Genomic DNA, 113,503 nt, shown 5'->3' with positions numbered 1-113,503 from the left:
CGGCGCGCCCGCCTCGCGCTCGGCGTGGATGGCAAGCTATCCGGCAGAGGTGATTGCTCAGGCCATCGAGGCGCTGGAGGCATTTGAGTTTGTCACCTCCGCAGGTGCCGCAACGGTGCAGATGACGCCGCTCGGCGTGGCCGGGCTGATTACGCCGTGGAACAGCGATGCGGGGTTTATCTGCGGCAAACTGGCGGCCGCGCTGGCGGCGGGCTGCACGGCGGTCATCAAGCCGAGTGAAATGAGCGCACTGCAAACGCAGATTGTCACCGAAGCGCTGCGCGACGCTGCGCTACCGCCGGGCGTGTTTAACATCGTCACCGGACGGGGTGAGACGGTCGGTGACACAATCAGCCGCCATCCGGACGTCGCGAAAATCTCGTTCACCGGTTCCACGAATACCGGCAAGGCGATCCTGCGCAACGCGGCGGAAAGCTTTAAGCGCGTGACGCTGGAGTTGGGCGGTAAATCACCGACGATCCTGCTGGATGATGTGGATCTGGCGCAGGCGATCCCGCTGGTGATCCAGGCCGGGTTTATGAACAGCGGGCAGGCGTGCGTGGCCGGGACGCGCATTCTGGTGCCTTACTCGCGCAAAGCGGAGATCGAAACCGCGCTGGCGCAGGCCGTGGCGGCGATGAAATCCGGCGACCCGCGCAACAGCACGACAGACGTCGGCCCGATGGTCAGCGAAAAGCAGTGGCTGCGGGTGCAGGGCTATATCCGCAAAGGAATCGAAGAAGGGGCGCGCCTGCTGGCGGGCGGCGAAGGGCGACCGGAAGGCACGCGGGACGGCTGGTTTGTGCGTCCGACGCTGTTTGCCGGCGTGAACAATCGGATGACCATTGCCCGCGACGAGATTTTCGGCCCGGTGCTGTGCGTAATCCCTTATCAGGACGAGGCGGAGGCGATTGCCATTGCCAACGATACCGAGTACGGCCTGAGCGCGATGGTGCTGGGCGGCGATGTGGACCGCGCGCGACGCGTGGCACAGCAGATTGTTTCCGGTCGCGTGCTGGTGAACACCCTGGCTCATGAACCGAAAGCGCCGTTTGGCGGGTTTAAGCACTCCGGCGTGGGGCGCGAGATGGGCGAGTGGGGGATCCGCGCGTTTATGGAGCCGAGGTCGGTTCTGGGCTAAAGCTTCGCTCTTTACCGAAGCATTGTACTTTTCCATCCTGCATTCTCTCCTCAACATCACAGCGGAGAGACCATCATGATCGCAGTCCTTTTCGAAGCCAAAGCCGCGCCTGCCCATCAGGCGCGCTACCTCCAACTTGCCGCAGAGCTTAAGCCTTTGCTGGCCGACATCGACGGCTTTATCGATATCGAACGGTTCCAGAGCCTGACGACCGACGGCAAAATCCTCTCCCTTTCCTGGTGGCGGGATGAAGAGGCCGTCCGCCGCTGGAAGCAGAACGTCTTCCATCAGGCGGCGCAGGCCGAAGGACGGGCGTCGATTTTCTCTTTCTACCGTATTCGCGTGGCGCAGCTGGTGCGGGAATACAGTTCCGAAACCGGAGGGCACGCGGATGTATGACGTTCACGTGATTTTCCGCGACGGGCCCGGCGAGCTGGCGCGCTTTGGACAGCTGTTGGGGCGCAACGGCGTGGGGCTTGAGGGTGGCGGCGTATTCGGTACCGATGCCCATTTCCTGGTGGAGGACGGGGAAAAAGCCCGCCGTGTGCTGCTCGACGCCGGGTTTACCGTGCAGGCGCTGCGAAAGCCGGTGATCAGAAAGCTTAAGCAGGAGCGTCCTGGCGAGCTGGGCGAGATAGCGGCGGCGCTGGCGGCACGCGGCGTGTCTATCCTGACTCAGTACAGTGACCATGCGAATCACCTTATTCTGCTGACGGATGATGATAAGCTGGCCGCTGAGATCACCACACCCTGGGCGACGAATGTTAAAGACGAGCTTACCCTCTGATAACAGCGCGATGCTGGAAAAGGCGATTGCCGCGGTGGCGGCTGCAATGGCCGATCCGTCGCGCGTGAAGATGCTTTGTGCGCTAATGGACGGGCGTGCGTGGACGGCCACTGAACTGAGTGCGGCGGCAGACGTTGCGCCGTCGACCGCCAGCGGGCATCTTGCCCGGCTGGTTGAAGGGCAGCTAATTACCTGCCTGTCGCAAGGGCGGCATCGTTATTATCGTCTTGCCGGGCACGACGTGGCGGCGCTGGTGGAACAGATGATGGGGCTTTCGTGGAGCCGCATTACCCCGCCGGAAACCAGCGCGCCGAAAGCCATGCGTGAAGCCCGGACCTGCTACGACCATCTCGCAGGCGCGGTGGCGGTGCAGATCTATGATTTCATGCAGGCGGAAGGCTGGCTGGAGGCTGACGGTTCCGCATTGACCCTGTATGGTCGGGAGCAGTTCCTGGCACTCGGTATTCCGTTAAGCGCTCATCCGCGTCGGAAGGCCTGCTGCGCCTGCCTGGACTGGAGCGAGCGGCGGTTTCATCTTGGCGGTGAGGCGGGCGCTGCGCTGCTTATCCACATGGAAAGCAAAGGCTGGATCCAGCGGGTGGCGGGTTATCGGGAGGTGGTGGTGACGGCTTCGGGGAAAAGTGCCGTCAGGAAGCATTTTAGCCGCTAAACGCCGCTGCGGGCTGATGCCCTCACCCCGACCCTCTCCCACAGGGAGAGGGAGAACATCGTTTCGCAATTCCTGCGCTTTAACTTCTCGTTTCTTGATACTTATCCTGATAACTATTATCGTGATGGCGTACTACGAGAGGGCTCCCCATGAGTGAAGAAGATCTGTTTAGCCGCAGGCCGATGGGCATGCGGATGGCGATGATCGTGCGTCAGTGGCGCGCAGTCATCGACGACGCCATTCTCGACACCGGGTTAACCCAGTCGAGCTGGACGGTGATGATGCAGCTTCATCAACTCGGGGATAACGTCTCGGTCAGCGAGCTGGCGGAAGTGCAGGGCATTGAACTGCCTCCCCTAATGCGCACGCTGACACAGCTGGAAAAGCAGGGCTACCTGCTGCGCACCGTCTCGCCGTATGACAAGCGTATCCGGCTGCTGACGCTGACGCCTGAGGGAAAAGCCATTCTTGAAAGGCTCTCTCAGGTGATTGAGACGTTCCAGGCGCGCGTATCGCAAAACATCGCGCCGGAACATATCGATATTTTCAGCGCTACTCTCAATCAAATCGCCTGCAATTTGCGGACAATCCGCGAAGAAGATAATAAGACCGAAAAATAATGACTCCTGAACAAAAGTTTGCCCGCTGGGTAAGGGTGAGTATTGCCTCTTTCCTGCTGATGTTTGTTTACTTTATCGTCGCGGATATCTGGATCCCGCTGACGCCGGACTCCACCGTGATGCGCGTGGTGACCCCGGTGTCTGCCCGCGTCTCCGGGTATGTGGCGGCGGTACATGTCCATAACAATAGCCAGGTTAAGAAAGGCGATCTGCTGTTTGAGCTCGACGCCACGCCGTTTCGCAATAAGGTCGAGGCGGCGCAGATCGCGCTGGAACAGGCGCGTCTGTCTAACGATCAGCTGGATGCGCAGATTGCCGCAGCGCAGGCCAGCCTGAAAACCGCCGTGCTGACCGCGCGTAACGACAAAGTGACATTCGACCGCTACCAGAAACTGAGCACCTTGCAGAACGTATCGCAGGCGGATCTGGATAAGGTCCGTACCACCTGGCAGAGCAGCGAGCAGTCCGTCAGCTCGATCCAGGCGAATATTCATAACCTGCGCATTCAGCGCGGCGAGCGGGATGAGCACCGTAACGTGACGCTGCAAAAATACCGTAACGCGCTGGATGAAGCGGAGCTGAATCTTGGCTGGACGAAGGTCTACGCCGAGGCGGACGGCACGGTCAGTAACCTGCAATTAAGCCCCGGTTTTTACGCCTCATCCGGTTCGGCTGCGCTGGCGCTGGTGAACACCCGGATCGATATCGTGGCGGATTTCCGCGAGAAGAGCCTGCGTCATACCCATCAGGGGACCGACGCTGCCGTGGTGTTTGACGCCTTCCCGGGGCACGTTTTCCGTGCCCACGTTACCAGCAGCGACGCGGGGATCCTCGCCGGACAGGAGGCCGTAAACGGTCAACTTTCTGAACCGGAAACCTCCAACCGCTGGGTGCGTGATGCCCAGCGTATGCGCATTCACGTAGCGCTGGACGAAGCCTTACCGAAGCCGCTGCCGACCGGCGCGCGCGCCACCGTGCAGCTCTACAACAGCGAAGGGCCGTTTGCGCGATTCTTCTCCGGGATGCAAATCCATCTGGTGAGCCTGCTTCACTATGTCTATTAGCACCCTGGCACGGGTATTTACCCCGCACGGCAACATCGTCTATACGGCAAACGACTTTCGCCAGACCCTGCGTATCGTCTTTGCCGGGATGATTGCGCTCAGTATTTCGAGTTTCTACAACACCAGCTACGGCGTGTTTTTTGTGGTCTACCCGATCATGCTTCTCTCGCTGGTACCGGTGTTTAATCGCCACGTGGCGAAGCAGTTTATCTTCAGCGCCTCGCTGAACTGCGTCGAAATGGTGTTGATTATCGGCTATCTGTCGCAGTGGCCGGTCATCATGACGCTGGTGGTGTTTGCCCTGTACGTGATGCGTTTTCGCTTTATGAGTAAGGGGCCGCTGTTCCTGTTCGGCTCGATGGGCGTGGTTTGCCAGAGCGTGATGCTCAACTTTATGAGCTACCCCACCACCAACTGGCACACGCTTTTATTCTCTAACATCGAAGCGAGCGTGATGGCGGTGTGCCTGAGCGCGCTGATGAACTACCTGCTGCCGGACGTGGAGCCGCGTAAGCCGCCGCCGCTGATTGAGAAAGACGATGCCCGCGTGCGCCACGAGTCGCTGCTATCCGGCACCGTGGCGACGCTGATTTTCGTCGTGTTCCAGATTAGCGACTTAAGCGATTCGCTTTCGGCGCTGATGGCGGGGATTTTGATCCTGTTCACGATGCACTATCGCGGCTCGGTTATCAGCTCCATCTGGCGCGTGGTTGGCGTGGTGCTGGGGTGCCTCTATATCCTTGTCGTCCAGCTTATCCTCTACGATCACAGCAGCCATATGCTGCTGATGATGCCGCTGATTGGCCTTGGTCTGGCGTTTGGCGCGCGTCTGCACGTAATGGAGAAGGTCGGCGCCGGGGTAGGCTTCGCCAGTATCACCACCATCGGCATTATGTTCGGGCAGAACATGCACCCGGACAGCGACCTGGTGTTCAGCGATCTATACCGCATCACCTCCGTTACCTTCGCGCTGGTGGTCACGCTGACGATGGTCTTTCTGGTGCACCTGATCCTGAATCGCTTCGAGGCGACGCGCTACGTTATCGCGCCGCCAAAAGCGGATTAATGCCCCAGCACGGCGGGTAGCTGCGAGAGCAGAAACAGGATCAGGCCAATCGTACCGCCCACCAGGGTACCGTTAACGCGAATGAACTGAAGATCTTTACCGATATTGAGTTCTATCTGGCGTGACATGTCTTTGGCATCCCAGCTTTTCACCGTGTCGCTGATATGGCGCGTCAGGAACGCGGCGAAATCCGGCGCCACGCGGTGCGCGGCCTGCTCCAGATGCTCATTCAGCGACGCCCGCAGGCTGGCGTCGTTGGTCAGCGTTTCGCCAAACCACAGCCCGGCGTTGGCGATACGCTGCTTCACGCGGGAATCATCGCTCTGCATGTCATTTTTCAGCCACTGGCGCAGGTCAGCCCACATTTCCCCCAGATAGCGGTTAAAGGCCTCATCATTCTTGAGGTAGTGTTTGATATTCTCGGCTTTCGCCGTCATCTCCGGATCGTTTTTCAGATTGTCGATGAACTTGATCGTGGCGCGGTCAAACGCCTGACGGATCTGGTGCGTACGGTCGTGGCTGATATCGTCCAGCAGCGTGTTCACCGCGTTCGACACCATCTCCGCGCTTTGATCGCCCAGCCACTCGGTGGGCAGCACCATGGCCTTGCGCGGATGCTCGGTCTTAAGCCAGTGAACGATCTGGTCAGCAATAAATTCCCGCGTGCTTTCCCGCTGAATCAGGGTAATCAGGCGGTTTATGATGGCGTCCAGCAGCACCTGGTGACGGTTGTTTTTGGTCATGCTTTCCAGCATGACGGCGCTGGTCTCGGTTAAATCGACCTTGTCGATAGCCTTATGCACCGCGCGTTTGAGCAGGCGCTGGATGCGCCCATCGTCGGTAAGTTCCAGAAAACCGCCCATCACCTGCACCAGATGCTGCCCCACGCGCCGGGCGTTATCGGGCTGGCTGAACCAGGTCCCAATCATCTGTGCGGGCTCGTAGCGACGGATAAGATCGACAAGGGATTGCGTATCGAGAAACTTTTCCTGCACGAACTGGCCGAGATTGTCGCCGATGCGGTCTTTATTGCGCGGGATAATCGCCGTATGGCGCGAGATAAAGGGAATGGGCACCCGGCGGAACAGCGCGACAACGGCAAACCAGTCCGCCAGCGCGCCAACCATCGCCGCCTCGGCAATGGCCTTTACGCCGCGCACCCAGAAGGTTTGCGGCATGAACAGGGTGGTGATAAACGCTGCGACGGCAATCAGCAGCAGCGACAGCGCGAGAAGCTTGGCGCGTTTGAGTTCGGTATGCTTTTCCATGGGTTAAGGATAGAGGGATACGGGGGAAAAGTGCAAAAACCGCCACAGCACCCACCCACCAAACCCCATCAATACCACCCCCGCCGTGCGCTCTATCAGCCAGAGCGAACGGCTGAGCTTTCGCTGAACCGCCGGTAACCCCATCAGCGATACCAGCGCAAAATCCCATACCAGTACTACCATCACCATCCAGACGCCGCAGGTCGCCTGCTGAAGCAGCGTGACGTGCGGCCCGAGTAACGCCGTCATTAGCGCCAGGTAGAACAACGCGTTTTTGGGATTTAACAACGCCGAACCCAGCCCCAGCAGGATCTGCTTACGCAGCGAAGGGCAGCGCTCATCTGTTTCATTTAGCGCCAGCGTCTGCGTTCGGCTGCGTACAAGATGCGAGCCGATCCAGAGCAAATACAGTGCACCGGATAATTCAATCAACGTGAACAGCCACGCGAACTGACGCAGCGCGCTCCATCCTATAATGACCAGCAAAATGTAAAGCCCGTTTCCTGCCGCTATCCCGATGCACAATCCGGCGCTGCCGCGCAGTCGGTAGCGGGCGGCGTAGCCCATCAGCAGGAAGAAATCCGGGCCAGGGCTTAACAGGGCAACAAAATGCGCCAGCGCCAGGGCGAGAAAAGCGGAAGGGAAGAATAGTTCCATAGCGACCTCAGAATGCAAAACTGGGGCCAGACTACGAAAACACAGAACCTATTTATTGTCTGTTATTGATCGGCCCGTAGCGTACTGGCGCGGTGTGGCGGCGGTGTAGCGCACAAAGGTCTTATGAAAATGGCTCTGGTCGGCAAACCCGCTCTGGTAGCCGACGTCGGCAATGTCGTCTCCGGCACGCAGCCGCGCTTTGGCGTACTCCACGCGGGAGACGTTGAGAAAGCTGACCGGCGTCAGGCCGGTGTCCTTCTTGAAGGTACGGATCAGCGTCTCCTTTCGCAGCGAGAATCGTTGCGCAAGTGCGTCGAGGGAAGGCGGGCTGGAAAGATTGGAAAGAAATGCCTGCTGAACCTGCTGGCTGGTTGATCCAGGCTTTTCTCCCTCATCCATGCAATGGGGAAGGGCAGTAAGCAGCCTGTCTACGGACGCAGGGGACATCCTCTCAACAACTTCCCGGTAATACATAAACAGCGTAGCGTTGCGAATCACCTGAACCGCAAGGGGAAGATCCGTATCAATATAAAGCATATGATAACTACGCGGCTGCCCGGCAACAGGGTTGCAGCTGTGTGGGACATAAGCCGGGATCACAATCAGGTCTCCGGGCTGGAGGATGTATTCTCTGCCATTACACACGCAGCATGTCTGGCCTTCCACAATTGCGCCGATGGAGAGCTGAGGGTGGCAATGGCGTTTGTACGCCTGCATGCTCTGCCACGTGCTGCGTAGTTCAAGGCCTGAGGCGCGGTGAAAAGTCTGCCGGATGTGTCGGGTATCGGTCATATGAACTCCTTCTGGACGTTTTTTATACCACGTCAGCGAACCGTCTGGCAGCGCTTCATTAAGAACCTTCCGTATATACCCAACTTTACCTTCATAGCCAGTCACATTGACTACCCTTAATACCCTAAGCGGTAAAACAAGGAGATTCGATATGGCTTACCAGACAGTAAATCCTGCCACGAACCAGCTCATCAAAGAATATCCCTCTCACACTGACGCAGACGTTGAAGCGGCGCTGAAGGCAGCCGATGCGCTCTATCACTCCGACTGGGCGAAAGGTGACATAAGCCAGCGCCTGCCGGTGCTGCATAAGCTGGCGGACCTGATCGACGAACGCGCGGAGGATCTGGCGAAAATCGCCAGTCAGGAGATGGGTAAGCTCATCGAACAAAGCCGCGGTGAAGTGAAGCTATGCGCGCAAATCGCCCGCTACTATGCTGACAACGCGAAGCAGTTCCTGGCCCCGGTGAAGTATGACTCTGAACTCGGGGAAGCATGGGTTGAACATCACCCCATCGGCGTGCTGATGGCCGTCGAACCATGGAACTTCCCATACTATCAGCTGATGCGCGTTCTGGCGCCAAACCTGGCAGCGGGCAACCCGGTGATCGCCAAGCATGCCAGTATCGTGCCGCACTGTGCAGAAACCTTTGCACAGCTGGTACGTGAAGCGGGCGCGCCGGAAGGGGCGTGGACCAACCTGTTTATCTCGTCCGAACAGGTGGCGAACATCATCGCCGACGATCGCGTACAGGGGGCGGCGCTGACCGGTTCAGAAAAAGCGGGTAGCGTGGTTGCGGCACAGGCTGCGAAACACATCAAAAAATCGACCCTTGAACTGGGCGGGAACGACGTCTTCGTGGTGCTGGACGATGCGGATCTGGAGAAAGCCGTGAAGATCGGCGTTAACGCGCGGCTTAATAACGCCGGGCAGGTCTGTACCGCGGCGAAGCGCTTTATCCTGCATGAAAAGATTGCAGACGCCTTCCTGAACAAATTCACCGAGGCGTTTAAGCAGGTGAAGATTGGCGATCCGCTGGACGAAAGTACCACGCTGGGGCCTTTGTCATCCAAAGACGCGCTGGAGACGCTAACTAAACAGGTTAACGAGGCGGTGAAAAACGGCGCGAAGCTGCACCATGGCGGCAAGCCGGTTCAGCGTGACGGGAGCTTCTTTGAGCCGACCATCCTGACCAATATCTCGCGCGATAACCCGGCGTATTTCGAAGAGTTCTTTGGTCCGGTAGCGCAGATTTATGTGGTGAAAAACGACGACGAGGCGGTTGCCCTGGCGAACGACTCCCATTACGGTCTGGGCGGAGCGGTGTTCAGCCAGAACATCGAGCGCGCGAAGAAAATGGCGTCGCGCATTGAGACCGGGATGGTGTACATCAACTGGCTCACCGATACGGCGGCAGAACTGCCGTTCGGCGGCGTAAAACGTTCGGGTTACGGACGCGAGCTGTCGGATCTGGGGATCAAAGAGTTTGTGAACCAGAAGCTGGTGGTGGTGCGTAAGTGACGTAGTAATAAAAAACCTGCCGAAGGGCAGGTTTTTTTATCTATCAGGTGGCTTAGAAGCTCACGCCGCCGCCGAAGTAAGCGCCGTCTACCAGCGTGTGGTTTGGACGACCGTCTTTGCCATCAACGCTCACGTGGCGGTAGCCCACTTTCAGCGTAACCGGTTTGACCGGGGTCCAGCTTACGCCGCCGTTAGCTTCAACGTAGTTCTTCACGCTGTTGTTCAGTCCGTCTGGCGCAACGTAGCCTTCACCGAATACCCTGATGCTGTCGGTCAGGGCAACGTTCACACCGCCGCCGACCGGGAACGCCACGCCGTTATCGCCTTTCTTCGGGCCAACGTAGAGGGCCTTAGCGCCTGCGTTCAGCATTACCGGGCCGACTTCGAAATTGTAGCCTGCGCCCACGCCACCGGTCGTGGTGCCGTCGTCGGTGTTTTTCAGCCAATTACCTTCGGTGTACAGACCGGAAGTTGATTTGCCCATTTCCACATTCAGATTGGTAAAGTTTTTACCCTGCTCAATGCTGCCGCCCATTGCCAGTGCGGAGCCCGATACGGCGGTGAGAGCAGAAAGGATGAGAACGTTAAGCTTTTTCATGCGTGTTTCCTCGTCATCAAATTAATCTGAGGGCACCTTAACAAGGGATGTTTATGACTGCAAATGTGATGGGTATCGCAGTTTTATGCTGTTTTTGTTGGTTTTTTTAATCTTAAATGTTGATGAGATGTTTTTATGGCAGATCGTCAATCCTCAATCCATTCGTGTTTAGGGAAAGTTTATATTTTTGGCTAAACGTTTAATGAACGAGGCGAAGAAAGCCGTTTGAGGTGAATTAATTAATTTTCTAATAATTTCCAAAAGTATTTCGGCTGTCACAGATCAAGACAGAGGTTTACATTTCTGGTGATTGCTATACGTATTTCTTTGCCGATCCGCTGTCTTTTCATGTCATTTTTCTGACACGTTTCTTCATTACGTTGTTGGCTTCACTTACTGGATGCTAACAATATGAAAAGAAAAATTATTCCTGTGCTTATCGGTTGTGCGCTCTCTTTCTCTGGCCTGGCTGCGCAGCCTACCGCTGAGCGCTATATCGTCAGCTTCCCTGACGGCTCCCATGTGAAATACAGCGGCGCGTTTGCCGATGCGTTCCCGAACGGGCTCCCGGTGGGGATGGGTTCTGGTCTGCTGTTTACGGGCAAGCAGGGCGATGCGCTGACGTTTGCGACCGTGACCGATCGCGGTCCTAACGCGGATTCGCCAAAAATGGGGAAAAACGATGCCAAAATATTTGTTACCCCGGATTTCGCTCCGCTGCTGATGACGATCCGCGTGCAAAACGGTAAAGCGGAGGCCGTGGACGCGCGACCGCTGCATGACGATAAAGGCGAGATCAACGGCCTGCCACTGCAAAGCGGTGTGATTGGTTCCACCAATGAAGTCGCGCTAAGCGACACCTTAAAAGTACTGAAAGGCGATAACCGCGGGCTGGATACGGAAGGCATCACGTCGGACGGGAAGGACGGCTACTGGCTGTGCGATGAGTATGGCCCGTTCCTGATTAACGTCGACAGTAAAGGGAAAATCCTCGCGATCCACGGTCCGCAGGCGACGCAAGGGGAGAAATCCATCGCGGGCGGTCTGCCAAACGTTATCAAATGGCGTCAGGCAAACCGGGGCTTTGAAGGCCTGACCCGCATGCCGGACGGACGGATTATTGCCGCCGTGCAAAGCACACTGGATATCGACGGGAAGAACAAAAAACAGGCGCTGTTTACCCGTCTGGTGAGCTTCGATCCGGCGACCGGGAAAACCGCGATGTACGGCTACCCTGTCGACAGCACGGCCTACAGCAAAAACAGCGACGCCAAAATCGGCGACATAGTGGCGCTGGATAACCACACCATCCTGCTGATTGAACAGGGTGAGGATAAAAATGACGCAATGCGTAACCTCATCTACAGGGTGGATCTGAGCAAGGCGAGCGATCTGGCCGCCTTCGACAAGCCGGGCGAATACCCGGAGTTTGACGATGAGAAAACGCTGGCGCAGCGCGGCATTACACTTGCTGAAAAAACGCAGGTGGTCGATCTGCGTGCGCTGGGCTGGCAGCAGGAAAAGGCCGAAGGGCTGGCGCTGATTGACAGCAAAACGCTGGCGGTGGCGAACGATAACGACTTTGGCGTGAAGGTGGCGATGCACAACCCGGCCGAGGGCAAGAAGCTCAAGGATTATCGGGTGAACGCGGAAGGCAAGCTGACGCTGGATGATAAACCGGTGGAAACCACGCTCAGCGTGAAGCCGCTGAAGAAGCCGGAGTCCGACAGCGAGCTGTGGATTGTGACGCTGCCGGAGGCGTTGAAATGAGAGCGGATGGTTAATCAACCGTTTTTGGAGTAATGCAGCACTATGCCCATGCGTCTATGGGTATAGTGTTTTTTTTGTATATTATTCAAAAGGTTAGATGTGAATTTTTTCAAGGCTATCATTTTTGTATGATTGCTAAACAAATTAGAGAAAGTACTGGGGAAGGCAGCTATTATTTGTTATCTTATGTATTATAAGTATTTTTGAGCTCGATAAATAATGATGAACCCAACCATTCTTAATTTAAACGAAAATATATTGGGCGTGCAAGTAACGAATTTTAATCTCGATGTTGAAGTTCAATATTCAGCAGTTGTTTATGGTGTCGATGAAAATTTTCTAAAGCACTGTGGGATCTCGATGTTATCAATTGTGGAAAAAACTTCGGAAGTTCCATTGCATTTTTTCATTATTACAGATAAAAACAATGAAGTTGAGTTTTCCAGATTGCAGTCTATTATCAAGAATACTCAACATGCACTGACAATTATTATTGTATCTGCTGACGCGCTGGATGTTTTTCCTAAGAATTCAATTTTCCCGGCCTCAATATATTTCCGTCTCCTGGCTCCGTATTTAATTAAAGAATATCGTTATTTTTTATATGTTGATGCCGATATTATAGCGCTGGATAGCATTTATGATCTATTAGAAAACCATAAGCCGATAAATAATATTTGTTGTGCTGTCATGGAGCCGGAGCATCAGACTGCTCTTTCAGAATCTATTAATATGCCTGGTTGCGATTATTTTAATTCTGGCGTTCTTTATGTTGATGCCAGAACGTGGAATGAAAATAAAATATCGCATAAAGTTTTTGAATGCTTACTGGAGCGCGGGGCTGACTTTAAGTATTTTGATCAAGATGCTCTTAATGTTGTCCTGAACGAGAAAATAATGTTTATAGATGGCAAATATAATTGCCAAATAAAGGCAGGACACAAAAAGGAAGATTTCATGCGTGAACCACCCAATGAAACAGTTTTGTTACATTATGTTGGTAGCGATAAACCATGGCAGTTATGGAATCAACAGCAAATAAGCACCTACTATCGTAAATATAAAAAAATGTCACCCTGGTGTGATGTTGAAGATGTTAGTCCACGTTGCGCGAAAGAACTAAAGAAATGCTATAAAACGCTTAATAATAAGAAACAGTTTATTGAAGCTTTCTGTATGTTTGTTCGTTATCATTTGGCTCGTTTCTTGGAAAAAAGGCAAACTAAACATGTTAAGTCGTGAATACATTAAAAGGTTAAATGTTAACATTATTTTCATTCTTATTGTGTTTACAGTTGGAAGCGATCTTTTTATAGAGGCTTATCCAAGAAAGCTATTTTACATTAGTTGTTATCTTTCTATTTTTGGCCTTCTTTTTTTGGAAAGTTGGAAGGGTTTTCGTCAATGGCTATTGAGTAATAAAATCGCAATAGCATTTTTGTTGAGCATTGTGCTTCTCGGTGCCAGTAAGCTAATTTGGTCAATGATATTTCCATCGACACATTTACAGGATATTAAAGATAATTATTATGCTGGCGGAAAGTTGCTCATCCTGTCAGGAGTAATAGCATTTTATTTGCTTAAATCCGTAAATGTAATTTCAATCCAAAGCTGGAAATTCGCTGCTTGCACTAGCGTTGTTCTAGGTTTATTCACCGTTTGGTTTGGTTACCAGGAGCAAGTGACTGGTATAACCAGAATTAAATTACTAGCCGATGCTGCTACGACTACTGCTTATATAATGGTTGTTCAGTCAGTTCTGTGTTTTTCTCTTATTAAAAAAGCAGTTTCAAATCAGCTTTACCGTACTGTATTTTACATTGCTACATTTTTCATATTCTCTTATTTATTACTGATGACAGAAACCAGAGGCGCTATAGGCACTTTTTTCATTGTCTGCTTCGTCCTGGCATGTTTTGAATTGAGAAATGTAAAGCCTCGTTATTGGTTTTTAGCATTACTGGCAATATCCGTAATTGGTGGAGGTATAGCTTATAAGATGCAAAAGAGAATTGTTGAGGCTTATGATAATATCCAACAATTACAAAAAAATAATGCTAACACATCTTTAGGAGCACGTTTTGTTATGCTTGACGCAGGACAGCACGTAGCGAGTTTATCACTTTTTGGTCAGGATGCAGAACAGCGTTATAATAATGCAAGAGAATATATTGAACAAAACTATAAAAGTGCGGAAGCAGTCAGGGCTATAAAATATCATTTCCATAATGATATAATTGAAAGCTTTAGCTTACAAGGGTTTTTAGGCGTCATTGCTATTATATTGTTTTATGTGTCTGGTTTTTTAGCTTCTTGCGAAAAAAAGAATAAGTTCAATGTTGGGTTGCTGCTTTATATGTCAGCGCTATTTCTTATGGGATTGACAGATGTCCTCTTTATCCAACGAAATACAGCAATGGTAATTGGTGCTTGTGCTGTAATCTTACTTCTCTGCCAGAGAGATGAGAATAAAAAATCGAAAGTGTGAGACAGTAATTAAATCAGGGCCATTAAAAATTGGCCCTGATGTATCTTATTTCTTCAGCCCCGCAAACGCTGCCCGAATTTCTTCTTCCGGCAGCTGTATTCCAATAAACACCATCACGCTGTGCGGCGTTTCATCGCCCCACGGGCGATCCCAGTCGGCGCTGTACAGGCGCTGCACCCCCTGGAACAGCAGGCGGTTCGGCTCGCCGTCGATCCACAGCATCCCTTTATAGCGCAGCAGCTTGTCGGCAAACGACAGCAGCAGGTTTTCCATCACGCGGGAGACCTCGCTGATGTCTACCGGGTAGTCCAGCTCCACCACAATCGACGCCACGTCGTTTTGCTTGTCGGACATAAAGTGAAAGCGCGGTTTCGCGGTAACGTTCTCTTCCAGCATAAAGCCGTTGGTGTTGAACAGCTGAGCGAGATCGATATCGCCGTGCGTCACCGTATAAATGGGCGCACGCGAGTTGATGCGCGTCAGGCGCTCGCGCAGTTTTTCGCTTTCACCTGCCACGTCGGTTTTGGTCAGCAGGATGCGGTCGGCGTAGCCCACCTGAGACTGGGCGATGGTGAACTGGTTCATCTGCTCGTCGGCGTGTACCGCATCCACCAGAGCGATAACACCGTCCAGCAGGTAGCGCTGGCAGAGGATCTCGTGGGAGAAAAAGGTCTGAATAATCGGGCCGGGGTCGGCCATGCCGGTGCACTCGATCACCAGACGGTCGAAGACGATGTCACCGCGATCGCGGCTGTCGAGCAGGTCCAGCAGGGCGTCTTCTAATTCGTTAGAGCGGGTGCAGCAGATGCAGCCGTTGGTCAGGGTTTTGATCTGGGTGGCGCGGTCGCCAATCAGCTGATCGTCAACGGAGACTTCGCCAAATTCGTTTTCGATGACGGCGATTTTGAAGCCGTGCTGCTCGTTCAGAATGTGGCGCAGCAGGGTGGTTTTACCGGCGCCGAGAAAACCGGTCAGCAGGGTAACGGCAATCGGGGTCATGGTTTCTCCTTTAGCAGCAGCGGACGCCGCCTTCTCCACTTCCGCCGTAGCGCGCTTCCTGACGCTCGCGGAAGAATTCAGTGTAGGTCATGTACGGCTTATCCGGATGGTTGGTCTTCATATGCTCAACGTAGTTGTCATAGTCCGGAATGCCAATCAGCATTTTCGCCGCCTGACCGAGGTATTTTTTTGCTTCGCCTAAGTTACCAAACATTGAGGGTTCCAGATAGAAGAAGCCCGGAGGCGCGCAGCGATCCGGGCCTACAGTAACATGCTTAATTAATGGTGTGATGAGGTCTTCACGCCGCCTTCCGGCACCGGCACGTACGGGGTTTCTTTGTCCGTACGGCCCTCAACGTTACGCACTTTCATCCAGGTTTTGATGCCATAGAAGATAATGCTGTACACCACCACCAGGAACAGAATGCTCAGACCCGCGTTGGTGTAGTTGTTCACCACGATATGGTTCATGTTGGCAATCTGCTGCGCGGTCAGATCCGCGCCGCCTGCGGCAATCTTCTCTTTGTACTGGTTAGCCATGAAGAAGAAGCCTTCCAGCTGCGGGTTGGTGCTGAACAGTTTCAGACCCAGCGCCCAGGTAGTGCAGAGCAGCAGCCACAGCGCAGGCACCACGGTGACCCAGATGTATTTGGTGCGTTTCATCTTCACCAGGACAACGGTACCCAGCACCAGGGCCACAGCCGCCAGCATCTGGTTAGAGATGCCGAACAGTGGCCACAGGCTCTTAACGCCGCCCAGCGGGTCAACAACGCCCTGATACAGCAGATAACCCCACAGGCCTACGCAGCCCGCGGTACCCAGAACACCGGCGACCAGAGAGTCGGTTTTCTTCAGGAATGGCACGAAGTTACCCAGCAGATCCTGCAACATGAAGCGGCCTGCACGCGTACCGGCATCCAGCGCGGTGAGGATGAACAGCGCTTCGAACAGAATACCGAAGTGGTACCAGAAGCCCATGTCCGCCCACGGCAGCACTTTGTGGAACACGTGTGCGATACCTACCGCCAGCGTCGGTGCACCACCTGCGCGGTTCAGCACGGACGGTTCGCCAATGTCTTTCGCGGTCTGCATGATCTGCTCAGGCGAAATTACGAAGCCCCAGGAGCTGACGGTCGCCGCCGCGTGTGCGCTGGCGTCTTTCAGCTGCGCCAGGATCAGCGCGGTATTTTCGCCGCCCATCTCATGCAGGTTTGGCATGGTGATGCCGAGACCCGCTGGTGGGGTGTTCATCGCAAAGTACAGACCTGGCTCGATAATCGACGCTGCAACCAGCGCCATGATCGCCACGAAGGACTCCATCAGCATCGCGCCGTAACCGATGAAGCGCGCGTCGGTTTCGTTGGCCATCAGCTTCGGCGTGGTGCCCGAGGCGATCAGCGCGTGGAAGCCAGACACGGCACCGCAGGCGATGGTGATAAACAGGAACGGGAACAGAGCGCCTTTCCACAGCGGACCGGTACCGTCAATGTACTGTGTCACCGCTGGCATTTTCAGCTCAGGATTGATGATCACAATCCCGATTGCCAGCCCGACGATCACGCCGATTTTCAGGAAGGTCGCCAGGTAGTCGCGCGGAGCCAGAATCAGCCACACCGGCAACAGCGCTGAGATGAACGCGTAACCGATCAGCGCGAAGGTGATGGTGGTGTCTTTAAAGGTCAGCGCCGGGCCCCAGTACGGGTCGTGCGCAATCACGCCGCCGAAGTAGATGGAGGCGACCAGCAGCACGATACCGATGACCGACACCTCGCCAACGCGGCCAGGGCGCAGGAAGCGCATGTAGATGCCCATGAACAGCGCAATCGGTACGGTAGAGCAGACGGTGAAGACGCCCCACGGACTTTCGGCCAGCGCTTTCACCACGATCAGCGCCAGCACCGCGAGGATGATGATCATGATCAGGAAGCAGCCAAAGAGGGCGATGGTGCCCGGCACGCGGCCCATCTCTTCTTTGATCATCTCACCCAGCGACGAACCGTTACGGCGCGAGGAGATAAACAGCACCATAAAGTCCTGCACCGCTCCCGCCAGCACCACGCCCGCCAGCAGCCAGAGCGTACCCGGCAGGTAGCCCATCTGCGCGGCCAGTACCGGGCCGACCAGCGGACCCGCGCCTGCAATGGCGGCGAAGTGGTGACCAAACAGCACGTAACGGTTGGTTGGCACGTAGTTCAGGCCGTCATTGTTAATGACCGCCGGGGTGGCACGCGTCGGGTCGAGCTTCATGACCTTCTGCGCGATGTATAAGCTGTAGTAGCGATAAGCCACAAGGTAGACGGAAACCGACGCGACCACGATCCACAGGGCGCTGACGTGTTCGCCCCGGCGTAATGCGACAACCGCCAGACAGAAAGCACCGAGGATCCCGAGTAAGGCCCAGGGCACGTGCTTCAGTAGTTTTTTAGTATCCATAGTAAGACCTGGTTTTTTATGTAAAGAAAAAAGGGTCAGGGTTTGTTGTGAGGAGGTATTGATTAATGCTGGAGCGATCGTGCCAGATCCTCGCGCGTATAAAGCACGGTAAATAGGTGAGTGGTTGAAAGCGATGCGTGAGCGGTCAAAAGCGAGGGTGAGTGGTTAAGGCTCACCCACGGTGGAAGAAAATATGTGATTGAGATCACTGAGAATAATCTACCTCTGCGGGGTTTCGTCGTTCGCTTCAGGGCAGTGCACGCAGCGGCAGGTCTGATACGCAGGCAGCAGCTGATAGCGCCCTTTGCCGTCGTGTTCAATAATCGGGGAAAGCGCCTGCAAATCGCGGTACACCGTGCGTTCGGTAATGCCAAATTTTTGCATCAGATCGCGGCGATTAACGCTTCCGTTGCGGTGCAGGGCAATAATGATGTCAACCAGACGTTCAGCCGAGCGGCTTCGGGGTGAAGGGGCCATAAGACTTTCCAGCGTTAAGGGGGCGCCTGACGACGTCGCCAGCCGCCCCGGAAAATTTATCTTATGGATAGTTAACGGCGCACCTTTGCGGAAACCTTAGCGTTTTTTTGTGCAACGGGATCAAACCGCGGCTTCCATCTCCATCATCACCGGGTGGAAACGGCGTTTGAAGTAGATCAGGCCGTGCCCCTCGCTGCTGAGGATGATGTTCTTAATCTCCACAAGGTAGACCAGATGGGTACCGATGGTTTGCACCTGGGTTATCTCGCCTTCCAGGCTTGCCAGAGCGCCTTTCAGCACCGGCTGCGCCAGCGGTCCTTTCTGCCAGCAGGAGAGAGCAAAGCGCTCCTCCATTGCCATGCCGGTCATCCCGGCAAAGTGGCGGGCCATGATCTCCTGCTCGTGGTTCAGCACGTTGACACACAGTTTGCCGTTGCCCTGGAAGACCGGGTTCATGGCGCTGTTGGCGTTGATGCAGACCATGACCGAAGGCGGGGTGTCCGTGACCGAACAGACGGCGGTGGCGGTAATGCCGCAGCGACCCGCATCGCCCTCGGTGGTGACCACATTCACCGCCGCCGACAGGCTGGCCATCGCGTCGCGAAAACGCAGGCGTTCTTCAGATTGCATTGAAACCTCCCGCTGCGTTATTTCAGCAGCTTATCCAGCATGTTGATATCAGTGTTGTTGTGCAGGTGCGGTACGGTCCAGCCGTGCTGGTCGTACTCGGACATGCAGCGGTCAACCATCGCCATCATCTTGTCCATGTTGCCGGAGCTTTGCGCCTGACGCAGGCATTGCAGGCGGATCTCATCCTGGCTACCGGAGTAGTTGATTTCGTACAGCTCGTGACGTCCGCCAAACTCGCTGCCGATGGCATCCCACATCAGTTTCAGAATCTTGATGCGTTCGACATGATCCATCCCGTTGGAGCCGCGCACGTACTTCGCCAGATACTGGTCGATCTGCGGGTTGTTCAGGTCCCGCGCGCTGGACGGCAGGTAGATCAGCCCGGAGGTCACGTTACGTTCGATGATGTTCTTGATCTTCGCATAGGCCATTGGCGCCATCACGCGGTAGGTCTGTAACGCCGCGTGGTCAGGCAGATACGCGCCGTTTACCCACGGCGTGGCTTCGGAGCACATGGAGTCGCTCAGCGCCCAGAACATGTTGCGCCACGCCACCACTTCGCCGAGATCCGCCTGCACGCCGCGGAACTCGAGGGTGCCGGTACACTCCAGCGACTTCTTCAGCAGAGCGGTGATGAAGTCGAGCTTCACTGCCAGACGCACGCAGGCCTGAAGCGGGTACATGCGGGCGAAGCCACCTTCCATCGTCCAGCGACGGCAGCGGTCGAAATCGCGGTAGATCAGCACGTTTTCCCACGGGATCAGCACATGATCCATCACCAGAATGGCGTCGTTCTCGTCACAACGGCTGGAGAGCGGGTAGTCGTACGGGGAACCGGTCGCCCCTGCCACCATCTCGTAAGAGGCGCGGGAGATCAGCTTCACCCCTTCGGCATCCATCGGCGCGACGAACATCAGCGCGAAGTCCGGGTTTTCGCCCATCACCTGCGCAGAGCCGAAGCCGATCATGTTGTAATGGGTCAGGGCGGAGTTGGTGGCCACCACTTTCGCGCCGCTGACGATGATCCCGGCGTCGGTCTCTTTCTCCAGCTTGATGTAAACGTCTTTCACCTCGTCTGCCGGTTTATGGCGGTCGATCGGCGGGTTGACGATGGCGTGGTTAAAGTACAGGCCGGTTTCCTGAATACGTGTGTACCAGTTGCGGGCGTTCTGCTCGAACTGACCGTAGAAGGCAGGGTTCGCCCCCAGCGCGCAGCCGAACGCGGCTTTGTAGTCAGGCGTACGCCCCATCCAGCCGTAGCTCAGGCGCGACCACTCGGCGATGGCGTCACGCTGCTGGCGCAGATCGTCGGCGCTTTTTGCAACGCGGAAGAACTTATGGGTGTAACCGCCGCTGCCGGTGTCCGTGCCCCAGCAGAGGGTATCCTGCATGTCTGGCTTGTGCAGGGCATCGTACATCTGGGCGATGGACGCCGCCGCATTGCGAAATGCCGGGTGGGTAGTGACGTCCTTAACGCGCTCGCCGTAGATATAAATCTCACGGCCATCTTGCAGGCTTTTTAAATACTCTTCACCGGTTAACGGACGTTTGGCATCAGCGCGGAAATCTTCAGGCTTCATAGGGACCTCGTATCGGAAGATGGTTGTTAAATTTATGTTTTGTTTTTGTTGTTTAATTGAAGCGTGAGAGGGGCGGAACGTGAAGGGACGATTGGGACAACGGCAGGTACTTTTCGCGAGAGATCACAGAGTGTGATTTCCCTCACCCTCTCCCTCTGGAAGAGGGGACGGTTACTCCCTCTGGAAGAGGGGACGGTTACTCCCTCTGGGAGAGGGCAGGGGTGAGGGGAACAGGCGACACCGGTACTTTCTGCGCCCGGTACGCGCTGGGTGAGCACCCCGTCAGTCGGTTAAAAAAAAACGGGCGAAATAGGCCGGATCTTTAAAACCCAGCTGCCAGGCAATTTCGCTCACTGTGCTGTCGGAAAACAGCAGCAGGCGTCTGGCTTCCCGCAGCTGGCGGTCGAAGATCAGCCGTTTCGGCGAGCGGTTGGCGAAGCGGCGACAGATATCGGTCAGGCGGGATTCGGTGAGATGCAGTTCGCTGGCGTATTCCGGCACCGTCCAGTGCTCGTGGTAATGAGCATCTGTCAGCTGGTTAAAGCGCTGAAACAGCTTCAGCTCACCGCGCATGCCGCCTGACGCGTGGTCGTCGAGCTTCGCGTTGCGCAGCAGCAGGGTAAAAACGGCCTGCGCCAGCAGGACCAGCGTATGCTCGCGACCGGGCAGCTGTTCCGTGGATTCCCGGGCAATCAGCTGCCAGTAGTGCTTCAGCGCCGCCAGCTCATCAGGCTTGTCGGCAAGCGACAGGCAGATCCCCGGCAGGCCGAACGCTTCCCGCGTACCGGGGTAGAGTACTTCTAACAGCGGCCAGATGAGATCCTCGCGCACCGTCAGCACGTGGCCGTCGCTGTCGGATTCGGTGATAAACGCATGCGGTACCGACGGCGGCGTCAGCACAAACAGCGGCGCCTGCACCGAGTAACGGTGGTCGTCGAGCTGGAGCTCAATCTGCCCGGTGTCGAGAAAATGCATCTGAAAATACTGGTCGTGGCGGTGCGCCTGCATGTCGCGGCCAAAAAAGGCCGCCATGCGGGCGAACGACTGGTAGTGCACATCGTCGGTGCCCAGACTTTCGTCGTACTCCTTGCTGATATCGATGTTGGTGATGGGGCTCTGACACATAGCGGCTCCTCAGTGGATCTTTTGCGCCGCGATGTCCGGCTCACGCTCAAGGCTTTCCCGGCGCGTCATCGGAATGCGCGTCAGCACCAGCGCGCCCACCACCAGCAGACCTGCCACGAACCACAGTCCCGAGCTGAAGCTGCCGGTCGCGTCGCGCAAAATACCTATCAGCAATGGGCTGACGGCAGACCCGACGTTGCCGATGGCGTTGATCACCGCCAGCGCCACCGCGCGGGATTGCAGGCTAATAACCTGATCCGGCGTGGTCCAGAATATCGCCATGGCGGTAAACGATCCGGTTGAGGCCATGATGATGCCAAGCAGCTGGATCAGATTGTGATCGGTCGCCGAGGCCAGCATCCATCCCGCCGCTGCAAAAAGATACGGCAGGATAGTGTGCTTTTTTCGCTCTTTCAGCCTGTCGGAGCGGCGGCTCCACCAGATCATCCCGAGGATGGTGCAAAACTGCGGGATCGCCGCCAGCAGGCCAATCACGATATTGCTGCTGCCGGTGTTGAAGCTTTGCAGGATCTGCGGCGTCCAGATGTTGATCGCGCTCAGCGTATTCGTCAGGCAGAAGTAGGCCAGCGTGTAGAGCAGCACGGCGGGCGTCAGCACCTCGCGCAGCGTCGATCGCGGCGTGGCGGCATGCGCAATGGCCAGCTCCTGCTCGCGGGCGATCATCGTTTTGAGTGCCTGCTTTTCGTCATCATCCAGCCAGGTGGCCTGATCCGGGGTGTCGTTAAGGTAGAACCAGGTCACCACGCCGAGCACCACCGACGGCAGCCCCTCCAGCAGGAACAGCCACTGCCAGCCCTTAAGGTTCCACAGTCCGTCCATCGCCAGAATGTACCCGGAGAGGATCGAACCGAGCATCATGGTCACCGGCATGGCGATCATAAACAACGCGTTGGCGCGGGCGCGGTGATACGCCGGGAACCACCAGGTGAGATAGACCAGAATGCCCGGCAGGAAACCGGCTTCGGCAATGCCCACCAGCATGCGCAGGACGTAGAGCGTTTCGGGGCTGGTGGCGAACATGGTGCAGGTAGAGGCGATGCCCCACACCACCATGATCCCGGCGATCCAGCGGCGGGCGCCGATCTTCGCCAGCATGATGTTGCTGGGGATCCCGCACAGCACGTAGGTCACATAAAACAGGGTCGCGGCCAGGCCAAACATGGTCGACGTGAGGCCCAGATCTTTGCCCATCGTCAGCCCGGCAAAGCCGATGTTGATGCGATCGAGAAACGAGAAGACAAACAGGATAAAAAGAAACACGATCAAACGACGGAACAGCTTATTAATAACGCGATGTTCAACAGCTTTATTATGCAGGGTTGAGGTCGTCATGTTGCGCTCCACATCGTACGTTTAGTAGACGGATTTATTGTTATCAACTGCTGTGGTGACGTCGGTAAAGCGGGCCGCCAGCGCTTCGGCGCTGCGGGCGAGCAGGGTGGTATCCACGCCGACCGCGACAAACAGCGCGCCGAGTTCAAGATAACGTTTTGCCAGTTGCTCGTTCGCCATCAGGATGCCGGGCGCTTTGCCCGCGCTGAGGATTTGGGCGATCGCCTGCTCTATGGCGGCCTGCACCTCCGGGTGCTGCGGATTACCGGCGAAGCCCATGTCGGCGCTCAGATCCGCAGGGCCGATAAACACGCCGTCCACCCCTTCCACGTCCAGGATCTGCGGCAGGTTTTTCAGCGCCTCGCGAGTTTCGATTTGCACCAGCACGCACATGGCGTCGTTAGCCTGATGCAGATACTCCGGGATGCGGTTCCAGCGCGACGCCCGCGCCAGCGCGCTGCCGACGCCGCGAATGCCGGCAGGCGGGTAGCGGGTGGCGCTGACAGCCAGACGGGCTTCGTCGGCGTTTTGCACCATCGGCACCAGCAGGGTTTGCGCCCCCACGTCCAGCAGCTGCTTGATCTGCACCGGATCGTTCCACGACGGGCGCACCACCGGCTGGCTGGGATAAGGGGCGATGGCCTGGAGCTGAGTCAGGATGGTTTGCACGCTGTTCGGCGCGTGCTCTCCGTCGATCAGCAGCCAGTCAAAACCGGCCCCGGCCAGTAGCTCAGCGCTGTAGCTGCTGGTCAGCCCCAGCCATAACCCGATTTGCGGACGGCCCGCCTTCAGCGCCGCTTTGAATGCGTTTTGCATGGTCATCTCCTTACACAAAGCGGCAGCTGATGGAGCCCATGTTGCCGTAGTCGACGTGGAAGGTGTCGCCTCTGCTGGCGGCAACCGGGCGGGTAAACGAGCCGCCGAGGATGATTTGCCCTGGCTCAAGCTGCACGTCGTATGGCGCGAGTTTGTTCGCCAGCCACGCCACGCCGTTCGCCGGGTGGTTAAGCACGCCTGCGGCGACCCCGGTCTCTTCGATCACGCCGTTGCGGTAAAGCAGGGCGGAGATCCAGCGCAGATCCAGCTCGTCGGGTTTAATCGGGCGGCCGCCGAGGATCACGCCCGCGTTGGCGGCGTTATCGGAGATGGTGTCGAACACCTTGCGCGGGCGCTGGGTTTCCGGGTCAACGTTATGGCAGCGGGCGTCGATCAGCTCCAGGGCGGGGATGACGTAATCCGTGGCGTTGTAGACGTCGAAGATCGTGCAGTTCGGGCCGCGCAGCGGTTTTGCCAGCACGAAGGCCAGCTCCACTTCGATGCGCGGGACGATAAAGCGATCCACGGGGATGTCGCTGCCGTCGTGGAAGAACATATCGTCCAGCAGCGCACCGTAGTCCGGCTCGCTGATCTGCGAGCTGGCCTGCATCGCTTTGGAGGTAAGGCCGATCTTGTGGCCTTTCAACACGCGGCCTTCGGCAATTTTCAGGCTCACCCATTCGCGCTGGACGGCGTAGGCGTCTTCAATGGTGATCTCCGGGTACTCCAGCGAGATCGCGCGGATCTGCTCCCGGGATTGTTCCGCCTGATGCAGACGGTGGGCGATCAGGGTATGGGTGTGTTTGTCGAGCATGGCGATATCCTGTTTTTATTTGTTTTCTCCCTCTCCCTGTGGGAGAGGGGACAGACCGTGCGGTGTTATTTAAACAACGCGTGCACGTTGTTTTGCTTGTAATTAAGCGTCGGGTGCAGCTCGTCCAGCTCGAACGAGAGCGCCAGATATCGGCCCGCCATTAGCTCTGCGAAGTGCGTTTTGATCAGCGCAAACAGCATTTCACCGACCTCTTCCCGGCTTTCCAGGCTGCGCCCCGCGCCGATCTTCAGCGTCATATGCACAAAGGCGTAATCGTGCTTACCGTCGGCCATCTGCCAGGTATCCAGCCAGTGGGCGCGGCTGCGGATACCGCCGAGCGGGAAGATCCCCGTGGCGGCGAGCGCCTCGTTCACTTTGGCGAACAGACCCGGCAGGTCGGCCTGCTCGCGGATGTTGTTGGTACATTCAGCAATAAAGTGCGGCATAACGACTCCTTAGGCGGGCAGCGGGAAAACGGCGTTGACCTGGCCGGTGCCGGAGCTGGCGAACAGCTCGGTGAGAAACTCCACCTTACCGTCGTATTTGTCCCAGCCGAGCATCCCCAGCAGCATCACCGTGTCGTGCATGTTGCCCTCGCCGTAGCAGTAGTCGGCGTACTCCGGCAGCATGCTGCAAAACTCCTTGAACTGCCCCTCGCGCCACAGCTTCACCACGCGCTCGTCCATCTGGCGATCAAACTCGCGGGTGTAGCTGTTCATCCCTTCCTCCGCGCGCTGGTCGTCGATAAAGCGGTGCGACAGCGAGCCGCTGGCGAGCACCGCCACGGTGCCGTCGTATTTTTCGATGGCGCTGATGATGGCCTCGCCCAGCCTGCGGCTGTCGGCGAAGTCGTGAACCGTGCAGAACGCCGAGATGGAGACCACTTTGAAGTGCTTATCCGCGTTCATGTAGCGCATCGGCACCAGCGTGCCGTACTCCAGCTTGAGGCTCGGGATGTTGTGCGCCTTGGCGCGAACGCCAAGCTTCACCGCTTCGTCGGCAATCAGCTGGCCGAGTTCCGGGTTGCCGTCGTAGTCGTAGGTCATGTCGCGAATAAAATGCGGCAGCTCGTTGCTGGTGTAGACGCCTGAGAAATGGTCCGCGCAGTTGATGTGATACGCGCTGTTCACCAGCCAGTGGGTGTCGAAGACGATAATGGTATCCACGCCCAGCTCGCGGCAGCGCTTGCTGATCTCTTTATGTCCGTCGATGGCCGACTGGCGGCAGCCGTGGTTTTTGCCCGGCAGTTCAGAGAGATACATTGACGGCACGTGGGTGATTTTTGCCGCTAACGCTAATTTTCCCATGATCAGATCCCCCACTTTGGAATCGGATGGTCGCCCATGGAGATGCACACGTTCTTCATCTCCGCGAATACCTCGAAGCTGTACTCGCCGCCTTCGCGCCCGGTGCCGGAGGCCTTCACGCCGCCAAACGGCTGGCGCAGGTCGCGCACGTTCTGGGTGTTGACGAACACCATGCCCGCTTCGATGTTGCGCGCCAGACGCAGCACTTTGCTGACGTCCTGGGTCCAGATGTACGACGCCAGGCCATACTCCACGTCGTTCGCCAGGCGCAGCCCTTCCGCTTCGTCCTTAAACGGCAGCAGGCAGGCCACCGGCCCGAAGATCTCTTCCTGCGCCACGCGCATGCGGTTATCGACATCCGCCAGCACGGTCGGGCGCAGGAAGTTGCCGCCTTTCAGGTGCGCAGGCAGATCGGTCGGTTTGTCCGGGCCGCCCGCCAGCAGGGTTGCCCCCTCTTCAATGCCGAGGCGGATATAGCCGGAGACTTTTTCCCAGTGCTGCTGGCTGATGAGCGCGCCAATCTGGGTGTTCGGATCGGTCGGGTCGCCCACGCGCAGGCGGTTGGCGCGCTCGGCAAAGCGTTTGACGAACTCCGGGTAGATGCTCTGCTGGATGAAGATGCGCGAGCCGGCGGTGCAGCGTTCGCCGTTGATGGAGAAAATGGTGAACAGGGCGGCATCCAGCGCGCGCTCGATGTCCGCGTCTTCAAAAATCAGCACCGGAGATTTGCCGCCCAGTTCCATAGAATACTTCTTCAGCCCGGCGTTTTTCATGATGTTACGCCCGGTGGCGGTGCCGCCGGTGAAGGAGACGGCGCGCACGTCATGATGACGCACCAGCGCGTCGCCCGCCGTGGCGCCATAGCCCTGCACCACGTTGAGCACGCCCGCCGGAATGCCCGCTTCGAGGGCCAGCTCGCCCAGACGGTCGGCGGTCAGCGGGGTGAGTTCAGACATCTTCAGCACCGCGGTGTTACCCAGCGCGAGACAGGGCGCGACCTTCCAGGTGGCGGTCATAAACGGCACGTTCCACGGCGACACCAGCGCGCAGACACCCACCGGCTGCACCAGGGTGTAGTTGAGCATCTTGTCGTCGACCGGGTAGGTTTTGCCGTTCATCTGCTGGCACACCTCGGCGAAGAACCCGAAGTTGTGCGAGGCGCGCGGAATGAGCACGTTTTTGGTCTGGTGAATCGGCAGGCCGGTGTCGGCGGTCTCCATCGCGGCAATGTCCGGCACGTTCTGGTCAATCAGATCCCCCAGGCGACGCATCAGGCGCGCACGCTCCTTCATCGGCAGGTTGGCCCATTTCGGGAACGCCTCTTTGGCGGCGGCAACGGCCTGATGGATTTCGGCTTCGCCCCCGGAGGCTACTTCAGCCAGCACCTCGCCGGAGGCCGGGTTAGTGGTTTGGAAGTACTCACTTCCGGCGACGTTTTTCCCGTTGATCCAGTGGTTAATCTTTTTCATTTTGCAGTCTCCTCACTGACAATTCGGTTTACCAGACGGCCTACGCCCTCCACTTCCACCACCACTTCATCGCCCGGTACCACGTCGGACAGCCCCTTCGGCGTGCCGGTGGCAATCATGTCGCCCGGTTGCAGGGTCATGAAATTGCTCAGATACGCAATCAGGAATGGGATGCTGAAAATGAGATCGGCGGTGGTGCCTTCCTGACGCAGTTCACCCTTAACGTAGGTGCGAAGACGAAGGTTGTGCGGGTCAGGGATGGCTTCTTTTGGCACCACGTTCGGGCTGATGGGGGTCAGCCCGTCGCGGCTTTTCACCCGCAGGTTTGGGCGATAGTAGTTTTCGAGATAATCGCGGATGGCGTAGTCGTTGCACACCGTGTAGCCCGCAACATAGTCCATCGCCTCGGCTTCGCTGACCTTACGCGCGGTTTTACCTATGACCACCACCAGCTCGGCTTCGTAATGCATGTATTCAATGTTGTTTGGGCGCACCGAGGTCTGGTTATCGCCATTAAAGGTGTTCGGCGCTTTGATAAACACCAGCGGCTCGGTAGGCGGTTTGAAGTCCAGCTCGCTGGCGTGATCGGCGTAGTTCAGCCCGAGTGCGAACAGCGTGGCGTGCGGCGGCGTGCGCGAAGCAATGGTAACGTCGCGTTCCATCACCACCGGGTTTTCCAACGGCGGAAATCCCTCTGCCAGAATGCGTACCCGATCGCCCGGGCGAATTTCGACACGGCTTTGTGGGGTACCGAGCAATATCGCATCGCCGGGGTTCAGGGTGGCAAATTCGCTCAGCGCGCTCAGCAGTTCGGCGGCGTTGCGGTGCAGATCGGCCGTGTTCCAGTGGTCCGCTTCGCGACCGTTGATCTCGGTGATGATGGTCAGGTTGTCCACGTTATCAACGGCGACAGGTTCGCCGAGCGGGCAAAATCCATCCCGACATTTGGCCTTGATCGCCGGACGGTAGAAGCTCTCTTCCGGCAGGCTGATTTCGTTGGCCAGCGCGTAGCCAGCGATGTACGCCGCCGCCTCTTCAACGCGGACTTTGCTGGCGGTTTTGCCCACCATCAGCGCCACCGTTGCGCCGCTTAACACGGTTTCTCCCTGTGGGAAGGGAATCGGCTCGCCTGCGCGAATAACGGTGTTATGTGGCTTGATAAACCACACCGCCGTTTTTGGCGGCGCGTTATAGGGGGCTTTTTCAAACGCCTCAGCCCAGGCTGCACGCTGGCTTTGGTGGTTTAGCGCTACGGCAAAAACAGTACCTTTCATTCCCATACTCCTCAAACCGGCTGTCCGGTTTTGATTTCATTAATATGTTAATGATCTGGTTTTATGCTTTTGCTGTTCGTTTCGCAATCAGAAGTGAATAATTTGTGATATGAATAACAATAAATTTACATAAATGAGTTAATTATTTTTTAATTCAATGGATTAAAAAAATGGCGTTGTTTCTGTTAGACTTTTTGGGTTACAACGTGTTGTCTATAAAAGCATCTGTTTTAAATTGTTTACTTGTTAATGATGTAAGGGGAAGGTGATGCATGACTCATTAACCATCGCGCTTTTGCAGGCGCGTGAAGCGGCGATGGGCTACTTCCGCCCGATAGTGAAGCGGCATAATCTGACCGAGCAGCAGTGGCGTATCGTCCGCGTGCTGGCCGAGCATCCCTCCATGGATTTTCACGATCTGGCGTTCCGCACCTGCATTTTGCGCCCAAGCCTGACCGGCATTCTGACGCGGATGGAGCGCGACGGTCTGGTGCTGCGCTTAAAGCCGGTGAATGACCAGCGCAAGCTGTACGTATCGCTGACGAAAGAAGGCAACGCGCTGTACCAGCGTGCTCAGGCTCAGGTGGAAGAGGCGTACCAGCAGATTGAGGCGGAATATACCCCGGAGAAGATGACGCAGCTCACGGCGCTGCTGGAAGAATTTATTGAACTTGGAAACCGACATATTGCCGCGCGGGACGAAGAGTAAAAACCCTAAATTCCAGGATGATTTTCGTAAAGTTTTCCCTTTCCAGGCCGAAAATTCTGTATCTGTCTGAGGAAAGAGAAAACATGTTAAATCGTATCAAGATTGTCACCAGCTTACTGCTGGTTTTAGCGATATTTGGCCTTTTACAACTCACATCCGGTGGTCTTTTCTTCAATGCCCTGAAGCATGACAAAGAGAATTTCACCATCCTGCAAACCATTCGCCAGCAACAATCCACCCTGAACGGTAGCTGGGTGGCGCTGCTGCAAACCCGTAACACCCTGAACCGCGCGGGTATCCGCTATATGATGGATCAGAACAATATCGGCAGCGGCTCAACCGTCGCCGAGCTGATGCAGATTGCCTCTGCGTCTCTGAAACAGGCGGAAAAAAACTGGGCGGATTACGAAGCGCTGCCGCGCGACCCGCGTCAGAGCGACGCTGCGGCACTGGAAATCAAACGTAATTACGATATTTACCATGGCGCGCTGGCTGAGCTGATCCAGCTGCTGGGGGCGGGCAAGATCAATGAGTTCTTCGACCAGCCGACCCAGAGCTATCAGGATGGCTTTGAGAAGCAGTACGTCACCTATCTGCAACAGAACGACGCGCTGTATCAGACCGCGGTTGAAGACAGCAACAGTTCTTACCGCCAGACTATCTGGGTGCTGATTAGCGTGCTGGCTGCGGTGCTGGTGGTGATTGTTGCCGTCTGGCTGGGTATTCGTCAGGCGCTGATTTCGCCGCTGAACCGTCTGATTGACAGCATTCGTCATATCGCCAGCGGCGACCTGGTGAAGCGCATCGACGTGGAAGGCTCCAACGAGATGGGGGAACTGGCTGACTCCCTGCGCCACATGCAGGGCGAGCTGGTGCGTACCGTGGGTGACGTGCGTAACGGCGCAAACGCCATTTACAGCGGTGCGAGCGAAATCTCGATGGGCAATAACGATCTCTCATCCCGTACCGAACAGCAGGCTGCCTCTCTGGAAGAGACCGCCGCCAGCATGGAACAGCTGACTGCCACCGTGAAGCAGAACGCCGAGAACGCCCGTCAGGCGAGCAACCTGGCCCTGAGCGCGTCTGAAACCGCGCAGAAAGGCGGCAAGGTGGTGGATAACGTGGTGCAGACCATGCGCGATATCGCCGGCAGTTCGCAGAAAATCGCCGATATCATCAGCGTGATCGACGGGATTGCCTTCCAGACCAATATTCTGGCGCTGAACGCGGCGGTAGAAGCGGCGCGTGCGGGCGAGCAGGGCCGCGGCTTTGCGGTGGTTGCAGGTGAAGTCCGAAACCTGGCGCAGCGCAGCGCCCAGGCGGCTCGCGAGATCAAGAGCCTGATTGAAGACTCCGTGGGGCGCGTGGAAATTGGTTCAACGCTTGTTGAAAGCGCGGGTGAAACCATGGGTGAGATCGTGAATGCGGTAACGCGCGTGACGGACATCATGGGCGAAATCGCGTCTGCGTCTGACGAGCAGAGCCGCGGTATCGACCAGGTTGGGCTGGCGGTGGCTGAGATGGATCGCGTGACCCAGCAGAACGCCTCGCTGGTGGAAGAGTCTGCGGCGGCGGCCGCGGCACTGGAAGAGCAGGCGAGCCGTCTGACGCAGGCTGTTGCGGTGTTCCGTATTCAGCAGGAACAGATGAAGGCGCGCGAGTTCGCCTCCGCGAAAAGCGTTGCCGCTCCGGTAGTGGCGCGTAAACCGGCGACCGCAGATGCGGGCGATAACTGGGAAACGTTCTGACGCTGTGCGTTTTGCCGGGTGGCGGCTGCGCCTTACCCGGCCTGCGGAAATGGGTTTTGTAGGCCCGGTAAGCGCAACGCCACCGGGCGATCTTACAGAGGCAGGCGCATGGCGCAGCGGGAACCATACGCTAAACCGTGCGCCGTCTCTTCCTCGCGTTTCTGGCGCAGTTCCGGCGTCAGCGTCGTCAGCATTTCAAACCCTAATCGCCTGTAGAAGGGCGCATTCCACGGGACATCACGAAACGTCGTTAACGTCAGCGAGTTCAGCCCCAGACTGCGGGCATGCGCGGCGGCACGGGCGATTAACTGGCGTCCAAGACCTCGTCCCTGCCAGTCCAGGTGAACCGACAGTTCCACAATAAACAGCGACGATGGATGAGCTTCGGCGAGAATAAAGCCCACAGGCCTGTCGTCAGCCAGCGCCAGCCAGCTTAATCCGCGTCCGGCGTAACCGAGGTGATCTTCAACAGAAATAACCTCATTGTCTGCCAGCCAGGCCAGCTCAGGAACGTCGCGAAACCGCTGCCCCGCCGCACGTTCGATGGCGGGCAGGGCAGCGACGTCGTCGATGCGCGTCGGGCGAAGGGTGAACGCCGTCATCAGCCAGCGCTACTCACAATTTTAATCTCCACCATGCCGATCCCCAGCTTGCGCGGAGCGTGACCGAGAATATTCCCTTCGTTAGTGGACTGCGGATCGGGCGGCACAATGACCAGCGTATTGCTGCGCGTTGGGTTATCGAAGTGCAGCGTGCTGGTGGTGACATCATTGCTCAGCGTCAGCGTCTGTTCTTTATCGCCGACGCGCACCGGTATAGGGCGATTCGCGTTGGGACCAAATGCCCTGGCGGTGATCACCAGATCGAATTTCTCCGGCAGCGGATGGGTATATTCAATTTTCACCTCATCGCCTAACTGGGCGTTAGACCAGCGCCCCCATGATTCCGGCCGCGAAATACCGCTGAACTGCTTCACCTCTTCCGGCGCGCCGGCAACATTAAAGATGAAGCTGTCTGCTTTATAACGAATGTCGTTGTCGACGATTTTCAGCAGTTCAACGTTGCGCTGATAGCGTGCGGTATCAATAACCGTATCTTTAAACGCGGTTTTTCCCTGCCACTGCGGTTTGTCAACGTGTTGCACGGTCTGCTCGCCGCCGAGTTGCCCCTGAGAGACGCACCAGTCGGTGGACAGCGACAGCTGTTGCGACCAGAGCTGGCCCATTTTGTAGCATTTGTCGACCCAGACGAAATTATCGCGCGGGGCGAATTCCGCCAGCTGGAAGCGCAGTGGCGCGGAGTATTCGCTTTCCGGCAGCGGCTCGACGCGGTTATCCGACACGCGCAGCAGCAGTGGCAGGCGGAAATGGCTGCCGGAGAACGCGATCATTTTTTTATCCTGATCGATGGTGAAGTCTTTTATCTCTTTCGGGAAGTTCCACAGACGAATGATATCCGGCTTCCAGGCGAGGATTTTTTCCTTCATGTTGAGGAAGATTTCCGACAGGGACTGGCCCGACAGGGTACTGCGGCCCAGTCCAATGAAGTTATCGCCACCCAGAATATCCAGCACGGTAGCGCCGTTATCCATCGAGTTACGTTTAGCGGCAATGATCTCCTGCTGCGGTTTATCGCCGCGCAGCACAAAGAACAGGTTGCTGCGATCCAGCTTATTCAGCTCATCCCAGGCGCTGTTTTTCATCGCCAGATGGTCAGATGAGACGACGATGACCGTATTTTTGAAATACGGCGACGCTTTGATTTTTTCGATTAACGCCGCGATATGCTCCTGGCTACAGGTCACGGCGCTGAACGACTTGTTGTTTTTACCGTCAATGTCGTAGCCCTGACGTTTACAGGTGCGTGAGACAAAACCATCCGGATGATGCGTGTCGACGGTCAACGCAAACAGCGAGAAGCGTTTACCGGCGCGGGAAAGCTCCTCGAATTTCTTCCAGGTTTCATCCAGAACGGTATCGTCGTAAAAGCCCCAGTCGTTGCGGTAGGCCGGATCGGCCACCGTGGTTTTCAGCTCTTCGGAACCATACAAGTGATCGAAACCGTGGGATTTCAGGAACACATCTTTCCCGGCAAAGCGCAGGTTAGCGCCCTGCATAAAGTAGTTTTCATAGCCCGAGTTTTTCAGGATATCGCCGAGGCAAATGTTCTGCGGGAAGAAGCTCGACATTGAGGCGGAAGCGTTGCCTTCAAACGGAGCGAACAGCGGAATGCCGCACTGGGAGGCCACCATCCCGGCGATGGTGTAATCCGTGCCAGGGAGCTGCATGGTGTGGCTGAAGTCGAGGCCCTGGTTTTTCAGCGCGCCAAGCTCTGGCGTCAGGTTCGGGAAAGCATCGTTATCAAAATAGGTGCGCTCCAGACTTTCGCCGTAGATATAGACCAGGTTGAGTCTGGGATTGTCGATCTTCTTCGAGGGTTCTTTGTAATAGGCCGCAAAGTCCGGGTCGCCATCGCGCGACTGGGATTTTACCAGCTCGGTAATTTGATGGAATGCGGGGCTGGCATCCACGGAGGCCAGCGCCAGGCACAGCGCCAGCAGGCTGTAGCCATGATGATGCGGACGGTGACGGCGACGGCGCAGAACCCAGGCCAGCGCGGCGAAGATGCCCACCAGGGCGACCACCAGCCCCAGACCCGGAAGGATATACTTACCTACACCAGCGCCGGTCAGGCTGTTGGTCAACGTGTAGAGCACCGCGTCGTTAATACCGTCGCCGGTAAAATAATCGCTGGCATATAACGTAATGTTTAAAACAATAAAAATGCCGAGCACCACCAGGGTGGCCACAAACCACCAGGTGTGACGACCGGCTTTCCAGGCATAAACGCCGATGGAAGCCAGGAAAAGGACAAGGGACATTAACTCTGACAACAGCAGATCCTCATCATGCCGGACGCTTAGCCGGCTAATTGCTTATTTTTTGGGTAATACAATGTAATTGCGATGTCGCTTAGCTGCAATTTTAGTGTCACGAAAGTGTGCTGTTGTTAGGATTTGGTTTATAAAATCGGATTTTTGAATACAGTCGCATCGTGGTATACGGAGGCTGAGGTGGTGGCAGGGAATAAAAAAACGCACTTCACGCCGCGGTGTAAGACTAACGTAATAAACCCGGCGTGTTGTGGCAGAAAATGGGAGACGATCAGGAGAGGAAATTAACGCCTTGTTTCAGCACCAGATCGCAGGCTTTCGTTTTCACCTGTTTCGCCAGAGATGAATTTCCAAGGGTGCTGAGGTTCAGCTGCTGGCCATTTTGCGCGTTCAGCAGGCCCTGAATACCGTCCATATAGTTGGTGTCCGCTTTCTGCTCCTGGGTGTCCAGACCCAGTTTACCCAGCACCTGGTTTTTAATGTTTTCGGTATCGGTGACGGAAGCCAGTTTCTGCTTCGCGCAGTATTCCAGAATGCCCGCCGCATTGTTCATCGTGCCGGCGCTCAGGCTTTGGGAGCTGTTACTCAGCAGGCCGGTGAGGGACGAGGCTGACAGCCCGCCCTGGGAAGTGCCGCTCTCTTTGGTTAACTCACTTGCTGCGCTGGAGAGCGACTCCTGCCATGATGCGGCCTGCGCTGCGCCAGTCACCAGCAGGGTGCCAGTAAGGATGCTGATAAGAAACTGTTTTTTCATAATGATTTACTCAACAAGGTCCGTTTTGGGCCAGAAGTGGGTTCAGTATATACCTCTGCTCTTCCGGCGCTCCCTGGAAATATCTTAATACTCTTTGCCGGTGACGCGGCTGCGGTAGCTGTCCCAGTCGAAGATGACGTACAGGCTGTTACCCAGCTTCATGCGATCCATTACCCGCTCGCCAAGAAGTCGGGTCATCTCGTCGATATTGTGGTTCGTCAGCATACCTGTTGGGCGTTTTGACGACGAACGGCGATCGACAATCTGGTTGATGATCACTTTTTCGTAGCGGGACTCCGTCTGGACGCCGATCTCGTCGATGACCAGCAAATCCACGTTACTTAAATCATTCAGCAGCTGTTCTTCGCTGGTTTCGCGGTTGCTGAAGGTGTCCTTCATGGCGGACATAATATCGGCCACGGTGATAATCAGCACTGACTTCCCGCGCAGCAGCAGCTCGTTGCAGATAGCGGCCGCAAGGTGATTTTTCCCCGTGCCGGGTTTTCCGCTAAAGATGAAGCTGGCAATGTTGCCGTCAAATTCATCCACATACTGGCGCGCCTGGTTGAGGGCGTTCATCTGCCCCTGCGACTCGACCTTATAATTCTCGAAGGAGCAGTTCTGGTGCAGAGGGCGAATGCCAGAGCGGTTAAAGGTGCGCTGCATTTTCATCGCGCGGTTTTCGCGGGCGAGGGCAGCCGCGCGAATTTTACCCTGCTCTTTTTGCCACGCCAGCAGCTCTTCACCGGTGGTGAAGGCGGGCTTCACGTTGGCGGGCATCATCTTCTGCAAACGTTTCATCAGGTCGCCGACGTTTTTCATTTCGCACCTCGGAATCCATCAGGGATTTTTTTGTCCGGTTCTGAAAAGGCATTGATATCACGTTTTGGCTGGCCATTGTTGCTGGCGCGGTTGATTTGCAGACTGCGCGCGAACTTTTGCTGCCACTGAACATGGTGGAAGACTTTTCCTTCAGCCTGCCAGTAAGCGGTAAAGGCCGCCAGCTCTTCTGGCGTCGCGGGCTGCGCGAGGGCTATTCCCCATAAGGCCGCCTGCCGCTGAAAATCGGCGTCCGGCTGCCAACCGGCGTACATGGGAAATTTCCCCATTGGAACGGCCACCGGAGCGCTGGCGGGTTCGTCAAAAAACTGATTATCCAGCATGACATCGCTCGCCGGGCGCGACAGCTTCGCTTCAATTTCCAGAAGCTGCGCCAGACGTTCCGGCGTGACCGCATAAAACGCCGGGGCGTTGTCGGCAAATACCGCGAGCGTGCCGCCTTCGGCGTGCGTCAACACACCGCGAGGATCGCGCATAAAGGCATCAATGCCAGCAATGCTGGTGGTCAGGATTCTGGAGGACATAACACTTTCTCAACTGATTACTACGGGCGTGATTGAGGGTTATGGTAGCACAGAGAGAGGAGAGGAAAGGAGAGGATTTCCCCGGCGGCGTTACGCTTACCGGGGCTAAAATCACAGGAGCTGATTACGCGATGATGTTCAGCGTCACGTCGATATTGCCGCGCGTCGCGTTAGAGTACGGACAGACGATATGCGCCGCATCCACCAGTTTTTTGGCTTCCGCTGCGTCCATCCCTTCAACGTGGATGTTCAGCTTCGCTTCGATACCAAAACCGGTTGGCAGCGGGCCAATCCCCACTTCGCCTTCAATAAAGGCATCTTTTGGCAGAGCGAATTTGTCGCGTGCCGCAACGAACTTCATTGCGCCCAGGAAGCAGGCGGAGTAGCCCGCAGCGAACAGCTGTTCAGGGTTGGTTACTTCACCCCCCATGCCACCCATCTCTTTGGGGACACCCAGTTTGACATCCAGAACGCCATCGGAAGACGTTGCGCGGCCATCACGGCCTCCGGTTGCTTTGGCTTTGGCAGTGTAAACAACTTTTTCTAAAGACATGGCAGGTTCCTCATCTTACGTTTATATGCACTATTAAATAGCGCACGATGTATTAAGTTAAAATCAGGCGCGTAAAGTATAGCCTTACGCGCGATGAAGCTGTTGGCGCAAAAGTTCGAGCTGGTGCTTGAGCGCCAGCATGGTGTCGGTATCACACTGCGCTGCACAGCCCACGGCGTGGGGTATCGTCACGGCCTGCTGTTGCAGCGCCCGACCCGCGTCGCTCAGGGTGACGGCGACCTGACGCTCATCCTGACGGGAACGCTGGCGGAAGATTAATCCTGCACTTTCCAGGCGTTTCAGCAGGGGCGTCAGCGTGGCGGAATCCAGGAACAGCCGCTCGCCAATGTCTGATACCGTAATATCATCCTGCTCCCACAGCACCAGCATCACCAGGTATTGCGGGTAGGTCAGGTTAAGCGGCGCCAGCAGTTGCCGGTAGAGCTTGTTAAGCGCCAGATTTGCCGAATAGAGGGCAAAACAGAGCTGGTTATCCAGCAGAAGCGCGTTAGTGGTGTCGTTCATTTTTGCATCCATGAAATGAATATAGATAGTGCGCAATACAATTGCAAGCTATTTTATTATACGCGTGGACGTTTGCGGTAAAGCCATAAGCCGGGGATCGACAGGCCGATGGAGAGCGCGCCCACAATCGACGAGGCTTTAAGGAAGTTGCTCAGAAGCAGGATCATCTGCGGTTCGCTGTAGCCAAAGTGGCTGATTTTGACGGCGGAAATCATCGCCGTATAGGCTGAAATACCCGGGAACATAGGAATGACTGCCGCCACGGTGAACACCTTCGGATGCGCCAGATACCAGCGGGACCACTGAATACCGATGCTGCCGACCAGCATGGAGGCGATAAACGTCGACCATTCGATATTAAAGCCCGCGGTCATCATGATCATACGTGAGCCGTGGCCAATGGCACCCAGCAGCGCACACCAGGGTAATGCACGCTGCGGGACGTTAAACACCATCGCAAAGCCAACGGCGGGAAGGGCTGCCAGGAGCATGTCCTGCGCCAGTGCGAGCAGAAAATCGATCACGCCCATCCGCGTAACCCCCAGAGTGTCATGGCCATTACCACCCCGATACAGGTCGCCAGCGTCAGCAGGCTGGCTATCGCCCAGCGCGCCAGACCGGTGTTGATGTGGCCTTTGAACATATCAGCGACGGCATTGATTAAGGGAAAACCCGGCACCAGCAGCAATACGCTGGCGGCCATCGCAACAGTAGGCGTGCTGGCGAAGTAAGGCTGGCGCAAAAGCAGGCCGGATACGGTTGTCGCCACAAATGCCGTGATGCAGAAGTTAATTTGCGGATGCAGTTGCCTGTGCGTCAACAACTGGCGGACATACATCGCGATGCTGCTGGCAAAGAATGTCACGACAGCGCCGTCCCATCCGCCCGCGTTGAGCTTGCAGAAGCAGGCGCAGGAGAGTCCCACCATCAGCACAACCAGCCAGCGTGGATACCGGAGAGGTTTGATCTGGTTGAAGCGTTTCTCTATTTCCCGCAGATCGAGCAGCCTGTGTTCAGCAAGGATCACAATGTGCTGCACTTCCGTCACGACGTGCATGTTAATGCCGCGGTCATGATTTTTACGAGTGGAGGTGAGGCACTGTCCGTCTTTAATGGTGGTCAGTACAATGGCATTTGACGAGATGGAGCTCTCAACGCTGTCCATCCCCAGCGCCAGCCCAAGGCGTGTGGAAAGTTCTTCGACGAGGGCGCTTTCTGCCCCGTGTTGTAAGAGAAAAAGTCCGCACTGAATACATAGCCGCGTGGTAGCACGTTGCGTAGACCGATCTGCCTGCATGAAACGCCCTGAAGAGAAGAGAGATTGCTTACTTTTAACACAAAGGGCAGGGCCCTTTGCGCTGGGCCAGATCAACATTTGTGCGATCAGTTGCGTGTCCAGCATGGCGAAGAGGTCGTATCTTTATTTATTTAATGAATATGTGACGAGAATTAATAAAAAAAATATATTAAGTATTTCTAATTTCATATTTTCGATCTTTTCACACAACCAGAATTAAATTCTTGTAGTCTTTATGCGATATTAAGACTGTATTGGGCGTTTCATAACCCATGTGACATTTCTTCTGGTTTACGAATATTAAGCCGTTTTGTACTAAGGAATACAAACGTGTTTAACCTCGTAGGGTTAGTTCGTTCTTAAATAATGAATTCATGACATGGAGGGTCTATGTTGCCATTGAATGGTAAACACGGAGTTGTGATTAGCAGAGTGCCGGTTATGCAAAATGGGTTAGGTGGCGTCATGTCGCGTCATTTTCCCGATTTTGAGATAACGTACTGCCGTTCGATGCAGGAGTTGACGCTACTTCAGTTGCGTCGCGCCGGGGTCGTTATTGCCGATATTTCGGGTGAGTATCGTAATCCTCGCGGCACGCTTGAGCAGTATTATGGATTAATGAATCAGTATCGGGATATTCACTGGATATTCCTTGTCTCGCGTCCTCTTTATCCGCTTGCAGTAGAGCTTCTTATGCGTCCGGAAAGCACGCTGCTTTCAGATATGGAGCCTATTGAAGGCGTCATTAACGCTATTCGCGCGGGCAGTGAACGTGCCGAGCGAATAAGCCAGACGTTATTAATACCGGAAACGCCCGATATTGAAGAGGAAAGTGAGCAAATGATTGCACTCACTCACTCTGAACGCAAGGTGTTGCGTTTACTCGGTAAAGGTTGGGGAATCAACCAAATTGCCACACTACTGAATAAAAGTAATAAAACGATCAGCGCACAGAAAAACAGTGCAATGCGTCGCTTATCACTTCGCAGTAATGCCGATATGTACGCGTGGATAAGCAGTACCCAGGGAATGCGAGAACTCAGTTTAATGTCGGCTTATGGAGAGTTTGAGGAATGGAAAAGACCACTGCAACAAGACATATCGCCGTCATCGAAAGCTGCTCAATGAGCGCTGTGGGGCTGAAGCATCTCTTTGCGATGCCCAGCCTGAGCCATTACCAGGTGCACCTGTTTAGCAGATTCGCCAGCTTTAAAGCGGCGCTCTCGGATATCTCATTCTATGCGGTTATCTATTCACTGTCTGATGAGCGTGAGGAGCGGAGAAACTGTCTTGCCTGTTTACGGGATCTCACCTTCACCCACAGCGACGTCCAGCGTATTGTGCTGGCCTCTGACGAAATGGAGGCGAGGCTGGTCAGCCATCTTTCGCCTTCTCGCTTGCATGGAATCATCAGTAAATCGGTTCCGCTAAAGCAGCTAATGGAGGGCCTGAAGACATTACTCAGCGAAACGCATCAGGTGAACGACAACATGTACAATCACTGGTGTGTTAGCAATCGTATGTTAAGCCCAACCGAGAGGGCGATTCTGCGTTATATGTCATCGGGTTTTTCGATCCCTGAAATTGCAGCACAGCTTGAACGCAATATTAAAACTATCCGGGCGCATAAGTTTAACGCCATGGTAAAGCTGGGCGTCAATTCTGACGTGGGATTACTGGATGCGGCGGATATCCTGGCGCATCTCCCTGCCCGGGAAGTTCGTCGTTCCGCTCTCACCGTTCCTTCATTCTCTTAGCGTTAAATGATGCGCCAGAGTTCTTCTGGCGCATCGTTCAAATGCACACATCCACCCATTTTGCTGCGGTCAGTTCCGCCATTCTGTCGGGCGATATACGCACCGCACTGTGGATGGCGCCCGCTGCGGGTAACACTTCCGCGTATTGTTTTAATGTGATGTCACAGTAAACAGAAAGCGGGTTTTCCAGTCCGAAAGGGCAGACGCCGCCAACAGGATGACCTGTCAGGGTGACTACCTCATCGCTGCTGAGCATGCGGGCTTTTGCGCCGAATGTCTCTTTAAGCTTTTTGTTATCCAGACGCGCATCGCCTTTTGCAACCACCAGAATCACGTCATTTTTAATTTTTAGTGACAGCGTTTTGGCAATTTGGCCGGGTTCAACGTTGTGCGCGGCAGCAGCAAGGGCAACAGTCGCTGTGCTTTGGTTAAGCTCAATGATCTCTATATCCGGAGCGTGTTCGGCAAAAAACTGTTGTACAGACTGCAAACTCATTGATTCCTCCTGACAAATATCCTGCGTAATCTGTCATAAGAATTTAGTCGCTGTAAATATCCCTTAAGTAACAAATATCCGTCTGGGGCGATTTCTGGATCGCCTTCACATTCACAGAAACCGGTTACAGTAACCGGTTGCAGAGCGTGATGCAGAGATTAATACTGAGTGTGTAACTTCCCCTGTATCTAATAATAAGAGCTAATTATGAAACCATTCCGTTTGAGCAGTACCGCAGGTACACGATCCGGCAAGGTTGTGACGCTGATGTATGGAACAACGTGTGACGTGAGAACGTCCGAAACGAACGTATGACAGGAGATCTGCTATGTCTGCCAACCATGCTGCATTTAATCTGATTTTCCGCTTCGTTGAAAATTATGTTAGCCCTATTGCCGGGCGCATCTCTTCCCAGCGTCACGTTATGGCTATTCGTGACGGGTTTATCTCAGCGATGCCGTTTATGATTGTGGGCTCGTTTCTGTTAGTGTTCGCTTACCCACCTTTTTCGCCTGATACCACCTGGGGTTTTGCTCGCGCCTGGCTGGATATGGCGAAGCAGTTTGAAGGCCAAATTCTGACGCCGTTTGATATGACAATGGGGGTGATGTCCCTTTATATCTGTGCGGCTATTGCCTACAACCTGGGCAAACATTACGTTAAAACCCATCAGCTGGATCCGTTCATGTGCGCGATGCTGTCGCTGATGGCGTTCCTGCTGGTCGCCGCCCCTAAAACCAAAGGCGCTTTGCCGGTCGATAGCCTGGGAGGGACCGGTATTTTCACCGCGATTCTGGTGGCGATCTATTGCGTTGAGATGATGCGTTTCCTGAAAGCACACAATATCGGGATCCGCCTGCCAGACCAGGTTCCGCCGATGATCAAAAACTCGTTTGATCTGCTGATCCCGGTGCTGGTGGTGGTGCTGACGCTCTATCCGCTGAGTCTGCTGATCCAGTCGCAGTTCGGTATGCTGATCCCACAGGCCATCATGTCGATATTCAAACCGCTGGTCTCTGCGGCTGACTCGCTGCCTGCGATCCTGCTGGCGGTGCTGATTGGCCACCTGCTGTGGTTTGCCGGGATCCACGGCGCGGCGATTGTCTCCGGGATGCTGCAAATGTTCTGGCTGACGAACCTGGGGGCGAACCAGACCGCGCTGGCGGCAAGCCAGCCTTTGCCACACATCTTTATGGAAGCCTTCTGGACGTTCTTTATCGTTATCGGCGGATCGGGGGCGACGATGGGTCTGGTGTTCTGCTATCTGCGTAGCCGCTCCGCGCACCTGCGCTCTATTGGACGTCTGAGCGTGGTGCCAAGCATTTTCAATATCAATGAGCCGGTGATTTTCGGTACGCCGATTGTGATGAACCCGGTGTTCTTTATTCCTTTCCTGCTGGCGCCGATGGTTAATGCCGTGCTGGCATGGGCAGCGATGAAGTTTGATCTGATTGGCCGCGTGATTTCCGTCGTGCCGTGGACGGCACCGGCTCCGGTTGGTGCCGCCTGGGCGCTGGGCTGGGATTTCCGTGCAGCCATTCTGGTGCTGGTTTTGGCCTGCGTTTCCGCCATTATCTATTTCCCGTTCTTCAAGGTGTACGAGAAACAGTTGCTTCAGCAGGAAGCGGAAGAAGCACAGCGTAATGGAGAAGAGGAAAATCAGCAGGTCGCTTAGGTAAAAGCAAAACGGCAACGCAGGTTGCCGTTTTTAGTGTTTGTTCTCTCTCACTGCGGGTATCAGGCCGGGCCAGACTACTTAAGCGTGCAATCGCCGCACTGCTGGACGTCCGGCAGACGGTAGCGCTGACAGCAGGTACGACGTACCAGAAGTCCCTCACGCGGAACCACGGTGCGGTAAAGAGGGTTATCCCGTCCATCCGACAGCTGTCTGGCAAAGAAACAGCTCTGACGCAGTGCATCCACTTTCTCGTCGCCGAGCAGCGGCTTCATTTCCGTTAAATACCAGTGGATAAGATACCCGGTATTACTCCAGATCAGTTTGCCGTTAATCTCTCCCGTCGCTTCCAGCGCATCAATGACCGGAACCAGCGCTCTTGTAATCAGCCGTTCCATACGCGCCTGCGCTGACAGGTGTCTCGCGCTCGGATCTTCATGTACATCAATCCAGAAACAGGCAGCGCGCCCGGTTTCATGAAATTCAACATGAAAATGTTCCGACGAGAGATCGAGCATCGTTTCCTGGGTCAGCAGGGCTAGCATGACAGGCGGCACCATCAGCCCGATATACCACTGTGCCCAGAGGGATAACAGCGGTTTATTTTCCCGCGTCAGGGTAGGTTGGTTACGATAAATATGGTCGGAATAGGTTGCCAGCAGCGACCGCAGCTCGGCAGGACGTTGCCACTCAGTCAGCGTCAGCGCATGATGCGGCGGTGCTTCATCCAGTTTGATGAAATCCAGCAGATGGGCGCGCGTTACGGCAATTTTTTCCCGAATGGCATCCGCAAGCGTCGTTTCCCCGGCGGAGAGTGGAGCTCGCCAGAGCAGGGGCTCAACGATGTGTGCGGTACGAGTCGCCATAGTGTGGATTACAAATCTAAATGATAATGATTGCCAATCCTAACTATAGATAAAACCAAGCGCAAGCGTTTTATCCTGGCGCTGTGAAGGCGGTTTCAGGCAGTATGAAGCTCTTCGCTCAGCAGAATGCTGTTACGTCCCATATGCTTGGCTTCATAGAGGGCTTTATCCGCTTTCGCCAGCGCGCCCTCAACGTCTTCACCTTCGAACATGGCGATGCCGATGCTGATGGTCACGTTAGTGGCGACGCTTTCGTTAAACATATGGGGGATTTTAAGATCGTAAACCTTCTGACGTATGCGTTCAGCCGTCTGGCGCGCTTGCTCCAGCGGGATGTTACTCAACAGCACCATAAATTCTTCCCCGCCAAACCGGGCGACAACATCGCGTGAGCGCACGGCGTCGCGTATCGCAGCCGAGACCCTGATCAAGGCCTGATCGCCCATCATATGGCCGTAATGGTCGTTGTAGGCTTTGAAGTGGTCGATATCCATCAGCAGCACGAAGTGCTCGCCAGCGTCAGGCCTGGGAAGGTTCTCCAGCCGGCTTTGCAGCCCGCGACGGTTATACAGGCCGGTGAGCGGGTCCATCATGCTAAGATCGGTCAGGGTTTCGCGCTCCTCCAGCAGTTCGGAAAGCAGCTCCTGGGCGAAACGGTCATTGCGCCGCTGAAGAACATGATGGATACCAATGGCGACCACCGGCAGCGCGAAAAAATAGGCCATTCTCAGCCAGTTTTCGGACGGGCTAAGCCACAGGCAGGATATAAAGGCGGGAAATGAATGTAACGTAAAGGCTTTAATATTACTCGCGAACGCCAGAGACCCTATAAAAAGCACTGTTAATAGCGCCATCATTAAATAGGTCGCGTGATCGTGCGTGATTAACAGAAATTTAGAGACGATCTGCCAAGCCCATAAAAGACCAAAAATAGCTGAAACAACAGGGATATTTATTTTTCGCGTGCTGTTTTTCCAGTGCCAGATAAGTAAGCCTGTGCTGATAGTCAGTACGGCAAAGAGCGGGACTGATAACACACGCACGGAATAGAGAGGATTTGTTACCGAGAACAATGCTGATGCGGCGTTCAGAAATAAAAACAAACGTAAAGATAGCTGATATTTCTTGTTGACTAAAGACAGCCAGGATTGTGATGTCATATGCGTGCGTTTTTATTAAAACTCAATTAAAACAATGAGCAAGGTGTTGTTGTGTAATATTGGTCGCTACAAAATTGAATTTTTATTATCAGAAAAACTTTATCGGAAGTTAACAGGTGGGCAATTTATCACCTTACACATTCTCTGTCATTATGGGAAAGCAATTGCTGGCGCAATTTCTTACGTCGCCTGCTGACAAGTGATAATCTCTATCATATGATACTGGTTATCATTATCAGTGCGAGAGGTGAAACCATGTTGAGCAAAGCGCTGGGAAGTGGGTGGGGAATATTACTGCCTGGTTCCATTATCGGTGGGCTGATGTTTGCCGATCTCCCCATTGATGTCTGGAAAGCAATGATTGTTTCAGGCTTGCTGGTGACATCCGCGATGATCTGGCACAAACAGTTACGGCATTATGTCCTGCTGCCTTCATGCGTGGCGCTAATCAGTGGACTGCTGGTGATTCTGATGAGTTTGAAATAAAAGAGAAAAATAAGAGGGACTGCTGAGAGGATGTAAGATAATTGGTGCGAGGGGGGGGACTTGAACCCCCACGTCCGTAAGGACACTAACACCTGAAGCTAGCGCGTCTACCAATTCCGCCACCTTCGCACAGTCATCTTACTGGTTTGATATCGCCTCGTTGGTGCGAGGGGGGGGACTCGAACCCCCACATCCTAAGGACACTAACACCTGAAGCTAGCGCGTCTACCAATTCCGCCACCTTCGCCCAGTGCGAGCAATATCAACGTGATTTATGGTGCGAGGGGGGGGACTTGAACCCCCACGTCCGTAAGGACACTAACACCTGAAGCTAGCGCGTCTACCAATTCCGCCACCTTCGCATACCATCGACACTGTAAAAGTATCGTAACCACGGAGGCGCATTCTAGATGTTTTCAGCTTTACGTCAACAGAAAATTGCGCACGTTGTTTTGATTGCTGCAAAATTGGGCGATGGCAGCGTCAGCCATCGCCGGACCGGGGGGGTTACTTTTTCGCCTGGCGCGTCATCACGGTGCGATAGACCTTAAAGCGGCCCGTCTGGGCGATCACTTCGTGGAAGCCAAAGGTTTCATCCAGTACTTTCGGGTATGCGAGGAAGGCGTTCGCCACAATACGCAGCTCACCGCCGCTGTTGAGGTGACGGGTTGCGCCACGGATCAGCGTTTGCGCCGCTTCAAGGCTGGTCTCCATTCCGTCGTGGAACGGCGGGTTAGAGATGATCATGTCAAAGCGACCGGTCACGTCGGAGAAGACGTTGCTGGCAATCACGTCGCCTTCAATGCCATTCGCAGCAAGCGTGGCGCGGCTGGCTTCTACCGCCGGAGCGCTCACGTCACACAGGGTTAAACGCACTTTTGGTGAGTGACTGGCGAGAACCGTTGACAGCACGCCCGCGCCACAGCCGACGTCCAGCACTTTGCCCTTGGTATGAGGCGTCAGGGTGGACAGCAGCAGCTTACTGCCCGTATCGAGCGCATCACGGCTGAACACGCCCGGCAGGGTTTTAATGGTCAGGCCTTCAAGCTGGTACTCGTCCCAGAAGGCGTCGGCATCGAAGGTGGTCTGTTTTTCCAGACGACCATGGTACAGGCCGCAGCGACGGGCGCTGTCGATTTTCGTCAGCGGTGCCCAGGCTTCGAGCATCTGCTCTGCGCTACGCACCCCGCTGCGGTTTTCACCGACAACAAAAATATCGCAGCCGACCGGCAGCAGAGAAAGCAGGTTCATCAGCTGGAACTGGGCTTCCGGCTTGTTTTTTGGCCAGTAGTAAATGAGCGTATCGCAGTCAGCAATATCGCTCTGCTCCGCCGCCAGGCTAAAGCGCGCGCGCTCGCCCATCTGACGGCTCAGCACCTGCCAGTGGTGATAGTACTGGGTGTGGGCACGGCTTTCAGCACAGTCGAAACGTGCGGGCAGGTCATCCTGCATATCTCCGGCAAACAGAATACGGCTCTCTTCGAAATCATCACTGTGACGCAGCAAGACTTCACTTGCCGGGGTAAATGCAGACATGAATTGTTCCTCAATAAACTCAGGCGGGGATTATAGTAGGTAGATGGCGCAGTTTCGACACATTTGCTATATTTGCGCGCCTGAGAGACAGGAGTTTTCGCTATGACATCCCGACGAGACTGGCAGTTGCAGCAACTGGGCATCACCCAGTGGGCTTTGCGTCGCCCGACGGCGTTGCGGGGCGAAATAGCCATCTCCATCCCTGCGCATGTCCGCCTGGTGATGGTGGCAGAAGCGCCGCCTGCCCTGAACGAGCCCCTGATTGAGGATGTCCTTCGCAGCCTGAAGGTGACCCACGATCAGGTATTACAGCTGGCGCCCGAAAGCGTCGCGATGCTTCCCCCTGACAGCCGCTGTAACAGCTGGCGAATCGGGGCTGTGGATGAGCTACCCCTTGAAGGAAGCCAGATCAGTTCTCCAGCGCTGGACGAACTGAAAGCCAACCCAAAAGCGCGTAGCGCGCTATGGCAACAAATTTGCGAATATGAACACGATTTCTTCCCTCACGACGGCTGACCTGACCACCGCGTTCGCGATTGAAACCCGCGCCCATGCCTTTCCGTGGAGCGAAAAGACGTTTGCCAGCAATCAGGGCGAACGCTATTTAAATCTCCGCCTGGACGTTGACGGTGCGATGGCTGCGTTCGCCATCACGCAGGTCGTTCTGGACGAGGCGACGCTGTTTAATATCGCGGTCGATCCCGCATACCAGCGCCGCGGGCTGGGCAGGGAACTGCTTGAGCACCTCATTCGTGAGCTGGAAACCCGTGACGTTTTCACCCTGTGGCTGGAGGTGCGCGCGTCCAATGTCGCCGCCATCGCGCTCTATGAAAGCTTAGGCTTCAACGAGGCGACTATCCGCCGTAACTACTACCCCACCGCAGAGGGACGTGAAGACGCCATTATCATGGCTCTGCCGATTGGATAACGAAAATAAGGTTGTAACGATGAAATGGGACTGGATTTTCTTTGATGCCGACGAAACGCTGTTTACGTTTGACTCGTTCGGCGGCCTACAGCGGATGTTTCTCGACTATAGCGTGACGTTCACCGCGGAAGATTTTCAGGACTATCAGGCGGTGAACAAACCGCTGTGGGTGGATTACCAGAACGGAGCCATCACCGCGTTACAGCTTCAGCATCAGCGTTTTGACGTGTGGGCTGAACGGTTAAACGTGAGTCCTGGGGTGCTGAACGAGGCCTTCCTGAATGCGATGGCGGATATCTGCGCGCCGCTGCCCGGCGCCGTTTCTTTGCTGGATTCGCTGAAAGGGAAGGTGAAGCTTGGGATCATTACCAACGGCTTTACCGCGCTTCAGCAGATTCGCCTTGAACGCACCGGCCTGCGCGATCATTTCGACGCGCTGGTGATCTCCGAAGAGGTGGGCGTACCGAAGCCGGATCCGCGTATTTTCGATTATGCGTTGGCGCAAGCGGGCAATCCTGACCGCGATCGCGTGCTGATGGTGGGGGATACGGCAGAATCTGATATTCTGGGAGGTATGAGATCGGGCCTGTCGACCGTCTGGCTGAATGCGCATGGCCGCATGCTGCCGGAAGGCATCGAGCCGACCTGGACCGTTACGTCATTGAACGAACTGGAGCAGCTCCTGTGTAAACAATGATTGCCTGCCCCCTGTTGATGGGTAAAATAGCCGCATTTTTCGTATTCCATGATGCGCGGCCTGCTGCCGCGCTTACCTAAGAAGAATTGATTATGACGTTGTCTCCTTATCTGCAAGAGGTGGCCAAACGCCGCACTTTTGCCATTATCTCGCACCCGGATGCCGGTAAAACGACCATCACCGAGAAGGTGTTGCTGTTCGGACAGGCGATCCAGACCGCGGGTACCGTTAAAGGCCGTGGCTCCAGCCAGCATGCTAAATCCGACTGGATGGAGATGGAAAAGCAGCGTGGTATTTCGATTACCACCTCCGTGATGCAGTTCCCGTATCACGACTGTCTGGTGAACCTGCTGGACACCCCGGGGCACGAAGACTTCTCCGAAGATACCTACCGTACCCTGACGGCGGTGGACTGCTGCCTGATGGTGATCGACGCCGCGAAAGGTGTTGAAGATCGTACCCGCAAGCTGATGGAAGTCACCCGTCTGCGCGATACGCCGATCCTCACCTTTATGAACAAACTCGACCGTGACATCCGTGATCCGATGGAGCTGATGGATGAAGTGGAAAACGAGCTGAAGATTGCCTGCGCGCCAATCACCTGGCCGATTGGCTGCGGCAAGCTGTTCAAAGGGGTTTACCACCTCTATAAAGACGAAACCTACCTGTACCAGACCGGTAAGGGTCACACCATTCAGGAAGTGCGCATCGTGAAAGGTCTGGACAACCCGGATCTGGACGCAGCGGTCGGTGAAGAGCTGGCCGCGCAGCTGCGCGATGAGCTGGAGCTGGTTAAAGGCGCGTCGCACGAGTTCGATCGAGAGCTGTTCCTGAGCGGTGAAATTACCCCGGTCTTCTTCGGTACCGCCCTCGGCAACTTCGGCGTTGACCATATGCTCGACGGTCTGGTGGAGTGGGCCCCGCAGCCAATGCCGCGTAAAACCGACACCCGCGAAGTAGAAGCAAAGGAAGAGAAGTTCTCCGGCTTCGTCTTTAAAATTCAGGCCAACATGGACCCGAAACACCGCGACCGCGTTGCCTTTATGCGCGTGGTCTCCGGTAAGTACGAGAAGGGCATGAAGCTGCGTCAGGTCCGTATCGGTAAAGACGTGGTGATCTCCGACGCGCTGACCTTCATGGCAGGCGACCGTTCGCATGTAGAAGAAGCCTATCCGGGTGACATCATTGGTTTACACAACCACGGTACCATTCAGATTGGCGATACCTTCACGCAGGGCGAGATGATGAAGTTCACCGGTATCCCGAACTTCGCGCCGGAACTGTTCCGCCGCATTCGCCTGCGCGATCCGCTGAAGCAGAAGCAACTGCTGAAAGGCCTGGTCCAGCTTTCCGAAGAGGGGGCTGTACAGGTGTTCCGCCCTATTGCTAACAACGATCTGATCGTGGGCGCGGTGGGTGTGCTCCAGTTTGACGTGGTGGTTGCCCGTCTTAAGAGCGAGTACAACGTGGAAGCGATTTACGAATCGGTGAACGTGGCGACCGCCCGCTGGGTTGAATGTTCAGACGTGAAGAAATTCGAAGAATTTAAACGTAAGAACGAAGTTCAGCTGGCGCTGGACGGTGGCGATAACCTGACCTATATCGCCCCGACCATGGTTAACCTGAACCTGACGCAGGAACGTTATCCTGATGTTCAGTTCCGCAAAACGCGCGAGCATTAATTCCCTCTCAGAGCACGGCAGCCGCCGTGCTCTTCTTTAATTCCTGTGTTATTAAACCCTTGCGGAATGTTCTTAATTCACCGCAATTTTTCGCTATTCGTTCGTTTTTTCCCCAATTCTGAATGCACCCCTCTGATTGTGATCTATATTTAACTCAGTGTTTAGCACCGGGCGTGGATGAATTAACTGTTCAATGCATGTTCATTGGTTCTCCATTTTGCCCCGGTGTTAATTCGCAATATATAAAACCAAGATTTAGGGAAGTATGTCGCCCAAATAATGGGCAAAACACAGGAATAAATCGATGAATATGACAAGACTGAAGATTTCTAAAACTCTGCTGGCTGTAACGTTGGGTAGTGTCCTGGTAAGCGGTTCTGCTCTGGCGGAATCCAGCACCATGGATAAAGCGCAAAGTTCCGCCAATACCGCAGGGGAAAAAATCGATAGCTCTATGAATAAAGTCGGTAATTTCATGGATGACAGCTCAATCACAGCAAAAGTGAAAGCCGCACTGGTGGATCACGACTCCATTAAGAGCACCGATATTTCTGTAAAAACCGACAACAAGGTTGTCACCCTGAGCGGTTTCGTTGAAAGCCAGACCCAGGCTGAAGAAGCCGTTAAAGTGGCGAAAGGTGTTGAGGGCGTAAGCTCCGTCAGCGACAAACTGCACGTACGTGACAGTAAAGAATCGTCCGTGAAGGGCTATGCCGGAGATGCAGCAACTACCAGCGAAATCAAAGCTAAACTGTTAGCTGACGACATCGTGCCATCCCGTATGGTGAAAGTTGAAACCACTGATGGTGTGGTCCAGCTGTCCGGTACGGTTGAGAATCAGGCACAAAGCGATCGTGCCGAGTCAATTGCGAAAGCTATTGATGGTGTGAAAAGCGTCAAAAACGATCTGAAAACGAAGTAAAGCAGTACCATTCGCCCGTAAGGCTTAAAACCGCGGGCGAAATAAAAACGATTCTGGAAAAGCCGGTGAGTGACCTGAGCGCTCACGTTTAGCGGCCGACATTAACTATGGTAAAGGAGAGGCTTATGTTTCGTTGGGGCATTATATTTCTGGTTATCGCGTTAATTGCCGCCGCATTGGGCTTTGGTGGACTGGCGGGTACCGCGGCATGGGCAGCGAAAATTGTCTTCGTCGTCGGTATTATTCTGTTCCTGGTCAGCCTGTTTACGGGTCGACGTCGCCCGTAGCAAACGCAATATTTACTAAACAAACTCAAGCCAGTCCTCGTGACTGGCTTTTTCTCGTTTGAGAACCACCGGGGAAGTGCGTTACTGTGTCTCATCACAATAATGAAAACAGGAAGGCAGAGGTGGGGCAACGAATTCCCGTTACGCTCGGCAATATTGCGCCGCTGACGTTAAAACCGTTTCATGCAGGCCAGCTTGCGCTGGTCTGTGAAGGGGGCGGGCAGCGCGGTATTTTTACCGCCGGCGTGCTCGACGAATTTATGCGCGCGCAATTCAACCCGTTCGATCTCTATTTCGGCACCTCTGCCGGGGCGCAGAACCTCTCCGCCTATGTCTGCAACCAGCCCGGCTATGCGCGCAAAGTGATTATGCGCTATACCACCTCGAAAGAATTCTTCAATCCGGTACGCTTCGTGCGCGGCGGGAACCTGATCGATCTCGACTGGTTACTGGATGCCACCTCCAGCCAGATGCCGCTGGCCATGGATACCGCGTCACGACTGTTCGATACCGGCAAAGAGTTCTGGATGTGCGCCAGCCGTGGCGATGACTATTCGCCGGGTTACTTTTCGCCGCAGAAAGAGAACTGGCTGGATATCATCCGCGCATCCAGCGCGATCCCGGGATTCTACCGCACCGGCGCGTTGCTGGAGGGGATAAGCTATCTTGACGGTGGTATCAGCGACGCGGTGCCGGTACAGGAGGCGGCGCGGCGCGGGGCAAAAACCATTGTGGTGATCCGCACGGTGCCTTCGCAGATGTATTACACCCCACAGTGGTTTAAGCGGATGGAACGCTGGCTGGGCGACAGCAGCCTGCAACCGCTGGTGAATATCGCGAAGCAGCATGAAACCACCTACGGCGCGATGCAGCGTTTTATTGAAAAACCACCGGGCAAGCTGCGCATCTTTGAAATTTATCCGCCTAAGCCGCTGTTGAGCATGGCGCTGGGCAGTCGGCTGCCTGCGTTGCGTATGGATTACAAAACGGGGCGGCTGTGCGGGCGTTACTTCCTGGCGACCGTCGGTAAAATGCTGGCCGAGCAACCGCCTCTTCATCGGCATAAAAGCATCATTTTGCCGCCTGCCGTTGTGGCCAATGACGCGGTGGCGGTGCCGCTGGTGGACGCGCCGCAGGCCAACGATGGCTTACTCGATAACGAGGATCTGGCGTGACGCACTGCTTTATCGATACCCATTGCCACTTTGATTTCCCGCCGTTTAGCGGGGAGGAAACATCCAGTCTTGCGCGTGCGGCTGAGGCCGGTGTGAGAGCCATTATTGTGCCCGCTATTGAAGCGGCGAGATTCGACAAAGTTCTGGCGCTTGCCCGGGGGCACGATGCGCTGTATGCCGCGTTGGGTCTGCATCCGATCGTTATTGAGCACCATCTTGATGACCATCTCGACAGGCTGGATGCCACGCTGCAAAACGCGGATATGAAGCTGGTTGCCATCGGTGAGATCGGCCTCGATCTCTATCGTGAAGATCCGCAGTTTGAACGCCAGCAGACGATTCTGGACGCGCAGCTCCGGTTGGCAAAGCGCCACGATCTGCCGGTGATCCTCCACTCCAGACGTACCCATGACAAACTGGCGATGCACCTGAAGCGCATCGACGTGCCGCGCAGGGGCGTGGTCCATGGTTTCGCTGGAAGCCTTCAGCAGGCGCAGCGTTTTATCGAGCTGGGCTATAAAATTGGCGTCGGTGGCACCATTACCTATCCGCGTGCCAGCAAAACCCGTGATGTGATGGCACAGCTCCCGCTGACCTCGCTCTTGCTGGAAACGGATGCGCCTGACATGCCGCTGAATGGTTTTCAGGGCCAGCCTAACCGCCCGGAGCAGGCGGCGCGCGTTTTTGATGTGCTGTGTGAGTTGCGTCAGGAGCCTGAAGATGTGATTGCCAGCGCGCTGCTGGAAAATACCCGAGCGGTCTTCGGCATCACGCTATAGATAAAGGGCCGGGCGGATCACCGTGATCTGCTGCCGTTCCAGGGCCCGCGCCAGCGGCTCGATGTCCTCCGGCGTGGCGCTCCGCCATCGCGCCGCCTCCCCGTAAACCCCATGGGCATGAAACGCGTTGATCCGCACCGGAACGTTCCCCAACGTGTGGATAAAAGCGGTCAGCGATGGCAGATGTTGCAGATAATCACACCGATCGGGGATCACCAGCAGGCGCAGCTCCGTCAGGCGATGACGATCGGCCAGCCAGCGGATGCTCTGCTTGATCAGCGTGTTTTCGCGCCCGGTCAGAAAACGGTGATGTTCATTGCCCCAGGCTTTCAGATCCACCATCGCGCCGTCAAACACCGGAAACAGCTTTTGCCAGCCGGTTTCGCTTAACAGGCCGTTGCTGTCCACCAGGCACGTCAGATGGTGCAGGGACGGATCGGCTTTGATCGCGGTGAACAGCGCAACCAAAAACGGCAGCTGCGTGGTGGCCTCACCCCCGCTGACGGTCACGCCCTCAATAAACGGCGCGGACGTGAGCACCCGGGAGAGGATCTCCTCGACGCTATAGCGCTGCGCCATCGGCGTCGCCTGCTTCTGACACAGGTGCAGACAGGTGTCGCACTGCTGACAGTGACTCTCCTGCCACCAGACGCGCCCGGCCTGAATCGTCAGCGCATCATGCGGACAGTGGGGTACACAGTCGCCGCAGTCGTTGCAGCGCCCTATCGTCCACGGGTTGTGGCAGGTTTTGCAGCGCAGGTTACAGCCCTGGAGGAACAACGCCAGGCGGCTGCCCGGCCCGTCCACGCAGGAGAAGGGTATGACCTGACTAACTAAAGCGCATCTGCTGTTCATGGCTTATCACGCGCGGCTGACGTTCCAGAATACGGGTATTGCGCGCGGCCTCCTCGCCGAGCCAGGTGGTGTTGGTGCGCGATCCGGCTTCCCGGTACTTCTCCAGATCCGATAACCGCACCATATAGCCGGTAACGCGCACGAGATCGTTACCCGCAACGTTGGCGGTAAACTCGCGCATCCCCGCCCTGAACGCGCCGAGACAGAGCTGGACCACTGCCTGCGGGTTACGTTTTACCGTTTCATCCAGCGTCAGAATGTCGCTGATCCCGGAAGCGTAGTGCTTGTGGTGCGGCGCAACGGCCAGCAGGTGGCTGATGGGATCCGGCTCGTCGCCGTAGGGCAGGCGCGCGCCCGGCGTGGTGCCCGAGTCAGAGCTGATCCCCGACTGCGCATGAAGCATCGCGCGCTGCTTCCAGCCGTGTTTCACCGGCGTGTTTTCGACAAACGCCGCAAGCTGTTCACTGATGCGGTAGCCCAGCGCATTGGCCTGTTCGTTCTTACCGTAACGTCCCGTAATGCCTGCTTTCTGGCACAGCACGTTCACCGCTTCGGCCAGACCGTACATGCCAAACATCGGCACAAAGCGATCGGCATCAATCAGCCCCTCTTTTACCAGGAAGCTATTCTCAAAGAAGCCGGATTGTTCATATAAAAAATCGCAGCGCGCATTAATGATCGCGATTTGTTGCTGGCAGTAGTGGGGAAGGGTACGGGTGAAAAAGTCTTCCGGTGAGCGGCTGTGTTCCGCAATCGCTTTCAGGTTTAGGCGCACCAGCGTGCTGCCGCCGCCCGCCAGCGGCAGGGAGTTGTAACAGCTCACCACGCCATAGCGACCTTTTGTGAAAATTTTATCATTCACCGGGCCATTAGAAATATGCGGCTTACTACATTCACAAATGTTTTTCGCCACGCTCAGCAGCAGATCGCTGGGGGTTACATCCGGGTCGTAGATAAAGGTCAGGTTCGGCGCAACCTGCTTTAGTTCTGCATCCGCGCGAAGGATGGCTCGGGTGACAGGCGTATCCGCCGGGCCGATATTGGCATGCATAAACGCATCGGGCAGCGTTCTGTCCAGGTAACGCCAGAAACGTTTTATTCGGCTATCGATTTCATCCTGTGTTAAAATTTTAACATAGGGGCTGAGTATTTCATCGAGCTGGCCCAGATAGACCGGCATCGATGTGACGGACGGAACATGGTGATAAAGGATAGTGAGCAGCGAGAGGGCATCATCCAGATCTTTCGCCCCTTCCAGCTCCAGCCATTCTGAGCCGTTAGCCAGAAATTTAGCGTAGTCCGGCAGCACGTAGCGCGGTTTGTAAGGCGCATGGCCTTCGAACATGTCGCAGATGAATCCCTCGTTCAGTGCGGCGCGGGCCGCCTCTGGCAGAGCGGGATAGGGCAGATTGTTCTCCGCTTCCAGCGCCAGAAAATGACGTTTTTGTTCTGGGGTTAACACCGGGCTGGTCACAATGTGCTGGCAACGTTGTTGCAGGGCGTCGGGCATGTTCACTTCCTTGGTTGTTCTGCGGATAGTGAACGAATTGTAGGAAGCCAGCCTGGTGGCGCTTTTGATCAGAAAGGGGATATCGCCGATTTAGTCAGCAATTAACGCACTAAAATTTGAAGCATATCTCATTACAGTAATGCAAATTTGCACACAGTTTTCATTAACTGTGATGAATGTCGAAGTGTGGATGCGGGTGAATGTTAGAATACTCACAGACCCGCAAGGTAAAATTTATACGGCACTGCCGTTGGAGAATGTTATGACCGATTTAACTGCAAGCAGCCTGCGCGCGTTGAAACTGATGGACCTGACCACCCTGAACGATGACGACACCAATGAAAAAGTCATCGCCCTGTGCCATCAGGCGAAAACGCCAGTGGGTAACACCGCCGCCGTTTGTATCTATCCGCGCTTCATCCCGATTGCCCGCAAAACGCTGAAAGAGCAGGGCACGCCGGATGTGCGCATTGCCACCGTAACTAACTTCCCGCACGGCAATGACGATATCGAGATCGCGCTGGCAGAAACCCGCGCGGCGATTGCGTACGGCGCAGACGAAGTTGACGTGGTATTCCCGTACCGCGCGCTGATCGCCGGCAACGAGCAGGTCGGTTTTGACCTGGTGAAAGCCTGTAAAGACGCGTGTGCGGCGGCAAACGTGCTGCTTAAAGTGATCATTGAAACCGGCGAGCTGAAAGAAGAGGCGCTGATTCGTAAGGCGTCTGAAATCTCCATCAAAGCGGGCGCGGATTTCATTAAAACCTCTACCGGTAAAGTGCCGGTCAACGCTACCCCGGAAAGCGCACGCATCATGATGGAAGTCATCCGTGATATGGGCGTGTCCAAAACCGTTGGCTTCAAACCGGCAGGCGGCGTGCGTACCGCAGAAGACGCACAGCAGTTCCTGGCGATTGCCGACGAGCTGTTCGGCGCCGACTGGGCGGACTCCCGCCACTACCGCTTCGGCGCGTCCAGCCTGCTGGCCAGCCTGCTGAAAGCGCTGGGTCACGGCGACGGTAAGAGCGCAAGCAGCTACTAAGTTGAATTGCCGGGTGGTGCTACGCTAACCCGGCCTAAAGGATCGTGGGGCGGGTCAACATACCCGCCGCCATTCACCCGATTCCGCATGGAGGTTACCGTGTTTCTCGCACAAGAAATTATTCGTAAAAAACGTGATGGTCATGCATTAAGCGACGAAGAAATCCGCTTCTTTATCAATGGCATTCGTGATAACACCATCTCTGAAGGGCAGATTGCGGCTCTGGCGATGACCATTTTCTTCCACGATATGTCGATGCCTGAGCGCGTGTCGCTGACCATGGCGATGCGAGATTCAGGAACCGTTCTGGACTGGAAAAGCCTCAACCTCAACGGCCCGATTGTGGACAAACACTCCACCGGCGGCGTGGGCGACGTGACCTCCCTGATGCTTGGCCCGATGGTGGCAGCCTGCGGCGGTTACATCCCGATGATTTCCGGGCGCGGCCTGGGCCACACCGGCGGTACGCTCGACAAACTGGAAGCCATTCCGGGCTTCGATATCTTCCCGGATGACAACCGCTTCCGCGACATTATTAAAGACGTTGGCGTGGCGATTATCGGCCAGACCAGCTCTCTTGCTCCGGCTGACAAGCGTTTCTACGCGACGCGTGACATTACCGCGACTGTAGACTCCATCCCGCTGATCACCGCCTCTATCCTTGCCAAAAAACTGGCGGAAGGTCTGGATGCGCTGGTGATGGATGTGAAAGTGGGCAGCGGCGCGTTTATGCCAACCTATGAACTCTCTGAGGCGCTGGCCGAAGCGATCGTTGGCGTTTCCAACGGCGCGGGCGTGCGCACCACCGCACTGCTGACGGACATGAACCAGGTGCTGGCCTCCAGCGCCGGTAACGCGGTTGAAGTCCGCGAGGCTGTGCAGTTCCTCACAGGCGAATACCGTAACCCGCGCCTGTTCGATGTCACCATGGCGCTGTGCGTTGAGATGTTAATCTCCGGCAAGCTGGCCAAAGACGACGCTGACGCGCGCGCGAAGCTTCAGGCGGTGCTGGACAACGGCAAAGCGGCGGAGATCTTTGGTCGGATGGTGGCGGCGCAGAAAGGCCCGACCGACTTCGTGGAAAACTACGCGAAATACCTGCCCACCGCGATGCTCAGCAAAGCGGTCTATGCGGATAGCGAAGGCTTTGTCTCGGCTATGGATACCCGCGCGCTCGGCATGGCTGTCGTGTCTATGGGCGGCGGTCGTCGTCAGGCATCGGACACCATTGATTACAGCGTCGGCTTTACCGATATGGCCCGTCTGGGCGACAGCGTTGACGGCCAACGCCCGCTGGCGGTGATCCACGCGAAAGATGAAGCCAGCTGGCAGGACGCGGCGAAAGCGGTGAAGGCGGCAATATCTCTTGACGATAAAGCACCGGAAACCACACCGACGGTCTATCGTCGTATCACTGAATAGCGGTATACTGATCTGATCGCATTTTTATGAAGCACTAAGTACGGAGAACAATTATGAAACGTGCATTTATTATGGTGCTGGACTCATTCGGCATCGGCGCAACCGAAGATGCAGAACGATTTGGTGACGTGGGTTCCGATACCCTGGGTCACATCGCGGAAGCCTGTGCAAAAGGCGAAGCGGACAACGGTCGTAAAGGCCCTCTGAACCTGCCAAACCTGACCCGTCTGGGGCTGGTAAAAGCGCATGAAGGCTCTACCGGTAAGATCGCAGCCGGTATGGACGGTAACGCGGAAGTGGTGGGCGCCTACGCGTGGGCGCACGAGCTCTCTTCCGGTAAAGATACTCCGTCCGGCCACTGGGAAATCGCCGGCGTGCCGGTGCTGTTCGACTGGGGTTACTTCTCCGATCACGAGAACAGCTTTCCGCAAGAGCTGCTTGATAAGCTGGTGAAGCGCGCCAACCTGCCGGGCTACCTCGGTAACTGCCACTCTTCCGGTACCGTGATTCTGGACCAGCTCGGCGAAGAGCACATGAAAACCGGCAAGCCGATTTTCTATACCTCTGCTGACTCCGTGTTCCAGATCGCCTGCCATGAAGAGACGTTTGGCCTGGATAAACTGTACGAGTTGTGCGAAATCGCCCGTGAAGAGCTGACCGAAGGCGGCTACAACATTGGCCGCGTTATCGCGCGTCCGTTTATCGGCGACAAAGCGGGTAACTTCCAGCGTACCGGCAACCGTCACGATCTGGCCGTGGAGCCACCGGCGCCGACCGTGCTGCAAAAACTCGTCGACGAGAAAGACGGTCACGTGGTTTCCGTGGGTAAAATCGCGGACATTTACGCCAACTGCGGCATTACCAAAAAGGTCAAAGCGACCGGTCTGGATGCGCTGTTCGACGCTACCATCAAAGAGATGAAAGAAGCGGGCGATAAGACCATTGTCTTCACCAACTTCGTGGACTTCGACTCCTCCTGGGGCCACCGTCGCGACGTCGCCGGTTATGCTGCGGGTCTGGAGCTGTTTGACCGCCGTCTGCCAGAGCTGATGGAGCTGGTGGGGGAAGATGACATTCTGATCCTGACCGCTGACCATGGCTGTGACCCGACCTGGACCGGTACCGACCACACCCGTGAGCACATTCCGGTGCTGGTGTACGGCCCGAAAGTCAAACCGGGCTCGCTGGGTCACCGTGAAACCTTCGCGGACATCGGCCAGACGATTGCGAAATACTTTGGTACGTCTGACATGGAATATGGCAAGGCTATGTTCTAAACGGATTAGGTGAGGCCTGATGCCCTCACCCCGACCCTCTCCCACAGGGAGAGGGAAAACAGAATGTAGGCCGGGTAAGGCGCAGCCTCCACCCGGCAAAAACAACAATGTAAAAGGAACTGAAGATGGCAACTCCTCACATTAATGCAGAAATGGATGATTTCGCTGACGTCGTATTGATGCCGGGCGACCCGCTGCGCGCGAAGCACATTGCAGAAACCTTCCTCGAAGACGTGCGTGAAGTGAACAACGTGCGCGGCATGCTGGGCTTCACCGGTACCTATAAAGGCCGCAAAATCTCCGTGATGGGTCACGGCATGGGTATCCCATCCTGCTCCATCTACACCAAAGAGCTGATCACCGATTTCGGTGTGAAGAAAATCATCCGTGTCGGCTCCTGCGGCGCGGTTCGCATGGACGTTAAGCTGCGTGACGTGGTGATCGGCATGGGCGCGTGCACCGACTCTAAAGTCAACCGCATTCGCTTTAAAGATCATGACTTTGCGGCCATTGCTGACTTTGACATGGTGCGTAACGCGGTTGACGCGGCAAAAGCGCTGGGCGTAGACGCGCGCGTGGGCAACCTGTTCTCTGCCGATCTGTTCTACTCGCCAGAAGGCGACATGTTCGACGTGATGGAAAAATACGGCATTCTGGGTGTGGAAATGGAAGCGGCCGGTATCTACGGCGTGGCGGCTGAATTCGGTGCGAAAGCGCTGACTATTTGCACCGTGTCTGACCATATCCGTACTCACGAGCAGACTACCGCTGCCGAGCGTCAGACCACCTTCAACGACATGATCAAAATCGCGCTGGAATCCGTTCTGCTGGGCGATAAAGAGTAATTTCGTTTTCTTCAGGGGGGCAGGTTTGCCCCCTATGGTGCTTACTTCGTCAACACTTCCCACATCAAATTGCTTTCCAGCGTCACCGTATCACCTACGTAATTAAACTGGCGGTCACTCAGCACCGGGGTGAGGGTGAGCAGGCACTCATCGGCGGACCATGAGGCAGGCGTAAAAAGCGTAGCCATTAGCGAAAAAGTCATCAGTAAATGTTTACCCAGGTGTTTCATTTACAGACTCCTTTAGCAGTTTCATAAAACGATTCTTTGTCCTGAGTCTCACTCAGGGATTAATCGATGCGGCAGATGCGCTGCATATTATCGTCAACGGCATAAAGTGCCGAGCTATTGGACATATCAGTGACAAAAACGCGCCCGCTGTCCACCGCGCTGACCAGGTAGTTGTTTTTCTCATCCACGATACTGGTCCCTTTTGACAGTCACGAGCCGTCTGCACGTTTCACTTCGAGCATTACGCGACGGGTATTCAGTACTTTGAAATCCAGCTCCCTGAAGGCTGTATGGGCGACAGAAATGTTCTTGATGCCGTTGGGCAGATCCTGACTCAGGTTAAAGCCGATCCACATATGTTTATCGGTGTTTTTCGGCGGGATAGCCTCAAGGGTCACGCGTTTAACGTCACGCCTGTATCGTCAGGAAGATCGACAATGATGGTATAGATCAGGGCCGGGAAGGTGTCGGTATTTTTTACGTTCATGGTGCCGCTGTGAGTCGACTCTTCAATAACCAGCAGCGTGGTTTCTGGCACCATTCCGGCGGCATACGCCTGAGCAAAGAGAGTAGAGAATAATAACGGTGCGGCAATGGCGCACTGAGCGATCGTGGTTTCAACTGACATCAAGATTAATCCTTTAACCTGACAAAATACCTCCTCTGTTAAGAGGAGGCATAGTTCACACTTTATCGGGTTGATAATCAGAGATATTTAACGGTAATCGTGGCCTGACCATCCAGGTTGGTATCATCGGTAATCGCGAGGGCCGCGGTATTCTGAATCGCCAGGGAGGTTTTCAGCGGAAATACTGCGGTCGTGAAAGGCAGCGGCGCAGTGGTGCCGGAAGCGGCCACGGTCATCATTTCCATGTTGGCGTTTTTGATGATACCGGTAGCGGTTTTCTGCCAGGACGGGCTGTCCACGGTACCGGAGATAACGTCTGATTTCACGCCGTCGGCGGTGACGTTCGCCACATCAGCAAAGATGGAGTAAGCGCCAATTTTCACGCCGCCCGCGGTTTTGCCCACGCCGTAGGACTGGGTGGTGTCGGAAACGTTGCCGCCCGCCGCGTCTGCGGTGTTAATGGTGATCACAGAAGCACCCGGATGGGTGTCTGCGCGGTCATCGCTGATGGTCCAGCCAGCTTTAGTGGCTACCGGGCAGGTGATGGTCAGGGAGATATCTTTCTGACCCAACTGGTTAACGCTGGTCGCGGAGAGATCCGCCAGGTGGATAAGACCATAATCCACCTCGCCGCCGCAGCTTAACTGCGGGGTGCAGGCGGCAACGGAGAGTAAACCGGTCACTTTCAGTACGGCGGTAGAGGCGGCGTTAGCGGCAGTCGCGGAGAGGGCCAGCGCAACGGCAGTGGCAACTAAAATCTTTTTCATTGTTGTTCCTTAACAAATGCAGGCCATCACGCTCAGTTCACAAGCGAAATGAGCCAGTTACAGATAATGCAAAGTGATGGTGGCCTGGCCGTCGATCGGGGTATCGTCGGTAATTGCCAGGGTGTCAGTTTTCTGCACCGCCAGCGCAACGCGCAGCGGGAATACGGCATTCATAAAGGGAACCAACGTCCGATCACTGCTATTTAGTGCGCTATACTGGATAGAACCGTCACTATGAGTGACGAGCTGCGAACCCGTATTCGCAAGTAACCACATTGGATCATCTGCTATCGCAGAATAACCTAATGCTTTGACGTTTCCATCTACGGTTACATTCGAATTCATACCCACGGAGTAAGCGCCGATATTGACGCCGCCAGCCGTTTTACCTACGCCGTACTGGTTAGTTGAACTCCATGCCTGATCGCCCGCGAAAGTGGCGTTATCGATGGTCATTTTCTTCATTGAATCTGCGTGATCATCGGTAATGGACCACGCTACTTTCGTTGCGGCAGAGCAGTTGATAGTCAGAGAAATATCTTTATAACCCAGCTGGTTATCTGCCGTTGCGGAGAGCGAGCTGATATATTTAGTGCCGAAATCAACGACAGCGCCATCGCTCAGCGTTGGGGTACAGGCGTTGTTGGTTAATACGCCTTTTAATTTTAATACCGCAGTAGAGTCGGCATGTGCAGTCGCAGAGAGGGTCATTGCAACAGCGGTTGCAATAATGATTTTTTTCATCGTTAATCCTTAACGTTCGAAACAGACGTGTGGAGAAGAAATAGAAAACTATTTCTTGCTGTCTATTATTCTAGAGGAAAAGTTAACTTTACATTAAGGAGTGTTAATTTTTGAATGTAATTCCCCTTAATATATAAGCTATAAATATATATTTTGTGTATGTTCCCTGTTTATTTATATACGTGTGTTAATTTTCAGGAATAAGGGAAGCGTATTCACTTCCCTTATTTGTTTTTATTAACGCACCGCGCCAGCGATCCATTGGGAGAGATCCCGTAGCTCCCGCTCGTGGTCCGGGAAATCCACCCACAGCGCTTCGCACGCCTGTTGCAGACTGTCTGCATGGTACAGACAGCCCTGTAAACGTGCGGCCAGCGCCTCCAGCGGTGCAGGATTGAGACTATCCGTAAAGACCTGCGTGCGGGTAATATGGCCCATCTCCACGTCAAAGTGCAGTTCCACGCCGCCCCAGGTAAACCGTTCGTCCAGCAGGTGTGAAAAGGCCGGTGCCTGGCCGAAGTTCCACTCCCAGCTGCTCTGGCGCGCAAAGGTTTCCGCGAAGTTGGGCAGGTCCGGTGTTTTGTCAGGGGAGATCACTTCAGCTTCTACCCGCTCACCGTAATGTTCGAAGAAGGCTTCACGGATCGCATCGCAAATCTGCTCATGAGTAATCCCGGGCAGCAGTTCCACCAGATTCGCCACGCGCCCGCGCACGGAGGTAATACCCTTAGCCTGTAACTTTTTCTTATCTGGATTAAGGTAGTTAGCCAGACGGCTCAGATCGGCATTCAGCAATAATGTGCCGTGGTGGAATCCCCGATCCATCGTTTCGCGATAGGCAGAGCCGGATACCTTGCGGTCGCCATCGGGCGTTTTGACCACCAGATCGTTACGTCCCGAGGCTTCAGCCGTCACGCCGAGCGAATTGAGCGCATTAAGCACAATGGAGGTCGAGATGGTTTTGTCGTATTCCGGCTTGCCCGCCATAAAGGTAAAGCAGGTATTGCCCAGATCGTGGAATACCGCACCGCCGCCGCTGCTGCGGCGCGCCAGGCGGACGTTGTCCTCTTCCATACGGCGGGTGTTACACTCTTTCCACGGATTTTGCGCGCGGCCAATAACGACCGTATCAGCGTTGCGCCAGAGAAACAGGACGCGCTGGGTGGCAGGCATCTGGCGGAAGATGCACTCTTCTACCGCCAGGTTAAACCAGGGATCGTAAGAGTCAGAGATTAGCAGGCGTAACGTCGACATGGCAGAGTTCCTTTTCCGAATCATCCGCCTACTTTATCACTATTCTTTCTTCTCGCTCTCTTCCTCTTCGGGAACCGACTTGCTGGCGGTTAACAGGAACGGCGACTGCTGCCAGCGGGTGCGCTTGCCCTGGAGCAACGTACGTGCCAGTACCACGCCAATCGCCAGTGAGAGCAGCAGCATCAGGCGCAAAATATTGGTGGTGTTATCTACCTGTTTGGCTTCGGTTGGCAGGGTGTGGGTGTCGAGTGTCAGACGTAAATAGCCGAGCGGACCATTTTTGCCCTGAATGGGTTCGACGATTTGTTGGTTGAAATAACCACCGGCTTTTTTGCCATCCAGCGCCAGCCTGTCGCGCACGTCGACATGCTCACCCGCGCGGGCAATCAGGTCGCCCTGTTCATCGTACACGCCCGCATCCAGAATGCGGCTGTTTTCCGTAAGCTGGCGCAATACCAGGGCTATTCGCTTATCATCCGGCGTTTCGGTGCGCATAGACGGCGCAACGTTGAGCGTCACCTGGCGCGCCAGCGTCCGGGCCAGCTCCTCAAACTGCGGGTTACGCTGTCGTTGGTGATTCTGGCTAAACCAGGATGCCCCCTGCATCAGCGCCACTAATAGTGCGAGACAGATCAGGACAATCACGGCGCGATGAAGCCGGAATTTCAGTTTTGCGCGAGCCATATTCCACCTGCTTAAAATTTACGGCTTAATGTTGCCAGAAGTGATGGTTACAGGGTAGCCTCATGCGTTATTTTCCCTCTGGAACCTTCCGGCGCGAACGAAATTACAGGAGCTTCAATGCCGAACATTACCTGGTGCGACCTGCCAACGGATGTCTCTTTATGGCCAGGATTGCCGCTCTCTTTAAGTGGCGATGAGGTGATGCCTCTCGATTACCACGCTGGCCGTAGCGGCTGGCTGCTGTACGGACGCGGCCTGGATAAGCAACGCCTCACCCAGTATCAAACCAAACTGGGCGCAGCGATGGTCATCGTTGCGGCCTGGTGTGTGGAAGATTATCAGGTCATTCGCCTGGCGGGTTCCCTGACGCAGCGCGCCACGCGTCTGGCGCACGACGCCGGGCTGGACGTTGCTCCCCTCGGCAAAATTCCGCACCTGAAAACGCCCGGCCTGCTGGTAATGGACATGGACTCCACCGCCATTCAGATCGAGTGTATTGACGAGATTGCTAAACTGGCGGGCAGCGGAGAGCTGGTGGCGGAAGTCACCGAGCGCGCGATGCGCGGCGAGCTGGATTTCACCGCCAGCCTGAGACAGCGCGTGGCGACCCTGAAGGGGGCCGATGCTAACATTTTGCGTCAGGTGCGCGATGAACTGCCCCTGATGCCTGGGCTTACGCAGCTGGTACTCAAGCTGGAGACGCTCGGCTGGAAAGTGGCGATTGCCTCCGGCGGGTTCACCTTCTTTGCCGACTACCTGCGTGACAAGCTGCGTCTGACCACCGTGGTGGCAAACGAGCTGGAGATCATGGACGGCAAACTCACCGGACAGGTCATCGGCGACATCGTGGATGCGCAGTACAAAGCCAATACGCTGACGCGTCTGGCAGAGAAATATGCCATTCCGGTCGAGCAGACCGTCGCCATCGGCGATGGCGCGAACGATCTGCCGATGATCAAAGTTGCCGGGCTGGGTATTGCCTACCATGCCAAACCGAAAGTGAATGAAAAGACGGAAGTCACTATCCGTCATGCTGATCTGATGGGGGTGTTCTGTATTCTCTCCGGCAGCATTAATCAAAAATAACGAGGTAAACCGTGGCGAAAGCTCCAAAACGCGCATTTGTCTGTAATGAATGTGGTGCGGATTATCCGCGCTGGCAGGGGCAATGCAGCGCCTGTCATGCCTGGAACACCATCACCGAAGTGCGTGGTGTGGCGGCTTCGCCGAGCGTGGCCCGCAATGAACGGCTGAGCGGCTATGCGGGCAATGCAGGCGTGTCGAAGGTACAAAAACTTTCGGATATCAGTCTTGAGGCGCTGCCGCGCTTCTCAACCGGATTCAAAGAATTTGACCGCGTGCTCGGCGGTGGCGTAGTGCCGGGCAGCGCTATACTCATCGGCGGTAACCCGGGCGCGGGTAAATCGACCCTGCTGCTGCAAACGCTCTGCAAGCTCGCCGAACAGATGAAAACCCTGTACGTCACGGGGGAAGAATCACTCCAGCAGGTGGCGATGCGCGCGCACCGCCTCGGCCTGCCGACCGGCAATCTGAATATGCTGTCGGAAACCAGCATCGAGCAGATCTGCATGATCGCCGAAGAAGAGCAGCCGAAGCTGATGGTGATCGACTCCATTCAGGTGATGCATATGGCTGACATTCAGTCGTCACCGGGAAGCGTGGCGCAGGTGCGTGAAACCGCGGCCTACCTGACGCGCTTTGCCAAAACGCGCGGCGTGGCGATTGTGATGGTTGGTCATGTGACCAAAGACGGCTCGCTGGCGGGACCGAAAGTGCTTGAACACTGTATCGACTGCTCGGTAATGCTCGATGGCGATGCGGATTCCCGTTTTCGTACCCTGCGCAGCCATAAAAACCGCTTCGGCGCGGTGAATGAACTTGGCGTGTTTGCCATGACCGAGCAGGGGCTTCGCGAAGTCAGCAACCCGTCGGCCATCTTCCTGAGCCGTGGCGACGAGATCACGTCCGGGAGTTCGGTGATGGTGCTGTGGGAAGGAACGCGTCCGCTGCTGGTTGAAATTCAGGCGCTGGTGGATCACTCAATGATGGGCAACCCGCGGCGCGTGGCGGTCGGTCTGGAACAGAACCGTCTGGCGATCCTGCTGGCGGTGCTGCACCGTCACGGCGGTCTGCAAATGGCGGATCAGGATGTGTTCGTCAATGTGGTTGGTGGGGTGAAGGTTACGGAAACCAGCGCGGACCTGGCGCTGCTGTTGGCAATGGTCTCCAGCCTGCGCGACAGACCGTTGCCGCAGGATCTGGTGGTATTTGGTGAGGTAGGGCTGGCCGGCGAGATCCGCCCGGTGCCGAGCGGTCAGGAGCGTATCTCCGAAGCGGCAAAACATGGCTTCCGCCGCGCGATTGTTCCGGCCGCCAACGTGCCGAAAAAAATTCCGGAAGGGATGCAGGTTTTTGGCGTTAAAAAACTCGCAGATGCGTTAAATGTCTTTGACGACTTATAATTACGTATTCGATTTTGCAGGAGGCACCGTAATTTATGTCATCATTTGACTACATCAAGACCGCTATCCGCCAGAAGGGCTGCACGTTGCAGCAGGTGGCGGACGCCAGCGGCATGACCAAGGGCTACCTGAGCCAACTGCTGAACGCCAAAATCAAAAGCCCCAGCGCGCAGAAGCTGGAAGCGCTGCACCGTTTTCTGGGGCTTGAATTTCCGCGGATGCAAAAGAACATTGGCGTGGTGTTCGGTAAGTTCTACCCGCTGCATACCGGGCATATCTATCTGATCCAGCGCGCCTGTAGCCAGGTCGACGAGCTGCATATCATCATGGGTTATGATGAAACCCGCGATCGCCAGCTGTTTGAAGACAGCGCCATGTCGCAGCAGCCCACCGTGCCGGACCGCCTGCGCTGGCTGCTTCAGACCTTTAAATATCAGAAAAATATTCGTATTCATGCCTTTAACGAAGAGGGCATGGAGCCGTATCCGCACGGCTGGGACGTGTGGAGCAACGGCATCAAAGCGTTTATGGAAGAGAAGGGCATTGCGCCTAACTGGATCTACACCTCTGAAGAGTCCGACGCGCCGCAGTTCCGCGAGCATCTGGGCATCGAGACGGTGCTGATCGATCCTAAACGCACCTTCATGAACATCAGCGGGGCGCAGATTCGCGAGAACCCGTTCCGTTACTGGGACTACATCCCGACCGAGGTGAAGCCGTTCTTCGTGCGTACGGTGGCGATCCTCGGCGGCGAGTCGAGCGGGAAATCGACGCTGGTCAATAAGCTGGCGAACATCTTCAACACCACCAGCGCGTGGGAGTATGGCCGCGATTATGTCTTTTCACACCTTGGCGGCGACGAGATGGCGTTGCAGTATTCCGACTACGATAAAATCGCGCTCGGTCATGCCCAGTACATTGATTTCGCGGTGAAATACGCCAATAAAGTCGCCTTTATTGATACCGATTTCGTCACCACGCAGGCGTTCTGCAAAAAGTACGAGGGGCGCGAGCACCCGTTTGTGCAGGCGCTGATTGACGAATACCGCTTTGACCTGGTGATCCTGCTGGAAAACAACACCCCATGGGTGGCCGACGGCATGCGCAGCCTGGGCAGCTCCGTGGACAGGCGTGAGTTCCAGACCATGCTGGTAGAGATGCTTAACGAGAACAACGTTGAGTTTGTCCATGTGGAAGAGTCGGACTACGACACCCGTTTCCTGCGCTGCGTCGAGCTGGTGAAGGAGATGATGGGGGAGCAGGGGTAAAAGATTTACCCCTCACCCTAACCCTCTCCCAAAGGGAGAGGGGACTTTAATCACCCTCTCCCTTTAGGAGAGGGCCAGGGTAAGGGAATCAGTCCACTCAATACTCAACCACCACCTTCCCACGCATATGCCCCTCCAGCACCTTGCGGTGCGCTTCGGTAATGCTTTCCACGCTTAGCCCGTGCAGCGTTTCGCTGAGCGAACTTTCCACTACGCCGTTATCCACCAGCTTCGCGACTTCGTCCAGGATCTCTCCCTGACGCGCCATATCCGCCGTCTGATACATGCTGCGGGTGTACATAAATTCCCAGTGCAGCGCGGCGGATTTGGACTTCAGCTTGTCCTGGTTCAGCGGATGTTCATTCTCAACGATGGAACAGATATGCCCCTGCGGTGCAATCAGGTCGCTGACCGCATCCCAGTGCCCGTCGGTGTCGTTGAGGATGAAAATGTAATCCACAAAGGTCAGCCCGTGCTTCGCCAGTTCGCCTTTCAGATCGCGGTAGTTCACCACCACATCTGCACCGCGATCGCGGCACCACCGGGCGGAATCTTCACGGGACGCCGTTGCGATCACCTTTACCTTGCTGTTGTGCTTCGCAAACGGGATCGCCAGCGATCCCACCCCGCCCGCGCCGCCAATAATCAGCAGCGTTTTATCTGCGTCGGCATCCTGAATCTTCAGCCGTTCAAACAGGCCTTCCCACGCGGTGAGCGCCGTCAGCGGCAGTGCAGCCGCGGCGGCCCAGTCAAGGCTCGCAGGCTTGTGCCCGACAATGCGCGCATCGATCAGCTGATGTGTGGTATTGCTGCCCGGTCGGGTGATATCCCCCGCGTACCACACTTCGTCACCCGGTTTGAATCCGGTGACGCCAGCCCCAACGGCTTTTACGATCCCGCTGGCATCCCACCCGAGAATGCGCGGCTCCTTCAGCCCGCTTTTAGCAATGCCTGCATGTACCTTGGTGTCCACCGGGTTTACGGAGACGGCTTTCACCTCCACCAGCAGATCGTGTTCGCCGGGCTGCGGCATCGGCGGGGTGATTTCAACGAAGGTGGAGGGATTTTCTGGGTTAACGGCAATGGCTTTCACTGACATGGTGTGCTCCTCAATGGCATTCGTTTTGTTGAGGCTAGTCTATTAAGTGGTCAGCCGCATGATAAGATGGACAATCCAGAACTCAGCGTTCGTACAGAGTGAACAATCATGTTTAAACAGCTTCAGGATATGGCACTGTTTGCGCTGGTGGCCGAGATGGGCAGCTTTACCGCGGCGGCGCAGAAGGCGGAACTGCCAAAATCCAGCGTCAGCCAGCGCATTAGCCAGCTGGAGCAGCAGGTGGGGATCCGTCTGTTGAATCGCACGACGCGCAGAATAAGCCTGACGTTTGCGGGCGAGCACTATCTGGTGCACTGTCGCGAGATGCTGGCGGCCAGCGAGCGCGCGGAGTATGCCATTCAGCGGCTGCGAGAAAACCCCAGCGGGCGGCTGCGGATCACCTGTCCGGCAGGAATTGGCGCGACGCTGCTGGCGCATATGAATGCCGAGTTCCAGCTTCGCTATCCGGACGTGTCACTGGATGTGTCGATCTCAGACGACGTGGTGGATCTGGTCGAGTCTGGCTTTGACGTGGCGCTGCGCACCGGCAAACCGCAGGATTCTTCCCTGATTGGCCGCATGATTGGGCACTGTCCGCGCTACATGCTGGCCTCGCCCGACTACCTGGCACGCCGGGAGCCGTTAATTCATCCCCGACAGCTGGTGGAGCATCGCTGCATTACGCACCGGGCATGGTCGGAGTGGCTTCTGCGAAGCGAGAATGAGGATTACCGCTACCTGCCGGATAACGCTCATATGACGGATAATCTGGTGTACGCCAGGGAATGCGCCATTGCCGGGGCGGGGATCACGCTGTTACCCGCATTCCTGCTGGAAGATAAGATCGAAAAGGGCGCGCTGGTGAAGGTGCTGTCGGCGTGGAGCGTTGAGGGAAACGATCTCTGGCTGGCCTACCCGAGCCGTAAGCTCAATTCGCCTGCGCTGATGAGCTATATCGACTTTGCGATGCAGTTTGATGAGGTGAAGCGGTATTACGTGGGCGGGTGATTTTGTGCGGCCTGATGCCCTCACCCTGGCCCTCTCCCATGGGGAGAGGGAACAAACATAAAAAACGGCAACCGAAGTTGCCGTTTTGCTTTTATTTCGCAATACGCTTGTACTTAATACGCTTCGGCTCCAGCGCGTCTGCGCCCAGCGTGCGTTTCTTGTACTCTTCGTATTCGGTGAAGTTACCTTCGAAGAACTCCACCTTACCTTCGTCCTGGTAGTCCAGGATGTGGGTCGCGATACGGTCCAGGAACCAGCGGTCGTGCGAGATAACCATCGCGCAGCCCGGGAACTCCAGCAGGGCGTTTTCCAGCGCGCGCAGGGTTTCGATGTCCAGGTCGTTGGTGGGTTCATCGAGCAGCAGAACGTTGCCGCCAACCTGGAGCAGTTTTGCCAGGTGCAGACGACCGCGCTCACCGCCGGACAGCTCGCCCACGCGTTTGCCCTGGTCGGTGCCCTTGAAGTTAAAGCGGCCAACATAGGCGCGGCTTGGCATCTCGGTGTTGCCGATACGCATGATATCCAGACCGCCGGAGACTTCTTCCCACACGGTTTTGCTGTTGTCCATCGCGTCGCGGAACTGGTCAACGGAGGCCAGCTTCACGGTCTCACCCAGGGTGATAGAGCCGCTGTCAGGCTGTTCCTGACCAGACATCATGCGGAACAGGGTGGATTTACCCGCGCCGTTCGGACCGATGATGCCGACGATAGCGCCTTTCGGAACGGAGAAGGTCAGATCGTCGATCAGCACGCGGTCGCCGTAGGACTTACGCAGGTTAGTCACTTCAACCACTTTATCCCCCAGACGAGCTCCAGGTGGAATAAACAGTTCGTTGGTTTCGTTACGTTTCTGGTATTCGGTGTTGTTCAGCTCTTCGAAGCGTGCCAGACGGGCTTTGCCCTTAGACTGACGGCCTTTCGCGCCCTGACGCACCCACTCCAGCTCTTTCTCAATAGACTTACGGCGGGCGGCTTCCTGAGACGCTTCCTGCGCCAGACGCTGGTCTTTCTGCTCCAGCCAGGAGGAGTAGTTGCCTTCCCACGGAATACCTTCGCCGCGGTCCAGCTCCAGGATCCAGCCCGCAACGTTGTCGAGGAAGTAACGGTCGTGGGTAATCGCTACCACGGTGCCTTCGAAGTCATGCAGGAAGCGCTCCAGCCACGCCACGGATTCGGCATCCAGGTGGTTGGTCGGTTCGTCGAGCAGCAGCATGTCTGGTTTTTCCAGCAGCAGGCGGCACAGCGCCACACGGCGGCGTTCACCACCGGACAGGTTTGCGATTTTCGCATCCCAGTCTGGCAGACGCAGGGCATCAGCCGCGCGCTCCAGCTGCACGTTCAGGTTGTGACCATCGTGCGCCTGGATAATTTCCTCATATTTGCCCTGCTGAGCGGCCAGTTTGTCGAAGTCCGCATCCGGCTCGGCGTATTTGGCATACACTTCATCCAGACCTTTCAGGGCGTTAACCACCTCGGATACCGCTTCTTCAACGGATTCACGCACGGTGTGCTCCGGGTTCAGCTGAGGTTCCTGCGGCAGGTAGCCGATCTTAATGCCAGGCTGCGGACGGGCTTCACCTTCGATGTCTGTATCGATGCCGGCCATGATGCGCAGCAGGGTGGACTTACCGGCACCGTTGAGACCCAGAACACCGATTTTTGCGCCCGGGAAGAAGCTCAGCGAGATATTTTTAAGAATATGACGTTTCGGCGGGACAACTTTGCCGACACGATGCATGGTATAAACGAATTGAGCCACGTTGGACTTCGCCTCTTTTATCGTGATGAGAATGAATTTCAGCCTCGAAGTGTAGCCTTTTTCACGCCCTAATCCCAGCCAGGAACGTCGGGAGTGTTAAAACGCGCAAGAAAGGTAAAAAAGTGTCCATGACGTGGCGCGTTGTGGGATGCCTGGTTAGCATAAGTTGATGTAACTTTGACGTGGCAAGACGCTGCAACTGACGAAAAACAATGAGGAAGAGCTTGTGGAAAAAGCCAAACGGGTGGTCTGGCGTCTGCTGGCTGCCAGCGTATGCGTAATGGCGGTAAGCCAGGCGGTGCATGCCGATTCACTGGATGAACAACGTAACCGCTATGCCCAGATTAAACAGGCATGGGACAACAAGCAGATGGATACCGTGCAGGCGCTGATGCCGACGCTCAAGGATTATCCGCTGTATCCGTATCTGGAGTATCGCCAGATCACGGACGATCTGATGAACCAGCCGACCGTCACCGTGAATAACTTCATTCAGGCGAACCCGACCCTGCCGCCTGCGCGCACCCTGAAGTCCCGGTTCGTGAACGAGCTTGCCCGTCGCGAAGACTGGCGCGGCCTGCTGGCCTTCAGCCCGGACAAGCCGGGCGCGACGGAAGCGCAGTGTAATTACTATTATGCGAAATGGGCGACCGGTCAGCAGGAGGAAGCCTGGGTCGGTGCGAAAGAGCTGTGGTTGACGGGCAAAAGCCAGCCAAACGCCTGTGACCCGCTGTTCAGCGCCTGGCGCGCCTCGGGCAAGCAGGATCCGCTCTCTTACCTGGAACGTATTCGCCTGGCGATGAAGGCCGGAAACACCCGGCTGGTCACCGTACTGGCGGGCCAGATGCCCGCAGATTATCAGACCATTGCGTCTGCCGTTATCAGTCTTGCAAACGATCCCAATACCGTGCTGACGTTTGCGCGTACCACCGGCGCGACCGATTTTACCCGCCAGATGGCGGCGGTGGCCTTTGCCAGCGTGGCGCGTGATGATGTGGAAAACGCCAGGCTGATGATCCCGCAGCTGGAGCATGCCCAGCAGCTTAATGACGATCAAACTCAGGAGCTGCGCGATATCGTGGCATGGCGACTGATGGGAACAGATGTCACCGACGAACAGGCGCGCTGGCGTGATGATGCGGTGATGCGTTCAAACTCTGTCTCGCTGGTGGAGCGTCGCGTGCGCATGGCGCTGGGAACGGGCGATCGTCGTGGCCTCAATACCTGGCTGGCGCGTCTGCCGATGGATGCCAAAGAGAAAGATGAATGGCGTTACTGGCAGGCAGACCTGCTGCTGGAGCGTGGTCGTGACGATGAAGCCAAAGAGATCCTCCACTCCCTGATGCAGCAGCGCGGATTCTACCCGATGGCGGCGGCGCAGCGTCTGGGCGAGGAGTACACCCTGAAGATTGACAAAGCGCCAGCCAACGCGAACCCGGCGCTGACGCAGGGGCCGGAAATGGCGCGCGTGCGCGAGCTGATGTACTGGAATCTGGATAATACCGCGCGCAGCGAATGGGCGAATCTGGTCACCAGCCGTACCACTGAAGAGAAAGCGCAGCTTGCCCGCTATGCGTTTGATAATCGCTGGTGGGATCTGAGCGTGCAGGCGACGATCGCCGGCAAACTGTGGGATCATCTCGAAGAGCGTTTCCCGCTGGCTTATAAGGATCTGTTCGATCGCTACACCAGCGGCAAAGATATTCCGCAAAGCTACGCGATGGCCATTGCCCGTCAGGAGAGCGCCTGGAACCCGAAAGTGCGTTCACCAGTGGGTGCCAGCGGCCTGATGCAGATTATGCCGGGCACCGCGACGCACACGGTGAAGATGTTTAATATTCCAGGCTACAGCAGCCCGTCCCAGCTGCTGGATCCGGAGACCAACATCAACATCGGTACCAGCTACTTGCAGTACGTCTATCAGCAGTTCGGTAATAACCGTATCTTCGCGTCAGCGGCGTACAACGCCGGGCCAGGCCGCGTGCGGACATGGCTTGGTAACAGCGCAGGGCGTATCGACGCCGTGGCGTTTGTCGAGAGCATTCCGTTCTCGGAAACGCGCGGCTATGTGAAGAACGTGCTGGCCTATGACGCCTACTATCGCTACTTCATGGGGCAGAAAGATACCCTGATGAGCGATGCCGAGTGGCAGAGACGTTACTGATCGGCGCGGGTTGTGTTATGCTGTACTCGCTAATGAGTACAAGAGGCAGCATAACATGATCCAGCATTCCCCGTATTCCTCGGCCATGGCCGAACAGCGTCATCAGGAGTGGCTTCGTTTTGTGGAGTTGCTCCGCCAGTCTTACGACAAAGATCTGCATTTACCGTTGCTACAGCTGATGCTGACGCCCGATGAACGCGAAGCGCTGGGCACGCGGGTACGCATTATTGAGGAACTGCTGCGCGGCGAAATGAGCCAGCGCGAGCTGAAAAACGAGCTGGGCGCGGGCATCGCGACCATTACCCGTGGTTCAAACAGCCTGAAGTCGGCGCCGGTTGAACTGCGTCAGTGGCTGGAAGCGGTATTGCTGAAAAACGCCGGATGACGGCTTCGCCTTATCCGGCCTACAGACTTAACGATAAATCGCGTTATGGAACGGACTTAACGCCAGAATAACGGCCTGGTGGTAAACGCTCGAACGGGTGAGCTTGCCCGCGGTAAAGACGCCAATCGCCCCCTCTTTACGACCAATCTCATCAATGCCGGTATAGTGCGACATTACCGGCCCCAGCGCCTCACCCGCGCGGACTTTCTCCAGTATGATCTCCGGCAGCGGCAGCGTGGCAGAACGCGCTTCGCCGCGCTGCTCACGGCTTTCGATGACAACCCAGCTGAAGGTCGCTCCTTCGTCGATACCAGCTTCAATCGCGACCCAGAAGTCAGCGTCTGGCGCGGCGGCTTTTGCATTCGCCACGCGATTTCGTGCGCCAGCGCGTGTTTCCTCGCTGCCAAACGGCTGTTCCGGCACACCGCTCTCGACGCCGACGGCGTCAATATGGCAGGATCCTTCGCCAAATATCTCTTCAAATGCCCTTAGAATTGCCTGAATTTTGGCAGGATTGGTGGTAGCAGAGACAACATGGTGCATAATTAAGCTCGATTTAAAAAATTCATCGCAGTATAACGGAAAAAAAGCATGTTACAGGTATACCTTGTTCGCCACGGTGAAACGCAGTGGAACGCCGAGCGACGTATTCAAGGCCAGTCAGACAGTCCTCTCACCGACAAAGGTGTGCAGCAAGCGTGGCAGGTGGCGGAGCGCGCCAGAACGCTGGGCATCACTCACGTCATCTCCAGTGATTTAGGCCGCACACAGCAGACAGCACGCATCATCGCCGATGCCTGTGGCTGCGACGTGACCCTCGAACCGCGTCTGCGCGAGCTGGATATGGGCGTGCTGGAAAAACGTCCTATCGATACGCTGACGGAAACCGAAGAAGGCTGGCGCCGCACGCTGGTGAACGGCACTGAAGATGGTCGCATCCCTGAGGGTGAATCCATGCAGGAGCTGAGCGTGCGCATGCATGCCGCGCTGGCCGAGTGCCTGAAACTCCCGGCAGGTAGCCGACCGCTGCTGGTGAGCCACGGTATCGCGCTGGGTTGTCTGGTGAGCACCATTCTGGGACTGCCGGCTTACGCCGAACGCCGTTTGCGTCTGCGCAACTGTTCCATTTCCCGTATCGACTATCAGGAAAGTGCCTGGCTGGCATCGGGGTGGGTGGTTGAGATGGCAGGGGACATTTCGCATCTTGATGCCCCTGCACTGGACGAATTGCAGCGTTAACGACGTACCGGAATCAGGAATTCCATACGCAGATTGATAGGGCCTTCTTCCGGTTTAGCATCTTGCGCCGGATAGTAGCGCTCAATGTCCTGACCTTTACGGCGATTCAGATTCAGCATCGGCATGCAGGTCCCGTAAACGGTCAGGATGAACTCCTGAACGCCCGTTCCTAAACCTTCGTATGAGAACATCACATACTCGCCGCCTTCCAGCACGACAGGCTTCGAGCCATGAATGTAACCGTTCGCCATATCAGGCGTCAGCGCCGTGGTATAGAACACCTCCTGCTCGTCATCTTTTTCCTGGCTTGGATGCGTTTCGTTCAAACCATACAGAATCGGCGGGATCGCCGGAGCATGGCTTAAAAATTCGCGCCAGAACTGAACGCGCATCTGATGGCGGAACTCGGAGATCTGCTCAAGGGAACATGAGTAGCTCTGCGTGGTGCCGACCAGGTGCGTTTCTGGCAGGGTGATGATTTCATATTTTGGCATCGCAAACTCGCCCAGACGCAGCGGCGGACGCATACCAAAGGAGCTCCAGTCCGGCGAGCGGCGATAAAGCGCTGGCGTTAACGAGAACTGCTTTTTAAAGGCGCGGGTGAAAGTTTGCTGTGAATCGAAACGATATTGCAGGGCAATATCAAGGATTGGTCGCGCGGTCAGGCGCAACGCAACAGCAGACTTTGATAAACGACGTGCGCGAATATAGGCACCGATAGCATGACCGGTGACATCCTTGAACATCCTTTGCAGATGCCACTTGGAATAGCCTGCTTTTGCCGCCACATTATCCAGTGACAATGGCTGGTCGAGATGACCTTCCAGCCAGGTGAGCAGGTCGCGAATAATTCCAGCCTGATCCATATACTATCCTCATCCTTAAAACTGCCGCAGGTGCCTGTTTACAGGTTAGCGGATAATAGCATTTTTTGACGTTTTAGCATTCAGTGTTTTTTTTGCGCATAAATGCTTTTTATGGTGATTTATGTGCGGATATATTCTAATCCTGTGATCTTGCTACATTTTTATCTAACCTGTTGAATAATCGCTCAGCGTAATTTTTTATGAATGGTAACAATATGAAATACAAGGTTTTAGTCTTTGCAGCACTGGCGCTGATGGCAGGGCGCGTGGCGCAGGCGGAGCAAATTGGCTCCGTGGATACCGTGTTTAAAATGTTTGGGCCGGACCACAAAATTGTGGTGGAGGCGTTTGACGATCCGGACGTTAAAAACGTCACCTGCTATGTCAGCCGGGCGAAGACCGGCGGGATTAAAGGCGGCCTGGGGCTGGCTGAAGACACGTCTGACGCGGCCATCTCCTGCCAGCAGGTTGGACCGGTGGAATTGAGTGACAAAATTAAAAACGGCAAAGCGCAGGGCGACGTTGTATTCCAGAAACGGACCTCGCTGGTGTTCAAAAAGCTACAGGTGGTCCGTTTTTATGATGCGAAGCGTAACACCCTGGCTTATCTGGCCTACTCGGACAAAGTCGTGGAAGGTTCACCGAAAAACGCGATTAGCGCGGTGCCGATTATGCCGTGGCATTGATAAAAAAAACGGCGCAAATGCGCCGTTCTTTACTGCGTGACGTGAGGATTACTCCTGGAGGTCACCGCAGAAACGATAGCCTTCACCATGGATCGTGGCGATGATTTCCGGCGTATCAGGCGTAGATTCGAAATGTTTACGAATACGACGGATGGTTACGTCAACGGTACGATCGTGTGGCTTCAACTCACGACCGGTCATTTTCTTCAGCAGTTCTGCACGAGACTGAATCTTGCCCGGGTTCTCGCAGAAGTGCAGCATCGCGCGGAATTCACTGCGCGGCAGTTTGTACTGCTCACCGTTCGGGCTAATCAGCGAACGGCTGTTGATATCAAGTTCCCAGCCGTTGAATTTGTAGCTGTCGACGCTACGACGCTCTTCACTGACCGTACCCAGATTCATGGTGCGGGACAGCAGGTTGCGTGCACGAATGGTTAACTCGCGAGGGTTGAACGGCTTGGTGATGTAGTCATCCGCGCCGATTTCCAGACCAAGAATTTTATCAACCTCGTTGTCACGGCCTGTCAGGAACATCAACGCGACGTTCGCCTGTTCACGCAGTTCGCGCGCCAGAAGAAGCCCGTTTTTGCCCGGCAGGTTGATATCCATAATCACCAGGTTGATATCATTTTCAGAAAGGATCTGATGCATCTCTGCGCCATCGGTCGCTTCAAAGACATCGTAGCCTTCTGCTTCGAAAATGCTCTTTAACGTGTTGCGTGTTACCAACTCGTCTTCAACGATAAGAATGTGCGGGGTCTGCATGTTTGCTACCTAAATTGCCAACTAAATCGAAACAGGAAGTACAAAAGTCCCTGACCTGCCTGATGCATGTCGCAAATTAACATGATCGGCTTAACGTGACTAAAGTACGTAATTGCGTTCTTGATGCACTTTCCATCAACGTCAACAACATCATTAGCTTGGTCGTGGGTACTTTCCCTTTGGACCCGACAGTGTCAAAAACGGCTGTCATCCTAACCATTTTAACAGCAACATAACAGGCTAAGTGACACCGGACACCCAATAAAACTACGCTTCGTTGACATATATCAAGTTCAATTGTAGCACGTTAACAGTTTGATGAAATCATCGTAGCTGAATGCTAGCCTTTGTCACAATTTTTCAATAAACCAACTAGTTGCGGACATTGATTGATAAACGGTACGAATCCAATCAGAAAAGAGTATTCATATGGTCATTATCATTACAAAACATAAGGATAATGGTCTTCTGTTAACATTCTAACTGATTGTTCAGTCACAAAATAGTTTAGCTTTTTTTAATTGTTATGAAACGCTATTTCGGTGATTTGTGTTGCAAAAATGTAAATTCGTGCTGCGTAATATGTTGAACTGAATCACATTTTTACCTGCTAACTGATTAAAAAGAGAGCGTAAATGCATCTGTCGATTGTGCTGGTGGCACCAGCAAGAGCTGAAAATATTGGCGCTGCGGCGCGTGCCATGAAGACTATGGGTTTTACCGATTTGCGTATTGTGGACAGCACGGCGCATCTGGAGCCTGCTGCGCGCTGGGTGGCGCACGGTTCGGGTGATATTCTCGATAATATAACCACTTACGCTACGCTCGCCGACGCACTCCACGATATTTCATTTACCGTCGCGACGACCGCGCGCAGCCGGGCGAAGTTTCACTATTACGCCACGCCTGCTGAACTGGTGCCGATGCTGGAAGAGAAAAGCCAGTGGCTGGAGAAAGCCGCGCTGGTGTTTGGGCGAGAAGATTCCGGGCTGACTAACGAAGAGCTGGCGCTGGCTGACGTGCTGACGGGCGCGCCGATGGTGGCGGATTATCCGTCACTCAATCTGGGGCAGGCGGTGATGGTCTATTGCTATCAATTAGCATCCTTAATACAAATTTCTCAGCCACCGGTGACAGTTTCGGATGAAAACCAGCTGGCGGCACTGCGTGTTCGTGCAGATAAGCTTCTTGCGCAGTTGGGCGTCGCTGACGATCAAAAAATGGTGGACTGGTTACAGCAGCGCCTGGGGCGTCTTGAACAGCGCGACACGGCAATGCTGCACCGATTGCTTCATGATATTGAAAAAAAATTAGCCGAGTAAAATAGTGCCATAGGTTTTTATTATGGCCGATCCTGCTGATGTCTGGGGTTGCAACTGGGGTATTCCGATGAAAATAAATCTGCGCGCAGCGGGACGTGAGAATGTCCCGAATTGTGATCGAATTAAAAATTCATTGACTTAAGGGGCTCGATCCTTTAACCCTAAAAGAATAGAGCACAGACAGATAATAATGACAGAGTACACAACATCCATGAAACGCATCAGCATCACCACCATTACTACAACCATCATCATTACCACAGGTAACGATGCGGGCTGACGCGTACAGGAAAAACAGAAAAAAGCCCGCACCTGAACAGTGCGGGCTTTTTTTTCGGCTAAAGGAAATGAGGTAGAACCATGCGAGTGTTGAAGTTCGGCGGTACGTCAGTGGCAAATGCAGAACGTTTTCTGCGTGTTGCCGATATCCTGGAAAGCAACGCCAGGCAGGGGCAGGTTGCCACCGTGCTCTCTGCCCCGGCCAAAATCACGAACCACCTGGTGGCGATGATTGAAAAAACCATCGGTGGTCAGGATGCACTGCCGAACATCAGCGATGCCGAGCGTATCTTCGCCGATCTGCTTCAGGGGCTGGCCGACGCCCAGCCTGGTTTCCCGCTGGCGCAGCTGAAAAGCACCGTTGAACTTGAATTTGCCCAGATTAAACACGTTCTTCACGGTATCAGCCTGCTTGGCCAGTGCCCGGACAGCATCAACGCGGCGCTGATTTGCCGGGGTGAAAAACTCTCTATCGCCATCATGGCGGGCGTGCTGGAAGCGCGCGGCCACAACGTTACCGTGATCAATCCGGTTGAGAAATTGCTGGCAGCGGGCCACTACCTCGAATCTACCGTTGATATTGCCGAATCAACCCGCCGTATTGCCGCGAGCAAAATCCCCTCTGACCATATGATCCTGATGGCAGGCTTTACCGCCGGTAACGAGAAGGGCGAACTGGTGGTGCTGGGGCGTAACGGCTCTGACTACTCCGCTGCGGTGCTGGCGGCCTGTTTACGCGCAGACTGCTGTGAGATCTGGACTGATGTCGACGGCGTTTATACCTGCGATCCGCGCCAGGTGCCGGACGCCAGGCTGCTGAAGTCGATGTCGTACCAGGAAGCGATGGAGCTTTCCTACTTCGGCGCTAAAGTTCTTCACCCGCGTACCATCTCCCCGATTGCCCAGTTCCAGATCCCTTGCCTGATTAAGAATACCGGTAATCCGCAGGCGCCGGGTACGCTGATTGGCGCCAGCGCGGATGAAGATGACCTGCCGGTGAAAGGCATTTCTAACCTCAATAACATGGCGATGTTCAGCGTCTCCGGCCCGGGGATGAAGGGCATGGTCGGCATGGCGGCACGCGTCTTTGCCGCTATGTCCCGCAACGGGATCTCCGTGGTGCTGATCACACAGTCTTCTTCCGAATACAGCATCAGCTTCTGCGTTCCGCAGGGCGATTGCCTGCGCGCCCGTCGCGCGCTGGAAGAAGAGTTCTATCTGGAGCTGAAAGAAGAGCTGCTGGAGCCGCTTTCCATTCAGGAGCGTCTGGCGATTATCTCGGTGGTCGGCGACGGTATGCGCACCCTGCGCGGTATCTCCGCCAAATTCTTTGCCGCGCTGGCGCGGGCCAATATCAATATCGTGGCGATTGCCCAGGGCTCATCCGAGCGTTCCATTTCCGTTGTCGTGGATAACGATGACGCCACTACCGGCGTGCGCGTGGTGCATCAGATGCTGTTCAACACCGACCAGGTGATTGAGCTGTTCCTGGTGGGCGTCGGCGGCGTCGGCGGCGCGCTGCTGGAGCAGGTAAAGCGTCAGCAGGAGTGGCTTAAGAAGAAACATATCGATCTGCGCGTCTGCGGCATTGCGAACTCGAAAGCGTTGCTGACTAACGTCCACGGTCTGAACCTGGAAAACTGGCAGGCGGAGCTGGAAGAGGCGAAAGAGCCGTTTAACCTGGGCCGCCTGATCCGTCTGGTGAAAGAATATCACCTGCTTAACCCGGTGATCGTTGACTGTACCTCCAGCCAGGCGGTGGCCGATCAGTACGCGGATTTCCTGCGCGAAGGTTTCCACGTGGTGACGCCGAACAAAAAGGCCAACACCTCGTCAATGGATTACTATCACCAGCTGCGTCTGGCGGCGAGTAAGTCGCGCCGCAAGTTTCTGTATGACACCAACGTGGGCGCGGGCCTGCCGGTCATCGAGAACCTGCAAAACCTGCTGAACGCGGGCGACGAACTACAGCGTTTCTCCGGCATCCTCTCCGGCTCCCTGTCGTTTATCTTCGGCAAGCTGGACGAAGGGATGAGCCTGTCGGAAGCCACCCGCGCCGCGCGCGAGCTGGGCTACACCGAGCCGGATCCGCGCGACGACCTCTCCGGTATGGACGTGGCGCGTAAGCTGCTGATCCTGGTGCGCGAGACCGGCCGCGAGCTGGAGCTTTCGGATATCGTGATTGAGCCAGTGCTGCCAGCAGAATTTGATGACAGCGGTGACGTCAGCGCCTTTATGGCGAATTTACCTCAGCTTGACGATGCCTTTGCCGCACGCGTTGCGAAAGCCCGTGATGAAGGTAAGGTATTGCGCTATGTTGGCAACATTGAAGAAGACGGCGTCTGCCGGGTGAAGATTGCCGAAGTGGATGGCAACGATCCGCTGTACAAGGTGAAAAACGGCGAGAACGCTCTGGCGTTCTACAGCCATTATTATCAGCCACTGCCGCTGGTGCTTCGCGGCTATGGCGCAGGGAATGATGTGACGGCGGCAGGCGTGTTTGCCGATCTGCTGCGTACCCTGTCATGGAAGTTAGGAGTTTAAGATGGTTAAAGTATATGCCCCGGCTTCCAGCGCCAATATGAGCGTCGGATTTGACGTGCTGGGCGCGGCGGTAACGCCAGTGGACGGTTCGCTGCTGGGCGATACGGTTACGGTTGAGGCGGCAGAGCGCTTCAGCCTGAATAACATCGGCCGTTTCGCCAGTAAGCTGCCGTCTGAACCGCGCGAGAATATTGTTTATCAGTGCTGGGAACGCTTCTGTCAGGAGATTGGCAAAAACGTGCCGGTCGCCATGACGCTGGAAAAGAGCATGCCGATTGGTTCGGGGCTGGGCTCGAGCGCCTGCTCGGTGGTCGCCGCGCTGGTGGCGATGAATGAGCACTGCGGCAAGCCGCTGAACAACAGCCGTCTGCTGGCGCTGATGGGCGAGCTGGAAGGGCGCATCTCCGGCAGCATTCATTATGATAACGTGGCGCCGTGCTTCCTTGGCGGCATGCAGCTGATGATTGAAGAAAATGGCATCATCAGCCAGCAGGTGCCAGGGTTTGATGAGTGGCTGTGGGTGCTGGCCTATCCGGGCATTAAAGTGTCTACCGCCGAAGCGCGTGCGATCCTGCCGGCGCAGTATCGTCGTCAGGACTGTATCGCCCACGGGCGTCATCTGGCGGGCTTTATTCATGCCTGCTACACCCGACAGCCGCAGCTGGCGGCGAAACTGATGAAAGACGTTATTGCCGAGCCGTATCGCACGAAGCTGCTGCCGGGCTTTAACGAAGCGCGACAGGCATCCATGGATATCGGCGCACAGGCGTGCGGCATCTCCGGCTCCGGCCCGACGCTGTTCGCCTTATGCGACAAGCCAGACACCGCGCAGCGCGTGGCGGACTGGCTCTCTAAACACTACCTGCAAAATCAGGAAGGCTTTGTTCATATTTGCCGTCTGGACACGGCTGGCGCACGAGTACTGGGATAACGAATGAAACTCTACAACCTTAAAGATCATAACGAGCAGGTCAGCTTTGCGCAGGCGGTAACGCAGGGGCTTGGCAAAAATCAGGGGCTGTTCTTCCCCCACGACCTGCCGGAATTTCAGCTGACCGAAATCGATGAACTGCTGAAGCAGGGCTTTGTCACCCGCAGCACCAAAATTCTGTCTGCGTTTATCGGCGACGAAATCCCACAGGAGCTGCTGGAAGAGCGCGTGCGTGCGGCGTTTGCTTTCCCGGCGCCGGTGAAGCAGGTGGAGCCTGACGTTGGCTGTCTGGAGCTGTTCCACGGCCCGACGCTGGCGTTCAAAGATTTCGGCGGTCGTTTTATGGCGCAGATGCTGACCCACATCAGCGGCGACAAACCGGTGACCATTTTGACCGCGACTTCAGGCGATACCGGTGCGGCGGTGGCCCATGCGTTCTACGGCCTGAAAAACGTCCGCGTGGTGATCCTCTATCCGAAAGGCAAAATCAGCCCGCTTCAGGAAAAACTGTTCTGCACCCTTGGGGGCAACATTGAAACCGTGGCGATCGACGGCGATTTCGATGCCTGTCAGGCGCTGGTGAAGCAAGCCTTCGATGACGAAGAGCTGAAGGCGGCGCTGGGGCTGAACTCTGCCAACTCCATCAACATCAGCCGTCTGCTGGCGCAGATCTGCTACTACTTCGAAGCGGTGGCGCAGTTGCCGCAGGACGCGCGCAATCAGCTGGTGGTTTCCGTGCCAAGCGGGAACTTCGGCGACCTGACGGCAGGCCTGCTGGCGAAATCACTCGGCCTGCCGGTGAAGCGCTTTATCGCCGCCACCAACGCCAACGACACCGTGCCGCGTTTCCTGAAGGACGGAAAATGGGCGCCGAACGCGACTCAGGCCACGCTCTCCAATGCGATGGATGTGTCACAGCCTAACAACTGGCCGCGTGTGGAAGAGCTGTTCCGCCGTAAGGTCTGGCGTCTGGGCGATCTGGGTTACGCAGCGGTGACGGACGAAACCACGAAAGCCACCATGCGCGAGCTGAAAGCGGTGGGCTATACCTCTGAGCCGCACGCGGCGATTGCCTATCGTGCCCTGCGCGATCAGCTTCAACCGGGTGAGTATGGCCTGTTCCTCGGCACCGCCCATCCGGCCAAGTTCAAAGAGAGCGTGGAAGCGATCCTGGGGGAAACGCTGCCGCTGCCAAAAGAGCTGGCCGAGCGCGCCGACCTGCCGCTGCTGTCTCATGAGCTGCCCGCAGACTTTGCCGCGCTGCGTAAGCTGATGATGACCCGAGCGTGATTTTTGTCGGGTGGCGGCTACGCCTTACCCGACCTACAACGGCTCAGAACGTAGGCCGGGTAAGCGCAGCGCCACCCGGCTTTTTTATGGAGAAATTAAGGAGAAAAACAGCAGGAAAAAAGCAGAATTTCCCAATAAATGCGGTCACTTAGCGTTTAGGATTGCAGAGAATAACATCCCCCGTTCCCATCATGTACTCTCCTTACATCGGCCCACGTTGGGCAAGAAGAATAAGGAGTCACCTATGTCTACCCTGAAACCTGCACTTATCGCGCTTTCACTGATGCTGGTCGCTCCCATGGCGGTGCAGGCAGCTGAGATCACCCTCGTGCCCGCGGTAAAACTGCAAATTGGCGATCGGGATAATAACGGGCACTACTGGGATGGCGGCCGCTGGCGCGACCATGACTGGTGGAAAGCACACTATGACTGGCGCGATAACCACTGGCGTCCGCACGATGAACATCGCGATCGTGACGATCACCACCGTCATGACGAGCGCCGCCCGGGCCCGGACCGGAAGCACCATTAACATAAACCCCGCCAGCTGGCGGGGTTGTCTTTTATTGCTCGTGACGCTTAAACACCAGCTCGTTTTTTCCTGACGATGCCTCGTCGAAGAAATACCCTTCACTGTTAAAGCCGGTGAGCTGCTCTGGCTTCGTCAGGCGGTTTTGAATGATGAAGCGGCTCATCAGACCGCGCGCTTTTTTGGCGTAGAAGCTGATTACTTTAAATTTGCCGTTTTTCTCGTCGAGGAATACCGGCTTGATAATGTCCGCATCCAGCTTTTTCGGTTTCACCGATTTGAAGTACTCATCGGAGGCCAGGTTGATCACCACGTTGTCCCCCTGGGCTTGCAGCGCCGCGTTAAGCTTGTCGGTAATGACATCGCCCCAGAACTGGTACAGATCTTTACCTTTAGCGTTTTCCAGGCGGATACCCATCTCCAGACGATACGGCTGCATCAGATCCAGCGGGCGCAGCACCCCGTACAGGCCGGATAACATGCGCAGATGCTGCTGGGCAAAATCGAAATCGGCTTCGCTAAACGTTTCTGCTTGCAGGCCAGTGTAGACGTCACCTTTGAAGGCCAACAGCGCCTGGCGGGCGTTGGCGGGCGTGAAGTCAGGCTGCCACTCATGAAAACGGGTGGCGTTCAGGTCGGCGAGTTTATCGCTGATGCTCATCAGCGAAGCGATTTGCGGAGCCGAAAGCTTACGCGCCTCGTGGATCAACTGTTGCGAGTAGTCCAGCAATTCCGGCTGGGTATAACGCTCAGTGGCGAGCGGGCTCTGGTAGTCGAGCGTTTTGGCAGGTGAAATCAGAATCAGCATATCCAGTCCTTGCAGGAAATTTAGAGCGACTTTAACAAAAAATCGCCCTGAATTGATCGATAGCTGTTATTGCCGCGGCAAATCATCCCAGGTGCCAGGGGCAATTTGTGACTCGATTTCGGGATAGCGTGAGGCGTCAAAGACGGGCTGTACGCCGAGCTTGCGTTGACGCAGATAATCGCGCGCGATCAGCGCCACAACCGGTGAAAGCAGCAAAATGGCCGTCAGGTTAGTGATGGCCATCAGCGCCATAATGACGTCCGCTATTTGCCAGACCAACGGCATACTGAGCAGGGAGCCGACGAAAACCATTCCCAGCACACCCGCGCGAAGGACGTTGCGGGTCAGACGCGAATTGACTTTCAGGAAGATAAGGTTGTTTTCGGCATAGATATAGTTCACCGCAATGGAACTAAAGGCAAAAAGTCCCACGACAAGTGCGACAAGGCCGGCGCCCCAGCCGCCGACGAGGGAGACCAGCGCCTGTTGTACCCAATGAATGCCTGCCGTACTACCGGACGGTTGCTCAGCGGCACCGGCCAGCAGCATGATCATCGCGCTGGCGGAGCAGATAATAATGGTGTCTGTGAAGACGCCAATCATCTGTACAATGCCCTGCGCGGCGGGATGCGGGGGCCAGGATGCGGCCGCTGCGGCGGCATTCGGCGTGGAGCCCATTCCCGCTTCGTTGGAGAACATGCCTCGCTGAAAACCCGCAGTGAGAGCCTGGCTAAGGGTGTAACCCAACGCGCCTGAAGCCGCTTCGCGCCAGCCGAACGCGCTTTGGAAAATGGTGACGATGACGTTCGGCACCTCGTCAATATGTATCGCGCATACCATCACGCTGGTGGACACCCACAGCAGCGCCATCAGCGGAACCAGCCACTGCATCAGGCGGGCAACCCCTTTGAGCCCGGTCACAATGGTCAGCAGGGTGAGAAGGGCAAGCGCGCCGCCCGTCAGCCACTCCGGACAATTAAAGGCAAAGCGCAGCGCGTGGGCGACGGAATTTGCCTGAACGGTATTGAAAATAAGGCCATAGGCAATCAGCAAAAAGATCGAGAACAGAACGCCCATCCAGCGCATTCCCAACCCGCGAGCCATATACCAGGCGGGACCGCCGCGAAACTGACCTTTGCCGTCTTTTTCTTTGTAGAGTTGCGCAAGCGAGCATTCAGCAAAGGAGGTGGCCATACCGATAATCGCCGTCACCCACATCCAGAATACCGCGCCCGGACCGCCCGCGCCGATCGCCAGCGCGACACCGGCCAGGTTACCGCTGCCGACGCGCGCGGCAAGGCTAGTACAGAGCGCCTGAAACGATGTCAGGCCGCCCGGCTGTGGGGTGACGCTGTTTTTCAGACTTCTGCCAAATTTGCGGATATAGCGAAACTGAATCAGCCCGCTGCGCCACGTAAACCAGATACCTGCTCCAGAAAGCAGGTATATCATGATCGAACCCCAGAGGACTTCGTTAATAAAGAAAAAGAAATCAGGCACTAACGTCCCTCTTGTTGATGCCAAAGTGAATATGTAAGCGCTACCACTGAGTGTGCATGCTGTTACTTAGCAGCCTGTTAATATTCTGAGTTTATCATACTCTGCCTAAGCGCACTGTCTGCGGTTGCGCTGCCTCTCACTCGTGTTATCATCAGGGCAGACCGGTTACATCCCCCTAACAAGTAAACCTGTCATTTTTCCGCTGCTGGCAAGCTGTCGGTAGTGTGAATTATCCAGGGCACGTTAAAAGAGAAACACTATCATGACGGATAAATTGACCTCCCTTCGTCAGTTCACCACTGTCGTCGCTGACACCGGAGATATTGCGGCAATGAAGCTGTACCAGCCGCAGGATGCCACAACCAACCCTTCTCTGATCCTTAACGCCGCGCAGATCCCTGAGTATCGCAAACTGATCGACGAGGCGGTGACCTGGGCAAAAGCACAGAGCAATGACCGCGCGCAGCAGGTTGTGGATGCCACTGACAAACTGGCAGTGAACATCGGTCTGGAAATCCTGAAGCTCGTTCCTGGCCGTATCTCTACCGAAGTTGATGCTCGCCTGTCCTACGACACCGAAGCCTCTATCGCCAAAGCAAAACGCCTGATCAAACTGTACAACGATGCGGGCATCAGCAACGACCGTATCCTGATCAAACTGGCCTCTACCTGGCAGGGCATCCGCGCTGCTGAGCAGCTGGAAAAAGAAGGGATCAACTGTAACCTGACTCTGCTGTTCTCCTTCGCGCAGGCGCGTGCATGTGCCGAAGCTGGCGTATACCTGATTTCTCCGTTCGTGGGCCGTATTCTGGACTGGTACAAAGCCAACACCGACAAGAAAGAGTACGCGGCGTCTGAAGATCCAGGCGTGATTTCTGTGACTGAAATCTACGAATACTACAAACAGCACGGCTATGAGACCGTTGTTATGGGCGCAAGCTTCCGTAACGTCGGCGAAATCATCGAGCTGGCTGGCTGTGACCGCCTGACCATCGCCCCTGCGCTGCTGAAAGAGCTGGCAGAAAGCGAAGGTGCTATCGAGCGTAAACTGTCTTACACTGGCGAAGTGAAAGCGCGTCCTGAGCGCATCACCGAGTCCGAGTTCCTGTGGCAGCACAACCAGGATCCAATGGCCGTAGATAAACTGGCGGACGGTATCCGTAAGTTTGCTATCGACCAGGAAAAACTGGAAAAAATGATCGGCGACCTGCTGTAATCATTCTGCGTGACCGGGCTCCCGGTCACGCGTCTTTCCCCCGCCTCTGTCTGAATTTTCTCTCTGCGTGTATCATTCCCTTTAATCAGTACTTTTTGAATGGAATGGATATGAATACCTTACGCATCGGCTTAGTGTCGATTTCTGACCGCGCCTCCAGCGGTGTTTATCAGGATAAAGGCATCCCTGCTCTGGAAGCGTGGCTGGGCAGCGCGCTCACTACCCCGTTTGAGATCCAGACTCGCCTGATCCCGGACGAGCAGCCGATCATCGAGCAAACCCTGTGTGAGCTGGTGGATGAAATGAGCTGCCACCTTGTGCTGACGACGGGCGGCACCGGCCCCGCGCGCCGCGATGTGACGCCGGACGCGACGCTGGCTATCGCCGATCGTGAAATGCCGGGCTTCGGTGAACAGATGCGCCAGATCAGTCTACACTTTGTCCCGACGGCCATTCTTTCCCGTCAGGTCGGGGTGATCCGCAAACAGGCGCTGATCCTGAACCTGCCGGGGCAGCCGAAGTCGATAAAAGAGACGCTGGAAGGGGTAAAAGCCGAGGACGGCAGCGTTATCGTCCACGGTATCTTTGCAAGTGTACCGTATTGTATACAACTGCTTGACGGTCCGTACGTGGAAACTGACGGCAACGTGGTAGCAGCATTTCGCCCTAAAAGCGCTCGCCGCGAAACAATCTCCTGAAAATGATTAAAATGTGACATAAGCGCCAGCCGCAGTAGCGTGTAAATGGATTTACGATATAGTAATTTTTTCTTTACGATTGCTGTAAAAAATAATCCACAACACATGCACAATGGTTCGCTATGTCACATAATCCCCGACCTCTGAATCGACAGGACTACAAAACCCTCACGCTCGCTGCCCTGGGCGGCGCGCTGGAGTTTTACGATTTCATCATCTTTGTCTTCTTCGCCGCCGTTGTGGGGGCGCTGTTTTTCCCGGCGGATATTCCTGAATGGCTGCGTCAGGTACAAACCTTCGGCATTTTCGCTGCCGGCTATCTGGCGCGTCCGCTGGGCGGCATTGTCATGGCGCACTTTGGCGATCTGGTTGGGCGCAAGAAGATGTTTACCCTCAGCATCCTGCTTATGGCCGTGCCGACGCTGGCGATTGGCCTTTTGCCTACCTATGAGTCGATGGGCATTATCGCCCCGTTATTGCTGCTGCTGATGCGTATTCTCCAGGGCGCGGCCATCGGCGGGGAAGTGCCTGGCGCGTGGGTGTTTGTCGCTGAGCACGTCCCGGTGCGCCGCATCGGCATTGCGTGCGGAACGCTGACCGCAGGGCTGACGATCGGGATCCTGCTTGGCTCCGTAGTTGCAACCATCATCAATACCAGCATGACGCAACAGGCCGTTCACGACTGGGGCTGGCGTATACCGTTCCTGCTGGGCGGGGCGTTTGGGCTGGTGGCAATGTACCTGCGACGCTGGTTGCAGGAGACGCCAATATTTCTGGAAATGCAGCAGCGGAAGGCGCTGGCGCAAGAACTGCCGGTGAAAACCGTAGTAGTGCGGCATAAAAAAGCGGTAGTCGTGTCGATGCTTCTGACCTGGCTGCTGTCTGCGGGTATCGTGGTGGTCATTTTGATGTCGCCGGTCTGGCTGCAAAAACAGTACGGTTTTGCGCCTGCCGTGACGTTACAGGCGAACAGTATCGCGACAATTATGCTCTGCTTTGGCTGTCTGGCCGCCGGGCTGGCGGCGGATCGTTTCGGCGCCAGCGTGACCTTTATTGTCGGCAGCCTGCTGCTGGCCGCGTCGAGCTGGGCATTCTATCATCTTGCGGGCACCCATCCTGAACAGCTGTTCCTGCTGTACGGTGTCGTCGGGCTGTGTGTGGGCGTCGTTGGCGCCGTACCGTACGTGATGGTCCGCGCCTTTCCGCCGGAGGTACGCTTCACCGGAATCTCTTTCTCTTATAACGTCTCGTATGCCATTTTCGGCGGGCTGACCCCGATTGTGGTGACGGTGTTGATGGGGCTGTCGCCCCTTGCACCTGCGTGGTACGTGCTGGCGTTATCGCTGATGGGGCTGGTATTGGGGATGTGGCTTCGCCAGTCAGAGGGACGTTGTGCCCGCGACGCGGGCACGACAGAGGGATCAGTGTTTTTCACCAATCGGTAGAATGGTGCGGTCGAACTGCTCGTTCAGCACTTCACCCATGGCCAGGTAGATTGCGCTTGCGCCGCAAACCAGACCGACCCAGCCGGCAACGTGAACGATGCCTTCGTTATCCGCCAGGTGACCGATGGCCAGCAGGGCGAACAGGACGGTCAGGCTCAGGAAGACGAATTGCAGCGCGCGGTTCGCCTTAAGGGTACCGAAGAACATGAACAGGGTGAACACGCCCCACAGTCCCAGGTACACGCCCAGGAAATGGGCGTTTGCCGCCTCCGCCAGGCCCATTTTAGGCATCAGCAGAATCGCGACCAGAGTCAGCCAGAAAGAACCGTAAGAGGTAAAGGCGGTTAAGCCGAAGGTGTTGCCTTTCTTATATTCCAGCAGGCCCGCAAAGATTTGTGCGATACCGCCGTAAAAAATGCCCATCGCCAGGATAATGCCGTCCATCGGGAACATCCCGATATTGTGCAGGTTCAGCAGAATGGTGGTCATGCCAAAACCCATCAGGCCCAGCGGAGCCGGATTAGCCAACTTAGTGTTGCCCATAAGTCCTCAAAAAATCATCATTAATATGGTGAAATGGTTAAACCCGCGCCAGTTCTCCCTGACGGGGCGCGGCATCATAATGGGCGGCATCGACGCCGTCTATGATCTCATCGGGGTGAAATTAAAAAATTTTTTATCCTTCCCCCTTGATGGATGCCGTTGTGACCCCATCTTGTAAGCAACCGCAGTGTGTGGACCTGAAAAAAATCAAATCTGGGCAGTTGAAAAAGCACGTTCTGCCCTTATTACAGGTACACAACCACATGTTGACTGAATTTTTAGTGGAGACGTTTAGATGGGTAAAATTATTGGTATCGACCTGGGTACTACCAACTCTTGTGTAGCGATTATGGATGGCACTACTGCACGTGTGCTGGAGAACGCCGAGGGCGATCGCACCACGCCTTCTATCATTGCTTATACCCAGGATGGTGAAACTCTGGTTGGTCAGCCGGCTAAACGTCAGGCAGTGACAAACCCGCAAAACACCCTGTTTGCGATCAAACGCCTGATTGGCCGCCGCTTCCAGGACGAAGAAGTTCAGCGTGACGTTTCCATCATGCCTTACAAAATCATCGCAGCCGATAACGGCGATGCATGGCTTGATGTGAAAGGCACCAAAACTGCACCTCCGCAGATCTCTGCTGAAGTGCTGAAGAAAATGAAGAAAACTGCGGAAGATTACCTGGGTGAACCGGTAACTGAAGCTGTTATCACCGTACCTGCTTACTTCAACGATGCTCAGCGTCAGGCAACCAAAGATGCTGGCCGTATCGCAGGCCTGGAAGTAAAACGTATCATCAACGAACCAACCGCAGCAGCACTGGCTTACGGTCTGGATAAAGAAGTTGGCAACCGTACTATCGCGGTTTACGACCTGGGTGGTGGTACCTTCGATATTTCTATTATCGAAATCGACGATGTTGACGGCGAAAAAACCTTCGAAGTTCTGGCAACCAACGGTGATACCCACCTGGGTGGTGAAGACTTCGATACCCGTCTGATCAACTACCTCGTTGACGAGTTCAAGAAAGATCAGGGCATTGACCTGCGTAACGACCCGCTGGCTATGCAGCGCCTGAAAGAAGCCGCTGAGAAAGCGAAGATCGAGCTGTCTTCCGCTCAGCAGACCGACGTGAACCTGCCGTACATCACTGCAGACGCGACCGGTCCAAAACACATGAACATCAAAGTGACCCGTGCGAAACTGGAAAGCCTGGTAGAAGACCTGGTGAACCGTTCTATCGAGCCACTGAAAGTTGCATTGCAGGACGCTGGCCTGTCCGTGTCTGACATTCAGGACGTTATCCTGGTAGGTGGTCAGACTCGTATGCCAATGGTTCAGAAGAAAGTGGCTGAATTCTTTGGTAAAGAGCCACGTAAAGACGTGAACCCGGACGAAGCGGTTGCTATCGGTGCTGCGGTTCAGGGTGGTGTACTGACCGGTGAAGTGAAAGACGTACTGCTGCTGGACGTTACCCCGCTGTCTCTGGGTATCGAAACCATGGGTGGCGTGATGACCCCGCTCATCAACAAAAACACCACTATCCCGACGAAACACAGCCAGGTGTTCTCTACCGCTGAAGACAACCAGTCTGCGGTAACCATCCATGTGATTCAGGGTGAGCGTAAGCGCGCGGCGGATAACAAATCTCTGGGTCAGTTCAACCTGGACGGTATTAACCCGGCACCACGCGGCATGCCACAGATCGAAGTCACCTTCGACATCGATGCTGACGGTATCCTGCACGTGTCTGCGAAAGACAAAAACAGCGGTAAAGAGCAGAAGATTACCATCAAAGCATCTTCTGGCCTGAACGAAGCGGAAATCGAAAAAATGGTTCGTGATGCCGAAGCTAACGCGGAATCCGACCGTAAGTTCGAAGAGCTGGTTCAGACCCGTAACCAGGGTGACCATCTGCTGCACAGCACCCGTAAGCAGGTTGAAGAAGCGGGCGATAAACTGCCAGCGGAAGACAAAACTGCAATCGAAACTGCACTGAGCGCGCTGGAAACGTCTCTGAAAGGCGAAGACAAAGCGGACATCGAAGCGAAGATGCAGGAGCTGGCACAGGTTTCTCAGAAGCTGATGGAAATCGCTCAGCAGCAGCACGCACAGCAGCAGGCGGGCGCTGATGCTTCGGCGAACAACGCGAAAGACGACGATGTTGTCGACGCTGAGTTCGAAGAAGTGAAAGACAAAAAATAATCGCCCTGATGCAGGGTAAGTAATCGGCACGGGCGTAGGAGAATTCTCCACGCCCGTGCTCGCATGTTAAGGGGCTTAAAAAAACCAATGGCAAAGCAAGACTATTACGAGATTTTAGGCGTTCCGAAAACTGCGGAAGAGCGTGAAATCAAAAAGGCGTATAAGCGCCTGGCCATGAAATTCCACCCTGACCGTAATCAGGGTGACAAAGAGGCTGAAGCCAAATTTAAAGAGATTAAAGAAGCCTACGAAGTCCTGACCGATGCACAAAAACGTGCGGCCTATGATCAGTACGGACACGCGGCCTTTGAACAGGGCGGCATGGGCGGCGGTGGATTTGGTGGCGGCGGCTTCGGCGGCGGCGCTGATTTCAGCGATATCTTTGGTGATGTATTTGGCGATATCTTCGGTGGCGGGCGTGGCCGTCAGCGCGCGGCGCGCGGCGCAGACCTGCGCTACAACATGGACCTGACGCTGGAAGAAGCGGTTCGCGGCGTCACCAAAGAGATCCGTATTCCGACGCTGGAAGAGTGTGACGTTTGCCACGGCAGCGGTGCGAAAGCGGGGACTCAGCCACAGACCTGCCCAACCTGTCACGGTTCCGGTCAGGTGCAGATGCGCCAGGGCTTCTTCGCGGTGCAGCAGGCCTGTCCGCACTGTCATGGTCGCGGTACGCTGATTAAAGATCCGTGCACCAAATGTCATGGTCACGGTCGCGTGGAGAAAACCAAAACGCTGTCCGTTAAGATCCCGGCAGGCGTCGATACGGGCGACCGCATCCGTCTGGCAGGTGAGGGTGAAGCCGGCGAGCACGGCGCACCGGCAGGCGATCTGTACGTTCAGGTTCAGGTGAAGCAGCACGCCATCTTCGAGCGTGAAGGTAACAACCTGTACTGTGAAGTGCCGATCAACTTTGCGATGGCGGCGCTGGGCGGCGAAATCGAAGTGCCGACGCTGGACGGTCGCGTTAACCTGAAAATCCCTGGCGAAACCCAGACCGGGAAACTGTTCCGCATGCGCGGCAAAGGCGTTAAATCCGTTCGCGGTGGCGCGCAGGGTGACCTGTTATGCCGCGTGGTCGTGGAAACGCCGGTCGGCCTGAACGATAAGCAGAAACAGCTGCTGAAAGAGCTTCAGGAAAGCTTTGGTGGCCCGACAGGTGAGAAAAACAGCCCGCGCTCCAAAAGCTTCTTCGATGGCGTCAAAAAATTCTTCGACGATTTAACCCGCTAACCCGCCAGCTTGTTACTATCATTTAAAGCCCGGAAGCGATTCCGGGCTTTTTGCTTTATAGCGTTATACCTCGGTTAAACTGAATCTATAACCAATATTAATCTGTTTTTACCGATCTGTTTGCGCTGATATTATGGTTTTACCGAGGTATTGTTGTAAAAGAGAGTTTAAACGTGAAATTACTACACCGTTTCTTTAGCAGTGAGGCATCCGGCGGCGTCATCCTGATTATTGCTGCTGCGGCTGCCATGCTGCTCGCCAATATGGGCATGACACGCGATCTCTATCACGCATTTCTGGAAACGCCCGTCGAGCTGAAGGTCGGGGCGCTGGAAATTAACAAGAACATGCTGCTGTGGATCAACGATGCGCTGATGGCGGTGTTCTTCCTGCTGGTGGGCCTGGAGGTTAAACGTGAGCTGGTGAGCGGTTCGCTTGCCAGCCGTCAGCGTGCGGCGTTTCCGGTGATCGCGGCGATTGGCGGGATGATCGTTCCGGCGTTGCTCTTTCTCGCATTTGCGTGGCAGGATCCGGTTGCTCGTGACGGCTGGGCGATCCCGGCCGCAACGGATATCGCGTTTGCGCTCGGGGTCTTAGCCTTGCTCGGTAGCCGCGTCCCGGTAGCACTGAAAATTTTCCTGATGGCGCTGGCGATTATCGATGATCTGGGCGCTATCGTGATTATCGCGCTGTTCTACACCAGCGATCTGTCCTTTCTGTCGCTGAGCGTGGCGGCCGTAGCTATTGCGGTGCTGGCGTTGCTGAACGTCTTCAACGTCCGACGCACGGGGGTTTATATTCTGGTGGGGATGGTGCTGTGGACGGCGGTGCTGAAGTCTGGCGTGCATGCCACGCTGGCGGGCGTCATCGTTGGCTTCTTTATTCCGCTGAAGGAACAGGACGGCAAATCGCCTGCCAGACAGCTGGAGCATGTGCTTCATCCGTGGGTGGGTTTTATGATCCTGCCGCTGTTTGCGTTTGCCAACGCGGGTGTTTCCCTGGCCGGGGTTACCCTGGACGGACTCACCTCTGTGCTGCCGCTGGGTATCATCGCCGGTCTGTTTATTGGTAAGCCGCTGGGCATCAGCCTGTTCTGCTGGCTGGCGCTGAAGCTGAAGCTGGCGTCATTGCCAAACGGAACCACCTTTAGCCAGATTATGGCCGTTGGCGTGCTGTGCGGTATTGGATTCACCATGTCGATCTTTATCTCGACGCTGGCGTTTGGCGCAAGCGCGCCTGAGCTTATCGTCTGGGCGAAACTCGGCATTCTTATCGGGTCGTTCCTGGCCGCGGTTATGGGTTACACCTTGTTGAAGGTGAAGTTGTCCGGACAGGCTGTCCAGGCATAACAGGAAACCGGGAGAAGGGAAGCCTTCTCCCGATAAACTATCAGGGAGTGAAAACGTGATGTCTCATTTGAACTATAACCATCTCTATTACTTCTGGCATGTCTACAAGCAGGGCTCGGTCGTGGGTGCCGCAGAGGCGCTCTACCTGACGCCACAGACTATCACCGGGCAAATCAAAGCCCTGGAAGAGCGCTTGCAGGGAAAGCTTTTTAAGCGGAAAGGGCGTGGCATTGAGCCGAGCGAGCTGGGTGAACTGGTATTCCGCTATGCGGACAAGATGTTCACCCTGAGCCAGGAGATGCTGGATATCGTTAACTATCGCAAAGAGTCGAACCTGCTCTTTGACGTGGGCGTGGCGGATGCGTTGTCCAAACGGCTGGTAAGCGGTGTGCTGGATGCGGCGGTGGTGGAAGATGAACAGATACATTTACGCTGCTTTGAGTCCACTCACGAGATGCTGCTGGAACAGCTGAGCCAGCATAAGCTGGATATGATTATTTCGGATTGTCCTATCGATTCCACGCAGCAGGAAGGCTTGTTCTCGGTGAAAATTGGCGAATGCGGTGTCAGTTTCTGGTGCATCAATCCACCGCCGGAAAAACCGTTTCCGGCTTGCCTGGAAGAGCGCCGCTTGCTGGTTCCGGGGAGGCGGTCCATGCTCGGACGTAAGCTGCTGAACTGGTTTAACTCGCAGGGGCTAAACGTAGAAATTCTCGGTGAGTTCGACGATGCGGCGCTGATGAAAGCCTTTGGCGAGGCGCACAACGCTATCTTCGTTGCCCCGACGCTGTATGCGCACGATCTCTATTCAGACGACAAGATTACCGAGATTGGCAGGGTGGATAACGTGATGGAAGAGTATCACGCCATATTCGCCGAAAGGATGATTCAGCATCCGGCGGTGCAGCGAATCTGCAACCGGGACTACTCGGCGCTGTTTACGCCGCCGGCAATCTGAAGGCATAAAAAAACCCGCGTTAAGCGGGTTCTTTCAAACAAGCAACAACAAGTGGCGATTAAGCCAGTTTGTTGATCTGCGCGGTCAGGTTTGCTTTATGACGCGCTGCTTTGTTTTTGTGGATCAGACCTTTAGCAGCCTGACGATCCACGATTGGTTGCATTTCGTTAAATGCGTTCTGCGCTGCAGCTTTGTCGCCAGCTTCGATTGCTGCGTATACTTTCTTGATGAAAGTACGCATCATAGAGCGACGGCTTGCATTGTGCTTACGAGCCTTTTCAGACTGAACGGCACGTTTCTTAGCTGATTTGATATTAGCCAAGGTCCAACTCCCAAATATGATCTATGTGGACAATTCAAAGGCCGAGGAATATGCCCTCTATACCTTCTTTTGTCAATGGATTTGTGCAAATAAGCGCCGTTAATGTGGCGACGCTACGTTACGTAGTGATGGCGCAGGATTCTACCAGCTTGTCGTTCGTGAATACAGCTTTTCGGCGTAAAAATCGCAGTTCGCGGGCAGATTTTTTTGCTGTGAAAGGTCAGCGTGATGAAATCATACGGCTTTCTGTTTAGCGTGAACAATCGCCGGTTAACCTTAACCGCTGTACAAGGTATACTTTGGCGATTTTCACTGTTTTGAGCCAGTCATGAAGCTGATACGCGGCATACATAATCTCAGTCAAGCCCCGCACGGGTGCGTGCTGACCATTGGTAATTTCGACGGCGTGCATCGTGGGCATCAGGCGCTGTTGCAGGGATTGCGTAAAGAAGGCGAGGCGCGAGGCCTGCCCGTCGTGGTGATGATTTTCGAGCCTCAGCCGCTGGAGCTGTTTGCAGGCGAGAAATCCCCCGCGCGGCTGACGCGTCTGCGTGAGAAGTTACGCTACCTGGCGGAGTCAGGGGTGGACTACGTCCTGTGTGTACGGTTCGACCGTCGTTTTGCCGCGCTGACCGCACAAAATTTTGTCAGCGATCTGTTGGTCAGGCAGCTTGGCGTGCAGTTTCTCGCCGTGGGCGATGATTTCCGCTTTGGCGCTGGTCGTCAGGGCGATTTCTTGTTATTACAGAAGGCTGGCCTGGAGTACGGGTTTGACGTCACCAGTACAATGACCTTCTGCGAGGGCGGCGTGCGCGTCAGCAGCACGGCGGTACGTCAGGCGCTGGCGAACGATGAACTGGACACGGCAGAAACGCTGCTGGGTCACCCGTTCACGATTTCAGGTCGCGTGGTCCATGGCGATGCGCTGGGCCGCACGATAGGTTTCCCGACGGCGAATATACCGCTGCGTCGTCAGGTCTCCCCGGTTAAAGGGGTCTATGCGGTGGAAGTGGCAGGACTGGGCGAGAAGCCTTTCTACGGCGTCGCCAACATTGGCACACGTCCAACGGTTGCCGGTGTGCGTCAACAGTTAGAAGTACACCTGCTGGACGTTGTAATGGACCTGTATGGTCGCCATATAGATGTGATACTGCGTAAAAAAATACGCAATGAACAGCGATTCGCTTCGCTGGATGAACTTAAGGCGCAAATCGCGCGAGATGAATTAACGGCCCGCGAGTTTTTTGGGCTTTAGAACCGGCTTAACTGCCTACGTGATAAATACGGAACCGAGAATCTGATGAGTGACTATAAATCAACCCTGAATTTGCCGGAAACAGGGTTCCCGATGCGCGGCGATCTCGCCAAGCGTGAACCGGGAATGCTGGCGCGTTGGACCGATGATGACCTGTACGGCATCATTCGTGCAGCCAAAAAAGGCAAAAAAACCTTCATTCTGCATGATGGCCCTCCATATGCGAATGGCAGCATTCATATTGGTCACTCTGTAAACAAGATTCTGAAAGACATTATCGTGAAGTCCAAAGGACTCGCGGGATATGACTCGCCTTACGTTCCGGGCTGGGACTGCCATGGTCTGCCAATCGAGCTGAAAGTGGAGCAAGAGTACGGTAAGCCGGGTGAGAAGTTCACCGCCGCAGAATTCCGCGCGAAGTGCCGCGAATACGCAGCCACCCAGGTTGACGGTCAGCGCGCTGACTTTATCCGTCTGGGCGTACTGGGCGACTGGTCGCATCCGTACCTGACCATGGACTTCAAAACCGAAGCCAACATCATCCGTGCGCTGGGCAAAATCATCGGTAACGGCCACCTGCACAAAGGCGCGAAGCCGGTGCACTGGTGCGTGGACTGCCGTTCTGCGCTGGCAGAAGCGGAAGTAGAGTATTACGACAAAACCTCGCCTTCTATCGACGTGGCGTTCGAAGCGGTCGATCAGGATGCGATCAAAGCTAAATTTGGTCTGCCTGGGGTAAGCGGTCCAGTCTCGCTGGTTATCTGGACAACCACCCCGTGGACGCTGCCTGCTAACCGCGCGATTTCCCTCTCTGGCGAGTTTGAGTATGCGCTGGTGCAGATTGATGGCCGTGCGGTTATCCTGGCGAAAGACCTGGTCGAAAGCGTACTGAAACGCGCGAACATCACCGATTACACCGTGCTGGGCACCGTAAAAGGCGACGCGCTGGAACTGATGCGCTTCAAACACCCGTTCCTGGACTTCGACGTTCCGGCGATTCTGGGCGACCACGTAACGCTGGACGCGGGTACCGGTGCGGTACATACCGCCGGTGGCCACGGCCCTGACGACTACAACATCAGCCTGAAGTACGGTCTGGAAATCGCCAACCCGGTTGGGCCGGACGGCTCTTACCTGCCTGGCACCTACCCGGCGCTGGACGGCATCAACGTCTTCAAAGCGAACGACATTATTGTCGACATGCTGCGCACCAGCGGCGCGCTGCTGCACGTTGAAAAAATGCAGCACAGCTATCCGTGCTGCTGGCGTCACAAGACGCCAATCATCTTCCGTGCGACCCCGCAGTGGTTCGTCAGCATGGATCAGAAGGGCCTGCGCGAGCAGTCTCTGAAAGAGATCAAAGGCGTGCAGTGGATCCCGGACTGGGGCCAGGCGCGTATCGAATCCATGGTGGCTAACCGTCCTGACTGGTGTATCTCCCGTCAGCGCACCTGGGGCGTGCCGATGTCGCTGTTCGTGCACAAAGAGACGCAGGAACTGCATCCGAACACCCTGGAACTGATGGAAGAAGTGGCGAAACGCGTTGAAGTTGACGGCATTCAGGCGTGGTGGGATCTCGACGCCCGCGACATCCTGGGCGCGGACGCGGACAACTACGAGAAAGTGCCGGATACCCTGGACGTGTGGTTCGACTCCGGTTCAACCCATGCCTCTGTGGTTGACGTGCGCCCTGAGTTCGCCGGTCACGCTGCCGACATGTATCTCGAAGGCTCCGACCAACACCGCGGCTGGTTCATGTCATCCCTGATGATCTCCACCGCCATGAAGGGCAAAGCACCTTACCGTCAGGTACTGACTCACGGCTTCACCGTGGATGGTCAGGGCCGTAAGATGTCCAAGTCCATCGGTAACACCGTTTCGCCGCAGGACGTAATGAACAAGCTGGGCGCGGACATCCTGCGTCTGTGGGTAGCCTCTACCGACTACACCGGCGAAATGGCGGTGTCTGACGAGATCCTGAAGCGTGCTGCCGACAGCTATCGTCGTATCCGTAACACCGCGCGCTTCCTGCTGGCGAACCTGAACGGGTTCGATCCGGTAAAAGATATGGTGAAGCCGGAAGAGATGGTCGTGCTCGATCGCTGGGCGGTAGGCTGCGCGAAAGCGGCGCAGGAAGATATCCTGAAAGCGTATGAGTCTTACGATTTCCACGAAGTGGTGCAGCGCCTGATGCGCTTCTGCTCCATCGAGATGGGCTCGTTCTACCTCGACATCATTAAAGACCGTCAGTACACCGCGAAAGCGGACAGCGTGGCGCGCCGCAGCTGTCAGTCTGCGCTGTACCACATCGCAGAAGCGCTGGTGCGCTGGATGGCGCCGATCATGTCCTTCACCGCGGATGAAATCTGGGGTTACCTGCCGGGCGACCGTGAGAAGTATGTCTTCACCGGCGAGTGGTATGAAGGTCTGTTCGATCTCTCCAGCACCGAAGCGATGAACGATGCCTATTGGGACGAGCTGCTGAAAGTGCGTGGCGAAGTGAACAAGGTTATCGAGCAGGCGCGCGCTGACAAGAAAGTCGGTGGCTCTCTGGAAGCGACGGTGACCCTGTACGCAGAGCCTGAGCTGGCCGCGAAGCTGACCGCGCTGGGCGATGAATTACGATTTGTCCTGTTGACCTCCGGTGCGAAAGTTGCGGATTATGCCGAGGCGTCTGCTGATGCTCAGCAGAGCGAACTGCTCAAAGGACTGAAGGTCGCACTGAGCAAAGCCGACGGTGAGAAATGCCCGCGTTGCTGGCATTACACTACCGATGTCGGTCAGGTGGCGGAACACGCAGACATCTGCGGACGCTGTGTAAGCAACGTCGCCGGTGACGGCGAAAAACGTAAGTTTGCCTGATGAGTAAAACTCTCTGTTCAACAGGACTGCGCTGGCTGTGGCTGGTGGTAGTGGTGCTGATTATTGATTTGGGGAGCAAGTTCCTGATCCTCCAGAATTTCGCTCTGGGGGATACGGTCCCGCTATTCCCGTCGCTTAACCTGCACTACGCCCGCAACTACGGTGCGGCGTTTAGTTTCCTTGCCGACAGCGGTGGCTGGCAGCGCTGGTTCTTCGCGGGTATCGCTATCGGTATCTGCGTCGTGCTGGCGGTGCTGATGTACCGCTCGAAGGCCACGCAAAAGCTGAATAACATCGCCTACGCGCTGATCATTGGCGGCGCGCTGGGTAACCTGTTTGACCGCCTGTGGCACGGCTTTGTGGTCGATATGATCGACTTCTACGTCGGCGACTGGCACTTCGCGACCTTTAACCTCGCCGATAGCGCAATATGCATTGGTGCGGCGTTAATCGTGCTGGAAGGCTTCTTGCCTAAACCGGCTGCGAAAGAGCAGGCGTAACAAAACCAGCCGGGTGACGCGTAGCGATCCCGGCCTACAGAATTTGTGGCCCCCGTAGGCCCGGTAAGCGTAGCGCCACCGGGCAACAGGTGACCCAAAACAAGCGAGCAATTTGCATGTCTAAATCCGTACAGAGCAACAGCGCGGTTCTCGTTCACTTTACGCTGAAGCTGGATGACGGCTCTACGGCCGAATCCACCCGCAACAACGGCAAACCAGCCCTGTTTCGTCTTGGCGATACCTCCCTGTCTGAAGGTCTTGAGCAGCAGCTTCTCGGTCTGAAAGAGGGTGAGAAAAAAGCCTTTTCGCTGGAGCCGGATGCCGCGTTTGGCGTGCCAAGCCCGGATCTGATCCAGTACTTCTCCCGTCGTGAGTTTATGGACGCGGGTGAACCGGAGATCGGGGCAATTATGCTCTTTACCGCTATGGACGGCAGCGAAATGCCTGGCGTGATCCGCGAAATCAACGGCGACTCGATTACCGTTGACTTCAACCATCCGCTTGCCGGGCGCACTGTCCATTTTGATGTAGAAGTGCTGGAGATCGATCCGGCACTGGAGGCCTGAAATGCAGATCCTGTTGGCTAACCCGCGCGGTTTTTGCGCCGGTGTAGACCGCGCTATCAGCATTGTTGAAAACGCGCTGGAGATTTACGGCGCGCCGATTTACGTGCGTCACGAAGTGGTGCACAACCGCTACGTGGTCGACAGCCTGCGCGAGCGCGGTGCGATTTTTATCGAGCAGATTAGCGAAGTGCCGGACGGCGCAATTCTCATCTTCTCCGCGCACGGCGTCTCGCAGGCGGTACGCAACGAGGCGAAAAACCGCGATCTGACCGTTTTCGATGCCACCTGTCCGCTGGTGACCAAAGTGCATATGGAAGTGGCGCGCGCCAGCCGTCGCGGTGAAGAGTCAATTCTGATTGGTCACGCCGGTCACCCGGAAGTGGAAGGCACCATGGGCCAGTACAGCAACCCGGAAGGGGGCATGTATCTGGTTGAGTCACCGGAAGACGTCTTTACGCTGAATGTGAAAAACGAAGCCCGACTGTCGTTTATGACCCAGACGACGCTTTCCGTGGACGACACCTCAGACGTGATTGACGCCCTGCGCCAGCGCTTCCCGAAAATCGTCGGGCCGCGCAAAGATGATATCTGCTACGCAACCACCAACCGTCAGGAAGCCGTGCGCGCGCTGGCTGAACAGGCGGACGTGGTACTGGTGGTCGGCTCGAAAAACTCCTCTAACTCTAACCGTCTGGCCGAACTGGCGCAGCGTATGGGGAAAGCGGCGTTTTTAATCGACGACGCAACGGACATTCAGGAAGCGTGGGTGAAAAACGCGGTCTGCGTCGGTGTTACCGCAGGCGCTTCAGCGCCGGATATTCTGGTGCAGAACGTCATTGCCCGCCTGCAAGAGCTGGGCGGTGGCGAAGCGGTGCCGCTGGAAGGCCGCGAAGAGAACATTGTCTTTGAAGTGCCGAAAGAGTTGCGTATTGACGCGCGAGAAGTGGAATAGTTCTTTATCTGATGAAAGGCCAGCACCTCCTGTGCTGGCCTTTTTTTTGCCCCAAACTTTATCGTGACGACAAAATCATGTCTTTTACTGATATTTAAGTCGGTTTCACGTTAAATTCTAATTATCGGTGTTTTCAGTTGGCAGGCTTTGCCAAGGCTGGTTAATCTGAAAACGGTTTACATCATTTTAACGTAAGAGAATAACTATGCATGATGCACAGATCCGCGTTGCTATTGCGGGCGCGGGTGGACGTATGGGTCGCCAGCTGATTCAGGCGGCACTACAGATGGATGGCGTGGCACTCGGCGCGGCGCTGGAGCGTGAGGGTTCATCCCTGCTGGGAGCCGATGCAGGCGAACTGGCGGGCGCGGGCAAGACAGGCGTAACCGTACAGAGCAGCCTTGAGGCAGTGAAAGAAGACTTTGATGTGTTCATCGACTTTACCCGTCCGGAAGGCACGCTGGCTCATCTGGCGTTTTGCCGTCAGCACGGTAAAGGGATGGTGATTGGTACCACTGGTTTCGATGATGCCGGTAAACAGGCCATTCAGGACGCAGCCACCGACATTGCGATTGTCTTCGCTGCGAACTTTAGCGTCGGCGTTAACGTCATGCTGAAACTGCTGGAAAAGGCAGCGAAGGTGATGGGAAATTATACCGACATTGAGATTGTTGAAGCACACCACCGCTATAAAGTTGATGCTCCATCAGGCACGGCGCTGGCGATGGGCGAAGCGATTGCTCATGCACTTGATAAAGATTTAAAAGAGTGCGCGGTCTATACCCGTGAAGGACATACCGGCGAACGCGTGCCCGGGGCAATTGGTTTCGCAACCGTTCGTGCAGGCGATATCGTCGGTGAACATACGGCGATGTTCGCCGATATTGGCGAACGTGTTGAGATTACCCACAAAGCGTCAAGCCGCATGACGTTTGCGAATGGTGCAGTTCGCGCCGCTTTGTGGCTTAACGCGAAGGAAAAGGGTCTTTTTGATATGCGAGATGTGCTTGATCTCAATAATTTGTAAGCGATATTACCCATCGTGATGTGGTTATTGCAGTCGTAATTACTTGATTGCATGGGGCAATAATTTATTGCCCTCTTATTTTATCCGTTTTAGATTAAAAATAACGCTTAGGCGGTATAAATCTTATTGATATGCCATTTTTCTGTGAAATATATGTAAATTTTGACCATCTGGTCCACTTTTTGTCATCCACCTCCTTAAAATTCTAACAAACCTGTCGCGCAAGCGTTTTCCGGAATGATTTACCTGATCTTTTTGCCCATTAAATCCCATTCCAGATGCCAGACTTGCAAAAGAATAAACAAAACTCCCGTTTTAAGTTGACTTTTACATGGTAAATCCCCAGAATGCCGCCGTTTGCCAAAAATCCGCTGGCAACACATTTGCATTGATCCATGACATGGTTATGAATTAATATGCAAATAAAGTGAGTGAATATTCTCTGGAGGGTGTTTTGATTAAGTCAGCGCTATTGGTTCTGGAAGACGGAACCCAGTTTATCGGTCGGGCCATAGGGGCAACGGGTTCGGCGGTTGGGGAAGTCGTTTTCAATACTTCAATGACCGGTTATCAAGAAATCCTCACTGATCCTTCCTATTCTCGCCAAATCGTTACTCTTACTTATCCTCATATCGGCAATGTCGGCACCAATGCGGCTGACGAAGAATCCTCTCAGGTACATGCGCAAGGCCTAGTCATTCGCGATCTGCCGCTGATTGCCAGCAACTTCCGCAACACCGAAGACCTCTCTTCTTACCTGAAGCGCCATAACATTGTGGCGATTGCCGATATCGATACCCGTAAGCTGACGCGTCTGCTGCGCGAGAAGGGCGCACAAAACGGTTGTATCATCGCAGGGGATAACCTCGATGCGACGCTGGCGCTGGAAAAAGCGAAAGCCTTCCCGGGTCTGAACGGTATGGACCTGGCGAAAGAAGTGACCACGGCGGAAGCCTACAGCTGGACGCAGGGTAGCTGGACGCTGGAAGGCGACCTGCCGGAAGCGAAACCGGAAAGCGAGCTGCCGTTCCACGTGGTGGCCTACGATTTTGGCGCCAAGCGCAACATCCTGCGTATGCTGGTTGACCGTGGCTGCCGCCTGACGGTCGTCCCGGCACAAACGTCTGCGGAAGATGTTCTGAAGATGAACCCGGACGGCATCTTCCTCTCTAACGGTCCTGGCGACCCGGCGCCGTGCGACTACGCTATCGACGCCATCAAGTCCTTCCTTGAAACCGATATCCCGGTATTCGGCATCTGTCTCGGCCATCAGCTGCTGGCGCTGGCGAGCGGAGCGAACACCGTCAAGATGAAGTTCGGCCACCACGGTGGTAACCACCCGGTGAAAGATATCGACAACAACACGGTGATGATCACCGCGCAGAACCACGGCTTCGCTGTGGATGAAGCGACGATGCCAGCTAACCTGCGCGTGACGCACAAATCACTGTTCGATGGTACCTTGCAGGGTATCCATCGTACCGATAAGCCAGCGTTCAGCTTCCAGGGCCACCCGGAAGCGAGCCCGGGCCCGCACGACGCCGCGCCGCTGTTCGATCACTTCATCGAACTTATCGAGCAATACCGTAAGACCGCTAAATAATCAGGAGCTGAGAAGACCATGCCAAAACGTACAGACATAAAAAGCATCCTGATCCTTGGCGCTGGCCCGATTGTCATCGGCCAGGCCTGTGAATTTGACTACTCTGGCGCGCAGGCGTGTAAAGCCCTGCGTGAAGAGGGTTACCGCGTCATTCTGGTGAACTCTAACCCGGCCACCATCATGACCGACCCGGAAATGGCGGATGCGACCTACATCGAGCCAATTCACTGGGAAGTGGTACGCAAAATTATCGAGAAAGAGCGTCCGGACGCGGTGCTGCCGACCATGGGCGGCCAGACGGCGCTGAACTGTGCGCTGGAGCTGGAGCGTCAGGGCGTGCTGGAAGAGTTCGGCGTGACCATGATCGGTGCGACCGCCGACGCGATTGATAAAGCAGAAGACCGTCGCCGCTTCGACGTGGCAATGAAAAAAATTGGCCTTGATACCGCGCGTTCCGGTATCGCGCACAATATGGAAGAAGCGCTGGCCGTTGCGGCAGAAGTGGGCTATCCGTGCATCATCCGTCCATCGTTCACCATGGGCGGCACCGGCGGCGGCATTGCCTACAACCGCGAAGAGTTTGAAGAGATTTGTGAGCGCGGCCTGGATCTCTCCCCAACCAAAGAGCTGCTGATTGATGAATCGCTGATTGGCTGGAAAGAGTACGAGATGGAAGTGGTGCGTGATAAAAACGACAACTGCATCATCGTCTGCTCCATCGAAAACTTCGACGCGATGGGGATCCACACCGGCGACTCTATCACCGTTGCGCCAGCTCAGACGCTGACCGACAAAGAGTACCAAATCATGCGTAACGCCTCGATGGCGGTACTGCGTGAAATCGGCGTGGAAACCGGCGGCTCTAACGTGCAGTTCTCGGTGAACCCGAAAACCGGCCGTCTGATTGTTATCGAAATGAACCCGCGCGTGTCCCGTTCCTCCGCGCTGGCCTCCAAAGCCACCGGCTTCCCGATTGCGAAAGTGGCGGCGAAACTGGCGGTGGGTTATACCCTCGACGAGCTGATGAACGACATCACCGGTGGCCGCACCCCTGCGTCCTTCGAGCCGTCCATCGACTACGTTGTGACCAAAATTCCACGCTTTAACTTCGAGAAATTTGCAGGCGCGAACGACCGTCTGACCACCCAGATGAAATCCGTTGGTGAAGTCATGGCGATTGGCCGCACGCAGCAGGAATCCCTGCAAAAAGCGCTGCGCGGCCTGGAAGTGGGCGCGACCGGCTTTGACCCGAAAGTCAGCCTGGACGACCCGGAAGCACTGACCAAAATCCGCCGTGAGCTGAAAGACGCGGGCGCAGAGCGTATCTGGTACATCGCCGATGCCTTCCGCGCGGGCCTGTCCGTCGACGGTGTATTTAACCTGACTAACATTGACCGCTGGTTCCTGGTGCAGATTGAAGAGCTGGTGCGTCTGGAAGAGAAAGTGGCGGAGCTGGGCATCAACGGCCTGGACGCTGACTTCCTGCGTATGCTGAAGCGTAAAGGCTTCGCCGATGCGCGTCTGGCTAAACTGGCGGGCGTGCGCGAAGCGGAGATCCGCAAGCTGCGCGACCAGTATGACCTGCATCCGGTTTACAAGCGCGTGGACACCTGTGCGGCAGAGTTCTCGACCGATACCGCGTACATGTACTCCACCTATGAAGACGAGTGCGAAGCGAACCCGTCCGTCGACCGCGACAAGATTATGGTGCTGGGCGGCGGTCCAAACCGTATCGGCCAGGGCATCGAGTTTGACTACTGCTGCGTACACGCCTCTCTGGCGCTGCGCGAAGACGGTTACGAGACCATCATGGTCAACTGTAACCCGGAAACCGTCTCGACCGACTACGATACCTCCGACCGCCTCTACTTCGAGCCGGTTACCCTGGAGGACGTGCTGGAAATCGTGCGCATCGAGAAGCCAAAAGGCGTGATCGTGCAGTACGGCGGCCAGACTCCGCTGAAGCTGGCGCGCGCGCTGGAAGCAGCAGGTGTACCGGTTATCGGCACCAGCCCGGATGCGATTGACCGTGCGGAAGACCGCGAGCGTTTCCAGCAGGCGGTTGACCGTCTCAAGCTGAAACAGCCGGCGAACGCCACCGTGACCGCGATTGAAATGGCCGTTGAGAAAGCGAAAGAGATCGGCTACCCGCTGGTGGTGCGTCCATCCTACGTACTGGGCGGCCGCGCGATGGAAATCGTCTACGACGAAGCGGACCTGCGTCGCTACTTCCAGACGGCGGTGAGCGTTTCCAACGATGCGCCAGTGCTGCTCGACCGCTTCCTCGACGACGCGGTTGAAGTCGACGTGGATGCCATCTGCGACGGCGAAATGGTGCTGATTGGCGGCATCATGGAGCACATCGAGCAGGCGGGCGTGCACTCGGGTGACTCCGCCTGTTCTCTGCCAGCGTATACCCTGAGCCAGGAGATTCAGGACGTGATGCGCCAGCAGGTGCAGAAGCTGGCCTTCGAGCTTCAGGTTCGCGGCCTGATGAACGTTCAGTTCGCGGTAAAAGACAACGAAGTCTATCTGATTGAAGTCAACCCGCGTGCGGCGCGTACCGTACCGTTTGTCTCTAAAGCGACCGGTATTCCGCTGGCGAAAGTGGCGGCGCGCGTGATGGCTGGCCAGACGCTGGCTCAGCAGGGCGTCACGAAAGAAATCATCCCGCCGTACTACTCGGTGAAAGAGGTGGTGCTGCCGTTCAACAAATTCCCGGGCGTTGACCCGCTGTTAGGGCCAGAGATGCGCTCTACCGGGGAAGTAATGGGCGTGGGCCGCACCTTCGCAGAAGCGTTTGCGAAAGCGCAGCTGGGCAGTAGCTCCACCATGAGAAAATCTGGCCGTGCGCTGCTCTCCGTTCGCGAAGGCGATAAAGAGCGCGTGGTTGACCTGGCCGCCAAGCTGCTGAAACAGGGCTTCGAGCTGGACGCCACTCACGGTACGGCGATTGTGTTGGGTGAAGCGGGTATCAACCCGCGTCTGGTGAACAAAGTGCATGAAGGTCGTCCGCACATTCAGGATCGTATCAAGAATGGCGAATATACCTACATCATCAACACCACCGCAGGACGCCAGGCGATTGAAGACTCCAAGCTGATTCGCCGCAGCGCGCTGCAATACAAAGTGCACTACGACACCACCCTGAACGGCGGTTTCGCAACAGCGATGGCGCTGAATGCGGATGCCACCGAGAAGGTGATTTCGGTGCAGGAAATGCACGCGCAGATTAGCAAGTAACCCCCATTGCCCGGTATCGTTCGGTTACCGGGCAATTTTCCCATCTTAAGAACCTTCTGGTTTTTCATCCGCTTTCAGTCAGTTAGCCTAAAATAGTTAGGTCGATAACGAAAATTCAACTGAGAGCAGGGGAAAACACCATGCAAAATAAACTACTGATCGCTTCCGTTCTGGCTGCCACCGCAATGTTCACCGTGGCGGGCTGTTCGTCCAATCAGGCCGTAAAAACCACCGATGGCAAAACGATTGTTACTGACGGGAAACCGCAGGTGGATGACGATACCGGTCTCGTATCGTACAAAAACGCCGAAACCGGTCAAACTGAACAGATTAACCGTGACCAGGTTCAATCAATGGGTGAGCTGGATAACTAAAAAAAAGCAGTGGCACATGCCACTGCTTTTTTGCTTCAGAATGATCGATTACCACCGATGGTTTAACAAAATATGACCGCCGTATGCGGCATAGCTGTTTTCACCCCATTCGCCGCTGGCTCGCAGGGAGATTGTCGTGGTTTCGTTCAGGTTGCCGGTTACGCCCAGCTCTAACTGACCACGATCTTCCGGCGTATCGTTGCTGACGGTCTCGTCGTTGAATGCCAGATCGTTTTGACCAGCACCTTTCAACCAGTTAACCGCGACGTACGGCTGCCAGGCCTTGACGTCCTTCTGCTGGAAGTAGCTTGCTTTAACGCCGAGACGACCAAAGACGCTGTCGTTGTCCAGGGTAGTGACGCGTACGCCGTCGCGATCGGTATGATTTTCCTGATCGAGATAGCTGTAGATCACCTGCGCCTGCGGCTCGATCTTCCAGGTACGTTCATTTTCTGACTGGATAACCCACGCGTGGCCGACTTCAACAGACGCGGCGAAACCTTCGCTATCGTAGTCTTCGTCGTTGCGGTTGCTGGTGACTTTGTTGTTATACCAGCTGTATGCGGCCCAGGTATCAACGTAGCTGCCCAGACGTAATTTCTGATCTTCCTGCCAGGTGGCGTAAAGCCCAACATTGAAACCATCAACCTTACCCTGAGCGTCACGCACGTTGTGCTTCGCATCAGAGTGGGTCTTCGCCTGGCCTGCACCGAACATCCCGCCAGCACGCAGGATACCGTTATCCATTGGCTTGCTCATGAAATCGCTGCCGACTTGCAGTACGGTCGTGGTGGTGTCATAGCTGACTTTATTGCCACCCGCATCGTTCTCGTGATAGCGACCCTTAACGTACATCCAGGTGTTCAGGTCGTCTTCATTGCGGAAGGTGATCTGGTCGCGATCGTCACGTTTATGCAGGAACATGCCCTGTGCGGCAAGGTAGTTGCCTAAGTAAGCACCCACTTCAGGCGCCATGACTTCCGGCGCATTGTTACCGCCGTTGTCAGTGCTACCGCCGTTGTCGGTGTTGCCGCCGTTGTCAGTGTTACCGCCGTTGTCGGTGTTACCGCCGTTGTCGGTGTTACCACCGTTGTCGGTGTTACCGCCGTTATCGGTGTTGCCGCCGTTGTCAGTGTTACCGCCGTTGTCGGTGTTACCGCCGTTATCGGTGTTGCCGCCGTTATCGGTGTTGCCGCCGTTATCGGTGTTGCCGCCATCATCGGTATTGCCACCGTCATCGGTGTCGTCAGAAGGATCATCAGAAGGCGTCGCCTTTGATTCCAGATACCAGTTGCCGTCACTGTGCTGGTAGAGGTTATATTCCCAGGCGCCTGCGACGACCGGTTTTGCCAGCGTCAGTTGGGCTTCGGAACTGCCGCCGATGCTGACAATTTCCATACCGTTAATGGTTTGCGCGCCTGCGCCGCCAATGTTGGTAATGCTGACGCCGGACTGACCGAAGCTGCTGCCCGTAATAGTGAGGTGGTCAGTTGGTGAATTATCTTCACCCAGGGTGCTGTTCATCACAATCTGGCTACCGTCAGAGCCGGTGTAGTCGCCATTAATCGTAAAATTATTGCCAACGCTATTATCAGCCGCACTGAGTAACAGCGTACCACCATTAGTCACGTTGCCGTTGATGGTATCGACGCCGGAAGCGCTGAGCGTGGAGTTACCCTGGACGGCATTCCATGCCGCCAGCGTACCGCCGCTAAGAACCGCGATGTTGTTGTTCACTTCGCCTGCGGTGGCAAAGGTCGCGCCATTTTCAACGGTAACAGTGGCGTTACTGCCCTTGACGCCGAGCGTTGCGCCGGTGGAGACCAGCGTGGTGCCGCCGTGCAGAACCGTATCCCCTGTGTAGCTATTTTTGCCCGTCAGGGTCAGGGTGTTGGAGTCTACTTTTTCGACGTTACCGCTACCGGTCATGTCGGTGGCGAAAGTGAAATCGCTACCCTGATTGAAAATGACGGTACCGTTGTTGGTGATCCCACCGCTGAGCGTCGCAGTTTTTTTGCCATCGCCCAGTTGCAGCGAGGCGTCTTTGGCCACCCGCGTATTACCGGTGTTGGATACTTCGCCCGCCAGGGTTAACGCGCCCTTGTCTATCATCAAGGAGTCGCCAGAGCCAATAATGTCAATATCGCCCGACAGCGCCCAGTTTTCGCCGTTCATTGTGACGCTGGCAAAACCGTCCCCTTCATTCAGACCCACAAAATTGCTGTCTTCTGTACCGGTGCCGATCAGAGTGAGGGTGTTTCCCGTGGAATTGGTGGAAATAACGTCACCGACAAGGACGGAACCCGTATCAAGCACCAGCGTGTTATTTTTATTGCTGGCAAACATTATAGCGGCTGTATTACCACTAATCGTTCCGCTATTCTTGATATCCAATTTTGCAGTATCTTTTACATTGATACCGTTCTCGGTTCCCTGCACAAGGGCATTGTTAGTAAGCTTGGTGTTGCCATTAGTTGCCGTAATAGCATCACCATTTGTACCGATAATTGCGCCACTGTTATTAATGCCAATACCATACCGAGTACTTAGACCCGTTTTTCCTTTTATCATTCCGGTGCTGGTATTGATAATGTTTACTGCGGAAGAGTTTTCGCCGACAAACATGCCATTTTCCGCACCGATAATATTTCCACTGTTATTAAAATCACCGAGCATTGACTGAATATTAACAGCATTCGCGGTGGTGGAGGAAATGGTTGCACCGATGTCGTTATTAATTAAAATGCGCTGTTCACCAGTATTAATATCCAGGCCATTTCCCGTGCCAGAAATATTGCCATAATTAGTGGTAGTAGTGGTAGTAAACCCAGTGACAGACACCGCCGCTTCACTACCCGCGGAGGATATCGTCACGTCTTTATTAATAACATATTCAGCATCGGCTGAAAAATCTTGAGGGACAGAGGTTGATTGATCAATGATTGCAGAAAATGCAACCGCGGGGGTGCATATCAACAAAGCAGGAAATATCTTCCCTAGAGTTTTGGTTGTATTATTTAATTTGAAGAATTTTTTGCTCATGTACACATCCATTTGAGTGAGAAGGAACATCAGATAACGTGTGTAAAACGTATATTGACTATCTTTAAGGTTGAGCTCAAAACAAAAAAGCATAAAATTATTATTTTTTCAATGAGTTATGTACAGGTTGATTTATTAAAATATGACTTAAGATAATCTAAAAATATTCGTTAAAAATATGAGTCTGCATAATCATTTTGCAGGGTTAATTCGTCGCTAGCGTGGTGCTCCTTCTTTCGCGTCAGTCGCGTTTGTATGGCGACAAAGGTTGCCAATCCTTGCGATTTACTTTGAAGCGGTCGTTAGCCTCTTTCAGTTGGGGGGGGAACTGTCTACACTCATTGCTACAAGAAAAGCAGAAGACAGGCATATTCATGGTTCTGATAATTTATGCGCACCCCTATCCGCAGCATTCGCATGCGAATAAGCGGATGCTTGAGCAGGCAAGGACGCTCGAAAACGTAGAGATACGTTCCCTCTATCAACTCTATCCTGATTTTAATATCGATGTCGCCGCCGAACAGGAGGCGCTCTCTCGTGCCGATTTGATCGTCTGGCAGCATCCGATGCAGTGGTACAGCACCCCTCCGCTGCTGAAATTGTGGATCGACAAAGTTTTCTCCCACGGTTGGGCATACGGACACAACGGCAACGCGCTTCATGGCAAAAGCCTGATGTGGGCTGTTACCACCGGCGGGGGGGAAAGCCATTTTGAGATTGGCGCCTTCCCCGGATTTGACGTGCTGGCGCAGCCGCTCCAGGCTACTGCCCTTTACTGCGGTCTGAACTGGCTTCCGCCTTTTGCGATGCACTGTACCTTTGTCTGCGACGATGAAACCTTGCAGGCGCAGGCTCGTCACTACAAACAACGCTTACTTGAGTGGCAGGAGACGCACAATGGATAGCCATACGCT

Annotated in this window: 109 protein-coding genes, 3 tRNA genes, 4 pseudogenes and 1 other annotated feature (2 of these 117 running past the window's edge); of the genes and pseudogenes, 63 read left to right on the top strand and 53 right to left on the bottom strand. The window is 55.4% G+C overall.

Going from position 1 to position 113,503, the window contains the following annotated elements:
- From ACOTYB_RS01330 to ACOTYB_RS01300, 7 genes are all read left to right on the top strand, one after another.
- Nucleotides 1-1,141: the 3' portion of an aldehyde dehydrogenase family protein gene (locus tag ACOTYB_RS01330; RefSeq protein WP_022650339.1), read on the top strand. Its footprint begins 275 nt before the window's first position; only the last 1,141 of its 1,416 coding nucleotides appear in the window; its start codon lies off the left edge, out of view; its stop codon occupies nt 1,139-1,141.
- 75 nt (nt 1,142-1,216) lie between these two features.
- Nucleotides 1,217-1,540 carry an antibiotic biosynthesis monooxygenase family protein gene (locus ACOTYB_RS01325; protein ID WP_003863082.1) on the top strand — a complete coding sequence of 108 codons (324 nt, stop codon included), beginning with the start codon at nt 1,217-1,219 and terminating at the stop codon, nt 1,538-1,540.
- The gene (locus ACOTYB_RS01320; RefSeq protein WP_022650340.1) at nt 1,533-1,928 is read left to right on the top strand and encodes an amino acid-binding ACT protein; all 396 of its coding nucleotides are present in this window, start codon (nt 1,533-1,535) and stop codon (nt 1,926-1,928) included. The genes ACOTYB_RS01325 and ACOTYB_RS01320 overlap by 8 nt, the downstream gene beginning before the upstream one ends.
- Complete coding sequence (locus ACOTYB_RS01315) at nt 1,903-2,598, top strand: ArsR/SmtB family transcription factor (RefSeq protein WP_032608444.1); 696 nt, start codon at nt 1,903-1,905, stop codon at nt 2,596-2,598. Before ACOTYB_RS01320 ends, ACOTYB_RS01315 begins: the two co-directional genes overlap by 26 nt.
- Before the next feature lie 149 nt (nt 2,599-2,747).
- Complete coding sequence (locus ACOTYB_RS01310; RefSeq protein WP_003863089.1) at nt 2,748-3,218, top strand: MarR family winged helix-turn-helix transcriptional regulator; 471 nt, start codon at nt 2,748-2,750, stop codon at nt 3,216-3,218.
- Nucleotides 3,215-4,282: an HlyD family secretion protein gene (locus ACOTYB_RS01305; protein ID WP_086527941.1), complete on the top strand. Its 1,068-nt coding sequence runs from the start codon at nt 3,215-3,217 to the stop codon at nt 4,280-4,282. Before ACOTYB_RS01310 ends, ACOTYB_RS01305 begins: the two co-directional genes overlap by 4 nt.
- Nucleotides 4,272-5,348, top strand: a complete 1,077-nt coding sequence (locus ACOTYB_RS01300) for a DUF2955 domain-containing protein (RefSeq protein WP_220153542.1) — start codon at nt 4,272-4,274, stop codon at nt 5,346-5,348. Before ACOTYB_RS01305 ends, ACOTYB_RS01300 begins: the two co-directional genes overlap by 11 nt.
- Here ACOTYB_RS01300 and ACOTYB_RS01295 read toward each other — a convergent pair.
- Genes ACOTYB_RS01295 through ACOTYB_RS01285 form a run of 3 tightly spaced genes read right to left on the bottom strand, consistent with a single transcriptional unit; the run spans nt 5,345 to nt 8,065 of the window.
- The gene (locus ACOTYB_RS01295; RefSeq protein WP_032608445.1) at nt 5,345-6,616 is read right to left on the bottom strand and encodes a DUF445 domain-containing protein; all 1,272 of its coding nucleotides are present in this window, start codon (nt 6,614-6,616) and stop codon (nt 5,345-5,347) included. The genes ACOTYB_RS01300 and ACOTYB_RS01295 overlap by 4 nt on opposite strands.
- 3 nt (nt 6,617-6,619) lie before the next feature.
- Nucleotides 6,620-7,273: a LysE family translocator gene (locus ACOTYB_RS01290; RefSeq protein WP_409248713.1), complete on the bottom strand. Its 654-nt coding sequence runs from the start codon at nt 7,271-7,273 to the stop codon at nt 6,620-6,622.
- Nucleotides 7,274-7,321: 48 nt separating this feature from the next.
- Nucleotides 7,322-8,065 carry an AraC family transcriptional regulator gene (locus tag ACOTYB_RS01285; RefSeq protein WP_045342558.1) on the bottom strand — a complete coding sequence of 248 codons (744 nt, stop codon included), beginning with the start codon at nt 8,063-8,065 and terminating at the stop codon, nt 7,322-7,324.
- A 151-nt stretch (nt 8,066-8,216) separates the two neighbouring features.
- On the opposite strand from ACOTYB_RS01285, the gene ACOTYB_RS01280 reads away from it, so the two are divergent.
- Nucleotides 8,217-9,587: an NAD-dependent succinate-semialdehyde dehydrogenase gene (locus ACOTYB_RS01280; protein ID WP_003856617.1), complete on the top strand. Its 1,371-nt coding sequence runs from the start codon at nt 8,217-8,219 to the stop codon at nt 9,585-9,587.
- Nucleotides 9,588-9,639: 52 nt separating this feature from the next.
- On the opposite strand, the gene ACOTYB_RS01275 is transcribed toward ACOTYB_RS01280, so the two are convergent.
- A complete protein-coding gene (locus tag ACOTYB_RS01275) occupies nt 9,640-10,185 on the bottom strand; it encodes a YfaZ family outer membrane protein (protein ID WP_003856615.1) in 546 nt (181 codons plus the stop codon).
- 411 nt (nt 10,186-10,596) lie between these two features.
- On the opposite strand from ACOTYB_RS01275, the gene ACOTYB_RS01270 reads away from it, so the two are divergent.
- From ACOTYB_RS01270 to ACOTYB_RS01260, 3 genes are all read left to right on the top strand, one after another.
- A complete protein-coding gene (locus tag ACOTYB_RS01270) occupies nt 10,597-11,955 on the top strand; it encodes an esterase-like activity of phytase family protein (RefSeq protein ID WP_421765733.1) in 1,359 nt (452 codons plus the stop codon).
- Between the two features lie 219 nt (nt 11,956-12,174).
- Nucleotides 12,175-13,197: a glycosyltransferase family 8 protein gene (locus ACOTYB_RS01265; RefSeq protein ID WP_045342560.1), complete on the top strand. Its 1,023-nt coding sequence runs from the start codon at nt 12,175-12,177 to the stop codon at nt 13,195-13,197.
- A complete protein-coding gene (locus ACOTYB_RS01260) occupies nt 13,184-14,443 on the top strand; it encodes an O-antigen ligase family protein (RefSeq protein WP_045342561.1) in 1,260 nt (419 codons plus the stop codon). The genes ACOTYB_RS01265 and ACOTYB_RS01260 overlap by 14 nt, the downstream gene beginning before the upstream one ends.
- A 45-nt stretch (nt 14,444-14,488) precedes the next feature.
- Here the strand turns inward: ACOTYB_RS01260 and yjiA are convergent, their stop codons facing one another.
- The 14 genes and pseudogenes from yjiA to hpaG form a co-directional block, all read right to left on the bottom strand.
- Nucleotides 14,489-15,442: a GTPase gene (gene yjiA / locus ACOTYB_RS01255; RefSeq protein WP_022650345.1), complete on the bottom strand. Its 954-nt coding sequence runs from the start codon at nt 15,440-15,442 to the stop codon at nt 14,489-14,491.
- A 10-nt stretch (nt 15,443-15,452) separates the two neighbouring features.
- Entirely contained in the window at nt 15,453-15,656 is a 204-nt protein-coding gene (locus ACOTYB_RS01250; protein ID WP_003856610.1) for a YbdD/YjiX family protein, read from the bottom strand.
- A 65-nt stretch (nt 15,657-15,721) separates the two neighbouring features.
- Nucleotides 15,722-17,875 carry a carbon starvation CstA family protein gene (locus tag ACOTYB_RS01245; protein WP_023315335.1) on the bottom strand — a complete coding sequence of 718 codons (2,154 nt, stop codon included), beginning with the start codon at nt 17,873-17,875 and terminating at the stop codon, nt 15,722-15,724.
- Nucleotides 17,876-18,094: 219 nt separating this feature from the next.
- The gene (locus ACOTYB_RS01240; RefSeq protein ID WP_023315336.1) at nt 18,095-18,352 is read right to left on the bottom strand and encodes an HTH domain-containing protein; all 258 of its coding nucleotides are present in this window, start codon (nt 18,350-18,352) and stop codon (nt 18,095-18,097) included.
- A 120-nt stretch (nt 18,353-18,472) separates the two neighbouring features.
- Nucleotides 18,473-18,982, bottom strand: coding sequence for a 4-hydroxyphenylacetate 3-monooxygenase reductase subunit (locus tag ACOTYB_RS01235; RefSeq protein WP_003856606.1), 510 nt, complete (start codon nt 18,980-18,982; stop codon nt 18,473-18,475).
- Nucleotides 18,983-18,999: 17 nt separating this feature from the next.
- Nucleotides 19,000-20,562: a 4-hydroxyphenylacetate 3-monooxygenase, oxygenase component gene (gene hpaB, locus ACOTYB_RS01230; protein ID WP_220153543.1), complete on the bottom strand. Its 1,563-nt coding sequence runs from the start codon at nt 20,560-20,562 to the stop codon at nt 19,000-19,002.
- Nucleotides 20,563-20,758: 196 nt separating this feature from the next.
- Nucleotides 20,759-21,687: pseudogene (gene hpaA, locus ACOTYB_RS01225) on the bottom strand (4-hydroxyphenylacetate catabolism regulatory protein HpaA).
- A 9-nt stretch (nt 21,688-21,696) separates the two neighbouring features.
- Nucleotides 21,697-23,040, bottom strand: a complete 1,344-nt coding sequence (gene hpaX / locus ACOTYB_RS01220) for a 4-hydroxyphenylacetate permease (protein ID WP_023324113.1) — start codon at nt 23,038-23,040, stop codon at nt 21,697-21,699.
- Between the two features lie 21 nt (nt 23,041-23,061).
- A complete protein-coding gene (gene hpaI, locus ACOTYB_RS01215; RefSeq protein ID WP_022650349.1) occupies nt 23,062-23,856 on the bottom strand; it encodes a 4-hydroxy-2-oxoheptanedioate aldolase in 795 nt (264 codons plus the stop codon).
- Nucleotides 23,857-23,866: 10 nt separating this feature from the next.
- Nucleotides 23,867-24,670, bottom strand: a complete 804-nt coding sequence (gene hpaH / locus ACOTYB_RS01210; RefSeq protein ID WP_015572593.1) for a 2-oxo-hept-4-ene-1,7-dioate hydratase — start codon at nt 24,668-24,670, stop codon at nt 23,867-23,869.
- A 65-nt stretch (nt 24,671-24,735) separates the two neighbouring features.
- Nucleotides 24,736-25,116 (bottom strand): 5-carboxymethyl-2-hydroxymuconate Delta-isomerase, encoded by a 381-nt coding sequence (locus ACOTYB_RS01205; protein WP_003856599.1) that lies wholly within the window; start codon nt 25,114-25,116, stop codon nt 24,736-24,738.
- Between the two features lie 9 nt (nt 25,117-25,125).
- On the bottom strand, nt 25,126-25,977 hold the full coding sequence (hpaD, locus tag ACOTYB_RS01200; RefSeq protein ID WP_032661486.1) for a 3,4-dihydroxyphenylacetate 2,3-dioxygenase: 852 nt from the start codon (nt 25,975-25,977) through the stop codon (nt 25,126-25,128).
- Nucleotides 25,978-25,979: 2 nt separating this feature from the next.
- Nucleotides 25,980-27,446: a 5-carboxymethyl-2-hydroxymuconate semialdehyde dehydrogenase gene (gene hpaE / locus ACOTYB_RS01195; protein WP_220316722.1), complete on the bottom strand. Its 1,467-nt coding sequence runs from the start codon at nt 27,444-27,446 to the stop codon at nt 25,980-25,982.
- A complete protein-coding gene (gene hpaG / locus ACOTYB_RS01190) occupies nt 27,443-28,720 on the bottom strand; it encodes a 4-hydroxyphenylacetate degradation bifunctional isomerase/decarboxylase (RefSeq protein ID WP_409248714.1) in 1,278 nt (425 codons plus the stop codon). The genes hpaE and hpaG overlap by 4 nt, the downstream gene beginning before the upstream one ends.
- A gap of 268 nt (nt 28,721-28,988) precedes the next feature.
- Here hpaG and hpaR point away from each other — a divergent pair, with 268 nt between their 5' ends.
- Together hpaR and tsr are read left to right on the top strand one after the other, a co-directional pair.
- On the top strand, nt 28,989-29,429 hold the full coding sequence (hpaR, locus tag ACOTYB_RS01185) for a homoprotocatechuate degradation operon regulator HpaR (RefSeq protein WP_003856591.1): 441 nt from the start codon (nt 28,989-28,991) through the stop codon (nt 29,427-29,429).
- A gap of 83 nt (nt 29,430-29,512) precedes the next feature.
- Nucleotides 29,513-31,177 (top strand): methyl-accepting chemotaxis protein, encoded by a 1,665-nt coding sequence (gene tsr / locus ACOTYB_RS01180; protein WP_409248715.1) that lies wholly within the window; start codon nt 29,513-29,515, stop codon nt 31,175-31,177.
- 92 nt (nt 31,178-31,269) lie between these two features.
- Here the strand turns inward: tsr and ACOTYB_RS01175 are convergent, their stop codons facing one another.
- From ACOTYB_RS01175 to ACOTYB_RS01135, 9 genes are all read right to left on the bottom strand, one after another.
- Nucleotides 31,270-31,779, bottom strand: a complete 510-nt coding sequence (locus ACOTYB_RS01175) for a GNAT family N-acetyltransferase (protein ID WP_126524607.1) — start codon at nt 31,777-31,779, stop codon at nt 31,270-31,272.
- Complete coding sequence (opgB, locus tag ACOTYB_RS01170; protein ID WP_126524606.1) at nt 31,779-34,070, bottom strand: phosphatidylglycerol--membrane-oligosaccharide glycerophosphotransferase; 2,292 nt, start codon at nt 34,068-34,070, stop codon at nt 31,779-31,781. The genes ACOTYB_RS01175 and opgB overlap by 1 nt, the downstream gene beginning before the upstream one ends.
- 271 nt (nt 34,071-34,341) lie before the next feature.
- Nucleotides 34,342-34,824, bottom strand: a complete 483-nt coding sequence (locus tag ACOTYB_RS01165; protein ID WP_003856582.1) for a DUF2501 domain-containing protein — start codon at nt 34,822-34,824, stop codon at nt 34,342-34,344.
- An 84-nt stretch (nt 34,825-34,908) separates the two neighbouring features.
- Entirely contained in the window at nt 34,909-35,646 is a 738-nt protein-coding gene (dnaC, locus tag ACOTYB_RS01160; RefSeq protein WP_003856580.1) for a DNA replication protein DnaC, read from the bottom strand.
- Nucleotides 35,643-36,188, bottom strand: coding sequence for a primosomal protein DnaT (gene dnaT / locus ACOTYB_RS01155; RefSeq protein ID WP_003856579.1), 546 nt, complete (start codon nt 36,186-36,188; stop codon nt 35,643-35,645). Before dnaT ends, dnaC begins: the two co-directional genes overlap by 4 nt.
- A 124-nt stretch (nt 36,189-36,312) precedes the next feature.
- A complete protein-coding gene (locus ACOTYB_RS01150) occupies nt 36,313-36,741 on the bottom strand; it encodes an organic hydroperoxide resistance protein (RefSeq protein ID WP_003856578.1) in 429 nt (142 codons plus the stop codon).
- 84 nt (nt 36,742-36,825) lie between these two features.
- A complete protein-coding gene (locus ACOTYB_RS01145) occupies nt 36,826-37,278 on the bottom strand; it encodes a MarR family winged helix-turn-helix transcriptional regulator (RefSeq protein ID WP_032608457.1) in 453 nt (150 codons plus the stop codon).
- Between the two features lie 44 nt (nt 37,279-37,322).
- On the bottom strand, nt 37,323-37,796 hold the full coding sequence (locus tag ACOTYB_RS01140) for a threonine/serine exporter (RefSeq protein WP_003856576.1): 474 nt from the start codon (nt 37,794-37,796) through the stop codon (nt 37,323-37,325).
- Nucleotides 37,787-38,563 carry a threonine/serine ThrE exporter family protein gene (locus tag ACOTYB_RS01135; protein WP_003856575.1) on the bottom strand — a complete coding sequence of 259 codons (777 nt, stop codon included), beginning with the start codon at nt 38,561-38,563 and terminating at the stop codon, nt 37,787-37,789. Before ACOTYB_RS01135 ends, ACOTYB_RS01140 begins: the two co-directional genes overlap by 10 nt.
- Before the next feature lie 390 nt (nt 38,564-38,953).
- Between ACOTYB_RS01135 and ACOTYB_RS01130 the strand changes: the two genes are divergently transcribed.
- Together ACOTYB_RS01130 and bglJ are read left to right on the top strand one after the other, a co-directional pair.
- A complete protein-coding gene (locus ACOTYB_RS01130; RefSeq protein WP_003856574.1) occupies nt 38,954-39,691 on the top strand; it encodes a helix-turn-helix transcriptional regulator in 738 nt (245 codons plus the stop codon).
- Nucleotides 39,688-40,320, top strand: coding sequence for a DNA-binding transcriptional activator BglJ (gene bglJ, locus ACOTYB_RS01125; protein ID WP_003856573.1), 633 nt, complete (start codon nt 39,688-39,690; stop codon nt 40,318-40,320). Before ACOTYB_RS01130 ends, bglJ begins: the two co-directional genes overlap by 4 nt.
- A 37-nt stretch (nt 40,321-40,357) precedes the next feature.
- Here bglJ and ACOTYB_RS01120 read toward each other — a convergent pair whose 3' ends face one another.
- Nucleotides 40,358-40,816 carry a YbaK/EbsC family protein gene (locus tag ACOTYB_RS01120; protein ID WP_003856572.1) on the bottom strand — a complete coding sequence of 153 codons (459 nt, stop codon included), beginning with the start codon at nt 40,814-40,816 and terminating at the stop codon, nt 40,358-40,360.
- Between the two features lie 328 nt (nt 40,817-41,144).
- Between ACOTYB_RS01120 and ACOTYB_RS01115 the strand changes: the two genes are divergently transcribed.
- Nucleotides 41,145-42,491, top strand: a complete 1,347-nt coding sequence (locus tag ACOTYB_RS01115; RefSeq protein ID WP_003856571.1) for a PTS cellobiose transporter subunit IIC — start codon at nt 41,145-41,147, stop codon at nt 42,489-42,491.
- A 77-nt stretch (nt 42,492-42,568) separates the two neighbouring features.
- Here ACOTYB_RS01115 and fhuF read toward each other — a convergent pair whose 3' ends face one another.
- Both fhuF and ACOTYB_RS01105 read right to left on the bottom strand, forming a co-directional pair.
- The gene (gene fhuF, locus ACOTYB_RS01110; RefSeq protein ID WP_003856570.1) at nt 42,569-43,357 is read right to left on the bottom strand and encodes a siderophore-iron reductase FhuF; all 789 of its coding nucleotides are present in this window, start codon (nt 43,355-43,357) and stop codon (nt 42,569-42,571) included.
- A 95-nt stretch (nt 43,358-43,452) separates the two neighbouring features.
- On the bottom strand, nt 43,453-44,517 hold the full coding sequence (locus tag ACOTYB_RS01105) for a GGDEF domain-containing protein (protein WP_003856569.1): 1,065 nt from the start codon (nt 44,515-44,517) through the stop codon (nt 43,453-43,455).
- 216 nt (nt 44,518-44,733) lie between these two features.
- On the opposite strand from ACOTYB_RS01105, the gene ACOTYB_RS01100 reads away from it, so the two are divergent.
- Nucleotides 44,734-45,003, top strand: coding sequence for a DUF1435 domain-containing protein (locus ACOTYB_RS01100; RefSeq protein WP_026080652.1), 270 nt, complete (start codon nt 44,734-44,736; stop codon nt 45,001-45,003).
- Nucleotides 45,004-45,045: 42 nt separating this feature from the next.
- Here the strand turns inward: ACOTYB_RS01100 and ACOTYB_RS01095 are convergent.
- The 4 genes from ACOTYB_RS01095 to rsmC all read right to left on the bottom strand — a co-directional run bounded on the left by ACOTYB_RS01095 (nt 45,046) and on the right by rsmC (nt 46,539).
- Nucleotides 45,046-45,132 (bottom strand) — tRNA-Leu (locus tag ACOTYB_RS01095).
- A 32-nt stretch (nt 45,133-45,164) separates the two neighbouring features.
- Nucleotides 45,165-45,250, bottom strand: a tRNA-Leu gene (locus ACOTYB_RS01090).
- A 28-nt stretch (nt 45,251-45,278) separates the two neighbouring features.
- Nucleotides 45,279-45,365, bottom strand: a tRNA-Leu gene (locus ACOTYB_RS01085).
- 145 nt (nt 45,366-45,510) lie between these two features.
- Nucleotides 45,511-46,539, bottom strand: coding sequence for a 16S rRNA (guanine(1207)-N(2))-methyltransferase RsmC (gene rsmC, locus ACOTYB_RS01080; RefSeq protein ID WP_023324121.1), 1,029 nt, complete (start codon nt 46,537-46,539; stop codon nt 45,511-45,513).
- Nucleotides 46,540-46,641: 102 nt separating this feature from the next.
- Here rsmC and ACOTYB_RS01075 point away from each other — a divergent pair, with 102 nt between their 5' ends.
- The 8 genes from ACOTYB_RS01075 to ACOTYB_RS01040 all read left to right on the top strand — a co-directional run bounded on the left by ACOTYB_RS01075 (nt 46,642) and on the right by ACOTYB_RS01040 (nt 53,009).
- Nucleotides 46,642-47,055, top strand: a complete 414-nt coding sequence (locus ACOTYB_RS01075; RefSeq protein WP_047052526.1) for a DNA polymerase III subunit psi — start codon at nt 46,642-46,644, stop codon at nt 47,053-47,055.
- The gene (rimI, locus tag ACOTYB_RS01070; protein ID WP_003856565.1) at nt 47,024-47,467 is read left to right on the top strand and encodes a ribosomal protein S18-alanine N-acetyltransferase; all 444 of its coding nucleotides are present in this window, start codon (nt 47,024-47,026) and stop codon (nt 47,465-47,467) included. Before ACOTYB_RS01075 ends, rimI begins: the two co-directional genes overlap by 32 nt.
- 19 nt (nt 47,468-47,486) lie before the next feature.
- Entirely contained in the window at nt 47,487-48,164 is a 678-nt protein-coding gene (yjjG, locus tag ACOTYB_RS01065) for a pyrimidine 5'-nucleotidase (RefSeq protein WP_003856564.1), read from the top strand.
- A gap of 92 nt (nt 48,165-48,256) precedes the next feature.
- Nucleotides 48,257-49,846, top strand: coding sequence for a peptide chain release factor 3 (prfC, locus tag ACOTYB_RS01060; protein ID WP_003856562.1), 1,590 nt, complete (start codon nt 48,257-48,259; stop codon nt 49,844-49,846).
- A gap of 304 nt (nt 49,847-50,150) precedes the next feature.
- Nucleotides 50,151-50,768 (top strand): molecular chaperone OsmY, encoded by a 618-nt coding sequence (osmY, locus tag ACOTYB_RS01055; RefSeq protein ID WP_003856559.1) that lies wholly within the window; start codon nt 50,151-50,153, stop codon nt 50,766-50,768.
- Between the two features lie 125 nt (nt 50,769-50,893).
- Nucleotides 50,894-51,055: a DUF1328 domain-containing protein gene (locus ACOTYB_RS01050; RefSeq protein WP_003856556.1), complete on the top strand. Its 162-nt coding sequence runs from the start codon at nt 50,894-50,896 to the stop codon at nt 51,053-51,055.
- A 122-nt stretch (nt 51,056-51,177) separates the two neighbouring features.
- Nucleotides 51,178-52,230 (top strand): patatin-like phospholipase family protein, encoded by a 1,053-nt coding sequence (locus ACOTYB_RS01045; RefSeq protein WP_220153548.1) that lies wholly within the window; start codon nt 51,178-51,180, stop codon nt 52,228-52,230.
- Nucleotides 52,227-53,009 carry a TatD family hydrolase gene (locus ACOTYB_RS01040; protein ID WP_104468785.1) on the top strand — a complete coding sequence of 261 codons (783 nt, stop codon included), beginning with the start codon at nt 52,227-52,229 and terminating at the stop codon, nt 53,007-53,009. The genes ACOTYB_RS01045 and ACOTYB_RS01040 overlap by 4 nt, the downstream gene beginning before the upstream one ends.
- Here the strand turns inward: ACOTYB_RS01040 and ACOTYB_RS01035 are convergent.
- Together ACOTYB_RS01035 and ACOTYB_RS01030 are read right to left on the bottom strand one after the other, a co-directional pair.
- Nucleotides 53,004-53,864 (bottom strand): YjjW family glycine radical enzyme activase, encoded by an 861-nt coding sequence (locus ACOTYB_RS01035; RefSeq protein ID WP_219989829.1) that lies wholly within the window; start codon nt 53,862-53,864, stop codon nt 53,004-53,006. The two genes, ACOTYB_RS01040 and ACOTYB_RS01035, sit on opposite strands and share 6 nt — an antisense overlap.
- On the bottom strand, nt 53,839-55,374 hold the full coding sequence (locus ACOTYB_RS01030; RefSeq protein WP_100154513.1) for a YjjI family glycine radical enzyme: 1,536 nt from the start codon (nt 55,372-55,374) through the stop codon (nt 53,839-53,841). The genes ACOTYB_RS01035 and ACOTYB_RS01030 overlap by 26 nt, the downstream gene beginning before the upstream one ends.
- Before the next feature lie 262 nt (nt 55,375-55,636).
- Here ACOTYB_RS01030 and deoC point away from each other — a divergent pair, with 262 nt between their 5' ends.
- From deoC to deoD, 4 genes are all read left to right on the top strand, one after another.
- Entirely contained in the window at nt 55,637-56,416 is a 780-nt protein-coding gene (gene deoC / locus ACOTYB_RS01025) for a deoxyribose-phosphate aldolase (protein WP_003856543.1), read from the top strand.
- Between the two features lie 99 nt (nt 56,417-56,515).
- Complete coding sequence (deoA, locus tag ACOTYB_RS01020; protein ID WP_003856542.1) at nt 56,516-57,838, top strand: thymidine phosphorylase; 1,323 nt, start codon at nt 56,516-56,518, stop codon at nt 57,836-57,838.
- Between the two features lie 53 nt (nt 57,839-57,891).
- Nucleotides 57,892-59,115: a phosphopentomutase gene (gene deoB / locus ACOTYB_RS01015; protein ID WP_003856540.1), complete on the top strand. Its 1,224-nt coding sequence runs from the start codon at nt 57,892-57,894 to the stop codon at nt 59,113-59,115.
- Nucleotides 59,116-59,240: 125 nt separating this feature from the next.
- Nucleotides 59,241-59,960 (top strand): purine-nucleoside phosphorylase, encoded by a 720-nt coding sequence (gene deoD, locus ACOTYB_RS01010; protein ID WP_220153549.1) that lies wholly within the window; start codon nt 59,241-59,243, stop codon nt 59,958-59,960.
- Nucleotides 59,961-60,001: 41 nt separating this feature from the next.
- Here the strand turns inward: deoD and ACOTYB_RS01005 are convergent.
- From ACOTYB_RS01005 to ACOTYB_RS00975, 7 genes and pseudogenes are all read right to left on the bottom strand, one after another.
- Nucleotides 60,002-60,100: pseudogene (locus tag ACOTYB_RS01005) on the bottom strand (hypothetical protein); the annotation flags it as partial.
- A gap of 86 nt (nt 60,101-60,186) precedes the next feature.
- Nucleotides 60,187-60,525: pseudogene (locus ACOTYB_RS01000) on the bottom strand (FimD/PapC C-terminal domain-containing protein); the annotation flags it as partial.
- A 59-nt stretch (nt 60,526-60,584) separates the two neighbouring features.
- Entirely contained in the window at nt 60,585-60,818 is a 234-nt protein-coding gene (locus tag ACOTYB_RS00995; protein WP_220153550.1) for a hypothetical protein, read from the bottom strand.
- Between the two features lie 77 nt (nt 60,819-60,895).
- On the bottom strand, nt 60,896-61,585 hold the full coding sequence (locus tag ACOTYB_RS00990) for a DUF1120 domain-containing protein (protein WP_220153551.1): 690 nt from the start codon (nt 61,583-61,585) through the stop codon (nt 60,896-60,898).
- A gap of 57 nt (nt 61,586-61,642) precedes the next feature.
- A complete protein-coding gene (locus tag ACOTYB_RS00985; protein WP_022650372.1) occupies nt 61,643-62,329 on the bottom strand; it encodes a DUF1120 domain-containing protein in 687 nt (228 codons plus the stop codon).
- A 237-nt stretch (nt 62,330-62,566) separates the two neighbouring features.
- Nucleotides 62,567-63,583, bottom strand: a complete 1,017-nt coding sequence (gene lplA / locus ACOTYB_RS00980; RefSeq protein ID WP_003856527.1) for a lipoate--protein ligase LplA — start codon at nt 63,581-63,583, stop codon at nt 62,567-62,569.
- 39 nt (nt 63,584-63,622) lie between these two features.
- Complete coding sequence (locus ACOTYB_RS00975) at nt 63,623-64,267, bottom strand: YtjB family periplasmic protein (RefSeq protein ID WP_003856526.1); 645 nt, start codon at nt 64,265-64,267, stop codon at nt 63,623-63,625.
- Nucleotides 64,268-64,384: 117 nt separating this feature from the next.
- Here ACOTYB_RS00975 and serB point away from each other — a divergent pair, with 117 nt between their 5' ends.
- The 3 genes from serB to nadR are packed head-to-tail and all read left to right on the top strand — an operon-like array spanning nt 64,385 to nt 68,018.
- Nucleotides 64,385-65,353 (top strand): phosphoserine phosphatase, encoded by a 969-nt coding sequence (serB, locus tag ACOTYB_RS00970; RefSeq protein ID WP_003856524.1) that lies wholly within the window; start codon nt 64,385-64,387, stop codon nt 65,351-65,353.
- An 11-nt stretch (nt 65,354-65,364) separates the two neighbouring features.
- A complete protein-coding gene (gene radA / locus ACOTYB_RS00965; protein ID WP_003856523.1) occupies nt 65,365-66,750 on the top strand; it encodes a DNA repair protein RadA in 1,386 nt (461 codons plus the stop codon).
- Between the two features lie 35 nt (nt 66,751-66,785).
- Entirely contained in the window at nt 66,786-68,018 is a 1,233-nt protein-coding gene (nadR, locus tag ACOTYB_RS00960) for a multifunctional transcriptional regulator/nicotinamide-nucleotide adenylyltransferase/ribosylnicotinamide kinase NadR (protein ID WP_003856522.1), read from the top strand.
- 97 nt (nt 68,019-68,115) lie between these two features.
- Here nadR and ACOTYB_RS00955 read toward each other — a convergent pair whose 3' ends face one another.
- Nucleotides 68,116-69,117 (bottom strand): zinc-binding alcohol dehydrogenase family protein, encoded by a 1,002-nt coding sequence (locus ACOTYB_RS00955; protein ID WP_022650375.1) that lies wholly within the window; start codon nt 69,115-69,117, stop codon nt 68,116-68,118.
- 108 nt (nt 69,118-69,225) lie between these two features.
- Here ACOTYB_RS00955 and ACOTYB_RS00950 point away from each other — a divergent pair, with 108 nt between their 5' ends.
- Nucleotides 69,226-70,125 carry a LysR family transcriptional regulator gene (locus ACOTYB_RS00950; protein WP_022650376.1) on the top strand — a complete coding sequence of 300 codons (900 nt, stop codon included), beginning with the start codon at nt 69,226-69,228 and terminating at the stop codon, nt 70,123-70,125.
- A 91-nt stretch (nt 70,126-70,216) separates the two neighbouring features.
- On the opposite strand, the gene ettA is transcribed toward ACOTYB_RS00950, so the two are convergent.
- Entirely contained in the window at nt 70,217-71,884 is a 1,668-nt protein-coding gene (gene ettA / locus ACOTYB_RS00945) for an energy-dependent translational throttle protein EttA (RefSeq protein WP_003856515.1), read from the bottom strand.
- Nucleotides 71,885-72,110: 226 nt separating this feature from the next.
- Here ettA and sltY point away from each other — a divergent pair, with 226 nt between their 5' ends.
- Both sltY and trpR read left to right on the top strand, forming a co-directional pair.
- Nucleotides 72,111-74,048 carry a murein transglycosylase gene (gene sltY / locus ACOTYB_RS00940; RefSeq protein ID WP_220153552.1) on the top strand — a complete coding sequence of 646 codons (1,938 nt, stop codon included), beginning with the start codon at nt 72,111-72,113 and terminating at the stop codon, nt 74,046-74,048.
- Nucleotides 74,049-74,103: 55 nt separating this feature from the next.
- Complete coding sequence (gene trpR / locus ACOTYB_RS00935; RefSeq protein ID WP_409248716.1) at nt 74,104-74,433, top strand: trp operon repressor; 330 nt, start codon at nt 74,104-74,106, stop codon at nt 74,431-74,433.
- A gap of 27 nt (nt 74,434-74,460) precedes the next feature.
- On the opposite strand, the gene yjjX is transcribed toward trpR, so the two are convergent.
- Complete coding sequence (gene yjjX / locus ACOTYB_RS00930; RefSeq protein WP_220153553.1) at nt 74,461-74,976, bottom strand: inosine/xanthosine triphosphatase; 516 nt, start codon at nt 74,974-74,976, stop codon at nt 74,461-74,463.
- Nucleotides 74,977-75,024: 48 nt separating this feature from the next.
- Here yjjX and gpmB point away from each other — a divergent pair, with 48 nt between their 5' ends.
- Complete coding sequence (gene gpmB / locus ACOTYB_RS00925; protein WP_006810187.1) at nt 75,025-75,672, top strand: 2,3-diphosphoglycerate-dependent phosphoglycerate mutase GpmB; 648 nt, start codon at nt 75,025-75,027, stop codon at nt 75,670-75,672.
- On the opposite strand, the gene robA is transcribed toward gpmB, so the two are convergent.
- Nucleotides 75,669-76,538 (bottom strand): MDR efflux pump AcrAB transcriptional activator RobA, encoded by an 870-nt coding sequence (gene robA, locus ACOTYB_RS00920; protein ID WP_003856504.1) that lies wholly within the window; start codon nt 76,536-76,538, stop codon nt 75,669-75,671. The two genes, gpmB and robA, sit on opposite strands and share 4 nt — an antisense overlap.
- Nucleotides 76,539-76,753: 215 nt before the next feature.
- Between robA and creA the strand changes: the two genes are divergently transcribed.
- Nucleotides 76,754-77,224, top strand: coding sequence for a protein CreA (gene creA, locus ACOTYB_RS00915; RefSeq protein ID WP_003856503.1), 471 nt, complete (start codon nt 76,754-76,756; stop codon nt 77,222-77,224).
- Between the two features lie 48 nt (nt 77,225-77,272).
- On the opposite strand, the gene arcA is transcribed toward creA, so the two are convergent.
- Complete coding sequence (arcA, locus tag ACOTYB_RS00910) at nt 77,273-77,989, bottom strand: two-component system response regulator ArcA (RefSeq protein ID WP_003856501.1); 717 nt, start codon at nt 77,987-77,989, stop codon at nt 77,273-77,275.
- 95 nt (nt 77,990-78,084) lie between these two features.
- Between arcA and yjjY the strand changes: the two genes are divergently transcribed.
- The 7 genes from yjjY (at nt 78,085) to ACOTYB_RS00875 (ending at nt 84,887) form a co-directional block, all read left to right on the top strand.
- Nucleotides 78,085-78,225, top strand: coding sequence for a protein YjjY (yjjY, locus tag ACOTYB_RS00905; protein WP_001541509.1), 141 nt, complete (start codon nt 78,085-78,087; stop codon nt 78,223-78,225).
- Between the two features lie 399 nt (nt 78,226-78,624).
- A complete protein-coding gene (locus tag ACOTYB_RS00900) occupies nt 78,625-79,311 on the top strand; it encodes a tRNA/rRNA methyltransferase (protein ID WP_003856496.1) in 687 nt (228 codons plus the stop codon).
- Nucleotides 79,312-79,522: 211 nt separating this feature from the next.
- Entirely contained in the window at nt 79,523-79,591 is a 69-nt protein-coding gene (gene thrL / locus ACOTYB_RS00895; protein WP_015572623.1) for a thr operon leader peptide, read from the top strand.
- Nucleotides 79,530-79,647 (top strand) — a sequence feature (Thr leader region). (Overlaps the previous gene by 62 nt.)
- A 24-nt stretch (nt 79,648-79,671) precedes the next feature.
- The gene (thrA, locus tag ACOTYB_RS00890) at nt 79,672-82,134 is read left to right on the top strand and encodes a bifunctional aspartate kinase/homoserine dehydrogenase I (RefSeq protein WP_045332536.1); all 2,463 of its coding nucleotides are present in this window, start codon (nt 79,672-79,674) and stop codon (nt 82,132-82,134) included.
- A 1-nt stretch (nt 82,135) separates the two neighbouring features.
- Complete coding sequence (thrB, locus tag ACOTYB_RS00885; protein ID WP_022650380.1) at nt 82,136-83,065, top strand: homoserine kinase; 930 nt, start codon at nt 82,136-82,138, stop codon at nt 83,063-83,065.
- Between the two features lie 3 nt (nt 83,066-83,068).
- Nucleotides 83,069-84,355: a threonine synthase gene (gene thrC, locus ACOTYB_RS00880; RefSeq protein WP_220316728.1), complete on the top strand. Its 1,287-nt coding sequence runs from the start codon at nt 83,069-83,071 to the stop codon at nt 84,353-84,355.
- A gap of 244 nt (nt 84,356-84,599) precedes the next feature.
- Nucleotides 84,600-84,887: a DUF2502 domain-containing protein gene (locus ACOTYB_RS00875; RefSeq protein WP_003856489.1), complete on the top strand. Its 288-nt coding sequence runs from the start codon at nt 84,600-84,602 to the stop codon at nt 84,885-84,887.
- 31 nt (nt 84,888-84,918) lie between these two features.
- Here ACOTYB_RS00875 and yaaA read toward each other — a convergent pair whose 3' ends face one another.
- Nucleotides 84,919-85,692, bottom strand: a complete 774-nt coding sequence (gene yaaA / locus ACOTYB_RS00870) for a peroxide stress protein YaaA (RefSeq protein WP_022650381.1) — start codon at nt 85,690-85,692, stop codon at nt 84,919-84,921.
- 66 nt (nt 85,693-85,758) lie between these two features.
- Nucleotides 85,759-87,192: an alanine/glycine:cation symporter family protein gene (locus ACOTYB_RS00865; RefSeq protein WP_045335550.1), complete on the bottom strand. Its 1,434-nt coding sequence runs from the start codon at nt 87,190-87,192 to the stop codon at nt 85,759-85,761.
- 262 nt (nt 87,193-87,454) lie between these two features.
- Here ACOTYB_RS00865 and tal point away from each other — a divergent pair, with 262 nt between their 5' ends.
- The 3 genes from tal (at nt 87,455) to ACOTYB_RS00850 (ending at nt 90,551) form a co-directional block, all read left to right on the top strand.
- Nucleotides 87,455-88,408, top strand: a complete 954-nt coding sequence (gene tal, locus ACOTYB_RS00860) for a transaldolase (RefSeq protein WP_003856481.1) — start codon at nt 87,455-87,457, stop codon at nt 88,406-88,408.
- Between the two features lie 110 nt (nt 88,409-88,518).
- Nucleotides 88,519-89,106: a molybdopterin adenylyltransferase gene (gene mog / locus ACOTYB_RS00855; RefSeq protein ID WP_003856479.1), complete on the top strand. Its 588-nt coding sequence runs from the start codon at nt 88,519-88,521 to the stop codon at nt 89,104-89,106.
- Between the two features lie 122 nt (nt 89,107-89,228).
- Nucleotides 89,229-90,551, top strand: a complete 1,323-nt coding sequence (locus tag ACOTYB_RS00850) for an MFS transporter (protein WP_137047759.1) — start codon at nt 89,229-89,231, stop codon at nt 90,549-90,551.
- On the opposite strand, the gene satP is transcribed toward ACOTYB_RS00850, so the two are convergent.
- Entirely contained in the window at nt 90,528-91,094 is a 567-nt protein-coding gene (gene satP / locus ACOTYB_RS00845; protein WP_003856474.1) for an acetate uptake transporter, read from the bottom strand. The genes ACOTYB_RS00850 and satP overlap by 24 nt on opposite strands.
- A gap of 295 nt (nt 91,095-91,389) precedes the next feature.
- On the opposite strand from satP, the gene dnaK reads away from it, so the two are divergent.
- From dnaK to nhaR, 4 genes are all read left to right on the top strand, one after another.
- The gene (gene dnaK, locus ACOTYB_RS00840; protein WP_003856470.1) at nt 91,390-93,303 is read left to right on the top strand and encodes a molecular chaperone DnaK; all 1,914 of its coding nucleotides are present in this window, start codon (nt 91,390-91,392) and stop codon (nt 93,301-93,303) included.
- A gap of 87 nt (nt 93,304-93,390) precedes the next feature.
- Complete coding sequence (gene dnaJ / locus ACOTYB_RS00835; RefSeq protein ID WP_008502040.1) at nt 93,391-94,536, top strand: molecular chaperone DnaJ; 1,146 nt, start codon at nt 93,391-93,393, stop codon at nt 94,534-94,536.
- A gap of 173 nt (nt 94,537-94,709) precedes the next feature.
- On the top strand, nt 94,710-95,885 hold the full coding sequence (nhaA, locus tag ACOTYB_RS00830; RefSeq protein WP_003856464.1) for a Na+/H+ antiporter NhaA: 1,176 nt from the start codon (nt 94,710-94,712) through the stop codon (nt 95,883-95,885).
- Nucleotides 95,886-95,943: 58 nt separating this feature from the next.
- Nucleotides 95,944-96,843 (top strand): transcriptional activator NhaR, encoded by a 900-nt coding sequence (gene nhaR, locus ACOTYB_RS00825; RefSeq protein WP_003856462.1) that lies wholly within the window; start codon nt 95,944-95,946, stop codon nt 96,841-96,843.
- 58 nt (nt 96,844-96,901) lie between these two features.
- On the opposite strand, the gene rpsT is transcribed toward nhaR, so the two are convergent.
- Nucleotides 96,902-97,165 (bottom strand): 30S ribosomal protein S20, encoded by a 264-nt coding sequence (gene rpsT / locus ACOTYB_RS00820; protein ID WP_003856458.1) that lies wholly within the window; start codon nt 97,163-97,165, stop codon nt 96,902-96,904.
- A gap of 115 nt (nt 97,166-97,280) precedes the next feature.
- On the opposite strand from rpsT, the pseudogene ACOTYB_RS00815 reads away from it, so the two are divergent.
- The 10 genes and pseudogenes from ACOTYB_RS00815 to ACOTYB_RS00770 form a co-directional block, all read left to right on the top strand.
- Nucleotides 97,281-97,486 (top strand): annotated as a pseudogene (locus ACOTYB_RS00815) (DUF2575 domain-containing protein); the annotation flags it as partial.
- Nucleotides 97,487-97,493: 7 nt separating this feature from the next.
- Nucleotides 97,494-98,420, top strand: coding sequence for a bifunctional riboflavin kinase/FAD synthetase (gene ribF, locus ACOTYB_RS00810; RefSeq protein ID WP_003856456.1), 927 nt, complete (start codon nt 97,494-97,496; stop codon nt 98,418-98,420).
- A 45-nt stretch (nt 98,421-98,465) separates the two neighbouring features.
- Nucleotides 98,466-101,282 (top strand): isoleucine--tRNA ligase, encoded by a 2,817-nt coding sequence (gene ileS / locus ACOTYB_RS00805; RefSeq protein ID WP_039268722.1) that lies wholly within the window; start codon nt 98,466-98,468, stop codon nt 101,280-101,282.
- Nucleotides 101,282-101,782 carry a signal peptidase II gene (lspA, locus tag ACOTYB_RS00800; protein WP_013095527.1) on the top strand — a complete coding sequence of 167 codons (501 nt, stop codon included), beginning with the start codon at nt 101,282-101,284 and terminating at the stop codon, nt 101,780-101,782. Before ileS ends, lspA begins: the two co-directional genes overlap by 1 nt.
- 116 nt (nt 101,783-101,898) lie before the next feature.
- A complete protein-coding gene (gene fkpB, locus ACOTYB_RS00795) occupies nt 101,899-102,348 on the top strand; it encodes an FKBP-type peptidyl-prolyl cis-trans isomerase (RefSeq protein ID WP_003856450.1) in 450 nt (149 codons plus the stop codon).
- A gap of 1 nt (nt 102,349) precedes the next feature.
- Nucleotides 102,350-103,300 carry a 4-hydroxy-3-methylbut-2-enyl diphosphate reductase gene (ispH, locus tag ACOTYB_RS00790; protein WP_003856448.1) on the top strand — a complete coding sequence of 317 codons (951 nt, stop codon included), beginning with the start codon at nt 102,350-102,352 and terminating at the stop codon, nt 103,298-103,300.
- A 205-nt stretch (nt 103,301-103,505) separates the two neighbouring features.
- Nucleotides 103,506-104,327, top strand: coding sequence for a 4-hydroxy-tetrahydrodipicolinate reductase (gene dapB, locus ACOTYB_RS00785; protein ID WP_126524730.1), 822 nt, complete (start codon nt 103,506-103,508; stop codon nt 104,325-104,327).
- Nucleotides 104,328-104,781: 454 nt separating this feature from the next.
- Nucleotides 104,782-105,930 (top strand): glutamine-hydrolyzing carbamoyl-phosphate synthase small subunit, encoded by a 1,149-nt coding sequence (gene carA / locus ACOTYB_RS00780; RefSeq protein ID WP_045338409.1) that lies wholly within the window; start codon nt 104,782-104,784, stop codon nt 105,928-105,930.
- Between the two features lie 18 nt (nt 105,931-105,948).
- Nucleotides 105,949-109,173 (top strand): carbamoyl-phosphate synthase large subunit, encoded by a 3,225-nt coding sequence (carB, locus tag ACOTYB_RS00775; protein ID WP_023315370.1) that lies wholly within the window; start codon nt 105,949-105,951, stop codon nt 109,171-109,173.
- A gap of 140 nt (nt 109,174-109,313) precedes the next feature.
- Complete coding sequence (locus ACOTYB_RS00770; RefSeq protein ID WP_220153561.1) at nt 109,314-109,547, top strand: YgdI/YgdR family lipoprotein; 234 nt, start codon at nt 109,314-109,316, stop codon at nt 109,545-109,547.
- Between the two features lie 48 nt (nt 109,548-109,595).
- Here the strand turns inward: ACOTYB_RS00770 and ACOTYB_RS00765 are convergent, their stop codons facing one another.
- Nucleotides 109,596-112,589 carry an autotransporter outer membrane beta-barrel domain-containing protein gene (locus ACOTYB_RS00765; RefSeq protein ID WP_409248717.1) on the bottom strand — a complete coding sequence of 998 codons (2,994 nt, stop codon included), beginning with the start codon at nt 112,587-112,589 and terminating at the stop codon, nt 109,596-109,598.
- A gap of 374 nt (nt 112,590-112,963) precedes the next feature.
- Between ACOTYB_RS00765 and kefF the strand changes: the two genes are divergently transcribed.
- Both kefF and kefC read left to right on the top strand, forming a co-directional pair.
- Nucleotides 112,964-113,494, top strand: coding sequence for a glutathione-regulated potassium-efflux system oxidoreductase KefF (gene kefF, locus ACOTYB_RS00760; RefSeq protein ID WP_003856435.1), 531 nt, complete (start codon nt 112,964-112,966; stop codon nt 113,492-113,494).
- Nucleotides 113,487-113,503 carry the beginning of a glutathione-regulated potassium-efflux system protein KefC gene (kefC, locus tag ACOTYB_RS00755; RefSeq protein WP_003856433.1) on the top strand. The gene runs 1,849 nt beyond the window's last position, so the window shows 17 of its 1,866 coding nt (coding positions 1-17); it begins with the start codon at nt 113,487-113,489; its stop codon lies off the right edge, out of view. Before kefF ends, kefC begins: the two co-directional genes overlap by 8 nt.

This window comes from Enterobacter cloacae complex sp. IR5450, assembly GCF_049238665.1.
In the GTDB taxonomy this organism is placed as follows: Bacteria; Pseudomonadota; Gammaproteobacteria; order Enterobacterales; family Enterobacteriaceae; genus Enterobacter; species Enterobacter hormaechei_C.
Note: the sequence above shows the minus strand (reverse complement) of the source record. Positions and strands in the feature narration are given on the sequence as shown.

Bases quoted from the DNA above. Each gene is read 5' to 3' on its own strand.
- ACOTYB_RS01325 (WP_003863082.1), top strand. From the start codon at position 1,217: ATGATCGCAGTCCTTTTCGAAGCCAAAGCCGCGCCTGCCCATCAGGCG.
- ACOTYB_RS01320 (WP_022650340.1), top strand. From the start codon at position 1,533: ATGTATGACGTTCACGTGATTTTCCGCGACGGGCCCGGCGAGCTGGCG.
- ACOTYB_RS01315 (WP_032608444.1), top strand. From the start codon at position 1,903: ATGTTAAAGACGAGCTTACCCTCTGATAACAGCGCGATGCTGGAAAAG.
- ACOTYB_RS01310 (WP_003863089.1), top strand. From the start codon at position 2,748: ATGAGTGAAGAAGATCTGTTTAGCCGCAGGCCGATGGGCATGCGGATG.
- ACOTYB_RS01300 (WP_220153542.1), top strand. From the start codon at position 4,272: ATGTCTATTAGCACCCTGGCACGGGTATTTACCCCGCACGGCAACATC.
- ACOTYB_RS01295 (WP_032608445.1), bottom strand. From the start codon at position 6,616: ATGGAAAAGCATACCGAACTCAAACGCGCCAAGCTTCTCGCGCTGTCG.
- ACOTYB_RS01290 (WP_409248713.1), bottom strand. From the start codon at position 7,273: ATGGAACTATTCTTCCCTTCCGCTTTTCTCGCCCTGGCGCTGGCGCAT.
- ACOTYB_RS01285 (WP_045342558.1), bottom strand. From the start codon at position 8,065: ATGACCGATACCCGACACATCCGGCAGACTTTTCACCGCGCCTCAGGC.
- ACOTYB_RS01280 (WP_003856617.1), top strand. From the start codon at position 8,217: ATGGCTTACCAGACAGTAAATCCTGCCACGAACCAGCTCATCAAAGAA.
- ACOTYB_RS01275 (WP_003856615.1), bottom strand. From the start codon at position 10,185: ATGAAAAAGCTTAACGTTCTCATCCTTTCTGCTCTCACCGCCGTATCG.
- ACOTYB_RS01270 (WP_421765733.1), top strand. From the start codon at position 10,597: ATGAAAAGAAAAATTATTCCTGTGCTTATCGGTTGTGCGCTCTCTTTC.
- ACOTYB_RS01265 (WP_045342560.1), top strand. From the start codon at position 12,175: ATGATGAACCCAACCATTCTTAATTTAAACGAAAATATATTGGGCGTG.
- ACOTYB_RS01260 (WP_045342561.1), top strand. From the start codon at position 13,184: ATGTTAAGTCGTGAATACATTAAAAGGTTAAATGTTAACATTATTTTC.
- yjiA (WP_022650345.1), bottom strand. From the start codon at position 15,442: ATGACCCCGATTGCCGTTACCCTGCTGACCGGTTTTCTCGGCGCCGGT.
- ACOTYB_RS01250 (WP_003856610.1), bottom strand. From the start codon at position 15,656: ATGTTTGGTAACTTAGGCGAAGCAAAAAAATACCTCGGTCAGGCGGCG.
- ACOTYB_RS01245 (WP_023315335.1), bottom strand. From the start codon at position 17,875: ATGGATACTAAAAAACTACTGAAGCACGTGCCCTGGGCCTTACTCGGG.
- ACOTYB_RS01240 (WP_023315336.1), bottom strand. From the start codon at position 18,352: ATGGCCCCTTCACCCCGAAGCCGCTCGGCTGAACGTCTGGTTGACATC.
- ACOTYB_RS01235 (WP_003856606.1), bottom strand. From the start codon at position 18,982: ATGCAATCTGAAGAACGCCTGCGTTTTCGCGACGCGATGGCCAGCCTG.
- hpaB (WP_220153543.1), bottom strand. From the start codon at position 20,562: ATGAAGCCTGAAGATTTCCGCGCTGATGCCAAACGTCCGTTAACCGGT.
- hpaX (WP_023324113.1), bottom strand. From the start codon at position 23,040: ATGACGACCTCAACCCTGCATAATAAAGCTGTTGAACATCGCGTTATT.
- hpaI (WP_022650349.1), bottom strand. From the start codon at position 23,856: ATGCAAAACGCATTCAAAGCGGCGCTGAAGGCGGGCCGTCCGCAAATC.
- hpaH (WP_015572593.1), bottom strand. From the start codon at position 24,670: ATGCTCGACAAACACACCCATACCCTGATCGCCCACCGTCTGCATCAG.
- ACOTYB_RS01205 (WP_003856599.1), bottom strand. From the start codon at position 25,116: ATGCCGCACTTTATTGCTGAATGTACCAACAACATCCGCGAGCAGGCC.
- hpaD (WP_032661486.1), bottom strand. From the start codon at position 25,977: ATGGGAAAATTAGCGTTAGCGGCAAAAATCACCCACGTGCCGTCAATG.
- hpaE (WP_220316722.1), bottom strand. From the start codon at position 27,446: ATGAAAAAGATTAACCACTGGATCAACGGGAAAAACGTCGCCGGAAGT.
- hpaG (WP_409248714.1), bottom strand. From the start codon at position 28,720: ATGAAAGGTACTGTTTTTGCCGTAGCGCTAAACCACCAAAGCCAGCGT.
- hpaR (WP_003856591.1), top strand. From the start codon at position 28,989: ATGCATGACTCATTAACCATCGCGCTTTTGCAGGCGCGTGAAGCGGCG.
- tsr (WP_409248715.1), top strand. From the start codon at position 29,513: ATGTTAAATCGTATCAAGATTGTCACCAGCTTACTGCTGGTTTTAGCG.
- ACOTYB_RS01175 (WP_126524607.1), bottom strand. From the start codon at position 31,779: ATGACGGCGTTCACCCTTCGCCCGACGCGCATCGACGACGTCGCTGCC.
- ACOTYB_RS01165 (WP_003856582.1), bottom strand. From the start codon at position 34,824: ATGAAAAAACAGTTTCTTATCAGCATCCTTACTGGCACCCTGCTGGTG.
- dnaC (WP_003856580.1), bottom strand. From the start codon at position 35,646: ATGAAAAACGTCGGCGACCTGATGAAACGTTTGCAGAAGATGATGCCC.
- dnaT (WP_003856579.1), bottom strand. From the start codon at position 36,188: ATGTCCTCCAGAATCCTGACCACCAGCATTGCTGGCATTGATGCCTTT.
- ACOTYB_RS01150 (WP_003856578.1), bottom strand. From the start codon at position 36,741: ATGTCTTTAGAAAAAGTTGTTTACACTGCCAAAGCCAAAGCAACCGGA.
- ACOTYB_RS01145 (WP_032608457.1), bottom strand. From the start codon at position 37,278: ATGGATGCAAAAATGAACGACACCACTAACGCGCTTCTGCTGGATAAC.
- ACOTYB_RS01140 (WP_003856576.1), bottom strand. From the start codon at position 37,796: ATGGGCGTGATCGATTTTCTGCTCGCACTGGCGCAGGACATGCTCCTG.
- ACOTYB_RS01135 (WP_003856575.1), bottom strand. From the start codon at position 38,563: ATGCAGGCAGATCGGTCTACGCAACGTGCTACCACGCGGCTATGTATT.
- ACOTYB_RS01130 (WP_003856574.1), top strand. From the start codon at position 38,954: ATGTTGCCATTGAATGGTAAACACGGAGTTGTGATTAGCAGAGTGCCG.
- bglJ (WP_003856573.1), top strand. From the start codon at position 39,688: ATGAGCGCTGTGGGGCTGAAGCATCTCTTTGCGATGCCCAGCCTGAGC.
- ACOTYB_RS01120 (WP_003856572.1), bottom strand. From the start codon at position 40,816: ATGAGTTTGCAGTCTGTACAACAGTTTTTTGCCGAACACGCTCCGGAT.
- ACOTYB_RS01115 (WP_003856571.1), top strand. From the start codon at position 41,145: ATGTCTGCCAACCATGCTGCATTTAATCTGATTTTCCGCTTCGTTGAA.
- fhuF (WP_003856570.1), bottom strand. From the start codon at position 43,357: ATGGCGACTCGTACCGCACACATCGTTGAGCCCCTGCTCTGGCGAGCT.
- ACOTYB_RS01105 (WP_003856569.1), bottom strand. From the start codon at position 44,517: ATGACATCACAATCCTGGCTGTCTTTAGTCAACAAGAAATATCAGCTA.
- ACOTYB_RS01100 (WP_026080652.1), top strand. From the start codon at position 44,734: ATGATACTGGTTATCATTATCAGTGCGAGAGGTGAAACCATGTTGAGC.
- rsmC (WP_023324121.1), bottom strand. From the start codon at position 46,539: ATGTCTGCATTTACCCCGGCAAGTGAAGTCTTGCTGCGTCACAGTGAT.
- ACOTYB_RS01075 (WP_047052526.1), top strand. From the start codon at position 46,642: ATGACATCCCGACGAGACTGGCAGTTGCAGCAACTGGGCATCACCCAG.
- rimI (WP_003856565.1), top strand. From the start codon at position 47,024: ATGAACACGATTTCTTCCCTCACGACGGCTGACCTGACCACCGCGTTC.
- yjjG (WP_003856564.1), top strand. From the start codon at position 47,487: ATGAAATGGGACTGGATTTTCTTTGATGCCGACGAAACGCTGTTTACG.
- prfC (WP_003856562.1), top strand. From the start codon at position 48,257: ATGACGTTGTCTCCTTATCTGCAAGAGGTGGCCAAACGCCGCACTTTT.
- osmY (WP_003856559.1), top strand. From the start codon at position 50,151: ATGAATATGACAAGACTGAAGATTTCTAAAACTCTGCTGGCTGTAACG.
- ACOTYB_RS01050 (WP_003856556.1), top strand. From the start codon at position 50,894: ATGTTTCGTTGGGGCATTATATTTCTGGTTATCGCGTTAATTGCCGCC.
- ACOTYB_RS01035 (WP_219989829.1), bottom strand. From the start codon at position 53,864: ATGAACAGCAGATGCGCTTTAGTTAGTCAGGTCATACCCTTCTCCTGC.
- ACOTYB_RS01030 (WP_100154513.1), bottom strand. From the start codon at position 55,374: ATGCCCGACGCCCTGCAACAACGTTGCCAGCACATTGTGACCAGCCCG.
- deoC (WP_003856543.1), top strand. From the start codon at position 55,637: ATGACCGATTTAACTGCAAGCAGCCTGCGCGCGTTGAAACTGATGGAC.
- deoB (WP_003856540.1), top strand. From the start codon at position 57,892: ATGAAACGTGCATTTATTATGGTGCTGGACTCATTCGGCATCGGCGCA.
- deoD (WP_220153549.1), top strand. From the start codon at position 59,241: ATGGCAACTCCTCACATTAATGCAGAAATGGATGATTTCGCTGACGTC.
- ACOTYB_RS00995 (WP_220153550.1), bottom strand. From the start codon at position 60,818: ATGTCAGTTGAAACCACGATCGCTCAGTGCGCCATTGCCGCACCGTTA.
- ACOTYB_RS00990 (WP_220153551.1), bottom strand. From the start codon at position 61,585: ATGAAAAAGATTTTAGTTGCCACTGCCGTTGCGCTGGCCCTCTCCGCG.
- ACOTYB_RS00985 (WP_022650372.1), bottom strand. From the start codon at position 62,329: ATGAAAAAAATCATTATTGCAACCGCTGTTGCAATGACCCTCTCTGCG.
- lplA (WP_003856527.1), bottom strand. From the start codon at position 63,583: ATGTCGACGTTACGCCTGCTAATCTCTGACTCTTACGATCCCTGGTTT.
- ACOTYB_RS00975 (WP_003856526.1), bottom strand. From the start codon at position 64,267: ATGGCTCGCGCAAAACTGAAATTCCGGCTTCATCGCGCCGTGATTGTC.
- serB (WP_003856524.1), top strand. From the start codon at position 64,385: ATGCCGAACATTACCTGGTGCGACCTGCCAACGGATGTCTCTTTATGG.
- nadR (WP_003856522.1), top strand. From the start codon at position 66,786: ATGTCATCATTTGACTACATCAAGACCGCTATCCGCCAGAAGGGCTGC.
- ACOTYB_RS00955 (WP_022650375.1), bottom strand. From the start codon at position 69,117: ATGTCAGTGAAAGCCATTGCCGTTAACCCAGAAAATCCCTCCACCTTC.
- ACOTYB_RS00950 (WP_022650376.1), top strand. From the start codon at position 69,226: ATGTTTAAACAGCTTCAGGATATGGCACTGTTTGCGCTGGTGGCCGAG.
- trpR (WP_409248716.1), top strand. From the start codon at position 74,104: ATGATCCAGCATTCCCCGTATTCCTCGGCCATGGCCGAACAGCGTCAT.
- yjjX (WP_220153553.1), bottom strand. From the start codon at position 74,976: ATGCACCATGTTGTCTCTGCTACCACCAATCCTGCCAAAATTCAGGCA.
- gpmB (WP_006810187.1), top strand. From the start codon at position 75,025: ATGTTACAGGTATACCTTGTTCGCCACGGTGAAACGCAGTGGAACGCC.
- robA (WP_003856504.1), bottom strand. From the start codon at position 76,538: ATGGATCAGGCTGGAATTATTCGCGACCTGCTCACCTGGCTGGAAGGT.
- creA (WP_003856503.1), top strand. From the start codon at position 76,754: ATGAAATACAAGGTTTTAGTCTTTGCAGCACTGGCGCTGATGGCAGGG.
- arcA (WP_003856501.1), bottom strand. From the start codon at position 77,989: ATGCAGACCCCGCACATTCTTATCGTTGAAGACGAGTTGGTAACACGC.
- ACOTYB_RS00900 (WP_003856496.1), top strand. From the start codon at position 78,625: ATGCATCTGTCGATTGTGCTGGTGGCACCAGCAAGAGCTGAAAATATT.
- thrA (WP_045332536.1), top strand. From the start codon at position 79,672: ATGCGAGTGTTGAAGTTCGGCGGTACGTCAGTGGCAAATGCAGAACGT.
- thrB (WP_022650380.1), top strand. From the start codon at position 82,136: ATGGTTAAAGTATATGCCCCGGCTTCCAGCGCCAATATGAGCGTCGGA.
- thrC (WP_220316728.1), top strand. From the start codon at position 83,069: ATGAAACTCTACAACCTTAAAGATCATAACGAGCAGGTCAGCTTTGCG.
- ACOTYB_RS00875 (WP_003856489.1), top strand. From the start codon at position 84,600: ATGTCTACCCTGAAACCTGCACTTATCGCGCTTTCACTGATGCTGGTC.
- yaaA (WP_022650381.1), bottom strand. From the start codon at position 85,692: ATGCTGATTCTGATTTCACCTGCCAAAACGCTCGACTACCAGAGCCCG.
- tal (WP_003856481.1), top strand. From the start codon at position 87,455: ATGACGGATAAATTGACCTCCCTTCGTCAGTTCACCACTGTCGTCGCT.
- mog (WP_003856479.1), top strand. From the start codon at position 88,519: ATGAATACCTTACGCATCGGCTTAGTGTCGATTTCTGACCGCGCCTCC.
- ACOTYB_RS00850 (WP_137047759.1), top strand. From the start codon at position 89,229: ATGTCACATAATCCCCGACCTCTGAATCGACAGGACTACAAAACCCTC.
- satP (WP_003856474.1), bottom strand. From the start codon at position 91,094: ATGGGCAACACTAAGTTGGCTAATCCGGCTCCGCTGGGCCTGATGGGT.
- dnaK (WP_003856470.1), top strand. From the start codon at position 91,390: ATGGGTAAAATTATTGGTATCGACCTGGGTACTACCAACTCTTGTGTA.
- dnaJ (WP_008502040.1), top strand. From the start codon at position 93,391: ATGGCAAAGCAAGACTATTACGAGATTTTAGGCGTTCCGAAAACTGCG.
- nhaR (WP_003856462.1), top strand. From the start codon at position 95,944: ATGTCTCATTTGAACTATAACCATCTCTATTACTTCTGGCATGTCTAC.
- ribF (WP_003856456.1), top strand. From the start codon at position 97,494: ATGAAGCTGATACGCGGCATACATAATCTCAGTCAAGCCCCGCACGGG.
- ileS (WP_039268722.1), top strand. From the start codon at position 98,466: ATGAGTGACTATAAATCAACCCTGAATTTGCCGGAAACAGGGTTCCCG.
- lspA (WP_013095527.1), top strand. From the start codon at position 101,282: ATGAGTAAAACTCTCTGTTCAACAGGACTGCGCTGGCTGTGGCTGGTG.
- fkpB (WP_003856450.1), top strand. From the start codon at position 101,899: ATGTCTAAATCCGTACAGAGCAACAGCGCGGTTCTCGTTCACTTTACG.
- ispH (WP_003856448.1), top strand. From the start codon at position 102,350: ATGCAGATCCTGTTGGCTAACCCGCGCGGTTTTTGCGCCGGTGTAGAC.
- dapB (WP_126524730.1), top strand. From the start codon at position 103,506: ATGCATGATGCACAGATCCGCGTTGCTATTGCGGGCGCGGGTGGACGT.
- carB (WP_023315370.1), top strand. From the start codon at position 105,949: ATGCCAAAACGTACAGACATAAAAAGCATCCTGATCCTTGGCGCTGGC.
- ACOTYB_RS00770 (WP_220153561.1), top strand. From the start codon at position 109,314: ATGCAAAATAAACTACTGATCGCTTCCGTTCTGGCTGCCACCGCAATG.
- ACOTYB_RS00765 (WP_409248717.1), bottom strand. From the start codon at position 112,589: ATGAGCAAAAAATTCTTCAAATTAAATAATACAACCAAAACTCTAGGG.
- kefF (WP_003856435.1), top strand. From the start codon at position 112,964: ATGGTTCTGATAATTTATGCGCACCCCTATCCGCAGCATTCGCATGCG.